At 72.6% G+C, this 115,343-nt stretch carries 88 protein-coding genes, 1 tRNA gene, 3 pseudogenes and 1 riboswitch (1 of these 93 cut by a window edge); of the genes and pseudogenes, 52 read left to right on the top strand and 40 right to left on the bottom strand.

What is annotated here, in order from left to right; genetic code table 11:
* Positions 1–235, top strand: partial view of a hemolysin family protein gene (locus tag DVA86_RS12280; protein ID WP_208878110.1) — the end only. It extends 803 nt beyond the left edge of the window; the window shows 235 of its 1,038 coding nt (coding positions 804–1,038); its start codon lies off the left edge, out of view; its stop codon occupies positions 233–235.
* 342 nt (positions 236–577) lie between these two features.
* Here the strand turns inward: DVA86_RS12280 and DVA86_RS12275 are convergent, their stop codons facing one another.
* The gene (locus DVA86_RS12275; protein WP_208884635.1) at positions 578–2,536 is read right to left on the bottom strand and encodes an AAA family ATPase; all 1,959 of its coding nucleotides are present in this window, start codon (positions 2,534–2,536) and stop codon (positions 578–580) included.
* A gap of 467 nt (positions 2,537–3,003) precedes the next feature.
* The gene (locus DVA86_RS12270) at positions 3,004–3,594 is read right to left on the bottom strand and encodes a uridine kinase family protein (protein ID WP_208878109.1); all 591 of its coding nucleotides are present in this window, start codon (positions 3,592–3,594) and stop codon (positions 3,004–3,006) included.
* A 287-nt stretch (positions 3,595–3,881) separates the two neighbouring features.
* Here DVA86_RS12270 and DVA86_RS12265 point away from each other — a divergent pair, with 287 nt between their 5' ends.
* From DVA86_RS12265 to DVA86_RS12250, 4 genes are all read left to right on the top strand, one after another.
* The gene (locus DVA86_RS12265) at positions 3,882–5,270 is read left to right on the top strand and encodes a peptidase C39 family protein (RefSeq protein WP_208878107.1); all 1,389 of its coding nucleotides are present in this window, start codon (positions 3,882–3,884) and stop codon (positions 5,268–5,270) included.
* A 188-nt stretch (positions 5,271–5,458) separates the two neighbouring features.
* Positions 5,459–6,124 carry a GntR family transcriptional regulator gene (locus DVA86_RS12260; protein WP_208878106.1) on the top strand — a complete coding sequence of 222 codons (666 nt, stop codon included), beginning with the start codon at positions 5,459–5,461 and terminating at the stop codon, positions 6,122–6,124.
* Between the two features lie 165 nt (positions 6,125–6,289).
* Positions 6,290–7,132 (top strand): SAM-dependent methyltransferase, encoded by an 843-nt coding sequence (locus tag DVA86_RS12255; protein WP_208878104.1) that lies wholly within the window; start codon positions 6,290–6,292, stop codon positions 7,130–7,132.
* Positions 7,133–7,185: 53 nt separating this feature from the next.
* The gene (locus DVA86_RS12250) at positions 7,186–8,085 is read left to right on the top strand and encodes a DUF5753 domain-containing protein (RefSeq protein WP_208878103.1); all 900 of its coding nucleotides are present in this window, start codon (positions 7,186–7,188) and stop codon (positions 8,083–8,085) included.
* Between the two features lie 76 nt (positions 8,086–8,161).
* Here the strand turns inward: DVA86_RS12250 and DVA86_RS12245 are convergent, their stop codons facing one another.
* The gene (locus DVA86_RS12245; RefSeq protein ID WP_208878102.1) at positions 8,162–9,946 is read right to left on the bottom strand and encodes a bifunctional 3'-5' exonuclease/DNA polymerase; all 1,785 of its coding nucleotides are present in this window, start codon (positions 9,944–9,946) and stop codon (positions 8,162–8,164) included.
* Between the two features lie 366 nt (positions 9,947–10,312).
* On the opposite strand from DVA86_RS12245, the gene DVA86_RS12240 reads away from it, so the two are divergent.
* Positions 10,313–11,485: an acyl-CoA dehydrogenase family protein gene (locus DVA86_RS12240; RefSeq protein ID WP_208878094.1), complete on the top strand. Its 1,173-nt coding sequence runs from the start codon at positions 10,313–10,315 to the stop codon at positions 11,483–11,485.
* Between the two features lie 63 nt (positions 11,486–11,548).
* On the opposite strand, the gene DVA86_RS12235 is transcribed toward DVA86_RS12240, so the two are convergent.
* Both DVA86_RS12235 and DVA86_RS12230 read right to left on the bottom strand, forming a co-directional pair.
* Entirely contained in the window at positions 11,549–12,208 is a 660-nt protein-coding gene (locus tag DVA86_RS12235; RefSeq protein WP_208878093.1) for an HhH-GDP family DNA glycosylase, read from the bottom strand.
* Between the two features lie 254 nt (positions 12,209–12,462).
* Positions 12,463–12,876 carry a hypothetical protein gene (locus DVA86_RS12230; protein WP_208878092.1) on the bottom strand — a complete coding sequence of 138 codons (414 nt, stop codon included), beginning with the start codon at positions 12,874–12,876 and terminating at the stop codon, positions 12,463–12,465.
* Between the two features lie 201 nt (positions 12,877–13,077).
* On the opposite strand from DVA86_RS12230, the gene DVA86_RS12225 reads away from it, so the two are divergent.
* From DVA86_RS12225 to fxsA, 5 genes are all read left to right on the top strand, one after another.
* Positions 13,078–13,518, top strand: a complete 441-nt coding sequence (locus DVA86_RS12225; RefSeq protein WP_208878090.1) for an Lrp/AsnC family transcriptional regulator — start codon at positions 13,078–13,080, stop codon at positions 13,516–13,518.
* 92 nt (positions 13,519–13,610) lie between these two features.
* Positions 13,611–15,272: an amidohydrolase gene (locus tag DVA86_RS12220; protein ID WP_245996518.1), complete on the top strand. Its 1,662-nt coding sequence runs from the start codon at positions 13,611–13,613 to the stop codon at positions 15,270–15,272.
* A 546-nt stretch (positions 15,273–15,818) separates the two neighbouring features.
* On the top strand, positions 15,819–17,717 hold the full coding sequence (gene lnt, locus DVA86_RS12215) for an apolipoprotein N-acyltransferase (protein WP_425470817.1): 1,899 nt from the start codon (positions 15,819–15,821) through the stop codon (positions 17,715–17,717).
* Positions 17,714–18,484, top strand: coding sequence for a polyprenol monophosphomannose synthase (locus tag DVA86_RS12210; protein ID WP_208878086.1), 771 nt, complete (start codon positions 17,714–17,716; stop codon positions 18,482–18,484). Before lnt ends, DVA86_RS12210 begins: the two co-directional genes overlap by 4 nt.
* 3 nt (positions 18,485–18,487) lie before the next feature.
* The gene (gene fxsA / locus DVA86_RS12205; protein WP_208878084.1) at positions 18,488–19,099 is read left to right on the top strand and encodes an FxsA family membrane protein; all 612 of its coding nucleotides are present in this window, start codon (positions 18,488–18,490) and stop codon (positions 19,097–19,099) included.
* Between the two features lie 190 nt (positions 19,100–19,289).
* Here fxsA and DVA86_RS12200 read toward each other — a convergent pair whose 3' ends face one another.
* Positions 19,290–19,667: an RNA polymerase-binding protein RbpA gene (locus DVA86_RS12200; RefSeq protein ID WP_027751042.1), complete on the bottom strand. Its 378-nt coding sequence runs from the start codon at positions 19,665–19,667 to the stop codon at positions 19,290–19,292.
* A gap of 295 nt (positions 19,668–19,962) precedes the next feature.
* On the bottom strand, positions 19,963–20,703 hold the full coding sequence (yczE, locus tag DVA86_RS12195; protein ID WP_208878083.1) for a membrane protein YczE: 741 nt from the start codon (positions 20,701–20,703) through the stop codon (positions 19,963–19,965).
* A gap of 100 nt (positions 20,704–20,803) precedes the next feature.
* Between yczE and yczR the strand changes: the two genes are divergently transcribed.
* The gene (yczR, locus tag DVA86_RS12190; protein ID WP_208878082.1) at positions 20,804–22,336 is read left to right on the top strand and encodes a MocR-like transcription factor YczR; all 1,533 of its coding nucleotides are present in this window, start codon (positions 20,804–20,806) and stop codon (positions 22,334–22,336) included.
* Here the strand turns inward: yczR and DVA86_RS12185 are convergent.
* The 3 genes from DVA86_RS12185 to DVA86_RS12175 all read right to left on the bottom strand — a co-directional run bounded on the left by DVA86_RS12185 (position 22,324) and on the right by DVA86_RS12175 (position 24,850).
* On the bottom strand, positions 22,324–24,018 hold the full coding sequence (locus tag DVA86_RS12185) for a hypothetical protein (protein WP_425470816.1): 1,695 nt from the start codon (positions 24,016–24,018) through the stop codon (positions 22,324–22,326). The two genes, yczR and DVA86_RS12185, sit on opposite strands and share 13 nt — an antisense overlap.
* Positions 24,019–24,052: 34 nt before the next feature.
* Positions 24,053–24,247: a hypothetical protein gene (locus DVA86_RS12180; RefSeq protein ID WP_208878081.1), complete on the bottom strand. Its 195-nt coding sequence runs from the start codon at positions 24,245–24,247 to the stop codon at positions 24,053–24,055.
* Between the two features lie 90 nt (positions 24,248–24,337).
* A complete protein-coding gene (locus DVA86_RS12175; protein ID WP_208878079.1) occupies positions 24,338–24,850 on the bottom strand; it encodes a DoxX family protein in 513 nt (170 codons plus the stop codon).
* Between the two features lie 353 nt (positions 24,851–25,203).
* Between DVA86_RS12175 and DVA86_RS12170 the strand changes: the two genes are divergently transcribed.
* The gene (locus DVA86_RS12170) at positions 25,204–26,055 is read left to right on the top strand and encodes an endonuclease I family protein (RefSeq protein ID WP_208878077.1); all 852 of its coding nucleotides are present in this window, start codon (positions 25,204–25,206) and stop codon (positions 26,053–26,055) included.
* Positions 26,056–26,262: 207 nt separating this feature from the next.
* A complete protein-coding gene (locus DVA86_RS12165; protein WP_208878076.1) occupies positions 26,263–26,808 on the top strand; it encodes a pyridoxamine 5'-phosphate oxidase family protein in 546 nt (181 codons plus the stop codon).
* 120 nt (positions 26,809–26,928) lie between these two features.
* Here the strand turns inward: DVA86_RS12165 and DVA86_RS12160 are convergent, their stop codons facing one another.
* Both DVA86_RS12160 and DVA86_RS12155 read right to left on the bottom strand, forming a co-directional pair.
* Positions 26,929–28,731 carry a sensor histidine kinase gene (locus DVA86_RS12160; RefSeq protein ID WP_208878074.1) on the bottom strand — a complete coding sequence of 601 codons (1,803 nt, stop codon included), beginning with the start codon at positions 28,729–28,731 and terminating at the stop codon, positions 26,929–26,931.
* Positions 28,728–31,202, bottom strand: coding sequence for a cation-translocating P-type ATPase (locus DVA86_RS12155; protein ID WP_208878072.1), 2,475 nt, complete (start codon positions 31,200–31,202; stop codon positions 28,728–28,730). The genes DVA86_RS12160 and DVA86_RS12155 overlap by 4 nt, the downstream gene beginning before the upstream one ends.
* A 491-nt stretch (positions 31,203–31,693) precedes the next feature.
* Positions 31,694–31,864, top strand: a riboswitch (cyclic di-AMP (ydaO/yuaA leader).
* Between the two features lie 3 nt (positions 31,865–31,867).
* Between DVA86_RS12155 and DVA86_RS12150 the strand changes: the two genes are divergently transcribed.
* Positions 31,868–32,542 (top strand): LysM peptidoglycan-binding domain-containing protein, encoded by a 675-nt coding sequence (locus tag DVA86_RS12150; protein WP_208878070.1) that lies wholly within the window; start codon positions 31,868–31,870, stop codon positions 32,540–32,542.
* 155 nt (positions 32,543–32,697) lie between these two features.
* On the opposite strand, the gene DVA86_RS12145 is transcribed toward DVA86_RS12150, so the two are convergent.
* Together DVA86_RS12145 and DVA86_RS12140 are read right to left on the bottom strand one after the other, a co-directional pair.
* The gene (locus DVA86_RS12145; protein WP_208878068.1) at positions 32,698–34,371 is read right to left on the bottom strand and encodes a vWA domain-containing protein; all 1,674 of its coding nucleotides are present in this window, start codon (positions 34,369–34,371) and stop codon (positions 32,698–32,700) included.
* A 613-nt stretch (positions 34,372–34,984) separates the two neighbouring features.
* Entirely contained in the window at positions 34,985–36,115 is a 1,131-nt protein-coding gene (locus DVA86_RS12140; protein ID WP_208878067.1) for a PucR family transcriptional regulator, read from the bottom strand.
* Between the two features lie 301 nt (positions 36,116–36,416).
* On the opposite strand from DVA86_RS12140, the gene nhaA reads away from it, so the two are divergent.
* Positions 36,417–37,832, top strand: a complete 1,416-nt coding sequence (gene nhaA, locus DVA86_RS12135) for a Na+/H+ antiporter NhaA (protein ID WP_245997599.1) — start codon at positions 36,417–36,419, stop codon at positions 37,830–37,832.
* A gap of 172 nt (positions 37,833–38,004) precedes the next feature.
* Here nhaA and DVA86_RS12130 read toward each other — a convergent pair whose 3' ends face one another.
* From DVA86_RS12130 to DVA86_RS12120, 3 genes are all read right to left on the bottom strand, one after another.
* Entirely contained in the window at positions 38,005–39,345 is a 1,341-nt protein-coding gene (locus DVA86_RS12130; protein WP_208878063.1) for a cation:proton antiporter, read from the bottom strand.
* A 48-nt stretch (positions 39,346–39,393) separates the two neighbouring features.
* On the bottom strand, positions 39,394–40,611 hold the full coding sequence (locus DVA86_RS12125) for a glycoside hydrolase family 183 protein (protein ID WP_342776353.1): 1,218 nt from the start codon (positions 40,609–40,611) through the stop codon (positions 39,394–39,396).
* A gap of 151 nt (positions 40,612–40,762) precedes the next feature.
* Positions 40,763–41,008, bottom strand: coding sequence for a hypothetical protein (locus DVA86_RS12120; protein WP_208878061.1), 246 nt, complete (start codon positions 41,006–41,008; stop codon positions 40,763–40,765).
* A gap of 73 nt (positions 41,009–41,081) precedes the next feature.
* Between DVA86_RS12120 and DVA86_RS12115 the strand changes: the two genes are divergently transcribed.
* The 4 genes and pseudogenes from DVA86_RS12115 (at position 41,082) to DVA86_RS12100 (ending at position 46,332) form a co-directional block, all read left to right on the top strand.
* A complete protein-coding gene (locus tag DVA86_RS12115; RefSeq protein ID WP_208878060.1) occupies positions 41,082–42,026 on the top strand; it encodes a LysR family transcriptional regulator in 945 nt (314 codons plus the stop codon).
* 393 nt (positions 42,027–42,419) lie between these two features.
* Positions 42,420–43,022, top strand: coding sequence for a 2Fe-2S iron-sulfur cluster-binding protein (locus DVA86_RS12110; RefSeq protein ID WP_208878059.1), 603 nt, complete (start codon positions 42,420–42,422; stop codon positions 43,020–43,022).
* Positions 43,019–43,993 (top strand): annotated as a pseudogene (locus tag DVA86_RS12105) (FAD binding domain-containing protein); the annotation flags it as partial. The gene DVA86_RS12110 and the pseudogene DVA86_RS12105, both read left to right, overlap by 4 nt.
* A gap of 179 nt (positions 43,994–44,172) precedes the next feature.
* Entirely contained in the window at positions 44,173–46,332 is a 2,160-nt protein-coding gene (locus DVA86_RS12100) for a xanthine dehydrogenase family protein molybdopterin-binding subunit (RefSeq protein WP_208878057.1), read from the top strand.
* Here the strand turns inward: DVA86_RS12100 and DVA86_RS12095 are convergent.
* The 6 genes from DVA86_RS12095 to DVA86_RS12070 form a co-directional block, all read right to left on the bottom strand.
* Positions 46,329–48,761: an FUSC family protein gene (locus tag DVA86_RS12095; protein ID WP_208878054.1), complete on the bottom strand. Its 2,433-nt coding sequence runs from the start codon at positions 48,759–48,761 to the stop codon at positions 46,329–46,331. The two genes, DVA86_RS12100 and DVA86_RS12095, sit on opposite strands and share 4 nt — an antisense overlap.
* A 303-nt stretch (positions 48,762–49,064) precedes the next feature.
* Complete coding sequence (locus tag DVA86_RS12090; protein WP_208878052.1) at positions 49,065–50,561, bottom strand: CoA-acylating methylmalonate-semialdehyde dehydrogenase; 1,497 nt, start codon at positions 50,559–50,561, stop codon at positions 49,065–49,067.
* A gap of 137 nt (positions 50,562–50,698) precedes the next feature.
* On the bottom strand, positions 50,699–52,648 hold the full coding sequence (gene iolD, locus DVA86_RS12085) for a 3D-(3,5/4)-trihydroxycyclohexane-1,2-dione acylhydrolase (decyclizing) (RefSeq protein ID WP_208878050.1): 1,950 nt from the start codon (positions 52,646–52,648) through the stop codon (positions 50,699–50,701).
* Complete coding sequence (gene iolB, locus DVA86_RS12080; protein ID WP_208878049.1) at positions 52,645–53,565, bottom strand: 5-deoxy-glucuronate isomerase; 921 nt, start codon at positions 53,563–53,565, stop codon at positions 52,645–52,647. The genes iolD and iolB overlap by 4 nt, the downstream gene beginning before the upstream one ends.
* Positions 53,566–53,584: 19 nt before the next feature.
* Positions 53,585–54,472: a Cgl0159 family (beta/alpha)8-fold protein gene (locus DVA86_RS12075; protein WP_208878048.1), complete on the bottom strand. Its 888-nt coding sequence runs from the start codon at positions 54,470–54,472 to the stop codon at positions 53,585–53,587.
* Between the two features lie 50 nt (positions 54,473–54,522).
* A complete protein-coding gene (locus DVA86_RS12070) occupies positions 54,523–55,539 on the bottom strand; it encodes a 5-dehydro-2-deoxygluconokinase (RefSeq protein WP_208878046.1) in 1,017 nt (338 codons plus the stop codon).
* A gap of 237 nt (positions 55,540–55,776) precedes the next feature.
* On the opposite strand from DVA86_RS12070, the gene DVA86_RS12065 reads away from it, so the two are divergent.
* The 4 genes from DVA86_RS12065 (at position 55,777) to DVA86_RS12050 (ending at position 58,430) form a co-directional block, all read left to right on the top strand.
* Positions 55,777–56,691 carry a sugar phosphate isomerase/epimerase family protein gene (locus tag DVA86_RS12065; RefSeq protein WP_208878044.1) on the top strand — a complete coding sequence of 305 codons (915 nt, stop codon included), beginning with the start codon at positions 55,777–55,779 and terminating at the stop codon, positions 56,689–56,691.
* A gap of 35 nt (positions 56,692–56,726) precedes the next feature.
* Positions 56,727–57,767: a Gfo/Idh/MocA family protein gene (locus DVA86_RS12060; RefSeq protein ID WP_208878042.1), complete on the top strand. Its 1,041-nt coding sequence runs from the start codon at positions 56,727–56,729 to the stop codon at positions 57,765–57,767.
* Positions 57,768–57,944: 177 nt separating this feature from the next.
* Positions 57,945–58,139 carry a MerR family DNA-binding transcriptional regulator gene (locus tag DVA86_RS12055; RefSeq protein WP_208878040.1) on the top strand — a complete coding sequence of 65 codons (195 nt, stop codon included), beginning with the start codon at positions 57,945–57,947 and terminating at the stop codon, positions 58,137–58,139.
* Positions 58,140–58,190: 51 nt separating this feature from the next.
* Positions 58,191–58,430, top strand: a complete 240-nt coding sequence (locus DVA86_RS12050) for a heavy-metal-associated domain-containing protein (RefSeq protein ID WP_245996516.1) — start codon at positions 58,191–58,193, stop codon at positions 58,428–58,430.
* Positions 58,431–58,816: 386 nt separating this feature from the next.
* Here DVA86_RS12050 and DVA86_RS12045 read toward each other — a convergent pair whose 3' ends face one another.
* Positions 58,817–60,124: a citrate synthase gene (locus DVA86_RS12045; RefSeq protein ID WP_208878036.1), complete on the bottom strand. Its 1,308-nt coding sequence runs from the start codon at positions 60,122–60,124 to the stop codon at positions 58,817–58,819.
* A 219-nt stretch (positions 60,125–60,343) separates the two neighbouring features.
* A complete protein-coding gene (recD2, locus tag DVA86_RS12040) occupies positions 60,344–62,572 on the bottom strand; it encodes an SF1B family DNA helicase RecD2 (RefSeq protein ID WP_208878034.1) in 2,229 nt (742 codons plus the stop codon).
* Between the two features lie 213 nt (positions 62,573–62,785).
* Between recD2 and DVA86_RS12035 the strand changes: the two genes are divergently transcribed.
* The 3 genes and pseudogenes from DVA86_RS12035 (at position 62,786) to DVA86_RS12025 (ending at position 67,418) form a co-directional block, all read left to right on the top strand.
* Positions 62,786–63,778 (top strand): LacI family DNA-binding transcriptional regulator, encoded by a 993-nt coding sequence (locus DVA86_RS12035; RefSeq protein ID WP_208878032.1) that lies wholly within the window; start codon positions 62,786–62,788, stop codon positions 63,776–63,778.
* A 119-nt stretch (positions 63,779–63,897) separates the two neighbouring features.
* Positions 63,898–65,370: a sugar ABC transporter ATP-binding protein gene (locus DVA86_RS12030; protein ID WP_245997598.1), complete on the top strand. Its 1,473-nt coding sequence runs from the start codon at positions 63,898–63,900 to the stop codon at positions 65,368–65,370.
* A 20-nt stretch (positions 65,371–65,390) separates the two neighbouring features.
* Positions 65,391–67,418, top strand: a pseudogene (locus DVA86_RS12025) (ABC transporter permease/substrate-binding protein).
* 124 nt (positions 67,419–67,542) lie between these two features.
* On the opposite strand, the gene DVA86_RS12020 reads toward DVA86_RS12025, so the two are convergent.
* Complete coding sequence (locus DVA86_RS12020; protein WP_208878030.1) at positions 67,543–68,385, bottom strand: GntR family transcriptional regulator; 843 nt, start codon at positions 68,383–68,385, stop codon at positions 67,543–67,545.
* A 399-nt stretch (positions 68,386–68,784) separates the two neighbouring features.
* On the opposite strand from DVA86_RS12020, the pseudogene DVA86_RS12015 reads away from it, so the two are divergent.
* Positions 68,785–69,693: pseudogene (locus DVA86_RS12015) on the top strand (glycoside hydrolase family 16 protein); the annotation flags it as partial.
* 72 nt (positions 69,694–69,765) lie between these two features.
* Here DVA86_RS12015 and DVA86_RS12010 read toward each other — a convergent pair.
* The 5 genes from DVA86_RS12010 to DVA86_RS11990 all read right to left on the bottom strand — a co-directional run bounded on the left by DVA86_RS12010 (position 69,766) and on the right by DVA86_RS11990 (position 76,152).
* A complete protein-coding gene (locus tag DVA86_RS12010) occupies positions 69,766–71,013 on the bottom strand; it encodes a Cmx/CmrA family chloramphenicol efflux MFS transporter (protein WP_208878027.1) in 1,248 nt (415 codons plus the stop codon).
* A 735-nt stretch (positions 71,014–71,748) separates the two neighbouring features.
* Positions 71,749–72,633 (bottom strand): sugar phosphate isomerase/epimerase family protein, encoded by an 885-nt coding sequence (locus tag DVA86_RS12005; RefSeq protein WP_208878026.1) that lies wholly within the window; start codon positions 72,631–72,633, stop codon positions 71,749–71,751.
* Positions 72,630–73,763, bottom strand: coding sequence for a dihydrodipicolinate synthase family protein (locus DVA86_RS12000; protein ID WP_425470977.1), 1,134 nt, complete (start codon positions 73,761–73,763; stop codon positions 72,630–72,632). The genes DVA86_RS12005 and DVA86_RS12000 overlap by 4 nt, the downstream gene beginning before the upstream one ends.
* A 62-nt stretch (positions 73,764–73,825) precedes the next feature.
* Positions 73,826–74,983, bottom strand: coding sequence for a Gfo/Idh/MocA family protein (locus DVA86_RS11995; RefSeq protein ID WP_208878024.1), 1,158 nt, complete (start codon positions 74,981–74,983; stop codon positions 73,826–73,828).
* A 149-nt stretch (positions 74,984–75,132) separates the two neighbouring features.
* Complete coding sequence (locus DVA86_RS11990) at positions 75,133–76,152, bottom strand: alpha/beta fold hydrolase (RefSeq protein WP_208878023.1); 1,020 nt, start codon at positions 76,150–76,152, stop codon at positions 75,133–75,135.
* Between the two features lie 381 nt (positions 76,153–76,533).
* On the opposite strand from DVA86_RS11990, the gene DVA86_RS11985 reads away from it, so the two are divergent.
* The 3 genes from DVA86_RS11985 to DVA86_RS11975 all read left to right on the top strand — a co-directional run bounded on the left by DVA86_RS11985 (position 76,534) and on the right by DVA86_RS11975 (position 79,506).
* A complete protein-coding gene (locus tag DVA86_RS11985; protein WP_208878022.1) occupies positions 76,534–77,688 on the top strand; it encodes a LacI family DNA-binding transcriptional regulator in 1,155 nt (384 codons plus the stop codon).
* 62 nt (positions 77,689–77,750) lie between these two features.
* Positions 77,751–78,704, top strand: coding sequence for a bifunctional helix-turn-helix transcriptional regulator/GNAT family N-acetyltransferase (locus DVA86_RS11980; protein WP_208878021.1), 954 nt, complete (start codon positions 77,751–77,753; stop codon positions 78,702–78,704).
* A gap of 4 nt (positions 78,705–78,708) precedes the next feature.
* Entirely contained in the window at positions 78,709–79,506 is a 798-nt protein-coding gene (locus DVA86_RS11975) for a sugar phosphate isomerase/epimerase family protein (protein WP_208878020.1), read from the top strand.
* A gap of 144 nt (positions 79,507–79,650) precedes the next feature.
* On the opposite strand, the gene DVA86_RS11970 is transcribed toward DVA86_RS11975, so the two are convergent.
* Complete coding sequence (locus DVA86_RS11970) at positions 79,651–81,117, bottom strand: S28 family serine protease (RefSeq protein WP_208878019.1); 1,467 nt, start codon at positions 81,115–81,117, stop codon at positions 79,651–79,653.
* 168 nt (positions 81,118–81,285) lie between these two features.
* Here DVA86_RS11970 and DVA86_RS11965 point away from each other — a divergent pair, with 168 nt between their 5' ends.
* Both DVA86_RS11965 and DVA86_RS11960 read left to right on the top strand, forming a co-directional pair.
* Positions 81,286–81,831, top strand: a complete 546-nt coding sequence (locus DVA86_RS11965; RefSeq protein WP_208878017.1) for an NUDIX hydrolase — start codon at positions 81,286–81,288, stop codon at positions 81,829–81,831.
* Between the two features lie 16 nt (positions 81,832–81,847).
* Positions 81,848–82,081 carry a hypothetical protein gene (locus DVA86_RS11960; protein ID WP_208878016.1) on the top strand — a complete coding sequence of 78 codons (234 nt, stop codon included), beginning with the start codon at positions 81,848–81,850 and terminating at the stop codon, positions 82,079–82,081.
* Between the two features lie 111 nt (positions 82,082–82,192).
* On the opposite strand, the gene DVA86_RS11955 is transcribed toward DVA86_RS11960, so the two are convergent.
* Together DVA86_RS11955 and speB are read right to left on the bottom strand one after the other, a co-directional pair.
* The gene (locus DVA86_RS11955) at positions 82,193–86,077 is read right to left on the bottom strand and encodes an ABC transporter ATP-binding protein (protein ID WP_245996512.1); all 3,885 of its coding nucleotides are present in this window, start codon (positions 86,075–86,077) and stop codon (positions 82,193–82,195) included.
* A gap of 492 nt (positions 86,078–86,569) precedes the next feature.
* On the bottom strand, positions 86,570–87,643 hold the full coding sequence (gene speB, locus DVA86_RS11950) for an agmatinase (RefSeq protein WP_245996510.1): 1,074 nt from the start codon (positions 87,641–87,643) through the stop codon (positions 86,570–86,572).
* 114 nt (positions 87,644–87,757) lie between these two features.
* Between speB and DVA86_RS11945 the strand changes: the two genes are divergently transcribed.
* The 3 genes from DVA86_RS11945 to erm all read left to right on the top strand — a co-directional run bounded on the left by DVA86_RS11945 (position 87,758) and on the right by erm (position 89,785).
* Complete coding sequence (locus DVA86_RS11945; protein WP_208878013.1) at positions 87,758–88,564, top strand: phosphatase; 807 nt, start codon at positions 87,758–87,760, stop codon at positions 88,562–88,564.
* A gap of 104 nt (positions 88,565–88,668) precedes the next feature.
* The gene (locus DVA86_RS35930) at positions 88,669–88,800 is read left to right on the top strand and encodes a hypothetical protein (protein ID WP_281279281.1); all 132 of its coding nucleotides are present in this window, start codon (positions 88,669–88,671) and stop codon (positions 88,798–88,800) included.
* A gap of 220 nt (positions 88,801–89,020) precedes the next feature.
* Complete coding sequence (gene erm / locus DVA86_RS11940) at positions 89,021–89,785, top strand: ErmE/ErmH/ErmO/ErmR family 23S rRNA (adenine(2058)-N(6))-methyltransferase (protein ID WP_208878012.1); 765 nt, start codon at positions 89,021–89,023, stop codon at positions 89,783–89,785.
* Positions 89,786–89,797: 12 nt separating this feature from the next.
* Here the strand turns inward: erm and DVA86_RS11935 are convergent, their stop codons facing one another.
* Positions 89,798–90,955 (bottom strand): acyl-CoA dehydrogenase family protein, encoded by a 1,158-nt coding sequence (locus DVA86_RS11935; RefSeq protein WP_208878010.1) that lies wholly within the window; start codon positions 90,953–90,955, stop codon positions 89,798–89,800.
* 89 nt (positions 90,956–91,044) lie between these two features.
* Complete coding sequence (locus DVA86_RS11930) at positions 91,045–91,731, bottom strand: SACE_7040 family transcriptional regulator (RefSeq protein WP_208878009.1); 687 nt, start codon at positions 91,729–91,731, stop codon at positions 91,045–91,047.
* Positions 91,732–91,809: 78 nt separating this feature from the next.
* On the opposite strand from DVA86_RS11930, the gene DVA86_RS11925 reads away from it, so the two are divergent.
* Genes DVA86_RS11925 through DVA86_RS11905 form a run of 5 tightly spaced genes read left to right on the top strand, consistent with a single transcriptional unit; the run spans position 91,810 to position 98,867 of the window.
* Positions 91,810–93,441, top strand: coding sequence for a carboxyl transferase domain-containing protein (locus DVA86_RS11925; RefSeq protein WP_208878008.1), 1,632 nt, complete (start codon positions 91,810–91,812; stop codon positions 93,439–93,441).
* Positions 93,442–93,455: 14 nt separating this feature from the next.
* Positions 93,456–95,702: an acetyl/propionyl/methylcrotonyl-CoA carboxylase subunit alpha gene (locus tag DVA86_RS11920; protein ID WP_208884631.1), complete on the top strand. Its 2,247-nt coding sequence runs from the start codon at positions 93,456–93,458 to the stop codon at positions 95,700–95,702.
* Positions 95,699–96,649 (top strand): hydroxymethylglutaryl-CoA lyase, encoded by a 951-nt coding sequence (locus DVA86_RS11915; RefSeq protein WP_208878007.1) that lies wholly within the window; start codon positions 95,699–95,701, stop codon positions 96,647–96,649. Before DVA86_RS11920 ends, DVA86_RS11915 begins: the two co-directional genes overlap by 4 nt.
* Before the next feature lie 6 nt (positions 96,650–96,655).
* Positions 96,656–97,819 (top strand): acyl-CoA dehydrogenase family protein, encoded by a 1,164-nt coding sequence (locus tag DVA86_RS11910; RefSeq protein ID WP_208878006.1) that lies wholly within the window; start codon positions 96,656–96,658, stop codon positions 97,817–97,819.
* A 22-nt stretch (positions 97,820–97,841) separates the two neighbouring features.
* Positions 97,842–98,867, top strand: coding sequence for a DUF4429 domain-containing protein (locus DVA86_RS11905; RefSeq protein ID WP_208878005.1), 1,026 nt, complete (start codon positions 97,842–97,844; stop codon positions 98,865–98,867).
* A 78-nt stretch (positions 98,868–98,945) separates the two neighbouring features.
* On the opposite strand, the gene DVA86_RS11900 is transcribed toward DVA86_RS11905, so the two are convergent.
* Entirely contained in the window at positions 98,946–100,592 is a 1,647-nt protein-coding gene (locus DVA86_RS11900; RefSeq protein ID WP_208878004.1) for a beta-N-acetylhexosaminidase, read from the bottom strand.
* 204 nt (positions 100,593–100,796) lie between these two features.
* Between DVA86_RS11900 and DVA86_RS11895 the strand changes: the two genes are divergently transcribed.
* Together DVA86_RS11895 and glmS are read left to right on the top strand one after the other, a co-directional pair.
* Positions 100,797–101,075: a hypothetical protein gene (locus tag DVA86_RS11895; protein WP_208878003.1), complete on the top strand. Its 279-nt coding sequence runs from the start codon at positions 100,797–100,799 to the stop codon at positions 101,073–101,075.
* Between the two features lie 119 nt (positions 101,076–101,194).
* Positions 101,195–103,018: a glutamine--fructose-6-phosphate transaminase (isomerizing) gene (gene glmS, locus DVA86_RS11890; RefSeq protein ID WP_208878002.1), complete on the top strand. Its 1,824-nt coding sequence runs from the start codon at positions 101,195–101,197 to the stop codon at positions 103,016–103,018.
* 370 nt (positions 103,019–103,388) lie between these two features.
* On the opposite strand, the gene DVA86_RS11885 is transcribed toward glmS, so the two are convergent.
* Positions 103,389–103,910 carry a universal stress protein gene (locus DVA86_RS11885; RefSeq protein WP_208878001.1) on the bottom strand — a complete coding sequence of 174 codons (522 nt, stop codon included), beginning with the start codon at positions 103,908–103,910 and terminating at the stop codon, positions 103,389–103,391.
* Positions 103,911–104,671: 761 nt separating this feature from the next.
* On the opposite strand from DVA86_RS11885, the gene DVA86_RS11880 reads away from it, so the two are divergent.
* The 5 genes from DVA86_RS11880 to DVA86_RS11860 all read left to right on the top strand — a co-directional run bounded on the left by DVA86_RS11880 (position 104,672) and on the right by DVA86_RS11860 (position 108,114).
* The gene (locus DVA86_RS11880) at positions 104,672–105,997 is read left to right on the top strand and encodes a helix-turn-helix domain-containing protein (RefSeq protein WP_208877999.1); all 1,326 of its coding nucleotides are present in this window, start codon (positions 104,672–104,674) and stop codon (positions 105,995–105,997) included.
* A 193-nt stretch (positions 105,998–106,190) separates the two neighbouring features.
* On the top strand, positions 106,191–106,799 hold the full coding sequence (gene orn, locus DVA86_RS11875; protein ID WP_208877997.1) for an oligoribonuclease: 609 nt from the start codon (positions 106,191–106,193) through the stop codon (positions 106,797–106,799).
* A gap of 93 nt (positions 106,800–106,892) precedes the next feature.
* Positions 106,893–106,965 (top strand) — tRNA-His (locus DVA86_RS11870).
* 173 nt (positions 106,966–107,138) lie between these two features.
* Positions 107,139–107,456, top strand: a complete 318-nt coding sequence (locus DVA86_RS11865) for a DUF8129 domain-containing protein (RefSeq protein ID WP_208877996.1) — start codon at positions 107,139–107,141, stop codon at positions 107,454–107,456.
* Between the two features lie 160 nt (positions 107,457–107,616).
* Positions 107,617–108,114, top strand: a complete 498-nt coding sequence (locus DVA86_RS11860; RefSeq protein ID WP_245996508.1) for an excalibur calcium-binding domain-containing protein — start codon at positions 107,617–107,619, stop codon at positions 108,112–108,114.
* Positions 108,115–108,182: 68 nt separating this feature from the next.
* Here the strand turns inward: DVA86_RS11860 and DVA86_RS11855 are convergent, their stop codons facing one another.
* Complete coding sequence (locus DVA86_RS11855; protein WP_208877995.1) at positions 108,183–108,746, bottom strand: M23 family metallopeptidase; 564 nt, start codon at positions 108,744–108,746, stop codon at positions 108,183–108,185.
* A gap of 241 nt (positions 108,747–108,987) precedes the next feature.
* Positions 108,988–110,019: a LacI family DNA-binding transcriptional regulator gene (locus DVA86_RS11850; protein ID WP_208877993.1), complete on the bottom strand. Its 1,032-nt coding sequence runs from the start codon at positions 110,017–110,019 to the stop codon at positions 108,988–108,990.
* A 179-nt stretch (positions 110,020–110,198) separates the two neighbouring features.
* Between DVA86_RS11850 and DVA86_RS11845 the strand changes: the two genes are divergently transcribed.
* From DVA86_RS11845 to DVA86_RS11830, 4 genes are all read left to right on the top strand, one after another.
* Positions 110,199–111,521 (top strand): ABC transporter substrate-binding protein, encoded by a 1,323-nt coding sequence (locus DVA86_RS11845; protein ID WP_208877991.1) that lies wholly within the window; start codon positions 110,199–110,201, stop codon positions 111,519–111,521.
* 211 nt (positions 111,522–111,732) lie between these two features.
* A complete protein-coding gene (locus DVA86_RS11840; RefSeq protein WP_208877990.1) occupies positions 111,733–112,647 on the top strand; it encodes a carbohydrate ABC transporter permease in 915 nt (304 codons plus the stop codon).
* 12 nt (positions 112,648–112,659) lie between these two features.
* Positions 112,660–113,496, top strand: a complete 837-nt coding sequence (locus DVA86_RS11835; RefSeq protein WP_208877989.1) for a carbohydrate ABC transporter permease — start codon at positions 112,660–112,662, stop codon at positions 113,494–113,496.
* A gap of 181 nt (positions 113,497–113,677) precedes the next feature.
* Positions 113,678–115,135, top strand: coding sequence for a GH1 family beta-glucosidase (locus DVA86_RS11830; protein ID WP_208877987.1), 1,458 nt, complete (start codon positions 113,678–113,680; stop codon positions 115,133–115,135).
* Positions 115,136–115,343 lie beyond the last annotated feature (208 nt).

Below are 115,343 nucleotides of genomic sequence, written 5' to 3'. Positions count from 1 at the left end.
GCTCGACCTCGAGGACGGCAACCGGGCCGTACCGCAGCGGATCTGGCGGCCGATGGCCACCCTCCGCGCCGAACTGCCCCTGGACGACGCGCTCGGCGCGATGCGGAACGCCGCGTCGCACCTCGCGGAGGTGGCGGATCCGGGTGGGCGGGTGCTCGGGCTGGTGGCCCTGGAGGACGTGCTGGAGATGCTGGTCGGCGAGGTCCACGACCCGGCGCACCCCGCCAGCCAGTAAGGCGCACCCCCCCCAAGCCGGTCCGGCGCCGCGCTTCGGCCCGTGGGCGCACCCCCCAAGCCCGTCCGGCCCCCAAGCCCGTCCGGCGTTTGAGGACGGCCCTCGGCCACGGCGAACGCGCGCTCCGCCACCGGCGCATGTGATTCCCCGCGGCCCGGTGGCTGCCCCGGTCGTCCTCAATCGCCGGACGGACTGGGTTGTGGCTGGCTCGGGCAGCCTGCCGGGCTCGGGGGAGCGGCCGCTCCGGTCGTCCTCAATCGCCAGACAGCCTGGATTGGGCCGGGCTGAGCCAGCCGACCGGGCTGGAGGTAACGGGCTGGAAGGGCGTGAGCCCTTCACAACTCACAGCTCCGGAGGAGGCCGCTCCGGCCCCCGCCCCGAGAGCACCTCGCCGTACGCCTGCATCAGATCCGGCAGCCGCAGCGTCGCGAGGTCGTCGCGGGTGGGCGTCCCGGGGTAGCCGGAGAGCCGCAGATCCCGGTACGCGCAGCTCTTCTCGTACAGCGTCCGCAGGAAGCGGCCGTTGCCCAGCTCGTCGATCCAGTTCTGGTCGACGACGTGGCCGCCGATGCTGCGCAGCTCCTCCAGGGACTCCTCGTCCCACACGTCGCCGTTCTCGGCGGCCAGCACCTCGCCTATCGCGGTGAGTTCGAGCGGGCGGTAGCTGGGGAAGTCGACGCGCGTCGTGAAGCGCGAACTCAGCCCCGGGTTCGCCGCCAGCAGCCGGTCCATGCCCTCCGGGTAGCCCGCCAGGATCACCACGAGACGGTCCCGGTTGTCCTCCGCCCGCTTCAGCAGCACCTGGAGGGCCTCGTCGCCGTACGCGTCGCCCTTGCTGTAGCCGGAGTTGGACAGGGCGTACGCCTCGTCCACGAACAGGACGCCGCCCAGGGCCGAGTCGATCAGCTCGTTCGCCTTGACGGCGGTCTGGCCGAGGAACTCGCCGACGAGGTCGGCCCGTTGGGCCTCCACCAGATGGTCGCCGCCGAGCAGCCCCAGCGCGTAGAAGGCACGGCCGAGGATGCGCGCGACCGTCGTCTTCCCCGTGCCCGAGGGCCCGGAGAAGATGAAGTGCCGCTTCGGCGGCTGTACGGGCAGCCCCTGGCCGGCCCGCAGCCGCGCCATGTGCAGCTGTGCCGACAGCGCGCGGACCTGCCGTTTGACCGGCTCCAGGCCCACCATCCGCTCCAGCTCGTCCAGCGCCTGAGCCAGCAGCACCGGATCGGAGGGGCCCACGGGCAGCCGCCCGGAGTCGGTCCGGCCGTGCGGCTGCACGGCCCGCTCCCGTACGGGCCCGGGGTCCACGCGGGCCGGCTCGGCGGGGTCGCCCGCGTCCTCCAGCCGGAGCGCGTCGGCGCCGCCCGCGTCGAAGTCTGGGTCTCCGGCGTCGAGGTCGGCTATGCCCCCGGCGTCCGGCCCGTCGGCAGCCTCGGCGCCGGGGTCCGGGCCCGGGTCCAGCAGGTCCTGGCCGCCGCCGCCCGCGTTGGCGGCCGTCATGGCGGCCGCGAGGCCGGAGGTGTCGCCGAGCCCGTCGCCCTCGGCTATCGCGGTCAGCCGCGCCGCCGTGTCCATGAACGCCGGGTCGATGCGGTGCACCGCGCGGTAGAGCGGCAGTGCCGCGGCGCTGCGGCCGGTCCCCTCGCGGGCCCTGGCCAGCCAGTACCGCAGCTCCTTGCGCTGCGGCTGCTCGCTGCGGCAGCGCATGAGCGCGGCGGCGAGCAGCGGCTCGGCCTGTGCGTACATCTCCAGCCGCACCCGGGCCATGCCCGCGAACAGGCCCGCCTCGATGCCCAGCAGCGGGTCGTCGACGAGTGGCTCCGTGTGCCGTACGAGCCGGTCCCAGTCCTTGGCGAGATACGCCCGGCACGCGTGCAGGAAGCGCGCCTGCTGGTCGGTCTCCACCGGCGGGCAGTCCGCGAGCGCCCGGTCCAGCTCGGCCACGTGCCGGCCGTCCAGCCAGTGCGAGGCGTGCGCGAGCAGCAGGTCGCGGCCCGTCTCGAGCACGGGCTGCACCCACCAGCCCAGCCAGTACCAGGAGTTGAGGTTGCGGCGGTGCCGGGAGCGCTGCTCCCCGAACCGGCCGCGGTGCTCGTACATCCGCAGCAGCGCGGCGCCGGTGTCCGCGCGCAGCGCGTGCAGCCCGAGCCAGCCGTCGGCCATCCCCGGGTCGAGCCGTACGGCCGTACGGAACTCGTCCTCCGCCTCGGTGTATCCGCCCACCGTGTACGCGTCCACGCCGCGCAGCCAGGCGAGATCGGCAGGGGCGTGCAGGTCCTGGGAATCCTGCCTGCCGAAATCCATCACATCCCCCACGACATGTCCCCCCGTCGCTCTCCGCCGGCCCGTCACCCGCCCGCCGGGAGGGAGGCCGGGCGAACAGCCGTACCATGCACGGAAGTTGCCGCTCCACAGCTGGAGAAACCGACTATCCGCGCCCCTTTGCATCGTACCCGCGCACTCCCCGCGGCCGAAGGGCGCCGTCGTCGGATTGCGGCACGGGAGCCGGCCCGGAACTCGCCCTGGACGGCGGGAAAGTGGCGGTGACGGAGGGTGAAGGGAGAGCGGTCGGAGGCGGCCGGCTCTGGGCAGAACGAAGCCCCCGGTCACGGGGGAACAACCAGGGGCTCCGCGTCAGAGGCGGCCTGTACAGACCGCATATTGAGAACGTAATTCCTGCACGGGCCGTCGGTCAAGGCGCTCTCCGAGGCGACCTGTCGGAACGCGCCGCGAAGTCCCCCCGGATCACCGAGGGTGATGCTGAGTGGGACTCATCCGCTTCCCGCCGGTCCCTCCAGCACCTCGAACCCCGTGCCGCGCTCCCGCACCACGTAATCCGCGTACGGGCGCGAGGGGTCGGAAGTGAAGTGCGCGAGCTCCGCCTGCTTCCAGCGGCGCCAGAAATCGGCTTGATCCGGACCGTCCCGGCGCATTCCGCGCGCCCACGACTCGTCCCGCGGCAGGTCCATCCACAGCACGGCGGCCAGCCAGGGGCGCAGCTCCCGGCGCCCCGCGCCGACTCCCTCGACCAGGACGGCCGGACGGGGCGGGAATTCACCCGCACGAGTGAACTCCCGGCGGTGCCAGTCGTACTTCCCGTAGCGCGCCGGTGCGCCGCGAGAGAGCGGACCGATCACCTCCGTACGGATGCGGGCCGTCCAGTCGAAGAGGGCGTCGTGGCTCGCCACGTCGTCGAGGTGGAGCACGGGTGCGCCGCCGAGCGCGCGGGCCAGCCGCGCGCTGAAACCCGTCTTCCCCGAGCCGGCGTGCCCGTCCACGGCGATCAGCCGCACGGGACCGCAGGACGGGGCCAGCCCGCCCAGCTCGCGGGCGAGTCCGTCGAGGTCGCGGGCCCGTCGCATCCCGGCAGCCTACGGCCCGCGGTGCGGCGCGGGCCCGCCGCGGCCCGTACCGCCAGTGGTGCGGCCAATGTTTTCCGTGCGTACGGGCGTGCCATGCGTACAGGTCACTGGCCCGCGCGCCCGCTGACCGGCGATAGTTGGGTCGACGTCGTTCATCCGCCGTACACCTCCCGCTCCACGCCCGACGCACGCCACCTGACGCAGCACGGCCGACGCAGCACTTGTCGGCACATCTCAGCGACAGAACTCAGCGATACATCTCAGCGACCGACTGGGGGCTTCACCACATGATCAGCAGACCAGCCAAGCGCCGTACCGTGCTGGCCGCCGCCCTCGCCACGGCGGCCGGCGCCGCCGCTCCCGCGGCGGCCCGCACCGACCGCGGCACGGCGGCGGAACGGGGGCACGCGCGGCCGCACCGACCGAGGAAGGACGACCTCATCGAATACCACGACTGGAGCTCGCTCCCGGACTGGGAGAGCGGCACGCACGAGGGCACGCGCGCCGAGGGCGGCCGCCGGCCCGGCGTGGTGCTCGCCGAACCCGCGGGCACCGTCGAGTACAAGGACCCGCACACCAGCAAGAAGGCCACCTGGGAGTACGCGCGCTGGACCTCGCCGCGGCACGAACTCACCGTCCCCGCGGGCGAACTGGTCGCCTCCTGGAACGCGGACACCCCGGCCGGCACCTGGGCCCGCATCGAGATCCGCGGCAGCTACACGGGCGGCGGCGACACCCCCTGGTACACCCTTGGCATCTGGACCGCGGGCGACGGCGACGACGTGCCGCGCCGTACGTCGGTGCCCGGCCAGGGCGACGGCAAGAGCAGCATCTCCACCGACACCTTCGTGATCGACGACCTCGCCGCCGGCCCGCGCCTGGCCTCGTACGAGCTGCGCGTCACCCTGCACCGCGCGGAGGGCAGCGACGCCGCGCCCACCGTGTGGCGTCTCGGCGCGATGGCCTCGGACCTGCCGGACCGCTTCGAGGTCCCGGCCACCGAGCCGGGCCCCGGCGCCGGCAAGGAACTGAAGGTGCCGCGCTACTCGCAGAACATCCACGAGGGCCAGTACCCGGAGTACGACGGCGGGGGAGAGGCGTGGTGCAGCCCCACCTCCTCCCAGATGATCATCGAGCACTGGGGCCGCAAGCCCACCCCGGAGGACCTGGCCTGGGTCAACCCGGACTACGCGGACCCCCAGGTCTGCCACGCGGCCCGGTTCACCTTCGACTACGACTACGAGGGCTGCGGCAACTGGCCGTTCAACGCCGCGTACGCCGCCACGTACGAGGACATGCAGGCGGTCGTCACCCGCTGCGCCTCGCTGGCGGACGCCGAGCGGCTGATCGCGGCGGGCATCCCGCTGATCACCTCGCAGTCGTTCATCGAGTCGGAGCTGGACGGCGCGGGCTACGGCACCGCCGGGCACCTGATGACCGTCATCGGCTTCACCGAGGACGGCGACGTCATCGCCAACGACCCGGCCTCGCCGGACAATCCGTCGGTCCGCCACGTCTACCCGCGCCGGCAGTGGGAGAACATCTGGCTCCGCACGAAGCGGAAGGACGCCGACGGCAAGGTGCTCAGCGGCACGGGCGGGGTGTGCTACCTGTACTTCCCGCTCGACCCGACGCCGCAGCAGCGCACGGTGCTGGAGAGCCTCGGCATCCGCTGATCCGCAGACCGGCAGACCCGTCGACGCGCTGCCGTCCGCCGTCCGCCGTCCGCCGTCCCGCCGGCCCGTACACCCGGGCCGGCGGGCCGGCGGGAACGGCAGCGCCCTGCGCTCCCTGCACCAGAAGCGGCAAATGTCACATTGTAAACTTGGGGCTCCATTCGGCCGCTCCCATGGGAAGGCAGCGCATGGAGACCTCCGCACCGCGCCAGCTCGTCTCCGTCCAGGAGCATCTGCGCGACCAGGTCGCGCACGAGCTGCGCGCCGCGCTGCTGGCGGGGGAGCTGCGCCCGGGGATCGTCTACTCCGCGCCGGCCCTTGCCGCCGAGTACGGCGTGTCCGCCACGCCCGTCCGCGAGGCGATGCTGGAGCTGGCCCGCGAGGGGCTGGTCGAGGCCGTACGGAACAAGGGCTTCCGGGTCACCGAGTTCACCGACCGCGACCTCGACGACGTCACGGAGATCCGCTCGCTCATCGAGATACCCACCGTCGGCAGGGTCACCGAGACGGCCACCCCCGAGCAGCTGCGCGCCCTGCGCCCGGCCGCCGAGGAGACCGTGACCGCCGCCCGAGACGGCGACCTCGTCGGCTATCTGGAGGCGGACCAGCGCTTCCACCTCGCGCTCCTCGCCCTCGGCGGCAACAGGCACCTCGTACGCGTCGTCGGCGACCTGCGCAGGCGCTCCCGGCTGTACGGGCTCGGCGACGGCGACCACGACGGCGTCCTGGCCGAGTCGGCGCGCCAGCACCTCGAACTCCTCGACGTGATGCTCGACGGCGACGCGGAGGCGGCGCGGGAGCACATGTGGCACCACCTCGCGCACGCCCGTACGCGTGGGGCGCGCGAGTCGTGAGCCGCGGGCGTACGGGCGACCGCTGCGGGCCGGGGCGCGCCGGCGGCCGGGGCGGCGCGAACGGCGTGCGACGCGGCGGCTTCCCAGCGCGGCCCAACCCGCTAGCCTGGTAGGGCGATTGACGGCCCGCCAAAGGAACGCCGGGCCGTGGGAAGGGGTCCAGGCATGGCGGACACGGAAGAGTGGATGCGGGCGGACTCCAAACCGCCCGTCGAGCTGCACACGGACCGGGCGCACGCCGCGCGCGTGTACGACGTGCTGCTCGGCGGCAAGACCAACTACCCCGCGGACCGGCAGGCCGCCGAACAGCTCCTGGTCTCCCTGCCGAACGCCGCGACCATAGCCCGGCAGAACCGCGCCTTCATGCACCGCGTGGCCCGCCACCTGGTCGCCGAGGAGGGCATCCGGCAGTTCCTCGACATCGGCACCGGGATACCCACCTCGCCGAACCTGCACGAGGTCACCCAGCGCATCGCGCCCGAGTCCCGCGTCGTGTACGCCGACAACGACCCCATCGTGCTCGTCCACTCGCGCGCGCTGCACCACAGCAGCCCCGAGGGCCGCACGGCGTACATCCAGGGCGATCTGTGCGAGCCGGCCTCCATCCTCGAACACCCGGAGCTGCTGCAGACGTTCGACCTCACCCGGCCCGTGGCGGTCACCCTGATCGCCATCCTGCACTGGCTGCCGAAGGGCGAGGACCCGTACGAGATCGTCGGCGGCATCCTCGACCGGCTGCCCTCCGGGAGCTGCCTGGCGCTCACCCACGTCACCGACGACTTCGAGCCCGCGGCGATGCGCGAGGCCACCGACGGGCTGAAGGCCGGCGGGTCGAACGTGGAGGCGCGCACCAGGGACGAGGTGCTGCGGTTCTTCGACGGGATGGAGCTGCTGGAGCCGGGCCTGGAGGTGGTCCAGCGCTGGCGGCCCGACCCGGTGGACGTGGGGTCCGACGCGCTCGGGCCCACCGACATCCCGCTCTACGCGGGAGCCGCCCGCAAGAAGTGACGCGCATCCGCCCCCTGTCCGACGCCGCATCCGCACGCACCGCAGGAGTTGCCATGACCGCCATGATCCAGCCGAGTGGCGACCCCGAACCCGGGCACCGCCTCGAGCGCCCGCAGTCCGGGCCGACCGTCGTGCGCATCGTGCTGGGCGCGCGGCTGCGCAGGCTGCGGCAGGGACGCGGGATCACCCGCGAGGACGCGGGCCGGGCGATCCGCGGCTCGCACGCGAAGATCAGCAGGCTCGAGCTGGGCCAGGTCGGCTTCAAGGAACGCGACCTCCAGGATCTGCTCACCCTCTACGGCGTGCTGCTCCCGGAAGACCGCGAGGAGTACCTGGAGCTGGCCCGCAAGGCGAACACGCCCGGCTGGTGGCACCAGTACAGCGACGTGCTCGTCGACTGGTTCGAGCTGCACATCGGCCTGGAGGAGTCCGCGTCGATCATCCGGACCTACGAAGTCCAGTTCCTTCCGGGGCTGTTGCAGACCGAGTCGTACGCCCGTGTGGTGACCCGGATGGGATATCCGGACGCGCCCGCCCGCAAGATCGAACGGCTCGTGGAGCTGCGGATGGCCCGGCAGTCCCTGCTCACCCGGGAGGGCGCGCCGAAGCTGTGGGCGGTGGTGGACGAGGCGGTGCTGCGCAGGCCGTTCGGCGGCCAGGAGGTGATGCGCCGCCAGCTCGAGTACCTGCTGGAGGTGCTGGAGCTGCCCAGCGTGACGCTGCAGTACGCGCCGTTCAGCGTGGGCGCGAACGCCACGGCGGGCTCGCCGATCACCATCCTGCGGTTCGCCGAGCCCGACCTGCCGGACAAGGTGTATCTGGAGCAGCTGACCGGCGCCGTGTACCTGGACAAGCGGGAGAACGTCGACCAGTACACGCTGATCATGGAGCGGCTGTGCGCCGAGGCCGAACCGCCCGACGAGACCCGGAAGTTCATCGAGTCGCTGCTCTGAACGGAGCGCGACGCACGGCGGCCCGCGGGCCCGTGCGAGCGCGGCCCCGTACGGGCCCTGCTTCCCCGTACGGGCCCTACTTCGCGTCCGCGTAGCAGTCCACCACCGCCGTCGTGAACGCGAACCGCACCGGCGTCGTGCCGAACGCCGCCACGCCCGCCCGTTCACCCGCGGCCCGTACGGCCTCGGTGACCCGCTCCGCCTCCTCCGCCGGGCAGTGCACGATCACCTCGTCGTGCTGGAAGAACACCAGCTCGGCCCGCATCCCTGCCAGTTCCTGCCGGAGCGCGGCCAGCATCAGCACCGCCCAGTCGGCCGCGCTGCCCTGCACCACGAAGTTCCGGGTGAAGCGGCCGCGCGCACGGGCGCCGGGCCCGGCGCCGTACGGCGAGCCTGCCGCGTCCGGCCCCTCCTGCTCGCCGTCCGGCCCGTCCGCCCCGTCCGGCCCGCCGGGCGGCGGCTCGTACGCGTGCCCGTCGTCCGCGCGGCTCACCAGCGGGGGACAGGTGCGGCCCAGCCACGTCCGCACCAGGCGGCCCTCCTCGCCCGCGCGGGCGGCCTCGTCGACGTAGTCGACGGCGGCCGGGAAGCGGCGCCGCAGCGCCGCGAGATGCCTGAGGCCGTCGCCGCTGGTCTGCCCGTAAACGGCGCCCAGGAGCGCCAGCTTGGCCTGGTCGCGGTCGCCGGAGAAGGCCCGTTCGGACAGCACCGAGTACAGGTCGCGGCCGCTGCCCGCCACCTCCATCAGCCCCGGGTCGCGGGAGACGGCGGCCAGCACCCGCGGCTCCATCTGGTCGGCGTCGGCCACCACCAGCCGCCAGCCGGGGTCGGCGACCACCGCGCGCCGTACGACCTTCGGGATCTGGAGCGCGCCGCCGCCGTTGGTGGTCCAGCGCCCGGACACCGTGCCGCCCGGCAGGTACTCGGCGCGGAACCGGCCGTCGTGCACCCAGGACCGCAGCCAGCTCCAGCCGTGCGCCGTGTACAGCCGGTACAGCTTCTTGTAGCGCAGCAGCGGCTCGACCGCGGGGTGGTCCACCTTCCGCAACTCCCAGGCGCGGGTGGACGACAGCGCGATGCCCGCCCGCGAGAACGCGCGGAGGATGTCCGCCGGCAGGTCCGGCCGTACGCGCACGTCCGGCCCGAACGCGCGCGACACCTCCGCCGCCAGCTCCGCCAGCCGGCGCGGCTCGCCGCCGCCCGCGTACCGCTCCCCGAGCAGCTCGTCGAGCAGCGCCCGGTGCACGTCCGCCCGCCACGGCACGCCCGCGCGGCCCATCTCGGCGGCGACCAGCGTCCCGGCTGACTCGCCCGCCAGCAGCAGCCGCATCCGCCCCGGATGCCCGGCCGCCTCCGTACGGGCCAGCTGCGCCGCGTACACCTCCAGCAGCGCCGCCATCGGGTCCACGCCCTCCGGCAGCGGGACCGGGCCCGCCTCGAACAGCGACGGCTGCGGGTCCGCCTCGTGCGACGCGGGCGGCGGGTCCTCCGGCACCTCCAGGCGGTGGAGCCGCGCCCAGGCGGCGGGCAGCGAGCGCGGCTCGCCGCCGCGGCCCTCGTGGCCCAGCAGCAGCGCCTCCGCCGCCTCGGCGTCGTAGCACCGCGGGACGCGCAGCCCGGCCGCGAGCAGCCGCGGATACACGGCCGCCGTCGACCGCCACACCCATCTGCCCACCTCCGGTCTGGCCCGTACGGCCGCCGCCACCGACTCCTCCGCCCGCACCGGGCCGGCCGGTGCGCCGCGGGCGTCCAGCTGGCAGACGAGGGCGCGGCCGTCGGCGGACTCGGCCAGCGCCCACCGCACCGTCCGCGCCGCCTCCGTCCCCGTCACGGCCTGCGCACCGCCCGCGTCACCCGGCATACGAGCGAGTCTGGCACCCGGGTCTGACAATCCGGCCGCACACGCGGATCCGTACGCGTCGCCGCCTGCCGCCTGCCGCCCGCCGGGGTTGCCCAGGTGCGGGAAGCCGGAAGGCGGCACGGTCACGCACTTCCCGGTCATCCGGGGTGGCGGAAAGAGGACGGCACGGCAACGCCGGGTCACGTCACACCTGCGGCGAAGTGACGCCGTGCCGCCGATCGGGCATACTCCACTGCGCCACAGCCGCTGGTCAGCCGCCGTTGCGACCCGACGATGGAGCATCACGGCGAGGCAGTGACGATCCCCGGTGACGCCGCCACACCCCGGCGACGCCGCCGCAGCCCCCGACAGGAGGAGAGCGCCGCGATGCCTGAGTTCGGACCCCAGCCGGTGGAACGCGAACTGCCCACCGAGGAAGCACGGGACCTGCTGGCCCTCGTACGCGAGCTGGTCCAGCGCGAGATCAGGCCAACCGCGGGCGAGGAGGAGGAGACGGGGCGGTTCCCCCGGGAGATCTTCCGGCTGCTCTCCGAGTCCGGGCTGCTGAGCCTGCCCTACGAGTCCGCGTACGGCGGCGGCGACCAGCCGTACGAGGTCTACCTCCAGGTCGTCGAGGAGCTCGCCGCCGCCCGGCTCACCGTCGGCCTCGGTACCAGCGTGCACACGCTCGCCTGCCACGCCCTCGCCGAGTTCGGCAGCAAGGAGCAGCGCGCCGAGCACCTGCCCGCGATGCTCGGCGGGGGCCTCCTCGGCGCGTACTGCCTCTCCGAGCCCTCGTCCGGTTCCGACGCCGCCTCGCTGCGCACCCGCGCCACCCGCGACGGCGACGACTGGGTCATCGAGGGCAGCAAGGCGTGGATCACCCACGGCGGCCTCGCCGACTTCTACACTGTCCTCGCCCGCACCGGCGCCCCGGGCGCGCGCGGCATCAGCGCGTTCCTGGTGCCCGGCGACGCCCCCGCGCTGACCTCCGCCGAGCCCGAACGCAAGATGGGCCTGCGCGGATCACCCACCGCCCAGGTGCACTTCGACGGCGTACGGGTGCCCGCGGACCGCCGCATCGGTGACGAGGGCCAGGGCTTCGCCATCGCCCTGTCCGCCCTCGAGTCGGGCCGCCTGGGCATCGCCGCCTGCGCTGTCGGCCTCGCGCAGGCTGCCCTCGACGAGGCGCTCACGTACCTCGCCGAGCGCAAGCAGTTCGGCCGCCCGCTGGCCGACTTCCAGGGCCTGCGCTTCATGGTCGCGGACATGGCCACCCAGATCGAGACCGGCCGCGCGCTCTACCTCGCGGCGGCGCGGCGGCGCGACGCGGGGAAGCCGTTCTCGCGGCAGGCCGCGATGGCCAAGCTGTTCTGCACGGACGCGGCGATGCGGATCACCACGGACGCCGTACAGCTCCTCGGCGGCTACGGCTACACCACCGACTTCCCCGTCGAGCGCTTCATGCGGGACGCCAAGTGCCTGCAGATCGTCGAGGGCACCAACCAGATCCAGCGCATGGTCATCGCCCGCGACCTGCTCGGCCCGGAATCCGACTGACCGCTTCCGGGAGGGGACCGCCCCGGGAGCGTGGACAGCCGTACGAGGGGCGCGCGTACGGCCTCAGCGCGCCCCGGCGCCGGCCCCGGCCAACTCCCGTACCTCCGCACCGGCCTCGTCGTCCAGCGCGACCCGGACCAGCCCCGCCGCCAGCCGGGGCAGGTCCGGCCCGGACGCCAGCCGCGCGAGCCGGTCGACCGAGCGGGGCAGCCCCAGCTTCTCCGCGCCGTCCTGCGCCTTGGCGCCGAAGTACGGCGCGAACTCGGGCCACAGGCCCTGCACTTCGCGCAGGAAGATGTCGACCCCGGACGGGCCGATCCCGGGGAACTCCCGCAGCAGCCCGGGCACTTCGCTCTTCCCGGCCTCCCGTACGCGCCGCAGATCGCCGCCGTACCGGTCGCGGAGCAGCTCGGCGCCGTCGCCGAGCTGGGTGGACGTCCGCTCGTCGTAGCGCCGGTAGCCGCCCTTGCCCAGCGCGTCCACGCGCTGCTGCCAGGTGGCCTCGGCCATCCGGCGCGCGTCGCGCATGCCCGCGTCGAACAGCGCGCGCGCAGACGCCACGGCGATGCCCGCCTTGATCCGCGCGCTCAACAGGTGCGAGAGCACCAGCACCTGGTACAGCGGCTGGGGCGTGTCCCGCAGCGTGATGCCCGCCTCGGACGCGTAGGTGCGTCCGTGCCGCTCGAGCAGCGCGTGTGCCACGTCCTCGTGCTTCCTGCTCATCGGCCTCACCCGCTCTCCTTCCCGGTGACCGGGTCACGGGTGCCCGGCACGGGCGGGCCGACACGCGTCTCTCCGCGCGTCCCGGCGCGGGTTCCCGCACGCTGTCCGCGCGGTGGGCCGGAGAGCGGCCGTCAGGCGCCTGGCGCCCACGGACCGCCGTACGGTGCCACCGCCGGGCCCACAGGCCCGCAGAGGCCGCCGTACGGGCGCACAGGCCGCTGATACGGACCGTACGGACGCGCCCTTGCACGCCCTTACGCGCCGCGCGCCCCCGCCGCCTGCCGTACGGGCCGCACCGGCCGCGAGGCCGGGCCGCCGGCGTGCGAGAACGGCTGCTTCCGCCAGTCCAGCCCGGCGGGCAGCGTCAGCAGCGCCGCCGCGTCCTCCTCGTGCGTGCCGCGCCCGCCGTCCGCGGGCGGCGCGTCCGCCACGGCACGCCCCGTACCCGGGCACACCGTCAGACCGAACGGGTCCCAGCGCGTCGGGCAGAGCGCGTGCTCCGGCAGCCACTCCTCGTCCGCGAGCAGGGCGATCGGCTGTGCGCACTCCGGGCAGTCCACCCGGAAGATCTCGTAGGGCTCATACGTCTCGACGGTGTCCGCACCGCCCGCCGCGCTGTCCGCCGCGTCCTCCGTACGGCCGGCCCGGAGACTCTTCGCTGTCCGCATGCACTTCCCCCTCAGATGAACCGCCGGACCGCCAGGCCCGGCCACACCAAGCACTTCCCGCCGTGCCACGCGCATAATCTCGGCGGCCCGGCGGGCGCGGATGCACCAGTGTGGCCTTGCTCACACCGCGCGCCCCCCGTACGGACCGTACGCCACCGCCCGCTGTGCCGGAGCGCCCCCGGCACAGTAGGTTGACCTGCTGTGGAGGAGTTGGATCGACAAATCGTGGAATTGCTCGTCAAGGACGGGCGGATGAGCTACACCGACCTGGGCAAGGCCACCGGCCTGTCCACCTCGGCGGTGCACCAGCGCGTGCGCCGCCTGGAACAGCGCGGTGTCGTCCGCGGCTATGCGGCGATCGTCGATCCGGAAGCGGTGGGACTGCCGATCACGGCGTTCATCTCCGTGAAGCCGTTCGACCCGAGCGCACCCGACGACATCGCCGAACGCCTCGCGGAAGTCCCCGAGATCGAGGCGTGCCACAGCGTGGCGGGCGACGAGAACTACATCCTCAAGGTGCGCGTCGCCACCCCGCTCGAACTCGAGGACCTGCTGGCGCGCATCCGTTCGCTGTCCGGCGTCTCCACCCGTACGACGGTGGTGCTCTCCACGCCGTACGAGGCCCGGCCGCCGCGCATCTGAACCCCACCTGCGGGCGCCGACCCCCGCGTACGGCACGCGCGGCGCGGACGCGAGACTGGATGTCCCCGAACCGACCCCGCGAGGCGCCCGCCGTGAACGACTCCGCACCCGAACCGGCACCCGAAACGGCCGCCGGCCACCGCCCCCGTACCGTCCTGCTGCGCGGGGGAGAGGTGTACAGCCCCGCCGACCCCTTCGCCACGGCCATGGTCGTCGAGGGCGACCGGGTCGCCTGGGTCGGCTCCGAAGGCGCCGCCGACTCCTTCGCGGACGGCGTCGACGAGACCGTACGGCTCGACGGCGCGCTGGTCACCCCGGCGTTCACGGACGCGCACGTGCACACGACGGCGACTGGTCTGGCCCGTACGGGACTCGACCTCGGCGGCGCCCGCGGCCCGGCCGACGCCCTGGCCCGTATCCGCGCGCACGCCGCGGCACGGCCCGACGACCGCGTGCTGCTCGGCACCGGCTGGGACGACTCCGCCTGGACCGAACGGCGCCCCCTCTCCCGCGCCGAACTGGACGAGGCCACCGGCCGCCGGCCGCTCTACCTCACCCGCGTCGACGTGCACTCCGCGCTCGTCAGCACCGCCTTGCTGGACCTCGTACCGGGCATCACCGGCCTGCCCGGGTACGCCCCGGACGCGCCGCTGACCGGCGATGCCCACCACGCCGCCCGCGCCGCCGCCCACGCCTCCCTCACCGCGCGCCAGCGCACCGAGGCCCAGCGGGCGGCGTTGCGGCACGCCGCGTCGGCCGGCATCGGCTCCGTACACGAGTGCGCGGGCCCCGAGATCTCCGGCGAGGACGACTTCGAAGGACTGCTGCGGCTCGCCGCCGAGGAGCCGCTGCCGCGCGTCACCGGCTACTGGGCCGAAGCCGTCACATCCGCGAAGGACGCCGCGCGCGTCCGCGAACTCGGCGCCGTCGGCGCCGCAGGCGACCTCTTCGCCGACGGCTCCCTCGGCTCGCACACCGCGCACCTGCAGCAGCCGTACGCCGACGCCCCGCACACCGGCAGCGCACTGCTCGACGCCGGCGCCGTCGCCGCCCACGTCACCGCCTGCACCGAGGCCGGACTCCAGGCCGGCTTCCACGCCATCGGCGACGCCGCGCTCACCGCCGTGACCGAAGGCGTACGCGCCGCCGCCGAACGCGCCGGCCTCGCCCGCGTACGCGCCGCACGGCACCGCATCGAGCACGCCGAGATGCTCGACGACCGCGCCGTCGCCGCGTTCGCCGAACTCGCCCTCACCGCCTCCGTACAGCCCGGCTTCGACGCCGCCTGGGGCGGCGACGACGGCATGTACGCCGAACGCCTCGGCCGCGAACGCGCCCGCACCCTCAACCCGTACGCCGCGCTGCTCCGCGCCGGCGTGCCGCTCGCCCTCGGCTCGGACAGCCCGGTGACACCGCTGGGCCCCTGGGAGGCCGTACGCGCCGCCGCGTTCCACCGCACGCCCGAGCACCGGATCTCCGTGCGCGCCGCGTTCACCGCGCACACGCGCGGCGGCTGGCGCGCCGTCGGACGCGACGACGCGGGCGTCCTCGTACCCGGCGCTCCCGCCGACTACGCGGTCTGGCGTACGGGCGAACTCGTCGTGCAGGCACCGGACTCGAGAGTCGCGAACTGGTCCACCGACCCGCGCTCCGGCACCCCGGGGCTGCCCGACCTGACGCCCGGCGGTCAACTCCCCGTCTGCCTGCGGACGGTGGTGTCCGGGCGTACGGTCCACGCGCGGCCGATCGAGTGACGTACGGGAGTTGATACCGCCGAACGATGTCCCCTCTGCCCGCCGCCCCGCCCGCACCCCCTCGCCACTGACCTGCTGATTTGCCGAAACACTCCAGGTGGAACGACTGTTGACAGGCGACGCCGTCGGCCGGGTAGGTTCGGCGGAGTCCACCACAGGATGTCCGACCGGGGGATCTCCGCGCAGTCGTCGAACGCCGCTGGGCCATGGGGTGGTGCGTCGCACCGGCACACCACCACTGGGAGCCAGGTCCAGCGCCCGCGTCACGGGGGCGGAAGGTTTCATCTGGTCGGCGGGTGCGACCCGGGTGGGGCCCGGACGCTCAGTAGACAACGGCTCTCGGTCGACCCGCAGCCAGCGGGTCCCAGGTCGGCCCGAAGGGTGCCGGGCCCCGATCCGCACCCCCGCGCACGCGGCGCGCCGGACGCCGCACGGCGTATCCGCCGCGTATCCCCGGTGCTGCTCACACGCACCCCCGGTCCGCCACCGGCACTTCTCGATGTACGGTCACCTCACCACCGCACGACCTGCAGGAAGGCCGCGACCGTGCCATCGGGCCCCGACACCACCGACGCCACCACCCCCGGGCGGCCCGCCCGGGCGGACCGTACGGGCGTGCCCGCCGCCGCGGACACCGCGCCCGAGCCCGGCGAGGCGTCCGTCTCCGCGGCCGGTCCCGGCGCCGGAGACGCGGCGGCACCGTCCGGCGGAGAGCGCGTACGGCGCTCGCCGGAGGGCGCGGCCGCCGGCGCCGCGGGCGGCGGCACGGAGCCGCCCGCCGGCGGCCGGGCCCGCCCCTCCGGCGGGGCCGCGCGCCCGTCCCGCACCCGGCGCCTGGGCGCGCTCCTGCGCCGCGAGGCGGCCCGTACGGCGCTCGCCGCCGTCGCCGGCATCGCGCTCGGCCTCGCCTTCCCGCCGCTGGGCGCCTGGCCTCTGTCGCTCGCTGCCGTTGCCGCGCTGAGCCTGCTCACCCGCGGGCGTACGGCCCGGCAGGGCGCCTGGACCGGATTCGCGTTCGGACTGCCCTTCTTCTGCTTCCTGTTGAAGTGGCTGCACGTCGTCGGCTGGGACGCGACCTTCGGACTCTCCGTCATCCAGGCCCTGTTCGTCTGCGTGCTCGGAGCCGGCCTCGCCGTCACCTCACGCCTGCCCGCGTGGCCGCTGTGGGCCGCCTGCCTGTGGGTGGCCGAGGAATGGGCCCGCGACCGGGTGCCGTTCGGCGGATTCCCGTGGGGGCGGCTGGCGTTCGCGAACGCCGGCTCCCCGTTCACACCGCTCGCGGCGCTCGGCGGCGCGCCCCTCGTCACCTTCGCCGTCGCGCTGGCCGGCGCCCTGCTCGGCGCCGCCGCCCTCGCCGCCTGGCGGCTGCGGCACACGCCGCGCACGTCGCGTACGGCGGCCGGCCTGGCCCGTACGGGCGGGCTGCCCGTCCTGGGCAGCCTCGCGCTCGCCGCCGCCGTCACGGTCAGCGGATACGCGGTGCCCGTGCACACCAAGGCCGCCGACACCGCCGACATCGCCGTCGTCCAGGGCAACGTGCAGCAGGCCGGCATGGACTTCCTCGGCCGCCCCATGATGATCCTCGACAACCACGTCGAGGCCACCCTCAAGCTCGCGGAGCGCATCAAGTCCGGCGAGACGAAGCGCCCCGACCTCGTCATCTGGCCCGAGAACGCGTCCGACCTGGACCCGTACCAGCACGCGCAGGCCCGCGCCCGCATCGACGAGGCGGCCCGTGCCGTCGGCGTCCCGATCCTGGTGGGCGCCCTGGTCGACCACCCCACCAAGGAGGGCTACGTCGAGAACCAGGGCATCGTCTGGGACCCGCGGAAGGGCCCAGGCGCCTCGTACACCAAGCAGCACCCCGTGCCGTTCGGCGAGTACGTGCCCTTCCGGGACCAGCTCAGCAAGGTCATCTCGCGGCTGCAGCGCGTCCCCCGCGACTTCTACCCCGGCGACCACACCGGCGTCCTGCAGGTCGGGCCCGCCCGCCTCGGCGACGTCATCTGCTTCGAGGTGGCGTACGACGAGATCGTCCGCGACACCGTCAACGACGGTGCCCGCGCCCTCGTCATCCAGACCAACAACGCCACGTACGGCCGCACCGGACAGCCCGAGCAGCAGCTGGTGATGTCCAAGCTGCGGGCCGTCGAGCACGGCCGCGCCGTCGTCACCGCGGCCACCAGCGGCATCAGCGCCGTGGTCGCCCCGGACGGCACGGTGGTGCAGCGCACCGACGAATTCACCCAGGATGTGCTCACAGCTAGGCTGCCCCTGCGCGACGGCACCACGCTCGCCGACCGCGTCGGTGCCGGGCCGGAGTGGACACTCGCCCTCGCGGGCGTCCTGGCCTGGGCCGCGGCCTGGGTACTCGGTCGCCGGGCACGCGGGGCAGGCGGAGCAGAGGGCCGGGAAGACGTCCAGGCAGAGGGGCAGCAGCAGTGAGTCACAGCGGACAGCAGCGGCGGTACGAGCCGCTCGGCACGGTCCTCGTGATCATCCCGACGTACAACGAGGCCGACAACATCCAGTCGGTCGTGGGACGGGTGCGCTCCGCGGTCCCCGAGGCCCACGTGCTGATCGCGGACGACAACAGCCCGGACGGCACCGGCAAGATCGCCGACGAGCTCGCCGCCGACGACGAGCACATCCAGGTGCTCCACCGGCGCGGCAAGGAAGGGCTGGGCGTCGCCTACCTCGCCGGGTTCAAGTGGGGCATCGAGCACGGCTACGGCGTGCTGGTCGAGATGGACGCCGACGGCTCGCACCAGCCCGAGGAGCTGCCCCGGCTGCTCACCGCGCTCAAGGGCGCCGACCTCGCCCTGGGCTCCCGCTGGGTCCCGGGCGGCCGGATCGTGAACTGGCCGAAGCACCGCGAGTTCATCTCGCGCGGCGGCAGCACGTACTCCCGGCTCCTCCTGGACGTGCCCATCCGCGACCTCACCGGCGGCTACCGCGCCTTCCGCAAGGAGACCCTCGAAGGGCTGGGCATGGACGCCGTCGCCTCCCAGGGCTACTGCTTCCAGGTCGACCTCGCGCACCGCGCGTACCGCGCCGGATACCACGTCGTGGAGGTCCCGATCACGTTCGTGGAACGGGAGCGCGGCGACTCCAAGATGAGCCGCGACATCTTCGCGGAGGCGCTGTGGCGGGTCACCGCCTGGGGCGTGAGCCGCCGTGTGAAGAAACTCCTCGGACACAGGCACACTTGAGACATGACCAACGGCACTCCGTTCCCGTACGAGCCCCGGCCCGAGGGCGACCAGCAGGCCCGCACCGGGGACGGCGCACGCCGTCCCGCCCGCCGCTCCCGCGCCCGTAGCCTCGCCGCGCTCGGCGTCGCCGCGTGGGTCGTGCTGGAGATCTGGCTGCTCACGCTGGTGGCCGGCGCCGCCGGCGGGCTCACCGTGCTGGCGCTGCTGGTCGCGGGCTTCGTCCTCGGTTCCTACGTCATCAAGCGCGCCGGACGCCGCGCCTGGCGGCAGCTCCAGGAGACGATGCAGGCCGCGCAGCCCGGGGCCACCGCGCCGCCGCCCGCCCCGGAGGGGCGCACCGGCGGCAACGCGCTCGCGATGCTCGGCGGCCTGCTGCTGATGGTGCCGGGCCTCGTCTCGGACGCGGCCGGGCTGCTGTGCCTGTTCCCGCCGACGGCCGCGCTGCTGCGGCGCGGCACGGAGCGGGCGCTGTCCCGCGGGGAGATCGGGGAGGCGCTGCGGCAGGCGCGCAGCGCGGAGGAGCAGGTGCGGATGCACCGGCCGGACGGAAAGGTCGTCCAGGGCGAGGTCATCCGGGACGACGACGCGGGCGGCGCACCGCCCCGCGACTGATCCCGTTCCCCGTACGGGCAGACCCGCACCCGTACACGCGTACACGGACCGACGGACCGCTGCTGCGTGCGACCGCCCGCGCGCAGCGCGAACCGCATCCGGGCACACGAAAGGGCCCGGGGCCGCCCTGCGGCGGTCCCGGGCTCCTTCGTGTCGTGCTGTCTCGCTCTGCTTGCCGAGGCCCGCGGAACTAGGCTGACTTGCGTTTGCTGTCTCGCGGATGCACGGCGATGTTCATGGTGCCGGAACGGAGGACAGCCAGCCGTTCGGCCAGCACCTCCTCCAGCTCCTCGCGGGTGCGCCGCTCCATGAGCATGTCCCAATGCGTACGCGCGGGCTTGCCCTTCTTCTCTTCAGGACCCTCGCCGTCCACCAGGAGGGCCTGTGCGCCGCACACCTTGCACTCCCACTCCGGCGGAATTTCGGCCTCAACCGAGAACGGCATCTCAAATCGATGGCCGTTCTGGCATGCGTACTCCACGGCCTGGCGTGGTGCCAGGTCGATACCGCGGTCGGTCTCGTAGCTGGTCACCACGAGTCGCGTGCCGCGAAGAGCTCGCTCACTCATGAATCGTGCCTCCCGGGCTTGTCGCCCACAGGACAGGTGTCGCTGTCGTCGTCATCCGGTCAACGTCCGGTCGGCGGTGAAGATTCCCGTAGTGGGACATGCGTCGCCCGTCGTGCCGCCCCTTCTTGTTACCCACCGGTGCCCGGTTTGTCACATCTGACAGGAGATGTCACCCAGCGTTCGCGTCTGTTTGGCGTTGCGTAAGCGGTTCATCCGGCGGGCCGGAGGCGTACACTACCGCCCCGCGGGGCGAGGTTCGAAATCCGGCCCCGCCGCGGACCGCCCGCCCCACCCGTTACGTACCCGCCGCGCGCTCCTCCGCACCCCCTGCCGCCCGCCGTTCCGGCTCCCGTTCCGCGGGCTCCGCGCCCTCTTGGCCACCGCCCCGCGCGACCACGGAGGAGGCGGTCACGGGTGGTTCCCCGTCCGGTCCCGGTATGGCGAAGATCCGCAGGAAGAACTGCGACAGCGGGCCGATCGCCAGCGCGTACAGCACCGTGCCCGCGCCGGCCGAACCGCCGAGGACGAACCCGGTGGCCAGCACCGCGATCTCGATGCACGTGCGCACCAGCCGGATCGAGCGGCCGGTGAGCTTGTGCAGCCCGGTCATCAGCCCGTCGCGCGGGCCCGCCCCGAAGCGGCCCGAGATGTACAGGCCGGTGGCCACGCCGTTCAGCACCACTGCGAAGACCAGCAGCGGCACGCGGACCGCCATCGCCCGCGGCTCCGGCACCAGCCACAGCGCGCCGTCCATGGACAGGCCGACGAGGAACACGTTCGAGACCGTCCCCAGCCCCGGGCGCTGCCGCATCGGCACCCACAGCAGCAGCACCGCGGCCCCGACGATGATCGCGACCGTGCCGATGGACAGCCCCGTACGTTCCGCGACGCCCTGGTGGAGCACGTCCCACGGGTCCAGTCCGAGCTCGGCCCGGACCATGAGGCCCGCGCTCGCCCCGTACAGCACGAGACCCACGTACAGCTGCACGAGCCGGCGCGTGAGCCGGGAACCGGACCGCCCCCTGACACTGGACACAGAAATGCCCCCTCCTGGTGAATGTGGCCTGGCGCGTGACAGTCTGGTGGTGACGAGAAGACCAGTTCCATGGCCAATGCGGGGAAGGTGGACTGACATCGTGGCTCAGTGGACATCGGCGGTGGGTGCCGCACAGCTCGCCCGGCTGCTCGGCGGCCCCCAGCGCGCCGGCGCGCCCGGAAGGGCGTCCGACGGCGCGGGCGCGGGCGCGGCGAACGGCCGCCGTACGCCCGCCTACCGCTCGCTCGCCGACGGCATCCGCACGCTCGTCCTCGAGGGCCGCGTGCCTGTCGCCGCCCGGCTGCCCGCCGAACGGGAGCTCGCCGCCGCGCTCGCCCTCTCCCGTACGACCGTCGCCGCCGCCTTCGAGGAGCTCCGATCCGAGGGCTACCTCGCCTCCCGCCGCGGCGCCGGCAGCTGGACCGCCATGCCGGACGGCAACCCGCTGCCCACCGGCGGCCTGGAGCCGCTGCCGCCCGAGGCCGCGGAGAGTGTCCTCGACCTAGGCTGCGCCGCGCTGTCCGCGCCCGAGCCGTATCTGAGCCGCGCCTTCGAACGGGCGCTGACCGAACTGCCCCCGTACATCCGCACCCACGGCGACTATCCGGCCGGCCTGCCCGCGCTGCGCGCGGCCATCGCCGACCGCTACACCGCGCGCGGCGTGCCCACCATGCCGGAACAGATCATGATCACGACCGGTGCGATGGGCGCCGTGGCCGCACTCGCCCACCTCTTCACGCCGCGCGGCGAACGCGTCGCCGTCGAGCACCCGTCGTACGCGAACATCCTGCAGCTCCTGCGCCGTACGGGCGTCCGGCTCGTCCCGGTCGCCATGGCCGGGGAGCTGGCCGGCTGGGACCTGCCCGCGTGGCGGCAGGTCCTGCGCGACTCCTCGCCGCGGATGGGCTACGTCGTCGCGGATTTCCACAACCCCACCGGCGCCCTCGCCGACGAGGAGCAGCGCCGCGACCTGGTCACCGCCGCCCGCTCCGCCGGCACCCTCCTCGTCGCCGACGAGACGATGGCCGACCTGCCGCTGGAACCGGGCCTCGAACTGCCGCGCCCGATGGCCGCGTTCGACACCGGCGGCTCCACCGTGATCACCGTCGGCTCGGTCAGCAAGGTGATCTGGTCCGGGATGCGCATCGGCTGGGTACGTGCCTCGCCCGAGGTCATCCGCAGCCTGGTCGCCGCCCGCGCCTACGCCGACCTCGGCAGCCCTGTACTGGAACAGCTCGCCGTCGTCGGGCTGCTGTCGGACGGCAGCTGGGAGGACGCCGTCGCCGCACGCCGCCGCCAGGCCCGCGAGAACCGCGACGCGCTCGTCGACGCGCTCCGACGGCACTTGCCCGACTGGGAGTTCACCGTTCCGCGCGGCGGGCTGACCCTGTGGACCCGCACCGGCGGGCTGTCCGGCTCGCGCATCGCGGAGGCGGGGGAGCAGCTGGGCGTACGGGTGCCCGCCGGCACGAGGTTCGGCGTCGACGGCGCGTTCGAGGCGTACGTACGGCTGCCGTTCACGCTGCCCGGCGTGCTCGCGACGGAGGCGGTCAAGCGGCTGGCGGGCGCGGCCGAACTCGTCCGCACCGGCGGCACCGCAGGCACGGAGACGCCCCGCAGCTACGTCGCCTGAGCGGGGCCGCCCGCCTGCGCCCGCGCGGGCGCCGGGGCGGGCGCGGCTGCGGGCGCCGGTGCTTGCGCCGGAGGCGCCGTACGGGGCCCGTCCGCGCCCTGCCGTTCCGGCAGCAGCGCCAGCACCGCCCGCCGCTGCCCCTCGCTCGTGGCGTCGTCGTGCGGGTCCGGCGTCGCGGGCACCTGCAGCCGCAGCACCGGGCCGCCGCCGAGCCGCGCGAACCCGCGGCCGGGCGGCGGGTCGGGCGCCGGTGTCGTACGGGGCGGCTCGCCCAGGACGGCACGCACCTGGTCCCGCGTCACCGCCCCCAGCACCACACGCGCCCTCGTGTACGCGCGGACCGCCTGCGTCAGTCCCTCGGCACCCTCGAACTGCTCGGCCACCACGACCGTCACGTTCGCCGCGCGGCCGTGCCGCAGCGGCACCTCCAGCAGCTCCTGCGGGTCCCGCCGCCCCTCCGTGCCGGCCAGGTGGCTCAGCACGGCGGGCCGTTCGACGACGAGCCACAGCGGCCGCCGTACGTCCGCGGGCACCGGTTCCCCGGCCTGCCGGCACCGGCTCGCGGCCAGCAGCCTGCGCTCCGTCTCGTGGACGGCCCACTCCAGCGCCGCCAGTGAGCCGACCAGCGTCGACTCCACGGCCAGTACGGCCCCGCGCCCGGCCAGGCACGCGAACTCGCCCGCGCCGCCGCCGTCCACCACCAGCACGTCCCCGTGCCGCAGCGCCTGCAGCGCCAGCGACCGCAGCAGCGTGCTGACGCCCGAGCCCGGGTTGCCCAGCGCGAGCAGGTGCGGCTCGGTGGACCGGGCGCCCGTACGCCACACCACCGGCGGCACGTCCCGCGTGCCGTGCTCGTCCGCCGCGTCCGTCCCGTCCGTCCTGTCGGTCACGTCCGCCACGTTCACAACTGGCAGGGTGCGCGGCACGGCGTCCGCGTCGGTGAAGCCGAGGACCGTCTCGCCGGGCGCGGTGACGAACGGCTGCGCGCAGATGTCGGTGGGCAGCGGCGCCAGGACGGACACCGACAGGCGGTTCCGCTCCTCGTCCCAGTCGAAGCCGTACTCGCGGCCGCGCCCCGCCTTAGCGGACAGCAGCTGCTCGACGCGCAGCCGCTCGTCGGCCTCACCGTCCCGGAAGTGCGCCGGGTAGCGGAGCGTCAGCCGTACGATCCGGCCCGCGTCGTTGAACTCGAACTCCTCGAACGACCGCCGCCAGCCCCCGTCGTGCGCGTACAGCGGTTCCGGATGCGGGTCCTCGGGGACCGCGAAGTACGGCACCAGCGCCTCGTAGAGCGCCTGCAGCCGCGCGGTCTCCTCCTCGCCGGGGCCGGTCTCGGCGGGCGTACGGCCACGGCCGCGGTCCCGGTCCCGGCCCTGCCAGGCCGCGGCCAGGGCCAGCGCGGCGGCAGCGGCGGCCGGCCCGTACGGCATCAGCCCGACGGCGAGCAGGCAGGCCGCCACGAGGCCGAGCGCGGGGCCCCGCCGTTCCTTGGGGGTACGGACCCACCAGCCCCGGGCGGCGGCGGCGAGCCGCCCGAGACCGCGGGCGATGGTGATGAGCGGGTGCAGCACGTCCACGGCGCCGGCCGCGCCCGTACGCACCAGGTCCCGGCTCCGGCGCGGCGCGGGCCGCGGGTTGTCCCCGCCGCGTCGCAGCAGCCCGGGCAGCGGCCGCAGACCCACGCGTGCCTCCTCGGTGCGTTCCCCGTGCCGGGGATCAGAGCTGGATGCCGCCGAGCAGGCCGGCGAGGCTGGCGCTGCCCTGCTTGATGCTCGGCGCGATGGCCGTGCCCGCCAGGAAGAATCCGAACAGTGAGCAGACCACCGCGTGCGACATCTTCATCCCGTCCTTGCGGAAGAACAGGAAGACGATCACGCCGAGCAGTACGACACCGGAGATGGACAACACCATGGATCACTCCTGATGTAGGGGACGGTCACCATGAGCTGTTCCACCATCACAGAAGGTGTCGTATGAATAAAGCGGCAATTGAGTGATTTGTCATCCTCCCGCTGCAGAACGGGTGTACGACTCGCTGTCGGTGCCGGGCGCGGACGGGTCTTCGTCCCGTACGGGGGAGCGGGAGGAGCGGGACCGGCCGAGGAGTGAGTCCAGCGCGAGGCTGCCCGGCCCGAGCGCGGCGATGAGCAGGAAGCCCCAGCAGAACATCGCGGCGGGCTCGCCGCCGTTCTCGATCGGGAAGAGTGCTTCCGACTGGTGCTCGACGAAGTACGCGTACGCCATCGAGCCGGACGAGACGACCGCCGCGGGCCGGGTGCCGAGCCCGACCAGTACGAGCGTGCCGCCGGCCAGCTGGATGGCGGCCGCCCACCAGCCCGGCCACTCCGCGAAGCCCGGCACGCCGCCGTGCGGGCCGCCGAGTACGTCGAAGAGGGTCGCCGCGCCGTGGCAGGCGAAGAGCAGGCCGACGACGATGCGGAACAGCCCGAGTGTGAACGCCTTGCTCTGATCGCTGTCGAGGCCGGTGACGGCCGTGCCGGGTCCTTGTCGCATGATCAGCTCCTGGGTGTGGGGACTGGGGGCAGGCAGCGCTGCGTCAAGCTTGGTCTAGACCTGCGCGTAACGTAGTCACGCTCCGATGTGATGTCTAGACCAGTGACCGGTCGCCTTTCACGGTTCCTGCGCGCACGCGTGCGCGGCCCAACGGGTCGTGGCCCGGGGTGAGTAGTCCGCGGTGACCCGCGGGGGAGAGTGGCGGGCGGTGGTCAACGGCGGGCGGATGTGCCCGATTTGGGATGGTGCGCCGCCGGACCGACACCGGATGGATCTTCGAAATTCATTGTTGAGGTGAGCATGACGGGGCAGGATGCCTGTGCCAACCATCGGTCACCGAGAGGACCCCCCACATGCATCTGCCACGACCAACCCGCCGCAAGTCGCTGGCCGTTCTGGCCGCGGGCGCCGCGATCGCCGGCATGGCGACCCAGATACCGGCGGCCACCGCCACCCCGGCCACCGACAAGCCCGCGGCGGCCTCGCAGCCCGCGCAGCAGGGCGTAGGCGCCTACGACGACACGTACTACCAGGACGCGCTGGGCAAGACCGGCCAGGAGCTCAAGGACGCGCTGAACGGCATCATCAGCGAGCAGACCACGCTCTCGTACGACGACGTCTGGGAAGCGCTCAAGGCCACCGACAAGGACCCGGCCAACGCCGGCAACGTCGTCCTCCTCTACAGCGGCGAGTCCCGCAGCGGCGACGCCAACGGCGGCGACCAGGGCGACTGGAACCGCGAGCACGTCTGGGCCAAGTCACACGGCGACTTCGGCACCTCGCCCGGCCCGGGCACCGACATCCACCACCTGCGCCCGACGGACGTGACGGTCAACAGCATCCGCGGCAACAAGGACTTCGACGCGGGCGGCGAGGAAGTCGACGGCGCGCCGGGCAACTTCACCGACGACGACTCGTACGAGCCGCGCGACGAGGTCAAGGGCGACGTTGCCCGGATGATCTTCTACATGGCCGTCCGCTACGACGGCGAGAGCCACCCCGACCTCGAGCTCAACGACGAGGTCGACAACGGCTCCGAACCGTTCATGGGCCGCTCCTCGGTGCTCATGCAGTGGCACGAGGCGGACCCGCCGGACGACTTCGAGAAGAACCGGAACGAGGTCATCTACGACCAGTTCCAGCACAACCGCAACCCCTTCGTCGACCACCCCGAGTGGGCGGCCGACATCTGGTCGGCGCCGTAGAACCTCTGCTCGGCGCTACGCGAGTAGACCGGCGGCCGTGCCCGTACGAGCGGGCGCGGCCGCCTGGTCGTACGCCCTCCTGGCCGTGCCCCGGATCGCACGCCGTCGCCCGTACGGCGGCGGACCGATGAGTTCCCGGGCGCTCGGCCGTCTCACCTCCGGGGACCCCCGCCGGGGTCACGCACAGGGACGACACGGAGGAACGCGATGAGCACCACGGAACCGAGCACCGCACTCGACCCCCGCTTCAGCAGCGACGGGGCCGAACCCGTCCCCTGGACGCGGGCGCGCCGGGAACTGGCGGAGGCGGAGACGTACTGGCTCTCGACCGTACGGCCCGACGGCCGGCCCCACGTCACCACGCTGCTCGCCGTATGGCGCGACGGCGCGCTCCACTTCTGCACCGGCCCGGACGAGCGCAAGGCCCGCAACCTCGCACAGAACCCGCAGTGCGTCCTGACCACCGGCTGCAACCGCTTCGACCGCGGTCTCGACCTCGTCGTCGAGGGCCGCGCCGAGCCGGTCACCGACGAGGCGGTGCTGCGGCCGCTCGCGGAGGCGTACGAGGCGAAGTACGGGCCCGACTGGCACTTCGACGTACGCGACGGCGCGTTCCGGCACGGCGGCGGCGACCGCCGGGTGTCCGTACGGGCCGGGGAACTGTCCGACGCGGATGAGGGCAAGGGCTGGCTCTTTTACACAACTCCGAGCCCACGAAACGGACCCCTAACTCGGATGCCGTCTTCTGCCTGACAAAATTTGCTTTTAGTTTTTTTTAGTGAAACGGACGCCTCACGGAACACAACCTAAGCCTTCGTCGGCAGCGTCAGATGTGGATAAGGGACAGGGGAGGGCCCGTTACGGGGTCCCGTTTCAGGAATCCGTCCGCACGGTGTCCTTGGAAACCAGCTCGCCCCGCGCGAAGCACAGCCGGTAGATGTACGCCGGATCCGGGTCGTCGTCGATCCGGTAGTAACGGCAGCGGGAACCCGGCAGGGCGGGAGTGGTGTCCTCGCTCGGCTGCTCGTCGGTCTGCATCGCCGGCAACCGGTCCGACACCTCCCGCTCGCTCTGTCCGACGCGGAGCCGGTCGTAGCCCTCGAGCGGCAGCACCGACTCCGACGACTGGAAGAGCGAGAACACCCCCATGACGACGGCCAGTCCGGCGGTCAGCGCCAGCGGCACCACGAACACCTGCCACAGCCGGCGCCGTGCCCGGCGCTGCGCCAGCTCCCGGCGGAGCGCGGACTCGGACGGCACGGGTGCGGCGTCGTCCAGGACTTGCCCGGCGTCGTTGCCGAGTCCGAGCCCGTTGCCGAGTCCGCCCTCGTGGCCGTGCTCGGCGTCGTGGCCGTGCTCGGCGTCGTGGCCGTGCCCGGAGTCGTGGCCGTCCTCGGCGTCGTGGAGAGCCGTACCGTCACCCGGCGCGTGCGGAAGCCGGGCCCGCACCTCGTAACCGCCGGCGAACCGGCTGTCGGGCGCCATGGCCGGGCCGTTGTACATGAGGCCGCCCGCCAGCCGAACCCGTTCGCGGAGCCCTATCAGGCCGATGCCGCCCGACGTCCGCCCGGGCAGCGGGTCACCGACGGGCAGTTCGTTGACGACGGAGACATCGGTGGCCTCCGGCGTCTGCCGCAGCCATACGGCGACGGCGCTTCCCGGCGCGTGCTTGGCGGCGTTCGTCAGGGACTCCTGGACGACGCGGTACAGGGCACGGTCCACCATCGGGGGCAGCTCGACCGGTTCGCCCTCGCGGCTCAGGCTCACCCGGAGGCCGGAGGCGGCGGCCCGGTCGACGAGGTCGGCGATGTCCACGCCTGTCAGCCGGTCGTTCGGCTGCCCTCCGCCGGCCGCGCCGTCCCCCTCCCGCAGCACGCCGATGATGTCGTGCAGCGTCTCCGTCGCCGTGACGGCCGCCGCCCGCAACTCCTCGGCGGCCGTGCGGTGGTGCGCGTCCAGGTCGGGGGCAACCTCCAGGGCGCCCGCGCGCAGCGCCAGCAGGGACAGCTCGTGGCCCAGCGAGTCGTGCATGTCGCCGGCGATGCGCGAGCGTTCCCGCAGCCGGACGCGGTCGGCGGTGAGCCGCTGCTCGCGCTCCATCCGCTCGGCCAGCTCCCAGCCCGCCGCGACCAGTTCGGCGCGCTGCCGTGCGTAGCGGCCCACCAGCCAGGGCAGCGCGACGTTGAAGACGAGGGTGAGGACCAGCGTGAACCAGGTCCACAGCTGCTCCCCCTCCCGCCACATGGCGAGCAGCCCGAAGGCGGCGATCAGCACGAACGAGAGGAACGCCGGCTGCGCCTGCCGCATCCTGCGGCCCACCAGATAGCCCGTGGCGAGCAGCGCCGGACTCGCCGATCCGCTGAACAGCTCCGGGGTCGAGGTGAGTGCCAGCGCCACCGCGACATACAGCGAGAGCAGCGGCATCGCCCGGCTCACCAGCACCGCGAGGGCGAGCAGCGGAACACCCAGGTACGGCGACAGCGGCGGCGGGCCCTCCCGGGGCGGCCCCGCGATGTAGGCGACCACCACGGGGACACACAGGGCGAGCCACAGCGCGGCGTCCGCGGCCCACTCCCGGCGGCTGCCGCGCGTCACCACGGCCCGCGCCCAGGCCCGTACCCGGGCCGACGGGGCGGCCCGGCGGCTGCCGCCACCGCCGGGCGCCGCCGGGTTCACTGCTCCGAACGCGCGCGCATGTCGTCATCCGCCTTGTCACCGGCCGCCGTACGCCGGCGCAGCACCGCCCAGGCGGCCTCCAGCAGCAGCCCGGCCACCGCGGCGAAGCCCACGGCCACCCACGGGGCGCGCACCCCGACGAGCTCGAGCTGGAAGAACTCCTGGAGGAACGGCACCACCAGCACGACGCCGAAGGACGCCGCCATGGTGAGCACGAGACCGATCCGCCACCAGGTGTAGGGGCGGGCGATGATCGCCAGCGCCCACAGCGCCACGAGGAACAGCGTCAGCGTGGCGGCCGAGGTCTCCGCTTCGAGGTTGCCGTCGTAGGTGCCGCGGGCGGACAGATACGAGCCGAAGGTGGCCGCCGCCGCCAGCAGTCCGCCCGGCAGGGCGAAGCGCAGCACCCGTTTCACAAAACCGGTCCTGGCCCGTTCGGCGTTGGGCGCGAGCGCCAGGAAGAACGCGGGGATGCCGATGCTGAGCGAGCCGATCAGGGTGAGATGCCGGGGCAGGAAGGGGTAGGGCACCTGGGCCACCACGACCAGGATGGCGAGCAGCACCGAATAGACGGTCTTGGTGAGGAAGAGGTTCGCGACCCGCTCGATGTTGCCGATGACCCGGCGGCCCTCCGCGACCACCGAGGGCAGCACGGAGAAGTTGTTGTCCAGCAGCACGAGTTGGGCGACGGAGCGGGTCGCCGGGCTGCCGTCGCCCATGGCGACCCCGATGTCGGAGTCCTTGAGCGCCAGCACGTCGTTGACGCCGTCGCCGGTCATCGCCACGGTGTGGCCGCGGGACTGGAGCGCCTGGACGAGCGCCCGCTTCTGCTGCGGTCCGACGCGTCCGAAGACGGAGTTGCGCTCGGCGATGTCCGCCAGCTCCTCCGGGTCCTCGGGCAGCGTGCGGGCGTCGACGGGGTGTTCGGCGCCAGGGAAGTCCAGGCCGCGGGCCACCGCGCCGACCGAGAGGGCGTTGTCACCGGAGATCACCTTGGCGGCGACGCCCTGGTCCGCGAAGTACCGCAGGGTGGCGGGGGCTTCCTTGCGGATGCGCTGCTCGATGATGACCAGGGCGGCGGGCGTGACTCCCTCCGCCTCCGTCAGCGGCCGGTCCAGCGCCTCGCGGAGCGTGCCCGTGCTGCGCACGAGCAGCAGCACGCGCAGCCCGAGCGCGCCCCGTTCGTCGACCTGCTCGAGCACCGGGTGTCCCGCGGGCAACAGCGCGTCGGGGGCGCCGAGCAACCATGTCGCGGTCTCGCCGTCGGGCCCGGGCGGCTTGAGGGTGGCGCCGCTCCAGCGGCGGGCCGAGGAGAACGGGGAGCTGTCACACACGGTCCAGCCGTCCGGCGCGGGATACGCGTCGATGATGGCCTGCATGCTGGAGTTGGGCCGTTCGTCCGCCGAGCCGAGCACTCCGAGCACCGCTTCGGCGGGCGCGTCCGGGTCGAGTGCCCGGATCTCGGAGACGTCCATCGCGGTCTCGGTGAGCGTGCCGGTCTTGTCCAGGCAGACGACGTCCACCCGGGCCAGCCCTTCGATCGCGGGCAGCTCCTGGACGAGGCAGCGCTTCTTGCCCAGCCGGACCACGCCCACCGCGAACGCCACGGAGGTGAGCAGGACGAGCCCTTCGGGCACCATCGGCACCAGCCCGGCGACCATCCGCCGGATGGCCTCCGGCATGTCGTCCTTGCCGACGGTGAGCTGGCTGATGATGAGCGCGATACCGGCCGGGATGATCGCGTACGTGACGAACTTCAGGATGGTGTTGATGCCGCCCCGCAGCTCGGAGCTGATCAGGGTGAACTTGCTCGCTTCCTCGGCAAGTTGAGCGGCGTACGCGTCGCGGCCGACGCGGGTGGCGGCGAACGCGCCCGAGCCGGCCACCACGAAGCTGCCCGACATGACGGGGTCCCCCGGCTGCTTGACCACGGGGTCCGCCTCGCCGGTGAGCAGCGACTCGTCGACCTCCAGGTCGGCCGTCTCCACCAGCGTGCCGTCCACAGCGATCTTGTCGCCCGGGCCCAGCTCGACGATGTCGTCGAGCACGAGCTGTTCGGCGGTGACCGGCGCCGCGACCCCGTCGCGGCGCACGGTCGGCCGGCTCTCGCCGACGATGGCCAGCTGGTCCAGGGTGCGCTTGGCGCGCACCTCCTGGATCACGCCGATCAGGGTGTTGGCGAGGATGACCCCGCCGAACAGGGCGTCCTGGACGGGGCCCACCGCGAGGATGATGACGAAGAGCACGCCGACGATGGCGTTGATCCGGGTGAAGAGATTGCCGCGGACGATCTCCTTGATGCTCCGGCTGGAGCGGACAGGCACGTCGTTCACCTGTCCCGCGGCGACCCGCTCGGCGACCTCGGCCGCGGTGAGACCCTGCACCGCCCGCGCCCGGTCCGGAGCCGTGGCGTCCTGACTCTCCGGCGCCGCGACGGGCTCCTCGCCCACCGTGTCCACTTGTTCAGCCACTCCCGGTCCCGTCCCTCTCGTGCGGTGTCCGTGCCGGCCGCTGGTCCCGACGGCCGACGGTTGGTCCTGACGGCCGAAGGCCGACGGTCGACGGCCAGGCGCTGACGGTCGACGGCTGACGGCCGGCGCCGGCCACGCGGCCGCCGTACGTCGATACCAACGCTCCCGACCCTAAACAGCGCAGCGATCACCCACCAGCCACCAAAGGCGCCGATGAACCTCAACTTTCGTCAGGGTTCGGCCTTTGACGCCTCCTCCTGTGGTGTGAGGCTTCTCTCCGCAACCGTCCCCGGGGTCCCTGCTGTCGCATTCGCCCTCGTACGGCACGACCTGCGGTGACGCCTGTTCCCGGGTCCCAGAGGCCCATATTGATCTCGGATGCCGGTTTTTGGCAGTGCCGGACCCGTGTGCTTACGGTCGCACCGCTCGCCACACGGCGGGCACCCGCGACCGTCACGCCTAATCCTGCCGACGGTCGCCGGGGGGAAACCGTCGCGTCAGCGCCGTAGGCAGGAGCGGGGGAACCAGGTAAGCGCCGCGCCCCGAACGGGGAGCGGCTAGGGGCGAAACCGTACGAGTCCGCGTCACGCGGCCGCGTACGGCCGGGCACTCAACCGGTCCGAGCCCGACAGCTCACCTCGCAGGCGTCGGTGAGGAAGTCAGTCATGCTGTTTTCAGGTAAGGGCCGTCACCGCTCCTCCAAGGCCGCCCGCATCGCCACCCTCGCGGGTGTCGCCGGCGCCGCCGTCACCATCCCGCTGATGTCCGCGACCGGCGCGCAGGCCGCGTCCGTGGACACCTGGGAGAAGGTCGCCCAGTGCGAGTCGGGCGGCAACTGGCAGATCAACACCGGCAACGGCTACTACGGCGGTCTGCAGTTCTCGCAGTCCAGCTGGGCCGCGGCGGGCGGCACCCAGTACGCGCCGCGTGCCGACCAGGCCACCAAGTCGCAGCAGATAGCCGTCGCCGAGAAGCTCCTCGCGATGCAGGGCCCGGGTGCCTGGGCCTGCGCCGGCGAGGGCGGCCTGACGTCCGGCGGCCCGTCCGCGAACGTCAGCCCGAACGGCGACGGCGGCGAGCGTGCCGACCGCGGCGAGCAGCGGCAGGCCCAGCCCGCCGAGCAGCCGCAGCAGAAGCAGGAGAAGCAGGAAAAGCCGCGGCAGGCCCAGCCGCAGCCGCAGAAGTCCGCCGGCGGCGACTACACGGTGCGGTCCGGCGACACCCTCGGCAGCATCGCCGACGAGCACGGCACGACCTGGCAGAAGATCTTCCAGGCCAACAAGTCCGTCATCGGCGGCGACGCGGACCTGATCCTGCCGGGCCAGGAGCTCAAGCTCTGAGAACGGCGGGAACCCTGACCGCTCTCCGAGCCCCGACCGCTCTCTGAAGCCCTGACCGCTCCGGGCATTCCCGGCCCCGCTCAGGACCGGGAACGCCTTGAGCGTCGCTGAACGCGCAGCCCGCGCCCTCCCCCGGGGCGCGGGCTGCGGCACGCTCAGCGCACGCCGTACGGGTGGTCGCCGCCGTCGTTTCCGTACGGCTCCGCGTACGGTTCGGCGGTCTCCTCGGGGCCGCCCAGCGCGTCCGCACGGCGGATGATCTCCGCGAGCTGCGAGACAGTCTTGTCCTCGGAGTCCGCGGCCGCGTCCCGCGCGTACGTGGCCAGCTGACCCAGCGTCGGTGCGCCCGGCAGGTCACCCTCGCCGCGCAGCGCCTCCGCGAAGTACGCGGCGGCCGCGGTCGTACGGAGCCCCGGCGCGCCCTCGGACCCCCACAGCGCGTCGTTCAGCGATTCCGTGCCGATCCGCTGCGACTCCTCGTGCGGTTCGCGCGAGTCCGGGTCCAGCCAGCGCACCGCGGCGGTCGCCACGTCACCCTCCGCGCCCTCCTTCAGCCGGACCGCGTACAGCGCCGTGACGGTGTGTCCGGGGCCGATCTCGCCGCCGTCCACGCTGTCGTCGCGGAAGTCCTCGTCGGCGACCCTGCGGTTGTCATAGCCGACGAGCCGCTGCTCCTCGACGGTGTCCGGATCGAACGTCACCTGTGCCTTGGCATCGCGCGCGCGGAGCTCGATGTTGCGCGGCAGCTGCTCGACGAACACCTTCTCCGCCTCCGTACGGCCGGACACGTAAGTGGTGTGCCCGTCCCCCTTGTTGGTGAGCCGCTCCATCAGGGCGTCGCCGTAGTCGCTGCCCACGCCGACGCCGAACAGGGTGATGCCGTGGTCGGCGCGGTGTGCGGCGACGCTGTCGAGGATGGAGTCCGCCGAGGTGTCACCGGTGTTGGCCAGCGCGTCGGACAGCAGCACCACGCGGTTGGTGACGCCCTTCCGCTTGCCCTCGACGGCCTCCTCGTATCCGGTGCGCATTCCGGCGGCGAGGTTCGTGCTGTCGCGCGGTTCGAGCTCGTCGACGGAGTCGCGGATCTCGTCGCGCTGCCCGTCGTCGCCGAGCCGCGTCATCGGCAGCACGGTGCGGGCGTCGTCGCTGAAGGTCACCAGGGAGACGGAGTCCTCCGCGCGCAGCTGCCCCACCATCGTCCGCAGCGACGACTTGACGAGGTCGAGCCGTCCCGGCTCCGCCATCGAACCGGAGACGTCGATGACGAAGGTGAGCGCCGCCGGTGCGCGCCGGTTGGCGAATCCCTCGCTCTCCGCACGGGTGGCCAGTCCGACCCGGAGCAGCGACCAGTCGTCACCGTACGAGCCGCCCCCGTCCTCCGTGCCCTCCGGGCTGTCGTCGTCTCCGCCGCCACCGTCCACACGGGCGCCGTCCGCGGTCACCGAGAATCCGTCACCCTCCGGCTGCGGATAGCCCTGCCGGAAGCTGTTCACGAACTCCTCGGCCCGTACGGTGTCCGCCGCCGGCAGCCTGCCGTCCTCGATGGTGCGCTTCGCGTAGCCGTACGACGCCGTGTCGACGTCCAGCGCGAAGGTGGACCGCAGATCGGGCGGCGGAACGGCCTCGGCCTCCCGCTCGTCCTGTTCGCCGCTCTCCTGCGCTCCGTCGGGCGTGCCGCCCGAACCGCCGGGCAGCGGCGCGTCCTGCCGGGCGCCCGAACGGTCCGTCGCCGCTTCCTTGTTGCCGTCTCCCCCGCCGCTCGTGCAGCCGGCGAGCAGTACGCCGCCCGCCAGCAGTACCGCCGCCAGTTGTCGCCCCCGGTGCCGCATACGGTCCCCCTTCCGGCCTTTCGGCCGCACTCGTCAGTACGCGAATGTGACGTACGGCGCGGCGGGGCGGACCCGGGCCGGGCGTCACGGAAGCGTTGCGATGCGGCAACAGGCGGCTTCAGGGGGACGTTTGAGACATCGGTTGCGGAGCTGCCCGCTCCGGTGAGCGGCCCAGGAGATAAGTGAGACGTAAAGACTGCCGGACCCTGGCAATGAAGCGCGGCCACCGTGCGTGTCACGATGACGGCACACCGCACAGGGCGTGGGTACGGGCGACAGTCGGTCCGCTGCGTACTCTACTGTTCCCATCCGTCGCGGTGTCCGGCCTCGTGCCGGTGGCAGCGCCGTTCGGCAGGCTGTTTATGCTGGTGGGCGACGTAGGCGCCGATGCCCTCGACGGGGGTGAGGGCATCGGCGCAGCCGCTCCAAGGGGCCGGCCCCAGAGCGCGGCGACGCGTACGGGGCGGATGGTACGAGCCCGTGCAGCCGGTGCGTACGGGCGGGGCGTTCGCCGCGTGATTGCCTGGTTCGCGCGGGTGTGCGGTCGCGGCACGACCCGGGAGTACGCCTGAGCGCGCCGGAGCCCGTCGACCCGCCGGAGCCCGTCAGCCCGTCAGAGCCCGTTCGACGGCCAGCCCAGCAGCCGCGCGCCCATCGCCGCGGTCTCCAGCGTGTACCGGTGCAGCGCGTCGCCGGGGTCGTACCCCGTGAGCAGCCGGATGCGTTCCAGCCGGTACGAGAGCGTGCGTACGCTCACGCCCAGCCGCCGCGCCGCCTCCGCGTTGACGTAGCCGGCCGCCGCGCACTCCGAGAGGGTCTCCAGGAGCGGTTCCGCGCCGCCGCGCGCGCTGGTCAGCGGCTCCAGGACCGTCCGTACGAGGTCGGCCATCGCCTCGCGGTCGCGCAGCAGGACGGGGAACACGAGCAGTTCGGAGGCGTTCAGGCGGACCGGCTGGAGGCCGAGCCGGTCCGCGAGGTCCAGGGCGCCGACGGCCTCCTCGTAGCTCCGTACGACTCCGCCCGCGCCGCTGTGCGCGCGTCCGATCGCGACCCGTTCGGCGTCCGGATAGCCGGGGCCCGGCTTCTCGGCGAGCGAGGCGAAGACGTCCAGCACCCGGCGTTCGCTGCTCGCGGCGATGCACACCAGGCGGCCCTCCTTGGTGGAGAGCAGCACGTCCACCTCTCCGAAGCGGCCGAGGAGTTCGCGCTGGATCAGCCGGACAGCGGGGTGGACGTCGTCGTACTTCTCCGCGCTCACCGCCACCGCCACCGAGTGTGCGTCGGCGAGCTGGAGGCCGAAGCGCTGGGCGCGTTCGGCGAGACGGCCGAGGTCGCTGCGGCCGTACAGCAGGTCGTCGATGAACTCCCGCCGCTCGCCCTCCTCCTGCCGCATCGCGATCCGCTGCGCGCGCTCGTGGCCGTCGCCGAGCGCGGACACGGCGGCGTCGAGGGCGGCGAGCAGGGCGTCGCCGGTGCGCGCCCGCTCGCCGGCGTCCGCGGGCCGGGCGACACCGGGCAGGGTGCTCCACAGCCGCCGGGTCTCGCGTACGTACAGCCCGAACAGCTCGCGCAGACCGTGCCCGCTCTCGGCCGACTGCTCGCCCAGGGCGCGCAGCGCGTCGAGTTCGTCGCGGCGCGGCAGGCGTCCGGTCTGCGAGACCTCCGCCAGGAGCTGTGCGTAGTCGCCGAGGAAGCTGCTGGGGATCCCGCCCTGTCCTCCTGCTGTCCCTGCCCGTACGGTCATCCGTCCCCCGGAGTACGGCCGCCCGCCGGGCGGCTCTGGTCGCGGCGCTCAGCGTAAGGGAGCGGAGCGCACCAGGTCATCCGGCCGGGTGTGAGAAGGCGCTCTTGTGGCAAGGCCGCAGGTGCGAGGTACGGTGTGAGAACAACACCAAGATCAAAAAAAGGGGAGCCGGGAAGTCTGGTCGGCAGTGACCTTGTCCTGTCCGCACACAGTCCAGGAGCGCCCTGTGCCGCCCAATTCCGACCACCGGACCCCGGACAACGCGCAGAATCCGGAGAGCGCGCAGCCTTCCGAGACCTCGCTGTTCGGTCTGCCCTCACCCGCCGAACGGCGCCGCCTCGCCGACGCCCTGCGCACCGAGACCGTCGGCGGCATGGTGCTGCTCGTCGCGGCCGTCGTGGCGCTGCTGCTGGCGAACACGCCGCTCAGCGACGCGTACGACACGGTGAGCGACTACCACTTCGGCATCCCCGCGCTCGGCCTCGACCTGTCGGTGGCGCACTGGGCGTCGGACGGCATCCTGACGGTCTTCTTCTTCGTGGCCGGGATCGAGCTGAAGCGCGAACTGCTCGTCGGCGAGCTGCGCAGACCCGCGGCGGCGGCGCTGCCGGTGATCGCGGCGTTCTGCGGGATGGCGGTGCCCGCGCTGTTCTACGTGGCGGTGAACGTCGCCGGCGGCGGCCAGATGGACGGCTGGGCGGTGCCGATGGCCACCGACATCGCCTTCGCGCTCGGCGTGCTCGCGGTGATCGGGACGAACCTGCCGTCTGGCATCCGGGCGTTCCTGCTGACCCTGGCCATCGTGGACGACCTCGGCGCGATCATGGTGATCGCGGTGTTCTTCACCTCCAGCCTCAACTGGTTCGCGTTCGCCGGCGCCCTCGCGGGCCTGGTGCTGTTCTGGGTGCTGCACCACCGGACGCGGGTGCGCGGCTGGTACGTGTACGTGCCGCTGGCGCTGCTCATCTGGGGCCTGATGTACAACAGCGGCGTCCACGCCACCATCGCCGGCGTCGCCATGGGCATGCTGCTGCGGGTGCACCTGCGCAAGGGCGCGGACGGTGAGCCGGCCGAGGAGGTCTCACCGGCCGAGAAGATCGAGCACGCCATCCGGCCCCTGTCCGCGGGCGTCGTGGTGCCGCTGTTCGCCCTGTTCGCGGCCGGGGTCAGCGTGTCGGGCTCGGCACTGGCCGAGACCGTACGGCAGCCCGAGGGGCTGGGCGTGGTCCTGGGGCTGTTCGCGGGCAAGTTCGTCGGCGTCTTCGGCGGTACGTACGTCGCGGCGCGCTTCACCCGCGCCCGGCTCAATCCGGAGCTGTCCTGGTCGGACGTGGCCGGGGTGGCGATGCTCGCGGGCATCGGGTTCACCGTGTCCCTGCTGGTCACCGAGCTGGCCTTCACCGACGAGGTGGTCACGGAGCATGTGAAGGCCGCCGTGCTGGTCGGCTCCCTGATCTCCGCCGTGTGCGCGTGCGTGCTGCTGAAGATGCGGGACGCGAAGTACCGGCGTATGTGGGAGGCGGAGACCCGGGACGAGGACCTGGACGGGATAGCCGACATCGACCAGGACGAGGACCCGGAGGCGCGCCCCGCCGAGGCCGTCCGGCGCGCGGAGGCGCGGGCACGCGCCGAGCGCGAGGCGGCGGAGGCCGCGGCGCGCAAGGCCCAGGCGGAGCCGGAGGAGCGGGACGCGGGCACCCGCCGCCGCACCACCTGAGGCGGATCCGTACGGGGGCGCGGGCCGTACGGGAACGGGATCCGTACGGAGCGAGCTCCGTACGGAGCGGGAACGGGATCCGTACGGAGCGGGAGCAAGGCCCGTACGGAGCGAGGGCGGGCGCGGGCCGTACGGTGAACGGGCCCGCGCCGTCCGTCCGCAGGCCCGGGGGTCAGTCCCGGTCCGCGGCCTCGGCGTCCGTCTTCCCCGCCTGGGACTTGGGCTCCGTCCGCGCCTGGGCGCCGGGCTCCGGATCCGCCTCGGCGATGACCTCCGCCCGGGACTTGATCTGCTTCGAGCCGAGCGGCCAGCGCGGACCGGCCCCGTCGTCCGGTATGCCGACCAGCTCCTCGACGTCGAAGAGCCGGGCGATCGGAACGTCCGTACTGCTGTGCGCGATGATCGAGAACGCGATCGTGACGGCGATCAGAGTGAACGCCTCCTCGCCCTGCGGAATCCCCGCCTGCAGCACCAGCAGCCCGTACACGACCGACGCGAAGCCCTTCGGCCCGAACCAGGCCGCGGTCAGCTTCTCCCGCCGGTCGAACTCCGTGCCCACCAGGGACAGCATCAGAGAGGCCGGCCGGATCAGGACGATGGCCAGCACCGCCACCACGTAGCCGCCGAAGGACAGTTCGCCGAACAGGTCCGGGGTCAGCAGCGCGCCGAAGACCAGCAGCGCAGCGAACTTGGCGAGCTCCGCGAGCGAGTCGCCCAGCGGCTCGAAGGCCGTCTTCGCCTTCGGCGAGACGGCCGCGAGCACCGCGCCCGCGCTGAACGCCGCGAGGTACGGGTTGGCGTGGGTCAGGTGGCACAGCGCGTACAGCGAGACGCCGATCGCGAGCGGCAGCAGCGGCTGCAGCTTGGGCTCGGCGCCCAGCAGCCGGAACCGCACGAGCCAGCTGATCACCAGCGGCAGCACGATGCCGAAGACCAGGCCGAGCGCCAGCTCGGTGGCGATCGTGCCGAACGACGCGTCCTCGGCATGCGCCGTCGGACCGGCGGCGGCGATGAGGATCAGGACGAACGGGAGCGCGAGCCCGTCGTTGATGCCGCTCTCTATGTTGAGCAGCTGGCGCAGCCGCGCCGGGACCTCCTTGCGCCCGACGATGGCCGACGCGAACACCGGGTCGGTCGGCGACAGCACCGCGCCCACCAGGAAGGACGTCGTCCAGTCCAGCCCGACCAGGAAGTGCGCGAGCAGCGCGATCCCCAGGAAGGCGAGCGGCATGCCCAGGCCGAGCGCGCGGGCCGGGTTCTTCCACCGGCTGCGCAGCTCGGGGAACGACACGTGCATGCCGTCCGTGAACAGCACCGCGAACAGCGCCAGGTCGGCGGTGACGCGCACCAGATCGCTCTCCGGCGTGATGTGGATCAGGCCGAGGAAACCGTCGCTGACGAGTGCGCCGCCGACGAGAAAGAGCAGTGACGTGGAGAGCACCGAACGGGCCGCCAGCCCTGACAACAGTACGGCGACGAGCAGCGCCGCCCCGAACACCATGACCAGTACCACGAACGCAGCCCCCCGCACCAAGTTCTTGCAAAATCGACTCGGGGCACCTTAACCCCCGCTGTCGGCAGGGCCGAGGGCGAGGCGCAGGAAGCGCGGGCGGTAGAGATCGACGTTGCGGTGGATCGCACCGGGGTCGCTCAGGACGTTCACGTCGTAGCCGAGCAGCAGATCGCCGTTGCCGGCGCTGAACTCGGCGTGCCCCTGCGGGTTGTACGCGGTCGCGTCCGCCTCCTTGCCGCCGGGCGGCAGCGGGGGTTCGCTCGCCGTGTCGGGGCCGTGCCAGGGGCCGTTCGGCGCGCAGGCCCAGAACGACACGACGTTCTGCGACGCCTTCCCGTCCGGCCCGCCCGCGTCCATCGTGAGCAGCAGCCAGCTGTCGCCGCGGCGTACGACGGTGTACGTGTTGGTCGCGCTGCCGTGCTGCTCGCCGAAGTCGAGCGGCGCCGCGGCGGCCGGGTCGGCGGTCCAGTCGGAGCCGTTCCAGTAGCGCCAGGCGGACGCGTCGGCGAGCGATCCGTGCGGGGCGCGCGCGACGTACGCGCGGGAGGGGCCGCCGTCCTGTACGCCGCGCTCGTCGGCACCGTACGCGTACGTCCAGCCGCCGTCCCGCACGGCCGAGGTGCCGTAGAGCACGCGCTGCGCCGGATCGGTCCCGGCGTCCGGCTGGTACAGCGGGGCGATGCCCTCCAGCCGCAGGTCGGGCAGCGACAGCGTGGCCACCTCGGTGGCCCGCGGCACCCCGAACACCCAGGGCGGCGGGCCCGATTCGCGCTGCCACAGCAGCACCCGTACGACCTGCTCGGCCGAGCCCGGGCTGCGCGGCTCCACCGTGGCCTGCACCGGCCAGCGCCACAGCTCCTTGCCGGAGCCGTCGACCGTGCCGGGGAACAGCGCGGACGGCCGCCCGTCGCTGCCGGGCGCACCGGTCAGGGTGCGGTCGAGGCGGCCGTCGGGCGCCATGACGAGCGCCGAGTTCCGTACCCACGAGGGGTGCGGCACGCGCTGGCCGCCGGGATGGATCCGGTCCAGGAAGGTGTCGGCGGACAGCCACAGGGTGCGCCCGTCGGGCAGCCGTACGGAGCGGGTTCCGTCGCCGCCTGTCCAGTCGTCGGTACGGGTGTTGTCGTTGCCGTACCGCGCGAACTCCTGGGTCATGGTGTCGTCCGGCTGCCACCCGGTGGGCTTCAGACCGCCGCACGACTCGGCCCGGCCGCCCCCGGAGTCCGTGAGCGCCCAGGCCGCCAGGGCGAGCACGAGGAGCACCACGGCTCCCGAGCCGATTGCCGTCCGCCGCCGCATCATCAGGCGGGAGCATACGTGGCCGCGGCGTCAGCGGAGCGTCAAGTGACGGAGGACACCGGAACGGGAAACGGGAACGGGCGACGGACCGGAAAGCGGAACGGGAAACGGGCGGCCGCTAGAAGCAGCCCGGGCAGTCCAGGGTGCGCGTGCCCGCCGCGGCAGGGCGTACGTGCGGGAAGTCGGGCACGAGCAGGGCGCGGAGCCGGCCGCAGGCGGTGCAGCGGCACCAGATGACGATGCCTTCGCTGGTGCGGTGCCGGGACACCTCGGTGTGGGTGCGTACGGGGTCGGGCTCCGGGTTGCGTACGGGGTCGGGTCCGGGGTTGCGTTCGGTCGCCTCGGGGGCGTGGATCGGGGTCATGTGTGCAGTGTCGGCGCGGCGGACCGTTGCGGTCCATTGCAAGTTTCCTTAACCGTATGTGCAAAATGGTTTCATGATTGACCTGCGCAGACTGCAGACCCTCCGGGCGGTGCACCAGCACGGCACGGTCACCGCGGCCGCCGCCTCGCTGCACCTGACGCCGTCGGCCGTCTCGCACCATCTGCGGGAGCTGGCCCGGGAGTTGCGGCTCACGCTCATCGAGCCGCAGGGCCGCCGCATCCGGCTCACCCCGGCCGCGCACCTGGTGATCGAGCACGGCGACGCGATGCTCGCCCGCTGGGAGGAAGCGGAGGCCGCGCTGGACGCGTACCGCGACGGGACCGCCGGGCTGCTGCGGATGTGCGGCTTCCCGACCGCGCTCAGCGGGCTGCTCGCGCCCGCCGCCGTACGGCTGCGCGACAGCCGCCCGGACCTCACGGTGGAGCTGTCCACCTGCGAGACCGACACCGGCTACGACATGCTCGCGTCCACCGAGACCGACCTCGCCCTCATCGCGCCCACCGACGACGCCGCTCCGCCCGACGAGTCCCGGTTCGACCAGCGGCCGATCCTGGAGGAACCGCTGGACCTGCTGGTGCCGCCCGGACACCCGCTCGCCGGACGCGACGGCGTCAGCCTGACGGACGCCGCGGACGAGTCGTGGATCGTCCCGCGGCCCGGCACCTGCGACCACTACCAGCGGGTGCTCGCGAACTGCAACGCCGCGGGCTTCTCGCTGCGGATCTCGCAGTACTACGCGATGGAGTGGTCGTCCATCTCGACGCTCGTCAGCAACGGCTTCGGGATCGCCCTGATGCCGCGCCTCGCCGAGACACCCGAGCAGCACGCAGCCGTACGGGTGCCGCTGACGCGCGGGCTCGTGCCCACGCGGCGGATCGTCAGCTGCGTACGGCGAGGCAGCCGCGAGCAGCCGCTGATCCAGCGGGGGCTGCGGGCGGTGGCGGCCGTGCTGGATGCACGGCCCGACCTGCGCCTCTCCAGCCCGTCCGGCGCGTAAGTACGGCCTGGGCCACCCACCAAGCCCGTCCGGCGATCGAGGACGAACCGGAGCGGCCGTGCCGCGGCCGATGGCCCGATTCGCCACCCAAAGCCCGCCGGACGCGGGCCCGTTGTGGCCGGGGTCCGTCCTCAAACGCCGGACGAACTTGATCGGGTGAGCACCGCCCTCAACCGCGGCTGCTCGTGGGCTCAGGGCCGTCTCAAACGCCGGACGGGCTTGGAGGCGCGCCGGACAGGCTTGGAGGCGGGCCGCGCGGTCGGCCGCGCATACCGTGCGGATCGCGCCGACCGGATGTCGGATGTCGTATGGACCGGCAGATGCGTGGTACTCAGCGCGCTGAGTACCACACGGAGCGACGACGGAGCGACGTAGCGCCGCTGGGAGGCGACGATGGATGCCCGGATCACCCTGCGCGTCGACGGCGAGGAACGGTCCCCGACCGTCGACACCCGCACCACCCTGCTCGACGCGCTGCGCGACCGGCTCGGGGTGACCTCGCCGAAGAAGGGCTGCGACCACGGCCAGTGCGGCGCCTGCACCGTGCTGACCGACGGCAGGCGGATGCTGAGCTGCCTGGCGCTCGCGGTGGCCTACGACGGCGCCGAGGTGGTCACGGCCGCCGGCCTGGGCGGCGGGGACGGCGGGGACGGTGAGCTGCACCCGGTGCAGCGCTCGTTCCTCGACCACGACGGGCTGCAGTGCGGCTACTGCACGCCCGGTCAGGTCTGCTCCGCGGTCGGGATGCTGGACGAGGCGGAGGCGGGCCATCCCAGCCATGTCACGGGTGACCTCGCCCGCAGCGGACCCGCCGCGCTCGACGACGCGGAGATCCGCGAGCGGATGAGCGGGAACCTGTGCCGGTGCGGTGCATACGTCAACATCCTCGCCGCCCTCCGCGAGCAGCGGGACCAGCGCGCGCACGGCGCGCACAGCGCGCAGCACCCGCAAGGCGCGCAGGACGACCGGCAGGAGCAGCGGGAGGCGGCCTCGTGATCCCCTTCGAGTACGTACGCGCCGGCGACCCCGCCGAGGCCGTCGCCGCCGTCAGCGCGCGCCCCGGCGCCGTCTTCCTCGGCGGCGGCACCAACCTGGTGGACCACCTGAAGCTCGGCATCACCGGGCCCGACCTGCTGGTCGACGTGTCCGGGCTGCCGTTCGACGAGGTGGAGGAGACGAGCGCGGGCGCCCTGCGGATCGGCGCCTCCGTACGCAACAGCGACCTCGCCGCGCACCCGCTCGTACGGCGCCGCTGTCCGGCGCTGTCCCGCGCACTGTTGTCGGGCGCCTCCGGGCAGTTGCGCAACGTTGCAACAACCGCGGGCAACCTCCTGCAACGCACCCGCTGCCCGTACTTCCAGGACGCGAGCACGCCGTGCAACAAGCGCGAACCGGGCTCCGGCTGCTCCGCCATCGGCGGCCACAACCGCGACCACGCCCTCTTCGGCGCCTCCGAACACTGCGTCGCCGTCCACCCGTCCGACATGGCCGTGGCGATGCTCGCGCTGGATGCCTCCGTCGTGCTGCTCGGGCCGGGCGGCGAACGCACCCTGCCGCTCGCCGAGTTGCACCGGCTGCCCGGTGACGCGCCGCACCGCGACACCGTCCTGGGGCACGGCGAGCTGATCACGGCCGTCGAGCTGCCGGACCGCCCGTTCGCGCGCCGCTCCACGTACCGGAAGGTCCGCGACCGCCGGTCGTACGCCTTCGCGCTGGTCTCCGTGGCCGCCGCGGTCAGCGTGGACGGCGGCACCGTACGGGATGTACGCGTCGCGCTGGGCGGTGTCGCGCACAAGCCGTGGCGCGCGGCACGGGCCGAGGAGGTGCTGCTCGGGTCGCCCGCGACGGAGGACGTGTTCGCCCGCGCCGCCGACGCGGAGCTGGCGCAGGCGCGGCCGTACGAGGGCAACGAGTTCAAGGTGCGGATGGCCCGCCGCACGCTGATCGCCGTGCTCCGCGACCTCACCGGGCCCTCGGCGGACGGAAGCGCCGCCCAGTGGGACGGCGGCCCGTACGGAGACGGCGCGCCCTACGGGGACGCCTCCCCGTACGGGAACAGCCCTCCGTACGGAGGCGGTTCTCCGCACGGGGGCGGTTCTGCGCACGGCGACGGCACCACCCACGGAACGACGCAGGAGGACGGCCGATGACCGCCGCAGCGACATCCCGGGCCGTCGGCACCCCGCTGCCGCGGCTCGACGGGCACGCCAAGGTGACCGGGACCGCGCCGTACGCGTACGAGCGGCGGCCCGACGCCGGACCGCCGCTCTACGTGCACCCCGTGCAGTCCACCATCGCGCGCGGCCGCGTCCGCGCGCTGCACACGGAGGACGCCGAGGCGGCCGACGGGGTGGTGGCGGTGCTCACGCACCGGAACGCCGGACGGCTCGACGACCTGAAGGACGAGCAGGACGGCGAACTGGCGGTGCTGCAGTCCGACGCGGTGGCGTTCCGCGGCCAGTTCATCGCCGCGGTGGTCGCCGAGACGCCGGAGACCGCGCGGCACGCCGCGTCGCTCGTACGCGCCGAGTACGACCAGGAGCCGCACGACACCGAACTGCGGGCGGACAGCCCCGCGCTGTACACCCCCGGCCGGGTCAACCCGGCGTTCGCCTCCGACACCGACGAGGGCGACGTGGACGCGGCGCTGGCGTCCGCCGCGGTGACCGTCGACCGCACGTACACCACGCCGATGGAGCACAACAACCCGCTGGAGCCGCACACGGCGGTGGCCGTCTGGCACCCCGCGGAGGGCGGCGGACCGGCGGAGGGCGGATCGGCGGAGGGCGGGCCGGGGAACGGCGGCGTACGGCTCACCCTGTACGCCTCGACGCAGGGCACACACCCCGCACGCAAGACCCTCGCACCGCTCTTCGGGCTGCGCCCGGAGCAGATGCGCGTGACGTCGCCGCACGTCGGCGGCGGCTTCGGGTCGAAGGGCATGCCGCACGCGCACGACGTGCTCGCCGTACTGTGCGCCCGCGCGGTGCCCGGGCGGGCCGTGAAGCTCGCGCTGACGCGGCAGCAGACGTTCCCGCTGGCCGGCCACCGTACGCCCACCATCCAGCGGCTGCGGCTCGGTGCCGGAGCGGACGGGCGGCTGACGGCGATCGCGCACGAGGTGGTCGAACACACCGCGACGGTCAAGGAGTTCGCCGAGCAGACGGCGTGCGGCACCCGGATGATGTACGCCGCGCCGAACCGCCGTACGTCCCACCGGCTCGCCGCCCTCGACGTGCCCGTCCCGTCCTGGATGCGGGCACCGGGCGAGGCCCCGGGCATCTTCGCCCTGGAGGCCGCGATGGACGAACTCGCCGCCGCCTGCGGCCTCGACCCCGTCGAACTGCGCGTGCGCAACGACCCGCCGGCCGACCCCGAGACCGGCAAGCCGTGGTCCGGCCGCCACCTCGTCGAGTGCCTGCGGGAGGGCGCCCGCCGCTTCGGCTGGACCGGCGGCAGCCCGGCGCCGGGCTCGCACGTCGAGGGCAACGAGCAGGTCGGCATGGGCGTGGCAGCCTCCACGTACCCGTACTACGCGTCGCGCGGCTCGCAGGCCCTCGTACGCTACGACGGCGAGGGCCGCCACACCGTGCGCATCGGGGCCGCCGACCTCGGCACCGGCACCTGGACGACGCTCACCCAGATCGCCGCCGACGCGCTGGACCGGCCCTTCGACACCGTGACGGTGGAGATCGGCGACACCGACCTCCCGTCGGCGACCGTCGCGGGCGGCTCCTCGGGCAACGCGTCATGGGGCTCCACCGTCGTGGCCGCCGTACGCGCCTTCCGCATGGAGCACGGCGACGAACCGGAGCCGGGCGCGCAGACGCTGGGCTCGACACCGGAGAACCCGGACGCCGAACGGTTCGCGATGCACTCCTTCGGCGCGCAGTTCGCCGAAGTGCGGGTGGACGTCGACACCGGGGAGATCCGGGTGCCGCGGATGCTCGGAGTGTTCTCCGTAGGTCGCGTCATCAACCCCCGTACGGCGCGCTCGCAGTTCATCGGAGGGATGACGATGGGGCTGTCGATGGCACTGCACGAGCACGGCGTCCTCGACCACCGTACGGGGCACGTCGTCAACCACGACCTGGCCGGCTACCACATCGCCGCACACGCGGACGTCTGCGGCATCGAGGCCACCTGGCTGGACGAGACGGACGAGCACGCCAACGCGATGGGTGCGCGCGGCATCGGCGAGATCGGCATCGTCGGTGCGGCGGCCGCCGTGGTGAACGCCGTACACGACGCGACGGGCATCCGCGTACGTGATCTGCCGGTGACGCCGGACAAGCTGCTCCGCTAGCCGCGGGGGCGGCGCGGGGCGACCGCCGAGCCGAACTCCTCCAGCGCGTCCGTGAGCAGCTCCGCCGCCCGCAGCGCGACGGGGTCCGCCATGCCGCACTCCGTACGCCAGTCCTCCAGCGCCGCGCGCACCGGTTCCCAGTCCAGCGGGCGTTCGTCCCGTACGGCCCGGGAGTTGGCCGCCACCGCCGTCGACAGCGCCGCGGCGTACGCGGCGCCTCCGCGCATCGGGTCGCCGCCGCGCATCGGGTCGCCGCCGCGCATCGCATCGGCGCCGCGCATCACGTCGGCGCCGCCCGCGGGCCGCGCGGACGGCTCCTCCGCGGCGGGCTCCGCCGGTGCGGGCGCGCGCTCCGGGAGGTGCGCCTCCAGGAGCATCGTGACGCGCCCCATGGTGACCAGGGACAGCTGCGCGTCGCGCGCGGCACGGCGGTTGAGGCCGCGGTGCCGTACGGGTTCTGCGCCCGCGCGGTCCGCCGCCTGCTCCCACGCCTGACGCGCGGCGCGCGCGTCCAGCAGGGCGTCGCGGACCTGCCGCGGCCTGCGGTCAGCGGGACGCGTGAAGGCGTCGAGGACGGCGACGGCGTAACGCCCGTTCGCGGTCAGCCAGTCGGCAAGCCGGTCACGCAGCCGGGGCGTCTCCCAGGCCGGGAAGAGGGCGTAGCCGAGCATCGCCAGCAGCCCGCCGATCGCGGTCAGCAGCACCCGTTCCTGTACGGTCTGGCCCCACTCGGAGCCGGCGATGCCGAGCAGGAACACGACGTACGCGGCGATGCAGGCGGAGACGAGGGCGTAACCGGTGTGCATGAGCAGGTACATCGCCCCGATCGCGACGACGGCGAGTGCCGCGCTCGGATACGGGCCCGGGTCCGCCAGCGCCACCAGCGCGCCCGCCACGATCACGCCGCCCACGGTGCCCGCGAAGCGGGCGACGCCGCGCTCGAAGGTCTGCGAGAAATCGGGGCGCAGCACCATGACGGCGGTGAGCGGAATCCAGTAGCCGTGCTCAGGGGGCAGCAGCGCGCCGACTATGCGCCCGACGACGACCACGACCGCCAGCCGCAGCGCGTGCCGCAGCACGGGCGACGACCAGTGCAGTTCGCGGCGCAGGGCGCGTATGGCGACGGGCACCAGGCCGGGGACGGTGGGGCGGTGGAGATGCCGCGGCGCCGGGAAACGTTGCGCGGATGCCTTGCCTGTCCTCTTGCCCGGCGACCGGTCCCGCTGCTGCCCCTGCTTCCCCTCGGGCTGCTCGGGCGGTTCTGGCGCTTCGGGGGGCGGCGGCTGGTAGGGACGGCGGTCCGACGAGCGGCCACGTGCGCGTGTGCCTTCCGGGAGGCGGCCGTCGCCCTCCGCGCCCTCCTCCCCTTCCTCCGACGGCTCGTCCGCGTAGATCCAGACGGTGCGCGATCCGAACACCGGGAGCGTACGGGTCACTTCGACCGGCTCCTGTGCGGCCTCCACCGCGTCGTCCGTCAACGCGATCAGCCGCAGCGCGGTCTTCCGCGCCGGCCCGCTCAGCACCGGCCCGGACTCCGGCACCTGGAGGACGGTCAGCGCGTTCTCGGGGATACGGACGTGCTCCCCGCGCCGGATGGCGCGCGCCGACGCGTCCAGTACGGTCGCCGCGGCGGCCAGCAGGGCGCGTACGCGCTCCCGTTCGGGCCCCTCGGCGGGTACGCCGCCGACCACCGGATCGGCGAGCGAGGCGAGCAGCGGACGGAAGCGTTCGGCCAGCGCGCGGTAGCCCTGCAACTGGCGCGGACGGCGGCGCGCCTGACGCGGCGTGACCGCCGCGGCCTTGCGCGCCTCCATCAGCGGCTCCGGGTCGAACGGCGCGCTGGGGTCGTGCCGGAGGCGCCGCGCGTAGTCCGCGACGGCGGCCAGCGCGTCGGCGAGCGCGTCACGGCGGTCGCCCCACGGCCGTACGGGGAACAGGACGATCAGCGCCGCCTGTACGAGCCCGCCCGCCGCGATCAGCCCGGCGTGCGTCAGCGCACCCAGTACGGTCGTGGGCAGGGTGACGGCGACGAGCATCACGGCCACGGTCAGCCCGGCGACGACCCCGGACGTCGGCCCGACGCCCCACGCCATGCCCGCGCCGAACGCCCATACGGCGAGCAGCGCGAGGAACGCGGCGTCCCACGGCACGCACAGGTAGCCCACGAACGTGGACACCGCCAGCCCGCCCGCCGCCGCGAGCGCCAGCACGGGCCGCGGCCGCCAACTGCGCTGGAACGTGGCCACACCGGAGGCGAACGCGCCGAACGCGGAGGAGACGGCGAGCGTCGGCGAACCGAGCCACAACGCGAGCCCGATGATGAGCGCGACGCCGCACGCCCCGCGGATGGCGAGGAACGGGGTGAGCGCGGTGCGCTCGATACGCATCCCTGACCGCGCGGTCTCGCGCAGCGCGCGCGGCCAGCTCATACGCCGCCGCCCCGCCGCAACGGCGCGTAGCCACGACGTACAGAGTCCGGCGGTGTGCCGACCCCGGAATGGGCCGTACGGCACCGCCGAACAACGCCACCGTGGCTGAACACCGCCGCGGCGGAAAGAGGTTGCGGACCGGATCCGCCGCAGGCGGGCGCGGCAGCGTGCGGGCGCCTGCCAACGCCCGCAACAGACGCCGCAGCGCGGCGCCACACCCCGGCGGTCCGTCCCGGCAGGGGGGCCGCCCCCGCGGGGAGCGTCCCCGAGGACGCGGCCCCGGGGACGCTCCCCGCGCAGGGGTCAGTCGTGGCGCGGGAAGCCGAGGTTGATGCCGCCGCTGTCCGCCGGGTCCGGCCAGCGGGTGGTGATGACCTTGCCGCGGGTGTAGAAGGCGATGCCGTCGTTGCCGTAGATGTGCAGGTCACCGAAGAGCGAGTCCTTCCAGCCGCCGAACGAGTGGTGTCCGACCGGCACCGGGATCGGCACGTTGACGCCGACCATGCCCGCCTGCACCTCGAGTTGGAAGCGCCGGGCGGCGCCGCCGTCGCGGGTGAAGATGGCAGTGCCGTTGCCCCACGGGGAGCCGTTGATGAGCGCGAGCGCCTCGTCGTACGTCTCCGCGCGCACCACGCACAGTACCGGTCCGAAGATCTCGTCCCGGTACGCGTCCGAGTCCGGCCGTACGCGGTCCAGCAGGGAGACGCCGAGGAAGAAGCCGTTCTCGTGGCCCGGCACGGACAGCCCGGTGCCGTCGACGACGACGTCCGCGCCCTGTGCCGCCGCGCCGTGCACGTACGAGGCGACCTTCTCGCGGTGTTCGGCGGTGATGAGCGGGCCCATCTCGGCGGACGGGTCGGTGCCCGGCCCGATCCGCAGCCGCCGTGCGCGCTCCGCGATGCGGGCGACGAGGTCATCCGCGACGGAGTCGATCGCGACGACGACGGAGACGGCCATGCAACGTTCCCCGGCGGAACCGTACGCCGCGTTGATCGCGTTGTCGGCGGCGTGGTCCAGGTCGGCGTCCGGAAGGACGAGCATGTGGTTCTTGGCGCCGCCGAGCGCCTGTACCCGCTTGCCGTGCCGGACGGCGTTCTCCTGGATGGAGCGGGCGATGGGCGTGGAGCCGACGAACGAGACGGCGGCCACGTCCGGGTGTGCCAGCAGCCGGTCGACGGCGGTCTTGTCGCCGTTGACGACGTTCAGGACGCCGTCCGGGACGCCCGCCTCGGCGGCGAGTTCGGCGAGCCGGTACGCCGCGGAGGGGTCCTTCTCGCTGGGCTTGAGCACGAAGGTGTTGCCGCAGGCGAGAGCCAGCGGGAACATCCACATCGGCACCATCGCCGGGAAGTTGAACGGCGTGATGCCCGCGACGACGCCGAGCGGCTGCCGGATGGCGGCGACGTCGACGCGCGTCGACACCTCCGTGGAGAGCTCGCCCTTGAGCTTGTCGGCGATGCCGCAGGCGAGTTCCACGATCTCCATGCCGCGCGCGACCTCGCCGAGCGCGTCGGAGTGGACCTTGCCGTGCTCGGCGGTGATGAGTGCGGCGATCTCCTCGCGGCGCGCGTCGAGGAGCTGGCGGTACGCGTACAGCACCGCCGTACGCCGGGACAGCGAGGCGGTGCCCCAGTCGAGATACGCCTCCCGGGCGGCGGCGACCGCCTGGTCGACCTCGTCGGCGGAGGCGAGGGCGACGCGGGTGGTCTGCTCGCCGGTGGCGGGATCGTAGACGGGGCCGAACTCGCCGGAGGCGCCGTCGGCGGGCTTGCCGCCGATCCAGTGGCCGAGTGTCTTCATGAGGGGCACCTTTCGTACGGACGGAAGCCGGATTTCGTACGGAGGACGGTCGGCGGAGGGACGACGATCGGCGGACGGAGAGGCGGGAGGAGGTGTGCGGAGAGGCCGGAGTGTGCGGACGGAGGGACGGCCCGGCACTACAGGTGGCGCCGCCGCTCAGCCGCGCGCCGCTCGTACTCCTCGCGCGCCTTCACCGCGGCCGGCCGCGCCGCCGTCTCGGCGACGGGCACGTCCCACCATGCCTCCGCGGGCGGCGCGCCGGGCCCGCTGCCCGACGTGTCCGTCTCGACGTGCACGCAGGTGGGGCGGTCGGACGCGCGTGCCGTACGGAGCGCGGCGCGCAGTTCGTCGACGGTCTCCGCACGGAGGACGTCCATGCCCAGGGACGCGGCGTTCGCGGCCAGATCGACGGGCAGCGGGTCGCCGGTGTAGTCGCCGTCGGGTGCACGATAGCGGTAGGCGGTGCCGAACCGTTCGGCGCCGGTCTCCTCGGAGAGGCCGCCGATGGAGGCGTAGCCGTGGTTCTGGAGGAGGACGACCTTGATGGGGAGGCCCTCCTGGACGGCGGTGACGATCTCCGTCGGCATCATCAGATACGTGCCGTCGCCGACGAGCGCCCACACCGGGCGGTCCGGGGCGGCGAGGCGTACGCCGATGGCGGCGGGGATCTCGTACCCCATGCAGGAGTAGCCGTACTCGAGGTGGTACTGCCTCGGTGACCGCGCGCGCCACAGCTTGTGCAGGTCGCCGGGGAGGGAGCCGGCGGCGTTGATCACCACGTCGTCGTCGCCGACCACCGTGTCGAGCACGCCCAGCACCTGCGTCTGAGTGGGCCGCGCGGAGCCGTCGCGGTGGTCGTACGCGGCCTCCACGCTGCGTTCCCAACGCGCCCTGCCCGCGCGGTACTCCGCCTCGTACGCCGGGTCGACGCGGTGTCCGCGCAGCGCGCCGGTCAGCGCCTCCAGGCCGCTGCGGGCGTCGGCGACCAGCGGCAGGGCGCTGAGCTTGTGGGTGTCGAACGGGGCGATGTTGAGGTTGACGAAGCGGACGCCCGGTTCCGCGAACAGCGTGCCGGAGGCGGTGGTGAAGTCGGTGTAGCGGGTGCCGACGCCGATGACGAGGTCCGCCGTGCGCGCGAGGTCGTCGGCGACGGCCGTACCGGTGTGCCCGATGCCGCCCAGGTCCGCCGGGTGGTCGTGGCGCAGCGCGCCCTTGCCCGCCTGGGTGGAGGCGACCGGGATGCCCGTCGCGTCGGCCAGTTCGCGCAGGGCGTCCTCGGCCTCGCTGTGGTGGACGCCGCCGCCCGCGATGATCAGGGGGCGCGCGGCGGCCCGTACGGCGCGTACGGCCTCGGCGAGCGCGGTGGTCTCGGGCGGCGGGCGGCGCACCTGCCAGACGCGTTCGGCGAAGAAGTCCGCGGGCCAGTCGTACGCCTCGGCCTGTACGTCCTGCGGCAGCGCGAGCGTGACGGCGCCGGTCTCGGCGGGGTCGGCGAGCACCCGTACGGATTCCAGCGCGGCGGGGATCAGCGCCTCCGGACGGTGCACGCGGTCGAAGCGGCGGGAGACGGGGCGGAGTGCGTCGTTGACGGAGATGTCGCCCGCGTACGGCACTTCCAGCTGCTGCAGCACCGGATCGGCGGGCCGGGTGGCGAACGTGTCGCCGGGGAGCAGCAGGACGGGCAGCCGGTTGACGGTGGCGAGGGCGGCGCCGGTGACCATGTTGGTGGCGCCGGGGCCGATGGAGGTGGTGACGGCCTGGGCGCGCAGCCGGTTGGACTGGCGGGCGTAGCCGACGGCGGCGTGCACCATGGCCTGTTCGTTGCGGCCCTGGAGGAACGGCAGTTCGGCCCCCGGGTGTCCGCGGTTTTCGACCAGTGCCTGGCCCAGTCCGGCGACGTTGCCGTGCCCGAAGATGCCCCAGCAGGCGTTGACGAGGCGCTGCCGGCGGCCGTCCCGTTCGGTGTGCTGGGCGGCGAGGAAGCGTACGAGCGCCTGGGCGACGGTGAGTCGGAGGGTGCCGCCGCCCGCGCCGCCGCCCGTACGCGCGGTGCGGCCGGTGTCGCCCGTGTCACCGGTGGGGTTCATGACGCGCCCTGCCCTTCTGCCGTCGGTGCGAGGTAGAGCGGCAGCCTTGGATCCACAGGCTGGTCTGCCCAGGTGCCTCGGATCCAGGCATGATCTGGATGGTCGCAGATGAGCCACTCGCGGGCCACCCCCGGACCCGCCATCACGTTGAGGTAGTACATGTGGTGGCCGGGCGCCGCCATCGACGGGCCGTGCCAGCCGTCCGGGATGAGTACGGTGTCGCCGCTGCGCACCTCCGCCAGGACGTCCGTGCCCCGTCCGTGCCCGGAGGGTGTGACGCGCTGGTAGCCGACGCCCTCGGTGCCGCCGTGCGGGGCGATCTCGAAGTAGTAGATCTCCTCGAGCTCGCTCTCCTCCCCCGGCCGGTGCTCGTCGTGCTTGTGCGGCGGGTACGAGGACCAGTTGCCGCCCGGTGTGAGCACCTCGACGGCGATCAGCTTGTCCGCCTCGAAGGCGCCGGCGGCGGCGAAGTTGTTGACCTGCCGCGAGCAGTTGCCGGTGCCGCGCAGCTCGACGGCGACGTCCGAGGCGGACCCGTAGCGCGCCGGGAGCCGGCGCGTGCAGCGCGCGCCCGTGAGCGCGAACCGGCCGCCCGCGCCGCTGGCGATCCGTACGCGCGCGTCCCGCGGCACGTACGCGAAGTCGCTCACACCGGCGAACACGCTCTCCCGGCCGTGCAGTTCGAACGTCTCCTCCCCGCCGCCCTCCCCGTCCCCGGCCGTCACGGTGCAGCCGCCGCTCAGCGGCAGCACGATCCACTCGCTGTCGCCCGCGGCGAACTCGTGCGCGCCGCCCGGCGGCAGCTCCAGCACACGCAGCGCGGAGTACCCCCAGCGTGCGTCGCGGGGGCCGATGTCCAGCGCGTACGGGCCGCTGCCCGCGGTGCCCGCCGGACGGTGGAAGTCCTGGTCCGTCATGTCCCACACCCTCCCGTGTTCAGAGCAGTCCCACAGCGGTGTCGACGGCCAACTCGACGTTTCCGTCCACCGGATAGAGCAGCGAACGGCCCACGACAAGCCCCCGTACGGTGGGCAGCCGCAGCGCCTTGCGCCAGCTCTCGTACGCCGCGTCCTGGTCCGCCGGATCCTCCCCGACGTCACCGCCGAGCAGTACGGCGGGGAGCGTCGTGGCCGCCATGACCTGCGCCATCTCGTCCGGGTCGGCCGTGACGGGCACTTTCAGCCACGTGTACGCGGAGGTGCCGGCCAGCCCGGAGGCGATGGTGAGGGAGGTGGTGACGGCCTCGGCGCTCAGGTCGTTGCGCGGGCGGCCGTCGACGCGGCGGGAGAGGAACGGCTCGACGAACACGGGCAGCCGGCGCGCGGCCATGGCGTCCACCGCGCGCGCGGTGGCGTGCATCGTGCTCAGGGAGCCCTCGTCGGAGTAGTCGATGCGCAGCAGGAGCTTGCCCGCGTCGAACCGGAGCCGCTGGAGGTCACGGGGGCGGTGGCCGGTGAACCGGTCGTCGAGTTCGAAGGCGGCGCCGGCGAGGCCGCCGCGGTTCATCGAGCCGATGACGACCTTGTTCTCCAGGGCGCCGAGCAGCAGCAGGTCCTCGAGGATGTCGGCGGTGGCGAGCACCCCGTCCACGCCGGGGCGGGACAGCGCGCGGCACAGCCGGTCGAGCAGGTCCGCCCGGTTGGCCATGGCGAACCGCCGCCCGCCCACGCCGAGTACGCCGCGCGCCGTGTGGTCCGCGGCGACGATCATGAGCCGGCCGCTGTCGCCGAGGAACGGGCGGCGGGCGCGGCGCGCGGCCGCCTCCGCGACGGCTTCGGGGTGCTGGGCGCGCACCGTGACCAGGTCGGAGATGCTGATGCTCACGAGGACTCCAGAGGGGATCGGCGGCTCATCGGCGGCGGCTCACAGGCGGCTCATCGCCCGCCGAGCAGCTCGTCGACCTCGGAGCCGGTGGGCATCGCGGACGAGCACGCGAGCCGCCCGGCGACCAGCGCCCCGGCCGCGTTGGCGTACCGCACGAGGCGGTCGAGCTCCCAGCCGGCGAGCAGCCCGTGGCACAGGGCGCCGCCGAACGCGTCGCCCGCGCCGAGGCCGTTGACCACCTCGACGGGGTGCGGGGGCACTTCCGCGCTCGTGCCGTCGCGGTGCACGGCGAGCACGCCCTCGGGGCCGCGTTTGACGACGGCGAGGGTGACGCCTGCGGCGAGCAGCTCCTCGGCGCAGGCGCGGGGGTCGCGTACGCCTGTCGCAACCTCGCATTCGTCAACGTTGCCGACGGCAACGGTGGCGTGCGCGAGCGCGGCGCGGTACACCTCGCGGGCCGCGGCGGGCCCTTCGTGCCAGAACATGGGGCGCCAGTCGAGGTCGAAAACGGTCGCCGTACGGTCCGCTCCCCCGCCGCCGCCCGTACCGCCCGTACCGCCCGCGCCGCCTCCGCCGCCCGTCCCGCGCTCGTCCCGTGCCGCGAGCGCCGCCAGCGTCGCCGCCCGGCTCGGCTCCTCGCACAGCCCGGTGCCGGTGACCCACAGGATGCGGGCGGCCCGTACGGCGTCCAGGTCCAGCTCGTCCGGGTGGATCTCCAGGTCGGGCGCCTTGGGCCGGCGGTAGAAGTACAGCGGGAAGTCGTCCGGCGGGAAGATCTCGCAGAACGTCACCGGGGTCGGCTCGTCCGGTACGGCCGTGACCCAGCGGTCGTCGACTCCGAAGTCCTTGAGCGCCTGGTGGCAGTAGTCGCCGAACGGGTCCTGCCCGGTGCGCGTGATCACGGCGGACGTACGGCCGAGGCGCGCGGCGGCCACGGCCACGTTCGTCGGGGAGCCGCCGAGGAACTTCCCGAAGGTCTCGACGTCGGCCAGCCCCACTCCCGTCTGCAGCGGGTAGATGTCCACCCCGATCCGGCCCATCGTGAGGACGTCGAAGGTCTCGGTCATGGAGCGTCCTTCCGGGAGCCTGGACGGGGAGCCTGGAGCGGCGAACGACAGCAACAGGTGTAGTCGCCGTACGCACCCCTGTCAATGCAATGTCATTACATATGGACGTCTAGACCCAGCTGCGTTCCGGCACTATCGTGCAACGGTGCCGTGCCCCGGCGCCTCCCTCCGTCCTGCCCGCGACCCACGGCGGGCCGCCAGTGCGGCGGAGGAGAGGAACAGGAAGGAGTGCCCTCCATGCCCCTGCCCGCGAACACCGCCCTCGACCGGCTGCGGATCGGCTCGGCCCCCGACTCGTGGGGGGTCTGGTTCCCGGACGACCCGCAGCAGGTCCCGTGGTCCCGGTTCCTGGACGAGGTCTCCCAGTCCGGTTACGACTGGATCGAACTCGGCCCGTACGGCTACCTCCCCACCGACCCGGACCGGCTGACCGAGGAGGTCGGCAAGCGCGGCCTGCGGGTCTCCGCCGGCACCGTCTTCACGGCGCTGCACCGCGGCCCGGCCGTCTGGGACGAGACCTGGGCGCACGTCTCGCAGGTCGCCGCGCTGACCCGCGCGATGGGCGCCGGGCATCTCGTCGTCATCCCGTCCTTCTGGCGCGACGACAAGACCGCCGAGCTGATCGAGCCGAGCGAACTCACCGCGGAGCAGTGGAAGCACCTCACCACCGGCATGGAACGGCTCGCCCGCGACGTACGCGAGCACTACGGCCTGGGCATCGTCGTGCACCCGCACGCCGACACCCACATCGACACCGAGCGGCACGTCGAACGGTTCCTCGACGCGACCGACCCCGAACTGGTCAGCCTCTGCCTGGACACCGGGCACTACGCGTACTGCGGCGGCGACAGCGTCAAGCTCATCGAGACCTACGGCGAGCGGATCGGCTACCTCCACCTCAAGCAGGTCGACCCGGAGGTCCTCGCCTCGGTGATCGCCGAGGGCACGCCGTTCGGTCCCGCCGTACGGCAGGGTGTGATGTGCGAACCGCCGCTCGGCGTGCCCGAGATGGAGCCGGTGCTGACGGCCGCGCAGGGCCTCGGCGTCGACCTGTTCGCGATCGTCGAGCAGGACATGTACCCGTGCCCGCCCGACCAGCCGCTGCCGATCGCCCAGCGCACCCGCCGCTTCCTGCGTTCCTGCGGCGCCTGACACCCCGGCGTACGCCCCCCGAAGGAGAATCGCACATGACGCAGCAGGCCCGGGAGTTCGCCCGGCGGCCCAGCCTCGGCGTGGCCGTCATCGGCACCGGCGCGATGGGCGCGGACCACGTCCGGCGCATCGACCAGGTGATCAGCGGAGCGCACGTGGCCGCGGTCGCCGACCTGGACGAGGCGCGGGCGCGACGGCTCGCGGACACCGTCGACGGGTGCACCGCGTACGGCGACGCGGCCGAGGCGCTGGCGGCGCCGGGCGTGGACGCCGTACTCCTCGCGTCGCCCGGCCCTGCCCACGAGGAGCAGCTGCTGGCGGCGCTCGCCCGCGACCTGCCGGTGCTCTGCGAGAAGCCGCTCACACCGGACGCGGAGAGCGCGCTGCGCGTGCTGGACGCCGAACGGAAGCTGGGGCGGCGGCGCATCCAGGTCGGCTTCATGCGCCGCTTCGACAGCGAGTTCCGCAAGCTCAAGCGGCTGCTGGAGGGCGGGACGCTGGGCCGGCCGCTGCTGATGCACTGCCGGCACCGCAACGTGAAGGTGCACGACTACTTCACGACCTCCATGCTGATCAGCGACTCGGTCGTGCACGAGATGGACTGCGCCCGCTGGCTGCTGGAGCAGGAGATCGCCGCGATCACGGTCGTACGGCCGCGCCCGTCGTCGCTCGCGCCGGACGGCCTGGAGGACCCGCAGGTGGTGCTGTTCGAGACCACGGAGGGCGCCGTGGTCACCGTCGAGATGTTCGCGACCTGCGGCTTCGGCTACCAGGTGCAGGCCGAGGCCGTCTGCGAGCGCGGCACGGCGCGCATCGGCGAGGGCCACGACCTGCTGGTCAACTCCCCGGCGGGCTGGGGCGGTGAGATCCCGCAGGACTTCATCGCGCGCTTCGCGGACGCGTACGACCTCGAGGTGCAGGAGTGGGTGGACGCCGCCCGCGCGGACCGCACCACCGGGCCCACCGCCTGGGACGGCTACGCCGCGGCGGCGGTGTGCGCGGCGGGCATCGAGGCGCAGCGGACGGGGCAGCGCACGGCGGTCGAACTCGTCGAACGGCCGGACTTCTACGCGTGAGGGCCGCGCGGCGGACTCGTACGGGTGCCCGAAGCGCGTCTCCCCTTCGTAACGACCGTAACGAGTACGCGAGTTCCGTGTCACAGCCGGCGCACAGCGCCTCGCGGCGGTCACGCTGAGTCGTTCACCGGACACAGAGTGATTGACCAACAGTCGCTCTCTGGGAGGTGCCGCAACATGGCCGACCGCCGACTCTGGACCTACAAGGAAATCGCCGCGCACATCAGCGTCCAGCCCGACACCGTGCGGTCCTACCGCAAGAACGGCCTGCTGCCCCCACCGGACCGGGTGGAGGGCGGCAGGCCGTACTGGTTCGCGGACACGATCCGGGACTGGGTCGTACGGCGCCCCCGGCACCGAGGCGACCGATGAGATACCCTTGGGGGGTATGGAGAGCCGCTGGGCGGCACCCATCACGAGCGCATGTCACCACCAGGGAGCGAGTCCATGAGCAACGTCACCACATACAAGGTCACCGGCATGAGCTGCGGTCACTGCGAAGGGGCCGTCTCCAGCGAACTGTCCGAGATCGAGGGCGTGTCCGCGGTGCAGGCGGCGGCCGACACCGGCCTGGTGACCGTCACCTTCACGGAGGAGCCGGACGACGAGGCCGTACGGGCGGCCGTTGACGAGGCCGGGTACGAACTCGTCGGCAGGGCCTGACCGCTGAGAGCGGGAGCGCCCGGCGCGAGGCCCGCAGGAAAGAGGGAACGCCCCGCGACAGGTCCCCCCACGGGCCTGCCTACGGGGCGTTCCCCTTGTCCCGGTCATGGATTCCCCCCACGGGATCCTGGCCGGGCGCTTTCTGGAAACACGTACGCCGGGAGGCCGCTCAAGGTTCCCCGTTGCACGCGTACCGTTACGACGACGACTCCGCCGGGTGCCGACGCCACACCGGTTAGACCCGCGACCCGGCTCAATGGTTACCCCCCAATTTTGTGAGCTACGTCTCACAGGTGGTCACAGTAGAGCCACATACGGAAGGCCCCGGTCCAGTTGAACCGGGGCCTGCGCATATGCCGGCGTCTTACGACTGCTCAGCGGGGCTCTCAGCGGGATTCGACCGGCACGTAGTCCCGCTCGACAACGCCGGTGTAGATCTGCCGCGGACGGCCGATACGGGAGCCCGGCTCCTTGATCATCTCGTGCCACTGGGCGATCCAGCCCGGCAGCCGGCCGAGCGCGAACAGCACCGTGAACATGGTCGTCGGGAAGCCCATGGCACGGTAGATCAGGCCCGTGTAGAAGTCGACGTTCGGGTAGAGCTTGCGCTCCACGAAGTAGTCGTCGCTGAGCGCGTGCTCCTCGAGCCGGAGCGCGATGTCGAGCAGCTCGTCGCTCTTGCCGAGCGCCGAGAGGACGTCGTGCGCCGCCGCCTTGATGATCTTCGCCCGGGGGTCGAAGTTCTTGTAGACGCGGTGCCCGAAGCCCATCAGCTTCGCGCCGCTCTCCTTGTTCTTCACCTTGCGGATGAAGTTGTCGACGTCGCCGCCGTCGGCGCGGATCGCCTCCAGCATCTCCAGCACGCTCTGGTTGGCGCCGCCGTGCAGCGGGCCCCAGAGGGCGTTGATGCCGGCGGAGACCGAGGCGAACATGTTCGCCTGCGAGGAGCCGACCAGCCGCACGGTGGACGTCGAGCAGTTCTGCTCGTGGTCCGCGTGCAGGATGAGCAGCTTGTCGAGGGCGCTGACGACGACCGGGTCCAGGTCGTACTGCGCCGCGGGCACCGAGAAGGTCATGCGGAGGAAGTTCTCCACGTAGCCCAGGTCGTTGCTCGGGTAGATCACCGGGTGGCCGACGGACTTCTTGTACGCGTACGCGGCGATGGTGGGCAGCTTGGCCAGCAGCCGGATCGTCGAGAGGTGGCGCTGCTTCTCGTCGAACGGGTTGTGGCTGTCCTGGTAGAACGTCGACAGGGCGCTCACCACGGAGGACAGCATCGCCATCGGATGCGCGTCCCGCGGGAAGCCGTCGTAGAACCGCTTGACGTCCTCGTGCAGCAGGGTGTGCTGCGTGATCTCGTTCTTGAAGTTGGCCAGCTCGTCGACGGTGGGCAGTTCGCCGTTGATCAGCAGGTAGGCCGTCTCGATGAACGAGCCGCGCTCGGCGAGCTGTTCGATGGGGTATCCGCGGTAGCGCAGGATGCCCTTCTCGCCGTCGAGATAGGTGATGGCGGATTTGTACGCGGCGGTGTTGCCGTAGCCGGAGTCCAGGGTCACCAGACCGGTATCGGCGCGCAGCTTGCCGATGTCGAAGCCACGGTCGCCGACCGTGCTGTCCACGACCGGGTAGCTGTACTCGCTGTCTCCGTACCGGAGTACGACAGCGCTGTCACTTTCGCGGGGGTGTTCGCTCACGTCTTCCCTCACCGGAGGTAGTGCCTCATCTTCGAGGTGCCCTGACCCTTCCACTGTCCCCCATTTGGTGCTGTGCGGTGCACTCGGGGTCGGCCAAAGGGCTCCATGGTGGCACGGAGTGCCGTATCTAAGACCATCCTGCACCCTGTGGGCCCGGTGGTCACCCCCGCGGCAATGTGCTGTCGCCCCGGAGGCCCGCCAACAGGCCGCGGGCCTCCGTCAGACTCCCGTCGCGAGCCCCGCGGCGCCGGACAGCCGGTGGTCGAGCGCGGTGCAGCGGCGTCCCGCCGAGACCGTGCGCACCGCCTGCCCGATGGCTCTGTGCGAGCCGACCAGCACCACCAGGCGCTTGGCCCGGGTGACGGCGGTGTAGAGGAGATTACGCTGCAGCATCATCCAGGCACTGGTCGTCACCGGGATCACGACAGCCGGATACTCGCTGCCCTGGGAGCGGTGGATGGTGACGGCGTAGGCATGCGCCAGCTCGTCCAGCTCGTCGAAGTCGTACGGCACCTCCTCGTCCTCGTCGGTGCGCACGGTCAGCCGCTGGTCGTCCGGGTCGAGCCCGGTGACGACACCCACGGTGCCGTTGAAGACGCCGTTCGCGCCCTTCTCGTAGTTGTTGCGGATCTGTGTGACCTTGTCGCCTACCCGGAAGACCCGCCCTCCGAACCGCTTCTCCGGCAGGCCGGGCCGCGTGGGCGTGACGGCCTGCTGGAGCAGCCCGTTGAGGGTGCCCGCGCCGGCCGGGCCGCGGTGCATCGGGGCCAGCACCTGCACGTCGCGGCGCGGGTCGAGGCCGAACTTCGCGGGGATGCGGCGGGCCACCACGTCCACGGTCAGCCTCCCCGCCTCCTCCGTGTCGTCCTCGGCGAACAGGAAGAAGTCCGGCAGGCCCTGGGTGACGGGCGGCACACCGGAGTTGATGCGGTGCGCGTTGGTGACGACGCCCGACTGCTGCGCCTGCCGGAAGATCCGGGTGAGCCGCACGGCGGGCACCGGGCCGTCCTTGGCGAGCAGGTCGCGCAGCACCTCGCCGGCGCCGACCGACGGCAGCTGGTCGACGTCGCCGACGAGCAGCAGGTGCGCGCCGGGCGGCACGGCCTTGATGAGCTTGTTCGCCAGCAGCAGGTCGAGCATGGAGGCCTCGTCCACCACCACCAGGTCGGCCTCGAGCGGCCGGTCCCGGTCGTACGCCGCGTCGCCGCCCGGCTTCAGCTCCAGCAGCCGGTGCACGGTGGACGCTTCGGCTCCGGTCAGCTCCGACAGCCGCTTCGCGGCCCGTCCCGTGGGCGCCGCCAGCACCACCCGGGCCTTCTTCGCGCGGGCCAGCTCGACCACCGACCGTACGGTGAACGACTTGCCGCAGCCCGGCCCGCCGGTCAGCACCGCGACCTTCTCCGTCAGCGCCAGCCTGACCGCCTGCCGCTGCTCCTCCGCGAGATCCGCGCCGGTGCGCCCGGCGAGCCAGCCCAGCGCCTTGTCCCAGTCGACGTCGCGGAACGCCGGGATGCGCTCCTCGTCCGTACGCAGCAGCCGCCGCAGCTGTGCGGCGAGGGCGATCTCGGCGCGGTGGAACGGCACCAGATAGACGGCCGTCACCGGCTGCCCGTCCTCGCCCGGCACGGTCTCGCGCACCACGCCCTCGTCCTCGCCCGCGAGTTCGCCCAGGCACTCGATGACCAGCCCGGTGTCCACCTGGAGCAGCTTCACGGCGTCGGAGATCAGCTGCTCCTCCGGGAGGAAGCAGTGGCCCTGGTCCGTCGACTGCGAAAGGGCGTACTGCAGTCCGGCCTTGACCCGCTCCGGGCTGTCATGCGGGATGCCGACGGCCTGCGCGATGCGGTCGGCGGTGAGGAAGCCGATGCCCCAGACGTCGGCCGCCAGCCGGTACGGCTCGTTCTTCACCACGGAGATGGAGGCGTCGCCGTATTTCTTGTAGATGCGGACGGCGATGGAGGTGGAGACGCCGACGCCCTGCAGGAAGACCATCACCTCCTTGATGGCCTTCTGCTCCTCCCAGGCCGACGCGATCTTCCCGGTCCGCTTCGGGCCGAGCCCCGGCACCTCGATCAGCTTCTGCGCGTCCTGCTCGATGACGTCGAGGGTGTCCAGGCCGAAGTGGTCGACGATGCGCTCTGCGATGCGCGGGCCGATGCCCTTGATCAGCCCGGAGCCGAGATAGCGCCGGATGCCCTGCACGGTGGCGGGCAGCACCGTCGTGTAGTTCTCCACCGTGAACTGTCTGCCGTACTGCGGGTGGGAGCCCCAACGGCCCTCCATCCGCAGCGACTCCCCCACCTGCGCGCCCAGCAGCGAGCCGACGACGGTGAGCAGGTCGCCGCCGCCGCGGCCGGTGTCGACGCGGGCGACGGTGTATCCGTTCTCCTCGTTGGCATACGTGATGCGCTCAAGGACCCCTTCGAGCACCGCGAGTTCGAACGCCATGTCACAGACCGTAGCCTCCCGCACTGACAACGGGCACTCGGCGGGCAGTCCCTGTACGGCACCGGGCGGCAACTCTCCGCCACCGTCCGGGCGTTCATCCGCGCTGTGTGCCGGGTCGCACATCACGATCGGGTCTCGCCCCTTGTTCCCGCTGCCCAGCGCCGTTTTAATCCTCCATGTAATCGTTACCATGACGACGAAAGCAGCAGCTCGATGGCGAGCATCAAGGATGTCGCGGCAAGGGCCGGCATCTCCGTCGCCACGGTCTCGCGCGTGCTCAACGACCACCCGGCCGTACGCCCCGACACCCGCGCCCGTGTGCTCGCCGCCATCGCCGAACTCGGCTACCGGCCCAACGGCGTCGCCCGCTCGCTGCGCACCCACCAGACCCACACGCTGGGCCTCGTCATCAGCGACGTGCTGAACCCGTTCTTCACCGCCCTCGCCCGCGCCGTCGAGGACGAGGCGCGCGGCCAGGGCTACAGCGTCGTCATCGGCAACGCCGACGAGCAGCCCGCCCTCCAGGACCACCACGTCCGTACGCTCCTGGAGCGCCGCATCGACGGACTGCTGGTGAGCCCCACCGACGACAGCTCTCCGCTGCTGCCCGAGGTCGCCGCCCGCTCCGACGTGCCCGTGGTGTTCCTCGACCGCTGGATCCCCGGCGTCGACGCCCCCGTGATCCGTACGGACGGCCGCGCCGCCGTCCGCGACCTGGTGGCCCATCTGCACGCGCTCGGGCACCGCAGGCTCGCCATCATCGCCGGACCCACCACGACCAGCACCGGCAACGAGCGCGTGGACGCCTTCCGCGGCGCGCTCGCCGAGTTCGGCCTCGGCCTGCCCGCCGGCTACCTCGAGCAGGGCGACTACCAGGCCGAGAGCGGCCGCCGCGCCACCGCCCGGTTCCTGGACCTGCCGGAGCCGCCCAGCGCCGTGTTCGCGACCGACAACCTGATGGCGCTCGGCGCGATGGACGAGATCCGCGGCCGCGGGCTGCGGGTGCCGGACGACGTCGCGCTCGCGGCGTTCGACGACATCCCGTGGTTCCTGCACACCGACCCGCCGCTGACCGCGATCGCCCAGCCGACCGAGGAGCTCGGGCACAGCGCCGTACGGGCGCTGATCGACCTGCTCGAGGGCCGCGCCACGCCCTCGGTCACCCTCACCGCCAGCCTTGTGCCACGCCGTTCCTGCGGCGAGTGAGAAAGGGAGCACCGTTGACCTCCTTCGACAAGCCCCCGCCGTACGACGCGCCCCCGCCGCAGGACGCGCGCGCCGCGCACGACGCGCCCCCGGGCCGCGAACTGCTCCGCACCGAGGGCGTGACCAAGGCGTTCCCCGGCGTACAGGCCCTGGGCGGCGTCGACTTCGACCTGCGCGCAGGCGAAGTGCACGTGCTGCTCGGCGAGAACGGCGCGGGCAAGAGCACGCTCATCAAGATGCTCGCGGGGGCGCACCGGCCGGACGGCGGGCGCATCCTCGTGGACGGCACGCCCGCGCAGATCAACGGCGCCCAGGACGCGGAGAAGTACGGCATCGCCACCATCCACCAGGAGTTCAACCTGGTGCCCGACCTCACCGTCGCGGAGAACATCTACCTCGGCCGCCAGCCCCGCCGCTACGGCCTGATCGACCGCCGCCGGATGAACACCGACGCCACCGCGCTGCTCGAACGCGTCGGCGTCGACGTGTCCGCGGACACCAGGCTGCGGCGACTCGGCGTCGCACGGCTCCAGATGGTCGAGATCGCCAAGGCGCTGAGCCTGCGCGCCCGCGTCCTGGTGATGGACGAGCCCACCGCCGTACTGACCAGCGGCGAGGTGGACCGGCTGTTCGACATCGTGGACAGGCTGCGGCAGGACGGCGTGGGCGTCGTCTTCATCACGCACAAGCTGGAGGAGGTCGCCCGGCTCGGCGACCGCGTCACCGTCCTGCGGGACGGCCGCAGCGTCGCACAGGTGCCCGCGGACACCGGACGGGACGAGCTCGTACGGCTGATGGTGGGGCGCAGCATCGAGCAGCAGTACCCGCGGGCGCACGGCACCGTACGGCAGGACCCGGCGCCGCTGCTGCGCGTGTCCGGTCTGTCGCGTGCCGGGCGGTTCGAGGACATCGGCTTCGAGGTGCGGGCCGGCGAAGTCGTCGGCGTCGCCGGGCTGGTGGGCGCGGGGCGTACGGAGGTGGCGCGGGCGCTGTTCGGCGCCGACCCGTACGACCGGGGCACCGTCGAGGTGCTCGGCCGCCGGCTGCCCGGCGGGGACGTGCCCGCCGCGATGGCCGCGGGCATCGGGCTGGTGCCGGAGGACCGCAAGGCGCAGGGGCTGCTGCTGGACGCCTCCGTGTCGGAGAACCTCGGGCTGGTCACCCTGCGCGGCGCCACCCGCCGGGGCTGGGTCGACCGGGCCGGACAGCGGCGGGCGGCCTCCCGCATGGCCGGCGAACTGGGCATCCGGATGGCCGGCCTCGACCACCGCACCCGCACGCTGTCCGGCGGCAACCAGCAGAAGGTCGCGATCGGCAAGTGGCTCCTCGCGGACAGCAGGGTGCTGATCCTCGACGAGCCCACCCGCGGCATCGACGTCGGGGCGAAGGTCGAGATCTACCGCCTCATCAACGACCTCACCGCGGCCGGCCGCGCCGTGCTCATGATCTCCAGCGAGCTGCCCGAGGTGCTGGGCATGAGCGACCGGATCCTGGTCATGGCGCAGGGCCGGATCACGGGCGAACTCACCGCCGCGCAGGCCACCCAGGACGCCGTCATGGCCCTGGCGGTCCCGACCGCGGTCACCACCTGAACGAGAGAGGGAGGGCCTCAGTGGCCACTGATCTGCAGAGCGCGGGCACCGGTCCGGGCCGCAACGACAAGGGGGGCCGGAACGGCGGACACCGCATGACCGCCGACAGACTGCCTCCCGTGGTCCGGCGGCTGCTGCAGGACAGCGGAGCCCTCGGCGCGCTGGCGGTGCTCATCGTGGTGCTGTCGATGATGTCGCCGGACTTCCTGACCACCCGCAACCTGCTCAACGTCGGCGTACAGGCCGCCGTCACCGCGATCCTCGCGTTCGGCGTCACGTTCGTCATCGTCTCCGCCGGAATCGACCTGTCGGTCGGCTCGGTGGCCGCGCTTTCGGCCATGGTGCTGGCGTGGTCGGCGACCGACCAGGGCATGCCCGTATGGCTGGCCGTGGTGTTCGCGCTGGCCACCGGCACGGCGTGCGGACTGGTCAACGGCGCGCTGGTGTCGTACGGGAGACTGCCGTCGTTCATCGCGACGCTCGCGATGCTCTCCATCGCCCGCGGCCTCGGCCAGGTCATCTCGCAGGGCCAGCCGATCATGTTCCCGGACTCGCTGGGCTCGCTCGGCGAGGACATCGGCGACATGCTGCCGGTGCCGGTGATCGTCATGGTGGCCATGAGCGGCATCGCGGCGGTGGTGCTGAACCGCACGTACGCCGGGCGCTCCATGTACGCGATCGGCGGCAACGAGGAGGCCGCGCGGCTGTCCGGCATCCGCGTACAGCGCCAGAAGGTCATCACGTACGCGCTCTCCGGCTGCTTCGCGGCGGTCGCGGGCATCATCCTGGCGTCTCGGCTGGTGTCCGCGCAGCCGACGGCCGCGATGGGCTACGAGCTCGACGCGATCGCCGCGTGCGTCATCGGCGGCGCCAGCCTGTCCGGCGGCGTGGGCAAGGCGTCCGGCACGCTGATCGGCGCGCTCATCCTCGCCGTGCTGCGGAATGGCCTGAATCTGCTCGATGTGTCCGCATTCTGGCAGCAGGTTGTCATCGGGTCGGTTATCGCTCTGGCGGCACTCCTCGATACACTCCGTCGCCGTAGGTGATCTTCCAGTCTTTGTGCATGAATCTCTCAACTACCGTCGACTGCAAGGAATGCAGCAATGCGTATGAAGCGGAGAACTTACCTCGCCACCGCCATGGCGGCGCTCGCCGTCACCGCCACGGCCTGTGGCTCGGACTCTGACGGCGGCGGCGGTGGCGGGGGCAAGGCCGAGATCGGAATGTCCATATCCACCCTGAACAATCCGTTCTTCGTGGAGATGAAGAAGGGCGCCGAGGCGGAGGCCAAGGCTCAGAAGGTGGACCTCTCGGTCACCGACGCACAGAACGACGCCTCCACCCAGACGAACCAGCTGCAGAACTTCACCAGCCAGAACAAGAACGTCATCATCATCAACCCGGTGGACTCCAAGGCCGCCGCCCCGTCGGTCAAGGCGGCCGGGAACGCCGACATCCCCGTCGTCGCCGCCGACCGCGCGGTGGAAGGCGCCGACGTCACCACCACCGTCGCCTCGAACAACGTGCAGGGCGGCGAACTGGCCGCCAAGGCGCTGGCCGAACAGATCGGCAAGGAGGGCCAGATCGTGGTCCTCCGCGGCATCTCGGGCACCTCCGCGTCGAACGAGCGGTTCCAGGGCTTCGAGAAGGGCATCAAGAAGTACCCGGACATCAAGGTGGTCGCGAAGCAGCCCGCCGAGTTCGACCGGACCAAGGGTCTGGACGTGATGACCAACCTGCTGCAGTCCAACCCGGGCATCTCCGGCGTCTTCGCCGAGAACGACGAGATGGCGCTCGGCGCGGTCAAGGCCCTGGGCAGCAGGGCGGGCGACTCCGTCCAGGTCGTCGGCTTCGACGGGACCCCGGACGGCCTCAAGGCGGTCAGGAAGGGCACCATGGCGACGACCATCGCCCAGCAGCCGGACGAGCTCGGCAAGATGGCCGTACGGAACGCGGTGCGGGCGGCGGACGGCACGAACGTCGACAAGGACATCAAGGTGCCGGTGAAGGTCGTCGGCAAGGACAACGTGGCGGACTTCCTGAAGTGAGCGCCGCGAGGTTCTGAGCCGAACCGTCCCCCGCAGCCCCGCCGCCGAACGCGGCGGGGCTCCGTCGGCCTGGGCGCCGGTCGGCTTGGGCGTCAGTCGGCTGGGGCGTGAGTCCGCCTGGACGTCAGTCCGCCTGGACGTCGCCCACCGTGGACGAGGTGAACGCGTCCCGGTGCGCGAACTCGCCCGGCGGGATGCCCGGATGGTGGCCGTCCCGCTCCGACGGCGCGGCGATGGCAGCGGCCGGGCCGAGCGTGAGCCGGGAGACCAGCCGGTAGCGGTCGCCGCGGTAGAGCGAGTGGACGTACTCCACCGGCCGCTCCCGGGTGTCGGTGGTCAGCCGCTCGAAGAGCAGCGCGGGCGACAGCTCGGGCACGTCGAGCAGGTCGGCCTCCGCCTTGGTGACGACGGTCGGCTCGATGGCCTGGACCGCCTCGTGCACACGTACGCCGTGCCGCTCGCGCAGATGCTCGTACAGATGCCCGCTCTCCAGGTCCCCCGCGGCCAGACCGGGCACCAGGACGGCCGGGAAGTGCAGATGCTCGATGGCCATCGGGGCGCCGTCGACGAGCCGCAGCCGGGCCGCGTAGACGATCTCCGCGGCGGGCGACATCCGCAGCTTGCGGCCCACCCTGGCGCCCGCCGGGACGGTCGTGAACTCCAGCAGCCGGCTGGACCAGGTGCCGGCTGCCGGCGGCAGCCTCATGGTGTGCTGCTCCGACACCATCTCCTGGGTGATCTTGGCGGGGGCCACGAACATGCCGCGGCCGTGCTCCCGCACGAGGAGCCCCGCGGCCACGAGTTCGTCCACGGCGGCACGCAAGGTCGGCCGTGAGATGCCCAGTTCGGCACAGAGGGCGCGCTCCGAGGGGATGGGGTCGCCGGGGCTGCGCGACTCGACGAGCTCCAGGATGACGCCGCGGGCCCGCTCCCGCTTGAGGACCGCGCCCGGTGCTTCGGTGTCCATGTGCCAGGTACCAGCCTTCCTCGCCTACGGGCAGTTGACCAGTCTGCCATGTGCGACGCCATATTCGGCCAACTGGTCAGTTGGCGCACCGCTCACTGGCGGACGGCCCGTTGACCGCGTACGGCGGCCGGGCACGCCCGTACATCCGGCGGTCCCGATGCCGGAATGGGGTCGGGAACCCGTTCCGCAGGGGGACTTGACGCCCCCATTGGTCTATGCCAGTTTCCTTCCACCACCCAACAGGTCAACTATCCAGTTGACCACTGGTCAAAGTGAGCCTCGACCGAACCCCACACGAAGGAGAGGCACATGTCCCGCGAGCACCGCGCACGCAACCGCAGGCCGAAGACGATCGCGGCCGTCGCCGCCGTCACCGCGCTGGCGGCCGCCGGTCTGGCCGCGAACGCCGGAGCCGCCCCGGCGGATTCCGACCCGGCGCCCAAGCCGGCCGCCGGCGAGGCGCTGTTCGACGACTTCAACTACACCTCGCACGACGACCCGAAGCTGGCCGAGCACGGCTGGTCCGCGCGTGCCACCACGGGTGCGCCGGGCGTGCCGGGCGCCACCTGGGCACCCGAGAACATCACGTTCGCCGACGACGGCGGGAACTCCATCATGAATCTGGAGACCTCCACCGCAGGCACCCCGGAGTCCACCGAGCACTCCGAACTCCTCTCCGACTCCATGAAGTTCAAGAACGGGACGTACGCGGCCCGCGTGAAGTTCTCGGACGAGCCGAAGTCGGGCCCCGACGGCGACCGCCTGGTGCAGACGTTCTTCTCGCTCAACGACCTGACCGCGCCGATGGCCGACGACTACTCCGAGTACGACTTCGAGTACCTGCCCAACGGCGGCTGGGGCGAGACCGACAGCGTCCTCTTCACCACCTCCTACGAGACGTACAACCCCGATCCGTGGGAGACCGTCACCCAGCAGAACAGCTCCCGTTCCAGCTTCGCGGGCTGGCACGACCTGGTGTTCACGATCGACGACAGCAACATCACCTACTACATCGACGGACAGGAGTTCGCGAAGCACGACGCCAAGTACCTGCCGGAGCGGCCCATGGGGCTGTACTTCAACCAGTGGCTGATCGACCTGGAGGGCCAGCCGGCCACCGAGGAGCGCTCGTACGACCAGCAGGTGGACTACGTCCTGCACGTCAAGGACGAGGTGCTGAGCCCCGAGGAGGTCACATCCAAGGTCGACGCGTACCGCGAGGCGGGCACCGCCTTCGAGGACAACGTGCCCGCGGCGGGCGCCTCGGACGCGAAGCCGCACGGCGGCGCGGCCTCCGGCAAGCGCTGACCCGCTGACCCGCCGCTGGTGCGGGCCCGGTGGCGCGTCCCCCAGCGCGCGTCCGGGCCCGCCCGGCGGCTCCTAGGGCGCGGAGGCGTGGTCCCGGCGGTCCGGCCCGCCCCGCGGGTCTTCCCGGTCCGTTCCGCCGGCCGCCGCCGCGCGCCGCCCCCTCAGCGCGGCGGAAGCGGCAGCGGCGGCCGGTATCAGGACGGCGGGCAGCGCCAGGCCCATCAGCAGCGCGCTCACCCACACCGGCGAACGGAAGCCGAGCCCGGCGCTCAGCGCCAGCCCGCCGGCCCAAGGCCCCACCGTGGCGCCCACGTTGAACGCGGCCGTGGCGAAGCCGCCCGCCAGCGTCGGCGCCTCGGCGGCCTGCTCCAGCACGCGGGAGATCAGCGCGATGCCGGTGCCGAACGCGAGCATCCCCTGCACGAACACGAACACCAGGGCCGCCACCGGGTGTCCGGCGGTCACCGCGAACGCCGTCCAGCCGGCGGCCAGCGAGACCATCCCCGCCGTCAGGAACACCATCGGGCGGGCGTCGATGACCCGGCCCCCGAGAGTGACGCCGACGAACGAGCCCACCCCGAACAGCGCCAGCACACCCGGCACCCATCCCTCGCCGAACCCGGTCACCTCGGTGACGAGCGGCGCGAGATAGGTGAAGGTGCAGAACGTCGCGCCCTGCACGAGCGCGCACACCAGCAGCGTCGACAGAAGCCGGCGGTCGCGCAGGACGCGGAGTTCACGCCGTGCGCTCACCTCGTCCGCGCCCGCGTCCGGGCGCTGTTCCGGGATCGTCCGCACGATCGCGAGGACGGCGGGCAGCGACACGAGGGCCACCGCCCAGAACGCCGACCGCCACCCCCACTGCTCCCCCAGCAGCGCGCCGCCGGGCACGCCCGCGATGCACGCGAGGGTCACACCGCCGACCACCACGGACGCGGCGCGCGCCCGCAAACCGGGCTCGACCATGCCGACGGCGGTCGCCAGCGCGACGGCCCAGAACCCGGCGTTCGCCAGCGCCCCGACGACCCGGGTCGCCAGCAGCAGCGGATAGCTGGTGGTGAGCGCGCCGACGACGTGCACGGCGACGAAGACGGACAGGAACGCCACCAGCGCGCGGCGGCGCGGCCAGCGACGGCTGAGCAGGGACATGAGCGGGGCGCCGACCACCATTCCGATGGCGAACGCGGAGGTCAGCAAGCCGGCGGCGGACAGGGACACATGGAGGTCGTCCGCGATGCCGGTCACCAGACCGGACAGCATGAACTCCGAGGTGCCCTGGGCGAATACCGCCAGCCCGAGCACGTAGACGGCGAATGGCATGAAAGGGACTCCTGGGGTGGCGGCCCGCTCCCGGAAGACCGCAGGCGGTCGCCCGGACCGGGCCATGACGGCCGGATGAGCTGAAGGGCTGGGGGGAGTGCGGGCCGCCCGCGAGCACGGGCTCGGCGCACGACGCCGTAACGGGAGGCGACGCGGCGATGCGGAAGACGCACGCGCGGCAGGGCGCGTGACGGTGCTCGCGTGTCAGAACGCGCGCGCGGGAACCGGGACGTCCGGATGTCTCATGGAAACCGTCGGCGTCGAGAGACAGGCGCGCGGGAAAGGCAGCCCGCCGGATGGCGGTCTGGTGGCAACACCCTTGTGGAGCACGCGGTCAGTGCGGGATCAGTACCCGATCCGTGCAGGACCGCGCAGCTGGGGAGCGCATCAAGGCGGCCACCGGAATGTTGGTGGCTAGCGTTGGTCCGCTTCTGGGCTGTTCACAACAGAGACCGTAACACTCCGTGACGGGCCCGTCCAACGGCATTTTCCAGCCACGCACATCGCGGACCACGCGGACCGTGTCCGCATACGACGAGGGGCCCGGCCGCTGAGCGGCGGGCCCCTCGTACCCCCCTCGGACTCCCATCCCAGTTTCCCCCCAGGAACGCCCGATGCCAGGTATGACCCGCGACTCTCCGGAAGGGTTGTACTGCGTTGAGCACTTTTTTCGGAACGCCTCCGACCGGTCGTGGGGCTTCCGTATGTCCCAGGTGGTGGCGGTGCCGGAAGGCGTCAGTCCAGCACGTGCCGTACGTACCGCTCCGCCGTCTCGGCCAGCACCTCCGCGCCGTCCCGTGCCCACAGCGCCTCGTTGAACAGCTCCACCTCGACCGGTCCCGCGTAGCCCGCCGCGTCGACCAGGGCGCGGAAGCCGCGCAGATCCACCGCGCCGTCGCCGAGCTGCCCGCGGCCCAGCAGCACCCCGGCCGGCAGTGGCGTGATCCAGTCGGCGACCTGGAAGACGGCGATCCGTCCGCCCGGAACCGGCCCCTCCGCGCCCGTGGCGGCGCCCGCCCGCGCGACCAGTTCCGGCACCCGGTCGTCCCACCACAGGTGGTACGTGTCCACCGCGACGCCGACCTGCTCCGCCGGGAACCGTTCGGCCAGCTCCAGCGCCTGCCCGAGGGTGGAGACGACGCAGCGGTCGGCTGCGTACATCGGGTGCAGCGGCTCGATGGCCAGCCGTACGCCGTGTTCCCGCGCGTACGGGCCGAGTTCGGCCAGCGCGTCGGCGATGCGCTCCCGCGCGCCCCGCAGGTCGCGGCTGCCCGCCGGGAGTCCGCCCGAGACCAGTACGAGGGTGCCGGTGCCGAGCGTCGCGGCCTCGTCCACGGCGGCGCGGTTGTCGTCGAGCGCCTTGCGCCGCTCGGCCGGGTCCGTGGCGGTAAGGAAGCCGCCGCGGCACAGCGAGGTGACGCGCAGCCCGGCGTCCCGCACCAGGCGGGCCGCCTCGGCGACACCGTACGACTGCACCGGTTCCCGCCACAGTCCGACGCCGGGGACGCCCAGCCGGGCGCAGGCGTCGGTCAGTTCGGGCAGGGAGAGCTGCTTGACCGTCATCTGGTTGACGGAGAAGCGCGCGAGCTCCGCGGCGTGGCCCGTGGCGTGGTCCGTCATGCGCGCGCCTCCCGTACGTCGTGCGCCGCCGTGTCCGCGTACGCGCCCCGCCCGCCGTACACCGCGAGCAGCTGCCCCATCCGTGCCTCGGCCAGCGCCGGGTCGGGGAAGAGGCCCAGCCCGTCGGCGAGTTCGTACGCGCGCCGCAGGTGCGGCAGTGAACGCGCCGACTGCAGCCCGCCGACCATCGTGAAGTGGTCCTGGTGCCCGGCCAGCCAGGCGAGGAAGACGACGCCCGTCTTGTAGAACCTGGTCGGCGCCTCGAAGAGGTGCCTCGCCAGCGGCACCGTCGGGTCGAGCACCGCGCGGAAGCCGGCGGGGTCGCCCTCGTCCAGCGAGCGCAACGCCCGTGCCGCGAGCGGCGCCAGCGGGTCGAAGACGCCCAGGAGCGCGTCGCTGTGGCCGTGTTCGTCGCCCTCGATCAGCTCGGGGTAGTGGAAGTCGTCGCCCGTGTAGCAGCGCACGCCGGGGGGCAGCCGCCGGCGCAGGGCCGTCTCGCGGCCGGCGTCCAGCAGCGAGACCTTCACACCGTCGACCCGGTCGGGGCGTTCGGCGATGACGCGCAGGAACGTCTCGGTGGCCGCGTCCAGATCCGTACTGCCCCAGTAGCCGGTCAGGGCCGGGTCGAACATCGGCCCCAGCCAGTGCAGGATGACCGGCCGCGCCGCCTGGCGCAGCAGCCGCCCGTACACCTCCGCGTAGTCCTCCGGGCCGCGTGCCGCGGCGGCCAGCGCGCGGGACGCCATCAGGATGGGCCGCGCGCCGCAGCTCTCGACGAGCTCCAGCTGCTCCTCGTACGCCGCCACCACCTCGGCCCGGCTCGCGCCCGGCACGAGCTGGTCCGTGCCCGCGCCGCAGGCCAGGTCGCCGCCGACGGACCGCGACTCGGCGGCCGTACGGCGGATCAGCTCGGCGGCGCCTTCCGGGCCGAGGCCCATGCCGCGCTGCGCGGTGTCCATGGCCTCGGCGACGCCCAGCCCGTGCGCCCACAGGTGGTGCCGGAAGGCGAGCGTGGCTTCCCAGTCCACGGCGGCCGGCCCGTCCGGTGAGACGTCCGCGAGCGGATCGGCGACGACGTGCGCCGCCGCGAACACGACCCGCGCCGGCGCACGCGACGGGCCTCCGGGCACGCGTGACGCGTCCCCGCTGTCGCGCGACGCGTCTCCCGGGGCGCGGTCCGCGCCGGGCGCCGTCACAGCGCCAGCTCCGGGACCTCGATACGGCGGCCCTCCGCCGAGGACTTCAGCCCCAGCTCCGCGAGCTGCACGCCGCGCGCGCCCGCGAGCAGGTCGCGCTCGTACGGCTCGCCCAGCGCGACGTGCCGCAGGAACTGCTCCCACTGCGCCTTGAACCCGTTGTCGAACTCGCCGTTGTCCGGCACCTCCTGCCACTGCGCGCGGAAGTCCTCGGTGACCGGGAGGTCCGGGTTCCACGTCGGCTTGGATGTCGCCGAACGGTGCTGTACGCGGCAGCCGCGCAGCCCCGCCACCGCCGACCCGTGGGTGCCGTCGACCTGGAACTCCACCAGCTCCGTACGGTTGACGCGCACCGCCCACGAGGAGTTGATCTGGGCGACGGTGCCGCCCTCCAGCTCGAAGATGCCGTACGCGGCGTCGTCGGCGGTGGCCTCGTACGGCTGCCCGCGCTCGTCGTGGCGACGCGGGATGTGCGTGGCGGCTAGCGCCTGCACGGAGGTCACGCGGCCGAACAGGCCGTGCAGCACGTACTCCCAGTGCGGGAACATGTCGACGACGATCCCGCCGCCGTCCTCCGCGCGGTAGTTCCAGGACGGGCGCTGCGCCTCCTGCCAGTCACCCTCGAAGACCCAGTAGCCGAACTCGCCGCGCACCGACAGGATCTCGCCGAAGAAGCCGCCGTCGATGAGCCGCTTCAGCTTCAGCAGGCCGGGCAGAAAGAGCTTGTCCTGGACGACCCCGTGCTTGATGCCCGCGTCCCGCGCCAGGGAGGCGAGTTCGAGCGCGCCCGCCAGGCTGGTGTCGGTCGGCTTCTCGGTGTAGACGTGCTTGCCCGCGCTGATCGCCTTGCGGAGCGCGGCGGCGCGGGCGGAGGTCACCTGGGCGTCGAAGTAGATGTCGATGCTGTCGTCGGCGAGCACCGCGTCCAGATCCGTGCTGACCGCGCTTGCGTCCAGGCCGTGGCGTTCGGCGAGGTCCCTCAGGGCGTGCTCCCGGCGTCCGACGAGGACGGGCTCGGGCCACAGCGCCGTGCCGTCGCCCAGGTCGAGGCCGCCTTGTTCACGCAGGGCCAGGAGCGACCGTACGAGGTGCTGGCGGTAGCCCATCCGGCCGGTCACACCGTTCATGGCGATCCGCAGGGTCTTGCGTTCCACAGGCGTTCCTTCTCGATAGAAAGCGCTTGCTATCGAGGGCCAGATTAGCCACCCCCGTACGGCACGGCAAGGCCGTACGGTACGGGGACCGGTACGCGGGTTCCGTTGCGCGGTGCGCGCGGGTTCCGTTGCGATGCGCCGAACGCGGCTCAGGACATCTGCGCGGGCAGCACGTGCAGCCAGTCGGTCAGCAGCAGGTTGACCTCGTCCGCGCGCTCCTGCTGGATCCAGTGCCCGCAGCCGTCGAGGATGTGCGAGGAGACCAGTCCGGGCAGGGTCGTGGGATACGCCTTGACGGCGTCGGCCAGCCAGGTCGTGGACGCGTCGGCGGCGCCGCCGGCGAACAGCGACGGCTGCCGGATCGGCGCCCCGTTCCAGGCGGCGAGGTCCTCCCAGTCGCGGTCGACGTTGCGGTAGCGGTTGAGCGCGCCGCTCACGCCGGACCGCTCGAACTCTGCCGCGTAGAAGTCGAGATCGGCCTCGGACAGCCAGGCCGGCAGCGTGCCGGCGGGGAAGCGGTCGCGGAGCAGGCCGCCCTCGGGCACGAAGAAGGGGTTGCTCTCGCCGGCGGGCAGCATCGTGTCGGCCGAGAGCGCCGCGTAGAAGCCGGCCAGCCAGCCGCGTACGTCCGGCTCGATCTCGGCCTCGGCGCGCCCGTACCGCTGGAAGTAGCTGACGTAGAACTCCTCGCTCCCGCCGATCTGGCCGAACACGTCCGTCGGCCGGGGGCCGCCGCGCGGCGTGTACGGCACGCTGAGCAGCCCCACGGCGGTGAAGATGTCCGGCCTGAGCAGCGCGGAGTTGGCGGCGATGACCGAGCCCCAGTCGTGGCCCACGACGGTCGCGGTCTCCGCGCCGAGCGCCTGCACGACGCCGACGTTGTCGGAGACGTGCGCCAGCATGCGGTACGCCTCCACCTCCCGCGGCTTCGACGAACGGCCGTAGCCGCGTACGTCGACGGCCACCGCGCGGAAGCCCGCCGCGGCGATCGCCGGGAGTTGGCGGCGCCACGAGTACCAGGACTCGGGGAAGCCGTGCACCAGCAGCACCAGCGGCCCGGTGCCCTGCTCCACCAGGTGGACGCGGCCGCCGGGTACGTTCACGAGACGGTGCCTCGCCTCCGGCACGGGTGCGGACGCGGGGGACGAGGGGCTGGTGGGCTGGGACATGATTCCTCCTGGCGGGCTGAGCGGGCGGGCTCGCGCGGCCGGCGTTCGGGCGCCGGTTGCCGGTTGCGTGCGCCCGCGGTCCGCACTCCCATGATCGTGACGGCGGCCGCGCGGCGCGCGCCAGCTTCTTTGCCGGTACGGCAAAGGGCGGCGCGTACGGCGGAGCAGCCGGCGCGCGGCTGTACGGGCCCGCGCGGACGTACATGGCCGTGCGCGGACGTACGTGGCCGTGCGCGGACGTACGTGGCCCGGATCCGCCCGTGCACCCCTGCCCCGGTACGCGCGGACCGCGCGGGTGAGATCATGTCCCTCCCCCGACGGCCCCGCACCCCGGAACACCCCGACCCGACTCCCCTGCTCTCTACGCCCGGAGGACTCCCGATGGCAGTGACCCTCGCCGATGTGGCCGCGCGGGCAGGGGTCTCCGCGGCCACGGTCTCGCGCGTGCTGAGCGGCAACTACCCGGTCGCGGCGCACACCCGCGGCAGGGTGCTGCGCGCGGTCGAGGAGCTGGAGTACGTGGTGAACGGCCCCGCCAGCGCCCTCGCCGCCGCCAGCTCCGACCTCGTCGGCGTTCTGGTCAACGACATCGCGGACCCGTTCTTCGGCATCATCGCAAGCGCCGTACAGAGTGAGATCGGCGACCGGAAGCTCCCCGTCGTGTGCAACACCGGCGGCTCCCCGGAGCGCGAACTCACCTACCTCACGCTCCTCCAGCGCCAGCGCGCCGCGGCGGTCGTGGTCACCGGAAGCGCCGTGGAGGACCCCGAGCACCAGGCCGCGCTCGCGGCACGGCTGCAGCGGCTCACCGAGGGCGGCGCCCGCGTGGTGCTCTGCGGACGGCCGCCGATGGGCGGCAGCGCGGCGGGCGGCGGTACAGCGGCGCGCGGCGCCGGAGCGGGAGCGGGTACGGGAACGGGAACGGGAGCGGCCGAGACGGCGGGTGCCCCGGGCGGCCCCGCGCCCGCCGCCGACGGCGGCATCGTCACGCTCGCCTTCGACAACACCGGTGGCGCGCGCCGGCTGACCGAGCACCTCCTCTCGCTCGGCCACCGCCGTATCGGCTACGTCGCGGGCCCGGCCGACCGCACCACCACCCGCCACCGCCTCGACGGGCACCGGCAGGCGCTGGAGGCGCGCGGGCTGCTGGCCGACGCCGAGCTGCTGACCGTGCACGGCTGCGCGTACGACCGCCCTTCCGGTTACGACGGCGCGCTCGAGCTGCTGCGCCGCGGCGCGGCACCGACCGCCGTGCTCGCCGCCAACGACACCGTCGCCCTCGGCGTCTGCGCCGCGCTGCGCGAGCAGGGCCTGCGCGTCCCGGAGGACATCTCGGTGGCGGGCTTCGACGACTTCCCGTACAGCGTGGACGCCCACCCTGCGCTCACCACCGTGCGCATTCCGCTGCACAGCGCCGGCGCGCGGGCCGGGCGGCTCGCGCTCGGGCGCGAGGGCGCGCCGCCGGGCGGCGTGGCGACCGTACCGGCGGAGCTCATCGTGCGCGCCTCCACCGCACCACCGCACTCCTTCCCCTGACGGATCACGCGGGATACCTTTGACTCAGTCAAAGATTCCCGCGAGCCACCCGGGAGAGCACCATGTCGGTGACGGAGATCCGCGAGTTCAACCGCTTCTACACCAACCTCATCGGCGCGCTGGACTACAGCAAGCACCTGTACACCCCGTACACCCTGACCGAGGCGCGCATCCTCTACGAGCTGGCGCACGCCCCCGCGCTCGATGCCGCCGACCTGCGCGCCTCGCTCAGCCTCGACGCGGGCCATCTGAGCCGCCTGCTGCTGAAGTTCGAGCGGGACGGCCTGATCGTGCGCGAGCAGTCCGCGGCGGACGCCCGCCGGCAGCGCGTCACGCTGACCGCGGCCGGGCGGGAGGCGGCGGCGCTGCTGGAGGAGCGTTCGCTGGAGTCCGTACGGAATCTCCTCGGCCGCGTCCCGCAGGACGAACGGCCGCGGCTGGCCGGCGCGATGGACACCATCCGCGCCCTCCTCGGCGACGCCGGCAGGAACGCCCGCGGCGCCCGCTCCCCCGCCCGCAACCGCGCCCGTACCCCGGACATCCGGCTGCGCGCCCCCGAGCCGGGCGACCTCGGCTGGGTCGTCCAGCGCCACGGCGCGCTGTACGCGCGGGAGTACGGCTGGGACGCCCGCTTCGAGGCCCTCGTCGCCCGCATCGTCGCGGACTTCGGCGAGGAGCACGACCCCGCCCTGGAACGGCTGTGGATTGCCGAGCTGGACGGCGCCCCCGCCGGCTGCGTGATGTGCGTACGGGACTCCGCGCCCCGCACCGCCCGGCTGCGACTGCTGCTCGTCGAGCCGTCCGCGCGCGGCCACGGCCTGGGCGAGCGGCTGGTGTCCAAGTGCACCGGCTTCGCACGCGGGGCGGGCTACCGCGAGATGGTGCTGTGGACGAACGCCAACCTCGACGCCGCCCGCCGCATCTACCAGCGCGCCGGATTCACCTTGACGGCGGAGACGCCGCACCGCAGTTACGGCGCGGACCTTGTCGGACAGGACTGGCATCTGATCCTCTGACCCCATGCGACTGGCTTTCTCCACGCTCGGCGTCCCCGGCATGCCCATCCCCGAGGTCGCCCGCCTCGCCTCCCAGAACGGCTTCCACGGAGTCGAGCTCCGCGCGCACTCCGAGGAACCGGTCCATCCGGGCCTCTCCCTCAACGAACGGGTCGAGGTCGTCGAGCGGCTCAAGGCGGCGGGCGTCGAGATCCTGACCGTGGCGGGCTACGCGAAGGTCGCCGCCCCCGGCGACGACGAGCCCGTACTCACGCAGATCCGCGCCCTCCTGGAGCTCGCCCGCGACCTGGGCGCGCCGTACGTACGGGTCTTCCCGGGCGGCGGCGACAGCGGTACGGCGGAGGCGGACGCGACAGCCGTACGCCGGCTCTCGGCGGCCGCCTCGCAGGCCTCCGACCTGGGTGCGCGAGTGCTGCTGGAGACGCACGACTCGCACCGTACAGGGGAGGACGCCGCGCGCGTACTGAACTCCGTAGGGAGCGGTTCCGTCGGCGCCCTGTGGGACGTCATGCACACGTGGCGCGGCGGAGAGGACCCGGCGGAGACCCTGCGCCTGCTCGCGCCGCACCTCGGCTACGTACAGGTCAAGGACATCGCCTCGGTGGACGACACCACTCCGCTGCCGCCGGGCGAAGGTGTGCTGCCGCTCGCGGAGGTCGTCGAGCTGCTGAGCCGCGCGGGCTGGGACGGGTGGCTGTGCTGGGAGTACGAGAAGCGCTGGTACCCGCAGGTGCCGGAGCTTCCCGCGGCGCTGCCCGCCGTACGGGACCACCTGCTGCGGCTGCTGTCGGCCGCGGCGTAGGGCCTCCGGCGGTCGGCCGTACGTGCTCCGCTCCGGTGGTCCTTCATGCCGCCACGACCCGACATGCCGCCGCCGCGGCGCCAAAGGCACCGCGGCGGCGGGTCTGCGGCGTACGGCGGCTACGCCGCGCCGTACGGGCGCGCGTCAGGGACGCAGTGTCCGCTCCGACTTGTCCGGGCGGTCCAGCTTCGGGTCCGCCGTCGTCAGCCGCTTCGTCGAGCCGGTGACGCGCCGCTCACTGTCCACGTCCGCCCAGTCCAGCAGCCTCGCGGTGGCCGACTTCCGCTCCTCTTCGCGCAGCGTCTTGATCGCCGCGCCGTGGTTCTGGCCGGGCGCGGTGTAGACGTACGAGTCCTCGCTGCCCTTGCCCGTACGGAACGGTTCGGCGCCCCACGGGTCGTTCTCCCCGTTGACGAACAGCATCTCGGAGGAGTCCTTGCGGACCCACCTGTCGATGTCCTTCATCGCCTTCTTGTCGAAGTGCATCGGGATGTCGCGGGGCACGAAGCTGCGCGGCGTGTTGATGCCCGGGTAGCGCAGCAGGTCCTCGAGCTCCGGGGTGGCCACGTCGGGCTGTCCGAGCTGGGTGCCCGCCTGGTAGTAGTACGGCACGTACGGCTCCAGGCCCTGGTCGGCGTACGACGAGAAGCCGCCGACCTCGTCGATCCAGGCGTACAGCTCGTCCGTGCTCGCGGACGGCTTCGGGACGTCGGCGCAGTCGGCCTCCGTCTGGTACTGCCAGAAGCCCCACACCAGGTCCAGCGCGAGCACCTCGTACGCCTTGTCGGCCGTGCCGACCAGCTTGAAGGTGTAGCCCTCCTGCTCGGCCAGCTTCTCGTAGCGCTCGACCATCTCGTCGCGCCGCACCAGCGCTTCGCGCTGGACGTCGGCGAGGCGCTTGCGGCAGTCGGCGGTGGAGACGGAGGCGAAGAACTCGTCGTACGCCGACTCCTCGTCGTTGTCCACGTTGTTGGGCGCGACGTAGGCGACGGTGCCGTCCATGTCCTCGGGGTAGAAGCGGCGGTAGTACGTCGCGGTCATGCCGCCCTTGCTGCCGCCGGTGGACACCCAGTTCCGGTCGTAGATCCGGCTGAGCGCCTTGTGCACGCGGTGCTGGTCGCTGGCCGCCTGCCAGATGTCGAGCTTGCTCCAGTCGGCCGGGTCGGGCCGGGACGGGGTGAAGTAGCGGTATTCCAGCGACACCTGGTTGCCGTCCACGATCTGGGTCGGCTCGCTGCGCCGCGGCTCCTCGCTCATGTTGTAGCCGGAGGTGAAGAAGACCGTGGGCCGGTCCTCGTTCTTGTGCAGGATCGTCAGCCGCTGCTTGAAGGTGCCCGCCTTCGGCTTGCGGTGGTCGACGGGCTGCTCGTAGTTGAGGAGGAAGAAGCGGTAGCCGTCGGCCGGCTTCTCCTCGATGAGGCTCATCCCGGGAATCGCGAGGATGCGGTCCTTGATGTCGGTGCTGTCGCCGACCTGGGTTCCGTTGCTGCTGCCGATGTCGGTGCCGTTGCCGGTCCCGGCCGCGGTGGCGGCCCCTGCCGACGCGCCGCCGGCGCCGACGGTGCCGATGAGCACCACGAGCGACAGCAGCCATCTGAGCGCCTTGCCCATTCACGCTCCCCTTGAGTTCAGTTGCGTTCCAGCCGAAAGGTCGCAGGCGAACCTATCGGGGGCGACGGTTGCTCCGCCAGGCTCCGCGCCCCCTCGCGTGCACGCCCCCGCGTACGTGCCCCTGCCGTACGCCCACATTGCGTAGACCCCGGTGCGTACGCTCGGACCATGACCGATTCCCACTCCGTACCCTCCGCCGAGGGCACCGGCGAACAGCCGCTCGTGTCCGGACCGCTCGGGATCGAGCTGCTGTCGTTCCATCAGGAGCCGGAGGACGCGCGGTTCGACGACGCGGAGGTGGGCTTCGCGCTGGTCCTCCTGTGGCGCGGGGATCGGGTGCTCATGGTGTACGTGGACCACCGCGCCTGCTGGGAGCTGCCCGGCGGCGGGATCGAGCCGGGCGAGCGGCCGCGCGCCGCAGCCGTACGGGAGCTGTGGGAGGAGACCGGCCAGCGGGTGCCCGAAGCGGAGCTGCGCTTCGTGGGCTTCGCGAAGACCTACCTGGGCCGGCTGCGGCGGGTGCTCTACGGCGCGGTGTTCACGGCGGTGTCGCCGGAGACGGCGGCCGGGCCGGGGGCGGGGCCGGAACCGGCGCCGTTCGTGCCCAACTCGGAGGTCTCCGCCGTCCACTGGCGCCGCGACAGGGAGCCGATGCCGGACGGCGGCCGGGTGCAGACGGTGGACGAATATCTGGTCGCACGCTTCCAGCCCTGAACGCTAGCGTCAGCGCATGGCAGCACCCGGGGGATTCACCTACGAGCAGTACGCGGACGGCAGCGTCCGCATCAGCCACCACGGACGCGCCGCGGGCACGCTGCGCGGCGCCCGCGCCGAACGCTTCCTCGCGGAGGTCGCCTCCGGCGACCCGCAGCTGGTGATGGCCCGCTGGACGGGCAACTACCGCCACGGGAACGAGCGCACGGCCCGCAGCCACCCGCGCAACCGGCAGCGCGGCCGCCGCTGACGTACGGGGCAGGCGGAGGGCGTACGGGCGGGAGCTCCCGCCCGTACGCCCTCCGGACCGTCAGGGCGTCAGGGGCCGTCACAGAGCCTCAGGCCCCTCAGGGGCCGCCCGTCAGACCGCCGTCGGCTGCGGCACCCCCGAGTACACCCGCCACAGTTCGGCGTAGTGCCCGTCCCGTTCGAGCAGTTCCGCGTGGGTGCCCGTCTCGACGACGCGGCCGTGCGAGAGGACCACGACGCGGTCCGCGCGCGCGGCGGTGCTCAGCCGGTGCGCCACGACGAGCGTGGTACGCCTGCGTGCGAGCCGGTCCGTGGCCTGGTTGACGAGTGACTCGGTGGCCAGGTCGAGGGCCGCGGTCGCCTCGTCGAGGAGCAGCACGTCCGGGTCGACCAGTTCGGCGCGGGCCAGCGCGATCAGCTGGCGCTGCCCGGCCGAGAGATTGCGGCCGCGCTCCGACACGGGGTGCAGATAGCCCTCCGCCAGCGACGCGATCATGTCGTGCGCGCCCACCGCCCGTGCCGCCGCCTCCACTTCGGCGTCGGTGGCGTCGGGCCGCCCGTACGCGATGGCGTCCCGGACGGTGCCGGGGAAGAGGTACGGCTCCTGCGGCACGACGCCGAGCCGGTGCCGGTAGCCGGCGAGGTCCAGCTGACGCAGGTCCCTGCCGTCGATCCGTACGGTGCCCGATGTGGGGTCGTAGAACCGCGCGACGAGCTTCACGAGGGTGGACTTGCCCGCGCCTGTCTCGCCGACGAACGCCACCGTCTGCCCGGCCGGGATCTCCAGGTCGATGCCGGTCAGCGCTTCCTCCTCGCCGTCCGCCGTGGAGTAGGAGAAGTGCACGTCCTGGAACGCGATGTCACCGCGCAGCGCGTCGACCGGCTGCGGCTTGGCGGCCACCGGGGTGGTCGTGTCCTCGCGCAGCAGTTCCTGGATGCGGCCGAGGGAGACGGACGCCTGCTGATAGCCGTCGAAGACCTGGGAGAGCTGCTGTACGGGGGCGAAGAACAGCTCTATGTAGAGCAGATACGCCACCAGCGCGCCCGCCGTCAGCGTCCCGTCGCTGACCCGTCCGGAGCCCACCACGAGCACCGCGGCGGTGGCGAGGGAGGCGAGCAGCTGCACGAACGGGAAGTAGACGGAGATCAGCCACTGGCCGCGGACCCGCGCCTGCCGGTACGCGCTGCTGCGCTCCGCGAACCGCGCCGCGCCGCGCTTCTCGCCGCGGAACGCCTGCACCATACGGAGCCCGGCGACGGTCTCCTGGAGGTCGGCGTTGACGCCACTGACGCGTTCCCGCGCCAGCTCGTACGCCTTGACGCTCTGCCGCCGGAAGTAGAACGTGCCGACGGCGAGCAGCGGCAGCGTGGCGAAGACCAGCAGCGCCAGCTGCACGTCGATGACGAGCAGGGCGACGAGGATGCCGAGGAACGTCAGCAGCGAGACGACGGCGGTGACCAGACCCGTCTGCAGGAACGTGGACAGGGCGTCCACGTCGGTGGTCATACGGGTCATCACGGCGCCGCCCAGGTGCCGTTCGTAGTAGTCGAGTCCGAGCCGCTGCAGGTGCGCGAAGATCTTGACCCGGAGCGCGTACAGAATCCGCTCCCCCGCACGCCCCGTGAGCCGTACGGCTCCCGTCTGCGCGCCCCACTGCACGACCACGATGGCCAGCGCCAGCAGGGAGGCGGTCCAGACGGCGCCCAGCGCGAGCTTGGTGACGCCCTCGTCGATGCCGTGCCGGATGAGGACGGGGAGCGCCAGCCCGGCCGTCGCGTCGAGCGCGACGAACGCGAGGGCGACGGCGAGGGGCGCGCCGAATCCGCGCAGCAGGCGGCGCAGTCCGTACGACTCCTCGGGGCGTTCCGCGCGGTCCTCGTCGATGTCCGGGATGTCGTTCGCGGGCGGCAGCGCGGCGACCTGTGCGAGCAGTTCGGGGCTGCCGGGCAGCGCGCCGAGGTCGGGCCCGAAGGTGCGTCCGCTCTGGGAGGCGGCGGAGGCGGCGCCGCCGGAGGTGCCGCCGGCCGCCTCCGCGGAGCCGTTCTTGCGCACCCACAGGGCGGGCGTCACGCCGTCCACCGTACGGTGCGCACCGTGGCCGTTGTGCCCGTCGGGTGCGGCCTGCGCCGCGCTCTGTACGCCGTGCCCGTCCTGCGCCGCGCGCGCGGCGAGGCCTGCGGGATCGCGCTCCGTCTCGGCCAGTTCGTCCGGGTCGGTGAGCAGCCTGCGGTACAGCTCGCAGCGTGCGGTGAGTTCCTCGTGCGTGCCGGTGTCCACCAGCCGCCCGCCGTCCAGGACGGCGATACGGTCCGCGAGCGCGAGCGTCGACTGCCGGTGCGCGATGAGCAGGGTGGTGCGCCCCTCCATCACGCCGCGCAGCGCATCGTGGATCTCGTGCTCCACGCGGGCGTCGACGGCGGAGGTGGCGTCGTCCAGGACGAGCAGTCGCGGGTCGGTGAGGATCGCGCGGGCGAGCGCGATGCGCTGCCGCTGGCCGCCGGAGAGGGTGAGGCCCTGTTCGCCGACGGTGGTGTCGTAGCCGTCCGGCAGGTCGTTGACGAAGCCGTCCGCCTGCGCGGCGCGCGCGGCCTCCCGTACCTGCTCGTCCGTCGCGCCGGGGGCGCCGTACGCGATGTTGGCGCGGATCGTGTCGGAGAACAGGAAGCTGTTCTCCGGCACCAGCCCGATGGCCGCGCGCAGCGACTCGAGCGTCAGATCGCGTACGTCGTGGCCGCCGACGCGTACGGCGCCGCCGGTCGCGTCGTAGTAGCGGGGCAGCAGCATCGAGACGGTGGACTTGCCGCTGCCGCTGGGTCCGACGACGGCGACGGTCTCACCGGGCTCGATGCGCAGGCTGAACCCGTCGAGCACCCGGTGCCCCGGCTCGCCGCCGGGCGCCGTCGTGTCGCCGGCCGGTGCGTAGCCGAAGCTGACGTCGTCGAACTCGACGGACGCGTCCGCGTCGGCCGGGAGCGCGTGCGCGTCGGGCCGCTCGGTCATGCCGGGCTCGGTGTCGATGAGGTCGAAGACGCGCTCCACGCCGGCCCGCGCCTGCTGCCCGATGGTGAGCATCATGGCCAGCATCCGTACGGGGCCGACGAGTTGGGCGAGGTACGTGGAGAACGCGACGAAGGTGCCCAGCGTGATCTGCCCGCGGGTGGCCATCCAGCCGCCCAGCGCCAGCATTGCGACCTGCCCGATGGAGGGCACCGCCTGCAGTGCGGGCGTGTAGCGGGCGTTCAGCCGTACGGTGCGCATGCGGGCCGCGAACAGCGTGCGGCTGATGCCGCGCAGCTTCCCCGTCTCCTGCCGCTCCTGCCCGAACCCCTTCACCACGCGTACGCCGGTGACCGCGCCGTCCACCACGGAGGCGACGGCGCCGGCCTGCTGCTGCGCGTACCAGGTGGCGGGGAACAGCCGCGTACGGCTGAGGTTGGCTATCCACCACAGCAGCGGGGCGACGGCCAGCGAGACGGCCGTCAGCAGCGGCGACAGGACCAGCATCACGACGATGGCGACGGCGAACAGCAGGATGTTGCCGAGCATCATCGGGACCATGAACAGCAGGCTCTGCACCAGCTGGAGGTCGCTCGTGCCGCGCCCGACGACCTGACCGGTGCTCAACTCGTCCTGGCGGCGTCCGTCGAGCCTGACGATGGCCTCGTACATCGCCGTACGCAGGTCGTGCTGCACGTCGAGGGCGAGACGGCCGCCGTAGTAACGCCGGATGTACGTGAAGACGTAGATGACGACCGCAGCGGCGAGCAGCAGGCCGACCCACAGGGCCATGCTGCCCTCGCCGCCGTCCACGACGTCGTCCACGATCACCTTGGTCAGCAGCGGCACGAGGGCCATGACGGCCATGCCGCCGAGGGACGCGCCCAGCGACAGCAGGACGTTGCGTTTGTACCGCCAGCACAGCCGCACCAGGCGCCGCGCCCAGCCGGGCCGCTCGCCTTCCGGTGCCTTTTCCCCCGTCGTTTCCGTTTCCCCCACGCCCCGTGTCCTTCCGCCGTCCGACCGCTGATGCTGCCGGACCATGCAACAGCGTGGTCAAGCGATTTCATCCCGAGTACGGAGAAGACGAGGGGGAACAACAACCGGAGACGGCCCCGGAGGAGCCGCATACTTCTCCGGGGCCGTTCCGTTCGGGGCGCCGTGTCGGTGGCCTTCGGCGAACCAGGCACCCCCCACAGGGCCAGCCCGCCTTCCGTCATTCGACGCCCCGTCCCGCGGGACAGCGATCAGGAGTCTGCCGAAAACATTCACCCTTCGCACCTCGACCGAACAAAACCAGTAACGTTGCGTATTAAATCGATGGCGGGATGTAACACTACTTTCCGTAGAGGTCTGACCACTCTCCGCCTCCCCACCAGCGCAGTTACCTCGCGCGCCGGCCTACGAAGGTGACCCTAAGGGCAGGGCTCCGGATCCAGGCCCGCTCGAACACGGCTGGAAACCGCCTGCCCGAACCCCCTTCCGGCCCCCTCAGGACTCCTCGCGTGCCTCCGCGACCTGCCGCGCCATCAGCGTCGTGAGCTCGTACGCGGTGTGCGAGGCCGCAACCGAGGTGATCTCCGCGTGGTCGTATGCCGGCGCCACCTCGACCAGGTCCGCGGACACGAGCCGGCAGCCGGACAGCCCGCGCAGGATCTCCAGCAGCTCCCGCGAAGTGAGCCCGCCCGCCTCCGGGGTGCCGGTGCCGGGCGCGTGGGCGGGGTCCAGGACGTCGATGTCGACGGACACGTACAGCGGCCGGTCCCCGATCCGCTCCCGCAGCTGCTGCGCGACCTCGTCCGGGCCGCGGCGCATGACGTCCGCCGAGGTGACGATGCCGAAGCCCATCTTCGCGTCGTCGTCCAGGTCCTTCGGGCCGTACAGCGGGCCGCGTATGCCCACGTGGGAGAGGGCCGACGTGTCCAGTACGCCCTCCTCGACGGCCCGCCGGAAGGGCGTGCCGTGGGTGTAGGCGGCGCCGAAGTACGTGTCCCAGGTGTCCAGGTGCGCGTCGAAGTGCAGCAGCGCGACAGGGCCGTGCTTGCGCGCGACCGCGCGCAGCAGCGGCAGCGCGATGGTGTGGTCGCCGCCGAGGGTCATCAGCCGGGCCCCGGAGTCCAGCACGGCGTCGGCCGCCGCCTGCACGGTCTCCACGGCCTCGTCGATGTCGAACGGGTTCGCCGCGATGTCGCCCGCGTCCGCGACCTGCGCGAGGGCGAACGGCGACGCGTCCTGCGCCGGGTTGTACGGGCGCAGCAGGCGGGACGCCTCCCGGATGGCGTTTCCGCCGAAGCGGGCGCCCGGACGGTACGACACGCCTGTGTCGAACGGCACACCGACCACCGCCACGTCCGCCCTGCCCCCCACCTCGTCCAGCCGCGGCAGCCGGGCGAAGGTCGCCGGGCCGGCGTACCGGGGGACGCGGGAGGAGTCGACGGGGCCGCGCGGCAACTGCTCGGGCACGCCGGTCCGTTGGTCCTCCGGCGCCTCCCCGTCCTGCCGGGTTTCGAGGCTCCGCGCGCGCGGCTCGCGCGGTTCGGGCACGTCGTTCGCGGTGGTCGTCATGGTGGGGAGCGTAGGCAGCGGACGACGGGACTCCACATGGACGGATCCGATGATCGAAGGCCGCCTTTTTGGACACACCGTCCATCGACCGGATGTACGAGTCACAATGGCGCCATGCCATTGCCACTGCCATTGCCCGCCCCGCCCTCCCGGACCGAGCTGATCGAGCACCTCGTACGGACCCGGATCGCCGGCGACGTCGCCACTCCCCGCGAGAACAACCTCTCCCACTACCGCAAGCTCGCGAACGGCGACCGGCACTTCTGGCTCGGCCTGGAACTGGGTGACCGCTGGACGGACGAGCAGGACGTACTGGCCGTGATGGCGGAGCGCTGCGGCGTCAGCGACGACCCGGACCACCGGCAGGGCCAGGACACCATCGACCCCGACCTGACCGTCGGCGCGCTCGACCGGGCGGCGGCGCAGCTGCGGAAGGCCGCCGAGAGCCGCAAGCGGGTGCTCTTCGCGACCGGCCACCCCGGCGCGCTGCTGGACATGCACGGCACGCTGGCGCTGGCGCTGCGGCTGGCGGGCTGCGAGATCGTACGGGCGCCGCTCGGGCTGTACCCGGACGACGGGGTGGTCGTGCAGTTCAGCGGGGTCGCGGTGTACGAGCGCGGCGCCTCGCTGTGGCACACGCACTCGCCGGAGCCGATGCGGCAGATCCTCGACGCGTTCGAGCGGGCGGAGGAGCCGCTGCCGGACCTCGTCGTCGCGGACCACGGCTGGGCCGGCTGCGCCGCGCAGCACGGCGTGGACGCGGTCGGCTTCGCCGACTGCAACGACCCGGCGCTGTTCCTCGGCGAGGCCGAGGGCACCCTGTCGGTCGCCGTCCCGCTGGACGACCACGTGACCGACCCGCGCTTCTACGAGCCCATGACCGCGTACCTCCTCGCCTCGGCGGACCTCAGCGCCGACTGAGCGCGCCGGGCCGCCGGAGCGGACCGTGCGGCCCCGAGCGGCCCCGTGCGGCCGGGCAGAAAAGCGTTTGCCCGGCGGCGCCGCGCCGCTCTACCGTCCTCCCCATGTCGGCATTCACGGCGATCACCGACGGCTTCCGCGCTGACGCGCGGCGCTGCGGTCGATGCCTTCTTCTGACCTACCGCCCGCGCGGTCGGCGCCAGGCCCTGGTACGCCAGGACGCCTCCGGCGTCTGAGTCCGCAGCGCGCCCCGGGACTCCCGCTTCCGCCGGGACCTCCCGTCCTTCCGCGACCCCGCCCGGCGCGGGCCGCGAACGGCCCCGCCCCGCGGCGGGTGCAGAGCTCACTCTCATGACCTGACGACGCGTCCCCACGTGTGCCCAGGCCTCCGGTGTCCCTTCCCGACCCGGACAGGCCCCGCTTCCGCATGCCTGTCCTCCACCTGAGGACCTCACCGTGGCACGCCGCCGCAAGACGCTTTCCCAGAACTTCCTGCACCACCCCGCCGCCGTCCAGCGCATCGTGCGCTCGGCGGCGCTGCCCCCCGACGCCCTGGTCGTCGAACCGGGCGCGGGCGAAGGGGTGCTCACCCGCGCGCTGGCCGGCCGCGTACGCCGCGTCATCGCGTACGAGATCGACCCCCGCCTCGCCGCGCGGCTGCCGGCCCGCGTCCGCTCGCACCCCAACGTCCGCCCTGTGCACGGGGACTTCCTGCGCGCACGTGCGCCGCGCGAGCCGTTCGCGGTGGTGGGCAACATCCCGTACGCGCGCACCGCGGACATCGTCCGCTGGTGCCTGGACGCGCCGCGGCTGACCTCGGCGACGCTGCTGACGCAGCTGGAGTACGCGCGCAAGCGCACCGGCGGCTACGGCCGCTGGTCGCTGCTGACGGTGCGGACATGGCCGGAGTACGAGTGGCGGCTGCTCACCCGGATCGGCCGCGAGTGCTTCACACCGGTGCCGCGTACGGACTCGGCGCTGCTCCGTCTCGAACGCCGCCCGGAGCCGCTGCTGCCCCCGGAACGGCTCGCGGCCTACCGCGAGTTCGTCGGTCACGGCTTCACGGGCGTCGGCGGCTCACTCGCGGCCACGCTCGCCCGGAGGTACCGGACCCGCGGGGTCCGGGCGGCCTTCGGGCGGCTGGGGCTGGACGAGGCGGCGCCGGTGGGCGTGGTGCCGCCGGAGCAGTGGCTGCGGCTGTTCCGGGAGCTGGCCGGCTAGCTCCGCGTTCGGTTACAGCCCCATCGACTTGGCCACGATGGAGCGCATGACCTCGCTGGTGCCGCCGTAGATGCGGGTGACGCGGGTGTCCGCGTAGAGGCGGGCGATGGGGTACTCCATCATGTAGCCGTAACCGCCGTGCAGCTGCAGGCACTTGTCGATGACGCGGGCCGCCGTCTCGGTCGTGAACAGCTTGGCCGAGGCGGCGTCGGCCGCCGTCAGCTCGCCCGCGTCGTGCGCCTCCAGCGCGCGGTCGACGACAGCCTGCATCGCGTCGACGTCCGTACGGCAGTCGGCGAGCACGAACTTGGTGTTCTGGAAGGACGCCACCTCCCGGCCGAACACCGTGCGCTCCTTGACGTACTCGTGCGCGAACCGTACGGCCGCCGCCGCCTGCGCGTACGCGCTGACGGCGATGCCGAGGCGCTCCTGCGGCAGGTTGTGCGTGAGGTAGCCGAACGCCTTGCCCTCCTCGCCGAGGAGGTCGGAGACGGGCACCTTGACGTCGGTGAAGGAGAGTTCGGCGGTGTCGGACGTCTTCAGCCCGAGCTTGTCGAGCGTGCGGCCGACGGCGTAGCCCTCGGTCGTGGTGTCCACGACGAGGATGGAGATGCCGCTGCGCCGGTCCTCGGGGGTGGGCGGGGAGGTGCGGCAGCACACGAGCACGCGGTCGGCCTGGACGCCGCCGGTGATGAAGGTCTTGGCGCCGTTCAGGACGTAGTGCGTGCCGTCCTCGGACAGCTTCGCGGTGGTCTGCATGCCCGCGAGGTCGGAGCCGGCGCCGGGCTCGGTCATCGCGATGGCGGTCATCAGCTCGCCCGCGACGAAGGACGGCAACCAGCGGCGCCTCTGCTCCTCGGTGCCGTACTTGAGGAGGTACGGGAGGCACAGCGCGGTGTGCACGCTGGAGCCGCCGAAGCTCACGCCGGCGCGCGCGCACTCCTCGGTGATCACGGCGTTGAACTTGAAGCTGGCCTCGCCCGCGCCGCCGTACTCCTCGGGCACCTCGATGCCGAAGACGCCCAGCTCGCCGAGCTTCTTGTAGAACTCGCGGGGCACGAAGCCCTGTTCGGCCCACTGGGAGTACTGGGGCGCGACCTCCGCCTCGATGAAGTCACGGATGGTCCGGCGGAACGCCTCGTGGTCCTCGTTGAACACCGTACGCCGCATGTCGCACCTCCACCGCGGCCTCATCAGGGCCGCGCCGCCACCGGTCGCCCGTCACTGTCCGAGCGTTACTGTCTAAGCGCTTGCTCAGCTCAAGTTACCGGGCGGTCCTCGGCACTGTCCAGGGTCCAGCCGGGGCCGTGGACGACGTCCGGGCCTGTACGGGCGCCCTCCCCCGCCGCCGTCAGCGCGCCGCGCGCGAGCCGGTGCAGCAGCGCGGCGGTGGTCGTGCGATCCGGGAGCGAGGCGGGACCGCTGAGGTGGGGGGTGGAGTTGAGCAGCCCGAAGACGGTGTGCACGGAGACCCGCGCCTCCAGCTCGGTCAGCCGGGGGTAGACGTCCCGCACGGCGGACACCCACAGCTCCACGTACTGCCGCTGGAGCTTGCGGACCTGCCGGCGGTCGGCCTCGCGGAGCCGGTCCAGCTCGCGGTCGTGCAGGGTGATCAGCGGGCGGTCGTCCAGCGCGAAGTCGATGTGCCCGGAGATCAGCGCGTCCAGCGTGGCCTCGGGGGCGAGCCCGGCGGCGGCCGACTCCTCCGTACGCGTCCGGCCGCCCTCGTGCAGCCGCTTGCTGATGCCGACCAGCAGCTCGGCCAGCATGGCGTCCTTGCCCGCGAAGTGGCGGTAGAGACCGGGGCCGCTGATGCCGACCGCGGCTCCTATCTCGTCCACGCCGACACCGTGGAAGCCGCGCTCGGCGAAGAGCCGGGCGGCCTCGCGCAGGATCTGCTCGCGGCGGGTCGGGGCGGCTGCCGTCTCAGTGGTCATGCAATCCATTCTAGACAGCGGGGTTAATGCTCGTTAACCTGGAGGAGCTGGTTAACGAGCATTAACTTTTCTAGGGGGCTCAGCGGCATGCAGGAGGCGACGACGCTGGTCAGCAGCGTCCACGCGGCATCCGAGTCCGGCCGGGCGAACGAGGCCGCGCACCGCGAGCTCGCGGCGCGGCTGCGCGAGAAGCTGGCCGCCGCGCGGCTCGGCGGCGGTGAGAAGGCGCGGGCGCGGCACACGGCGCGCGGCAAGCTGCTGCCGCGGGACCGGGTGGACGGCCTGCTGGACCCGGGCTCCCCGTTCCTGGAGCTGGCACCGCTGGCGGCCGACGGGATGTACGAGGGGGCGGCGCCGGCGGCCGGGATGATCACCGGGATCGGGCGGGTGTCGGGGCGCGAGGTGGTCGTGGTGGCCAACGACGCCACGGTCAAGGGCGGCACGTATTACCCGATGACGGTGAAGAAGCATCTGCGGGCCCAGGAGGTCGCCCTGCAGAACAGACTGCCGTGCGTCTATCTCGTCGACTCCGGCGGCGCGTTCCTCCCGATGCAGGACGACGTCTTCCCGGACCGCGAGCACTTCGGGCGGATCTTCTACAACCAGGCGCGGATGTCCGGCGCGGGCATCCCGCAGATCGCCGCGGTCCTCGGCTCCTGCACGGCGGGCGGGGCGTATGTGCCCGCGATGAGCGACGAGGCGGTCATCGTCCGCGAGCAGGGCACGATCTTCCTGGGCGGGCCGCCGCTGGTGAAGGCCGCCACGGGCGAGGTCGTCACGGCCGAGGAGCTGGGCGGCGGCGAGGTGCACTCCCGGGTCTCCGGCGTGACCGACCATCTCGCCGAGGACGACCCGCACGCCCTGCGGATCGTGCGGCACATCGTGGACACGCTGCCGCGGCGCCCGGCGCCCCCCTGGTCCGTGCGGCCCGTGGCGGAGCCGGAGGTGGACCCGGCGGAGCTGTACGCGGCGGTGCCGGTGGACTCCCGCACGCCGTACGACGTGCGGGAGGTGATCGCACGGATCGTGGACGGCTCCCGCTTCCAGGAGTTCAAGGTGGAGTTCGGCACCACGCTGGTGACCGGCTTCGCGCGGATCCACGGCCACCCGGTGGGGATCGTGGCGAACAACGGCATCCTGTTCTCCGAATCCGCCCAGAAGGGCGCGCACTTCGTCGAGCTGTGCGACCAGCGCGGCATCCCCCTGCTGTTCCTGCAGAACATCTCTGGCTTCATGGTCGGCAGGGACTACGAGGCGGGCGGCATCGCCAAGCACGGCGCCAAGATGGTCACGGCCGTGGCCTGCACGCGGGTGCCCAAGCTGACCGTCGTGATAGGCGGTTCGTACGGCGCGGGGAACTACTCCATGTGCGGCCGGGCCTACGACCCGCGCTTCCTGTGGATGTGGCCCAACGCCAAGATCTCCGTGATGGGCGGCGAGCAGGCCGCGTCCGTGCTGGCCACCGTCAAACGCGACCAGCTGGAGGCGCGCGGCGAGGAGTGGAGCCAGGAGGACGAGGACGCGTTCCGCGCGCCCGTCCGCGCGCAGTACGAGCAGCAGGGGAACGCTTACTACGCGACGGCGCGACTCTGGGACGACGGCGTGATCGACCCGTTGGAAACCCGTACGGTGCTCGGCCTCGCGCTCACCGCCTGCGCCAACGCACCGCTGCCGCAGAAGGATCCGGGCGTGCCCAACTTCGGCGTTTTCCGGATGTGAGGGGGACCATGACCATGTTCGACACCGTGCTGGTGGCCAACCGCGGCGAGATCGCGGTCCGGGTGATCCGCACCCTCCGGGAGGCGGGCGTCCGTTCGGCCGCCGTGTACAGCGATGCGGACGCCGACGCGCGGCACGTCCGCGAAGCGGACACGGCGGTCCGGATCGGGCCGACGGCAGCCGCCGAGAGCTATCTGTCCATCGACCGGCTGCTGGCCGCCGCGCGCCGCGTGGGCGCGCAGGCCGTGCACCCGGGATACGGCTTCCTCGCCGAGAACGCCGCCTTCGCGCGGGCCTGCGAGGCGGCGGGACTGGTGTTCATCGGGCCGACGCCCGACGCGATCGAGCTGATGGGCGACAAGATCCGCGCCAAGGAGACGGTCCGCGCGGCGGGCGTGCCCGTGGTCCCGGGCTCGTCCGGGAGCGGCCTCGACGACGCCGAACTGGCCGCCGCCGCACGGAAGACCGGGATGCCCGTGCTGCTGAAGCCGTCGGCGGGCGGCGGCGGCAAGGGCATGCGGCTGGTGCGGGACGAGTCGCGGCTGGACGACGAGATCGCCGCCGCGCGGCGGGAGGCGCGCGGCTCGTTCGGGGACGACACCCTGCTGGTGGAGCGGTGGATCGACCGGCCGCGGCACATCGAGATCCAGGTGCTGGCGGACGGGCACGGCCACGTCGTGCATCTCGGCGAGCGCGAGTGCTCGCTCCAGCGCCGGCACCAGAAGATCGTCGAGGAGGCGCCGAGCCCGCTGCTGGACGAGGAGACCCGGGCGGCCATGGGCGAGGCGGCGGTCAATGCCGCACGGTCCTGCGGCTACCGCGGCGCGGGCACGGTGGAGTTCATCGTGCCGGGCGACGACCCCGGGGCGTACTTCTTCATGGAGATGAACACCCGGCTCCAGGTCGAGCACCCCGTCACCGAGCTGGTCACCGGGCTGGACCTGGTCGAGTGGCAGCTCCGGATCGCGGCGGGCGAGCGACTGCCGTACGCCCAGGGCGACATCGGCCTGACCGGGCACGCGATCGAGGCGCGGCTGTGCGCGGAGACGGCCCGGATCAGCGGCGACGAGCACACCGGCCGTGCGGACCGGGTGGACTTCCTGCCGTCGGCGGGCACCGTCGTGTTCCTGCGCGAGCCGGGCGGCGACGGCGTGCGCACGGACTCCGGGCTTGTGGAGGGCACCGAGGTCGGCACGGCGTACGACCCGATGCTGGCGAAGGTGATCGCGTACGGGCCGGACAGGCCGTCGGCGCTGCGCCGGCTGCGGTCCGCGCTCGCCGGCACCTCGGTGCTCGGAGTGGAGACGAACGCCGCGTTCCTGCGGCGGCTGCTGGACCATCCGGCCGTGCGGTCGGGCGAGTTGGACACGGGCCTCGTCGACCGCGACGCGCACACGCTGGTCCGCGGCGACGTGCCGGACGAGGTGTACGCGACGGCCGCCCTGCTGCGCCACGCGACGCTGGAGCCTGCCGGGCCCGTAGCGAGAGCCGACGGGTGGACCGACCCGTTCTCGGTGCCGAACGGCTGGCGGCTCGGCGGCGAGGCCGCCTGGACGGTGCACCACCTGCGGGTGCACGGGCACGACCCGGTCGCCGTGCGGGTGCGCGGCCGCCTCATGCCCGGCACGGGCACGGGAACGGACGGGCCGGGCCCGGGAGTTGACGCGGGAGCCGGGCCGGGGACCGGATCCGGGCTTGGGCTTGGGCTTGGGCTTGAGCTTGCCGCGGCGGAGCTGGAGGTCCGTATCGGCGACGGCGAGCCGACCGCCGCCGCGGTCCATGTCGCCCCCGGCGGCGACCTCCGGCTCGTCTGGGCCGGCGTCAGCCACCGCTTCACGTACGCCTCCGCCGGTGCTGACGTCCGCTGGCTCGGCCGGGACGGCGAGGCCTGGCAGGTGCGGGACCACGACCCGGTCGAGGCGGCGCTCCGCGGACGGGCGGGCGCGCACGGCGGCGAGGCGCTCACCGCGCCCATGCCCGGCACCGTCACCGTCGTCAAGGCGGCCGTCGGCGACACGGTCGGCGCCGGCCAGAGCCTGCTGGTGGTCGAGGCGATGAAGATGGAGCACGTCATCGCCTCGCCGTACGCGGGGACAGTCACGGAGCTGGACGTACGGGCGGGCAGCACCGTCGCCATGGACCAGGTGCTCGCCGTGGTGGAGCCCGCGGAGACGGCGGAGGCAGCGGACCGGCAGGAGGCCGCGGCGGACCGGCAGGGCGCGGAGACGCGGCCCGTGGAACCCGAGGAGGGTGCGCGATGACGCAGGGTCCGCCCAAGGGGCTGCCCATGACCGTACGGGCCAAGGGGCTGCCGTCCCGGGTCCGCATCCACGAAGTGGGCCCGCGCGACGGCCTGCAGAACGAGTCCGCGGTCGTTCCGGCCGAGGTGAAGGCGGAGTTCATCCACCGGCTGGCCGACGCCGGACTGAGCACGGTGGAGGCGACCAGCTTCGTGCACCCCAAGTGGGTGCCGCAGCTGGCCGACGCGGAGGAGCTGTATCCGCGGCTGGCGGATCTGACCGGGGTACGGCTGCCGGTGCTCGTGCCGAACGAGCGCGGGCTGGACCGCGCGCTGGCCCTCGGCGCCCGCGACGTCGCCGTGTTCGCCAGCGCCACGGAGTCCTTCGCCAAGGCCAATCTCAACCGCACGGTGGACGAGTCCCTGGCGATGTTCGAGCCGGTCGTGGCCCGTGCCCGGGACGCGGGCGCGAGAGTGCGCGGCTATCTGTCGATGTGCTTCGGCGACCCCTGGGAGGGCCCGGTGCCGCCCGCCCAGGTGGTCCGCGTGTGCCGGGCGCTGACCGACCTCGGCTGCGACGAGCTGAGCCTGGGCGACACGATCGGCGTCGCCACCCCCGGCCAGGTCGCGGGCCTGCTCACCGCCCTGGGTGCCGAGGGCATCGGGCCCGAGCGGCTCGCCGTCCACTTCCACGACACCTACGGCCAGGCCCTCGCCAACACGTTCGCCGCGCTCCAGCACGGCGTCAGCACGGTGGACGCGTCCGCGGGCGGGCTCGGCGGCTGCCCGTTCGCCAAGAGCGCCACCGGCAATCTCGCCACCGAAGACCTCGTGTGGATGCTGCACGGCCTCGGCATCGAAACCGGGGCAGACCTCGGCCGGCTCACCGCCACCAGCGTGTGGATGGCCGAACGGCTGGGCCGCCCCAGCCCCTCCCGTACCGTCCGCGCGCTCTCCCACAAGGAGTGACCTGCCATGTCTCTTGACCACCGCCTCTCGCCCGAGCACGAGGAACTGCGCCGCACCGTCGAGGCGTTCGCGCACGACGTCGTGGCCCCGAAGATCGGGGAGTTCTACGAGCGGCACGAGTTCCCGTACGACATCGTCCGGCAGATGGGCGAGATGGGCCTGTTCGGGCTGCCGTTCCCCGAGGAGTACGGCGGGATGGGCGGCGACTATCTCGCGCTCTGCCTCGCGCTGGAGGAGCTGGCCCGCGTCGACTCGTCCGTGGCCATCACCCTGGAGGCCGGCGTCTCCCTGGGCGCGATGCCCGTGTTCCGCTTCGGCACCGAGGAGCAGAAGCGGGAGTGGCTGCCGAAGCTGTGCTCGGGCGAGCAGTTGGGGGCGTTCGGGCTGACCGAGCCGGAGTGCGGCTCGGACGCGGGCGGCACCCGTACGACCGCCGTCCGGGACGAGGAGACCGGCGAGTGGGTGATCAACGGCACCAAGTGCTTCATCACCAACTCCGGCACGGACATCACCGGGCTGGTGACCGTCACCGCCGTGACGGGCCGCAAGGACGACGGCTCGCCGCGGATCTCCACGGTCATCGTCCCCTCCGGCACCCCCGGCTTCACCGTCGCCGCCCCCTACTCCAAGGTCGGCTGGAACGCGTCGGACACCCGCGAGCTGTCCTTCTCCGATGTGCGGGTCCCCGCGGCGAACCTGCTGGGCGAGGAGGGCCGCGGCTACGCCCAGTTCCTCCGGATACTCGACGAGGGCCGCATCGCGATCTCCGCCCTGGCCACCGGGCTGGCGCAGGGCTGCGTCGACGAGTCGGTGGCGTACGCCGGGACGCGTCAGGCGTTCGGGAAGCCGATCGGGGCGAACCAGGCCATCCAGTTCAAGCTGGCCGACATGGAGATGCGGGCGCACACGGCGCGCGTCGCCTGGCGGGACGCCGCCTCGCGGCTGCTCGCGGGCGAGCCGTTCAAGAAGGAGGCCGCGGTCGCGAAGCTGTACTCCTCGGAGATCGCCGTGACCAACGCCCGGGAGGCCACACAGATCCACGGGGGCTACGGCTTCATGAACGAGTACCCGGTCGCGCGCATGTGGCGCGACTCCAAGATTCTGGAGATCGGGGAGGGCACGAGCGAGGTGCAGCGCATGCTGATCGCGCGCGAGCTGGGCGTCGGCTGAACCACCCGGGGATAATGGCCGGATGGCGGAAATCATCCAGCGCGCGGGCACCTGGACCTTCGACGGCAGCACCGTCCGTATCGTCCCGGGCAGTTGGAAGGGCGTGCACCAGCTGCGCAGGTCGCTGGGTGAGGTCGCCGTGCCGCTCACGGCGGTGGCGGGCATCGCGTACGAGGCCGGGCGCAAGGGCGGCCGCCTGCGGCTGCGCCTGCGCGAGGGGGCGGACCCGCTGGCGCAGGTGGCCAGCGGGCGGCTGACCGACGCGGCCGACCCGTACCAGCTGGCGGTGGAGACGGACCGGGCGGGCGTCGCCGAATACTTCGTGGACGAGGTCCGCAACGCCCTGCTGCTGGAGCAGGTCCCGGACACCCCCTGCGACCGCTATCTGCTGCCGGGCCCGTCCGTGCCGCTGACCGCCGCCGGCACGGACGGCACGGCCTCCTTCGACGGGGAGCGCGTGCAGATCGAGTGGAACTGGCTCACGGAGGAGAGCAAGTCGTCCGGCGGCCCGCGGACGCTGGCGCTGCGGGAGCTGGCGGCGGTGGAGTGGACCCCCGCGACCGGCTGGGAGAACGGCAGCCTCCGCTTCCGTCCGAAGGGCACGCACGCGACCGTGAAGCCGCAGCACGACCCCAACTGCCTGCTGCTGTGGGGCATCCGGCAGGCCCGCGAGACCGGCGGCTCGGTGCTGCTGGCCGCGGCGGTCACGGCGCGGCTGCCGCACCCGGCCGCGTCCGGCGCGTCCGGCGCACCCGGTGCCGCCGGGGCCGAGACGGCGCCGGACGCGGGTGCGGACGGCGGCTCTCCGTCCGTGGCGGCTGCCGGTACGGGCGCCGGGCCGGCCCTCGCGCCGGCCAAAGACGGCACCCCGGACCGTACGGACCCCGCCTGCACGGGCGGGGCCGCCGGCACCGCCGCGGGCGGCGGTGACGACGACCACGACCGGCTGCTGCGCCGCCTCCGCGAGCTCGGAGAGCTGCACAAGAGCGGGGTGCTGACGGACGACGAGTTCGCGGCGGCCAAGTCGGCGGTGCTGGCCCGCTTCTAGCCCGTACGCCGGTCAACCCGTCGGCCCGTCAGTCCGTCAGTCCGTCAGCCCGTCGGTTCCGTCAGTCGGTCCACGGGATCAGTCGGTCCACGGGATCTGCGGCGAGCGCCAGTAGTCGATGCCTAGTGCCTCCCAGCGCTCCCCGTGCTCCGCGATCCGCTCCCGGTACGCCTCCCAGTCGTGCGACTCCTCCGGAGACCAGCCGAGTTCGGCGACGCCCGGCAGCCGCGGGAACGCCATGAACTCGATGTGGTCGCTCGTCTCCAGCGTCTCCGACCACAGCGGCGCCTCCACCCCCAGCACCGCCTCGGACGGCGCGCCTTCGATGTACGTCCCGGGGTTCCAGTCGTACGACTGCTGCGCCTCGACGTAGCCCGCCCAGGTCAGCCCGAGCGGGGTGTCCTCGTTGTACTTCATGTCCAGGTAGGAGCGGTTGGCCGGGGACAGGATCAGCTTGGTGCCGTTCCGCGCCGCCTCCGCGACCTCCGGCTCGTCCGGGGAGGTCCCCCAGAACTGCGCGACGGCGCCCTCGACCGGTTCCGCGCCGACGAGTTGGTGCCAGCCGATGACCGTCTTCCCGTACTTCGACACGATCTGCTGCGCCCGCTTCATGAACGCGACGTAGTCCTCGTGGCTCGTGGAGTGCGCCTCGTCGCCGCCGATGTGCAGATACGGGCCGGGGGTCATCGCCGCGAGCTCGCGTACGACGTCGTCCACGAAGTCGTACGTGCGCTCCAGCGGCACGCACAGCGAGCTGAAGCCCACCTCGGTGCCGGTGTAGAGCGGGGGTGCGACGCCGTCGCAGTTCAGCTCGGCGTACGAGGCGAGGGCGGCGTTCGTGTGCCCCGGCATGTCGATCTCGGGTACGACGGTGAGGTGCTTCTCGGCGGCGTAGCGGATGATCTCGGCGTAGTCGGCCTTTGTGTAGTACCCGCCCTCGCCGCCGCCGACCTGGGTGCTGCCGCCGTACTCGGCGAGCCGCGGCCAGGAGTCGATGGCGATGCGCCAGCCCTGGTCGTCGGAGAGGTGCAGATGCAGCTTGTTGATCTTGTACAGGGCGAGTTGGTCGACGTAGCGCTTGACCTGGTCGACGGTGAAGAAGTGCCGCGAGACGTCCAGCATGGCGCTGCGGTAGTCGTAGCGCGGGGTGTCCGTGATCCGGCCGCCCGCGACCTGCCACGGTCCGGACTGGGCGGTGTCCGCCTCGATGCTCGCGGGCAGCAGCTGGCGCAGCGTCTGGACGCCGTGGAAGAGACCGGCCTGCGTGCCGGCGCGGATGACCACGGAGCGTTCGGACACGTCCAGTTGGTAGCCCTCGGCACCCAGCCGCTCCGCTCCGGTGAGCTGGAGCGATATGTCGTCGTCGGCGCGGGCGGTGTCGTCGGCGCGGGCGGTGTGGCCGCCGCGCCCGGCCGTGGTCACGGGGAGCTCGAACCCGGTGGCGGGGCGCAGCAGTTCGGCGAGCTGCTCGCCTGTCTCGCGCGCCTCGTCCGAGCCCTTCGGGACGCGGATGGCAGTCCGCTCGGTGAGGGTGTACGGGTCGCCCTTCGGCGCCACGGAGGCGGGCGCGGGGACGACGTGGTCCAGGGGGCGTGGCTCCGCGGCGGCCGTTCCGGACGTACCGGAGGTACCGGGGGCGGCGGCAGCGGCGGTCGCCGAAACGGAGCCTGGTACGGCGGTGATGAGCAGCGCGGCACAGAACAGCGTGGGCCAGATGCGTCTCACGAGCGATCCCTTCGGGTCCTCGTTCACGGTGATGTCACGGCTGGTGCGTGGGGCACGTGCTGGAGCTACTGGTGGTCACACTCGTACCGCGCACCCCGGCGGCGGTCAAGGTGTAGACCAATTTCTTGCTCCGCCCGGTTCATACCGTGCCCGGAATCGGGCAGGTTTCTTGCGAATCGACCTCCGAACCCGCAGTATCGACGGGTGCTCGAACGCCCTGTGCCGATCCACGACGACCTCATCGACCATCTCGCCCGCACCACCGCGCTCCCGCGCGGCGAGGCGGCGCGCGTGGTGCTGGACGTACTGGCGTACTTCGACGAGACAGCCGAGGAGTTCGTCCGCCGCCGCCACCGCGAGCTGCAGTCCCGCGGACTGCGGAACGCGCGGATCTTCGAGCGGATCGCCGCCGAACTGCCGTACCGCGCCGTGGCGCCGCCCGGCCTGTCCCAGCGGCAGCTGCGCCGCATCGTCTACGGCTGACCCGGCCGCCGGGCTGCCACCGGGCCCCGGACCCCCAGCCCGGAGCACCGAACCCCCGGAGCACCGAGCCCCTGAAGCACCGAGCACACAGCACCGACACGACTGCCGAGGAGAAGCGCATGTGCGGGATCGTTGGATATATCGGGAAACGCGACGTCGCCCCCCTGCTCCTGGAGGGCCTGCAGCGCCTCGAGTACCGGGGCTACGACAGCGCGGGCATCGCCATCCAGAGCAGGAGTTCCGGGCTGAAGACCGCCAAGGCGCAGGGCCGCGTACGCGAGCTCGAGTCCCGTATCCCCAAGCGCTTCGCCGGCACCACCGGCATCGCGCACACCCGCTGGGCCACCCACGGCGCGCCCAACGACGCCAACGCGCACCCGCACCTCGACGGCGAGGGCAAGGTCGCCGTCGTCCACAACGGCATCATCGACAACGCCGCCGAGCTGCGCGCCAAGCTCGCCGCCGACGGCGTCACCCTCGCCTCCGACACCGACACCGAGGTGCTCGCCCATCTCGTCGCGCGCGCCGGCGCGGACGGGGCGGACACGCTGGAGGCGGCCGTACGGGAGGCGCTGCGGCACATCGAGGGCACGTACGGCATCGCCGTGCTGCACGCGGACTTCCCGGACCGCATCGTCGTCGCCCGCAACGGCTCCCCGGTCGTCCTCGGCATCGGCGAGCACGAGATGTTCGTCGCCTCCGACGTGGCGGCGCTCGTCTCGCACACCCGCCAGGTGGTCACCCTGGACGACGGCGAGATGGCGACGATCAAGGCCGACGACTACCGCACGTACACCACCGAGGGTTCGCGCACCTCCACCTCGCCGGAGACGGTCGAGTGGGCCGCGGAGTCGTACGACATGGGCGGCCACGACACGTACATGCACAAGGAGATCGCCGAGCAGGCCGACGCGGTGGACCGGGTGCTGCGCGGCCGTATCGACGACCGGTTCGCGACCGTCCACCTCGGCGGGCTCAATCTCGACGCCCGCGAGGCGCGCGGCGTGCGCCGCGTGAAGATCCTCGGCTGCGGCTCCGCGTACCACGCGGGCATGATCGGCGCGCAGTTGATCGAGGAGCTGGCGCGTATCCCGGCCGATGCGGAGCCCGCCAGCGAGTTCCGCTACCGCAATCCGGTCGTCGACCCCGACACGCTCTACATCGCGGTCAGCCAGTCCGGCGAGACGTACGACACCCTCGCCGCCGTGCAGGAGCTGAAGCGGAAGGGCGCCCGCGTACTCGGGGTGGTGAACGTCGTCGGCTCCGCGATCGCGCGCGAGACGGACGGCGGCGTGTACGTGCACGCCGGGCCGGAGGTCTGCGTCGTCTCCACCAAGTGCTTCACCAACACCGCCGTCGCGTTCGCGCTGCTGGCCCTGCATCTGGGGCGCATCCGCGACCTGTCGGTGGCCGACGGCAAGCGGATCATCGCGGGGCTGCGGGCGCTGCCGGGGCAGATCGCCGAGATCGTGGCGGACGAGCCGCGGATCGAGAAGCTGGCCGCGGAGTACGCGCAGGCAGCCAGCATGATGTTCGTCGGCAGGGTGCGCGGCTACCCCGTGGCGCGCGAGGCGTCGCTGAAGCTCAAGGAGGTGTCGTACATCCACGCCGAGGCGTACCCGGCCTCCGAGCTGAAGCACGGCCCACTGGCGCTCATCGAGCCCGCGGTGCCGACCGTCGCGGTGCTCCCGGACGACGACCTGCTGGACAAGAACCGCGCGACGCTGGAGGAGATCAAGGCCCGCAACGGCACGATCCTGTCCCTCGCGCACGGGGAGCAGGAGAAGGCCGACCACACGCTGGTGGTGCCGCGGAACGAGCCCGAGCTGGACCCGATCCTGATGGGCATCCCGCTGCAACTCTTCGCCTACCACACGGCGTTGGCACTGGGCCGCGACATCGACAAGCCGCGCAATCTGGCCAAGTCCGTGACGGTGGAGTGAGTTTCGGCCTGCCGTAGCCGGAGACACCGGAGAGACGGCGAAACTCCCGCGCGGGCCACCAACCGCGCGGGAGTCCGCCTCCCGATGCCGGCGTTGCCCAAAACGCCGGCGGGTGGGCTGCCGTTCCCGGGACCGTCACCTCCCGGTCGGCAGCGCGCTGTCCTCTATATGCCCGTCACAAGCGCACAATCCACATGTCAGAACAGATTCGTCGAGGCAAATCCGGGGACCCCGGGGGCGCGAAGTCGGCGCGCACGGCGGCGGGGTGCGTACGGAGGCCCGTACGGCAGGGGCGTACGGCGGCGGGCCCAGGTACGGCAGCGGGCACAGGCCGCGCGAGCGCGTACGGCGGTGGGCTCGGGCCGCGGGCTCAGGGCACCACGACGACCGGGCGCTGCGCGCGGCGCGCCAGCCGCCCGGCGACCGAGCCGAACAGCCGCCCGGCCAGGCCGTGCGTCGAGCCGACGACGATGGCGTCCGCCTCGTACTCCTGCCCGACCTCTTCCAGCTCGTGGCAGATGTCCCCGCCCCGCTCGACCAGGATCCACGGCACCTCGGAGAGATGGTCCGCGCAAGCAAGCTCCAGCCCCAGCACCTCGGTGCGGTGGTCCGGCACGTCCACGAAGACAGGCGGCTCGCACCCGGCCCACACGGTGGTGGGCAGCCGGTTCGCGACGTGGACGATGATCAGGCCGGAGCCTGTGCGCCGCCCCATGCCGATCGCGTATGCCAGGGCCCGTTCACTGGAAAGGGAGCCGTCGAAGCCCACCACGACACCGTGCTGGAACGCCGGGTCACAGGAATGGCGCGCGCTTTCCGCCACATCAGGCGTGGCCGTCGGATCGGCGACCTGTTTGCGGTCCGCGGGTTCGGGGATCTCGTGTCCAGCCATGGGTGTCTCGGCGCAGGGAGTCCTCTTGCGGAGGGAACGGTGGTTGTTTTGTGGGGCGAGCGATCGAAATTACGACTGGGAATTATCTTTCCCCACCCTTACCCCAAGGATACGGCGGCACTCCCCCCTTGCCCAGGACCGCCCGGCGCGGTCCCCGGAGGCGGGCTGACCCCGGAGCATGCCCGAGCGCGGGCCTTTGCGCAATGCCCCGCTGCGCCCCTTACACCCCCTCGCGCCCCCACCCCGCCTTCACGGGAAACGCTCCGTGTCCCTACAGTTACAGGTGCTCGGGTACTCCGTACGTACAGCAGTCGTGGTCACCGCGCCGAACGCCCGCTCCGACCTGCGCGCGTCCGTCGCCGACCACCGGAAACGAAGGAGCGTGCACCAGGGGGCGTACGCCGGTGGCATCAGCCTCCCGGGCACTGATCCCCTACGTTTTTCGGCCAACTTCTGCGTGTGGCACACGGCTTGCCGACGACTACCCTCAACACCGCCGCCACCAGGGCAGAAAGGAGCGCTTCGGGCCTGTGCACCCTACGCTGACAGGGCATGCGCCGGATGCGTACTACCCAACGGGCCCGCCGAGTGGAACGCTTCGTGATCGAATGCTTTACGCCAAGTTGCCTTGTCGACATAACGTCGAGTGTCGAAGTTGTCACTCCGGCCTCGTCCGACGCAGTAGATTCGATCTTGGCTATCGCCGCGGGGGATAAGTGCAGGACCGAGAGGACGCGACGATTGAGGGGGGCTTAGGTCCAATGAGCCAGGACTCCACGAACGGTCCGGCGCCGACCGCCCGCAAGTTGGCCGCGCGCCGTCGGCGCGAGATCGTCGCCGTGCTGCTGTTCAGTGGCGGACCCATCTTCGAGAGCTCCATACCGCTCTCCGTATTCGGCATAGACCGGCAAGACGCGGGGGTCCCCCGTTACCGCCTGCTGGTCTGCGCCGGCGAGGAAGGCCCACTCCGCACGACCGGCGGGCTGGAGCTCTCCGCGCCGTACGGGCTGGACGCCCTGTCCCGGGCGGGCACCGTGGTGGTCCCCGCCTGGCGCTCCATCACCCAGCCGCCGCCGGCCGCCGCCCTGGACGGGCTGCGCCGGGCGCACGAGGAGGGGGCCCGGATCATCGGGCTCTGCACCGGCTCCTTCGTGCTCGCCGCTGCGGGGCTGCTGGACGGCCGGCCGGCGACGACCCACTGGATGTACGCACCGACGCTCGCCAAGCGGTATCCCGCCGTGCACGTCGACCCGCGGGAGCTGTTCGTCGACGACGGCGACATCCTCACCTCCGCCGGAACCGCGGCAGGCATAGACCTGTGCCTGCACGTCGTACGCACGGACCACGGCGCCGAGGCGGCCGGCGCGCTCGCCCGGCGCCTGGTGGTGCCGCCGCGCCGCAGCAACGGCGTGGACACCGGGCACCCGCGCCATCTGGACCGCTCCTTACCGGAGGAGATCGGCGCCGACCCGCTGGCCGAAGTGGTCGCCTGGGCGCTGGAGCACCTCCACGAGCAGTTCGACGTCGAGACGCTCGCGGCCCGCGCGTACATGAGCCGCCGCACGTTCGACCGGCGGTTCCGGTCGCTCACCGGGAGCGCTCCGCTGCAGTGGCTGATCACACAGCGGGTGCTGCAGGCGCAGCGGCTGCTGGAGACCTCCGACTACTCGGTGGACGAGGTCGCGGGGCGCTGCGGGTTCCGCTCGCCGGTCGCCCTGCGCGGGCACTTCCGGCGGCAGCTGGGTGCCTCGCCGGCGGCGTACCGCGCCGCGTACCGGGCGCGGCGGCCGGAAGGCGGCGACGAGACGCGGGTCCCGGAGGCGCGCAAGGAGGCCGCGGCAGCGGCCGCCGCCGCCGAGCGGGAGGCCGAGGCGGGCGCCGGCGCGGCGCCGGGCGCACCACCGCCGCCCGGCGTTCCGGGCGGCGGGCCGCCCCAGGGCGCCGGGGGTGCCGGGCCAGGGGGTCCGGGCGGTGCCGGCGGGTCGGGCGCGGAGGGGCGCGCGGCGGAGCCGGGCAAGCCGGAGTCGGACGCGTGGGCGCCGAGGCTGCCCCGGCAGCGCGGCCGCAGCTGGGGGGTGTCGCCGTAAGGCGGTACGCCGCCGGGCAACCGGCGCAGGGACGGCGCCCACACCGCCGTCCGCCACCGCCTCGGCACACCGCATGCCGCACACGGCACGCGGCACACCGGGCCGCAGGCCGCAGGCCGCACCTCGGACGTGTCCGGACCGCGTCTCCGACCGCACCGGCGCCGTCCCCGACCTGGCGACGTAGGGTGAGCGCATGAACGATCGCATGGTGTGGATCGACTGCGAGATGACGGGGCTCTCGCTGGCCGACGACGCACTTGTCGAGGTGGCGGCTCTCGTCACCGACTCGGAGCTGAACGTACTGGGTGACGGCGTGGACATCGTGATCCGCCCGCCGTCCGGAGCGCTGGACTCCATGCCCGAGGTGGTGCGCGCGATGCACACCGCCTCCGGACTGCTCGCCGAGCTGGACCAGGGGACCACGCTCGAGGACGCCGAGCAGCAGGTCCTCGACTACGTACGCCGGCACGCCAAGGAGGCGGGCCGCGCGCCCCTCTGCGGGAACTCGGTCGGCACCGACCGCGGTTTCCTCGCCCGGGACATGCCGGCCCTGGAGTCGTACATGCACTACCGGATCGTGGACGTCTCCTCGGTGAAGGAGCTGGCCCGCCGCTGGTACCCGCGTGCGTACTACAACAGCCCGGAGAAGAAGGGCAATCACCGCGCCCTGGCGGACATCCGCGAGTCCATCGCCGAGCTCCGCTACTACCGCGAGGCGGTGTTCGTACCGCAGCCGGGCCCCGACTCCGACACCGCGAAGAAGATCGCGGCTCGGCACGCCCTGCCCCCGGACGGCGCCTGACCGCACGTGACGGGAGCCGCACCGAAACCCGTGCGCGAGCACCCCGGCCGACCCTGTACACTCATTCACGGCCGGGAGAAAGTGCCGGTCATGGTGGATGTAGCTCAGTTGGTAGAGCACCTGGTTGTGGTCCAGGAAGTCGCGGGTTCAAGTCCCGTCATTCACCCTCCTCGTACGGAGGCCCGGCCCGGGACACCCGGCCGGGCCTCCGTCGTTTCCTCCGCCCGCCCTCTGCCTGTCCCCTGCCCGTCGTCCACCCGTCCTCCGCTTGGTGCGGTGCGGGCACCTCGGTGACACTGGGAGGGCGGGGGCCGACGCAGTCGAGGAGGTCGGAAGCACATGACGGGACAGGATCTGCCCCTGCCGGACTACGACCAACTGCCGGTCGCCGGCCTGGAACACCGCATACGGCCGCTGGCCGGGGACGACGTACGGCGGCTGCTCGATTACGAGCGCGCGCACGCGAACCGGCCGCAGGTCGTCGAGATGCTCACAGCGCGGCTGCGGCAGCTCGACGCCGGTGCGGAGCCCTCGTCCGGTGACCCGGAGGCCGAGCACTCGGACCGGCCGGAGGCCGCCCGCGGCGGCTCGCCGGTCTCTCCGGACAGCAGCGCCGAGCCGTCACCGCCGCTCCGGCACGGCGTTCACGACGTCTGACGGGCGTACGCGACGCGCGCTCCGACGGGGTGTGTGAGCGGCGGCCGTGTCCCGTGCGTACGGAGTCACGGCCCGGCACCCTGCGTACAACCCTTTCCCGGGTTCGGCGGTCTCTCCTGGATACCCCCCGCTCCACTCCACGAGATTCCGGAGCGCGCACATGAGCCACCACCCCGGACCGCAGCTGCCGCCTCCCCCGCCGCCCCGACCCTGGGCGCCGCACGGGCAGATGCGCAGGCGCGGGAAGTTCTGGCTGGTCATCGCCGCCGTATGGGCGTTCACCTTCGCCTGTACCGGCGCCCTGATGGCCGCGGACGACGAGGACGGGAGCAGTGGCGAGAACTCGGCGGGCCCCTCGCCGACCGCCACCGTGACGGCGACCGAGACGCCACAGGCGGCGAAGCAGCGGAAGCCGGAACCGGGCCCAACCGTCACCGAGACCAGGAGAGTTGAGGTGAAGGTCACCGAGACCGTCACGGAGCAGCCGGGCCCCGGCACCGGCGGGGACACCGGAGGAGACACGGGCGGCGACAGCGACGTGTACTACGAGAACTGCGCCGACGCCCGCGCCCAGGGAGCCGCCCCCGTCCACCGCGGCGAGCCGGGCTACGACAGCCACCTCGACCGCGACGGCGACGGCACCGGCTGCGACACCTGACCCACGCGAACGCCCCGGCCCCGCGCGGGTGCGCGGGGCCGGGGCGCGGGTACGGAGCCGCGGAGTGTCTACAAGATGTGGACGCCGCGTTCCGCCAGATACGCCACCGGGTTGATGTCGGAGCCGTAACTCCGCTTGGTACGGACCTCGAAGTGGAGGTGCGGGCCCGTACTGCGCCCGGTGTTACCCGACTTGCCCAGCACGGTGCCGGCCTTCACCCGGTCGCCCTTGCCCACGTGGCGCTTCGAGAGGTGCGCGAACAGGGTGTACTTGCCGTCCGCCATGCGGACCGTTATGACCTTCCCGTACGAACCGGAGCTTCCCGAGAAGACCACGGTGCCCGCGCCGACCGAACGCACGGGGGTGCCGACCGGCACGGCCAGGTCGATGCCGGTGTGGTGGCCGGCGGCCCAGCCCCCGCGCACGCCGTAGGGCGCGGAGACCTTGAAGTTGACCACCGGGCTGGACCAGGAGCCGGGCGGACCGGCCGGCCAGCTCCCGTAGACGTGTGCGCTGTGCACCTGCCAGGGGCCGCTGACCGCGTACGGTTCGGAGTTGCCCACGGGGTCGTCGAACGCGCCGGGCGTGGCGGCAGCCGTGCCCGCCCCGGCCAGTCCCCAGCTGCCGCCCATGACCAGAGCGCCGGTCAGCGTGCCGCAGACCGCGCGACGGAGTGGTGCTATCGAGCGTCGAGTCGCTGAATCCATATCAGCGAGCAAAAGCCCGCGGTCGCACGGGCGCATCCGGACACTGTCCGTCAGAGTGACGGAACGCGATGTGACACCCGGGCGGACGCGGTGATGCCGGGGCAGGGTCCGGACAGTCCCGGGCAAGGCCCAGCTCAGGCCGGGGTCAGGCTGGGCCAGGCCGGGGTCAGGCCGAGCCGCGGCGTACCAGCTCCGTGGGGAGCACCACGTGCGGCCGGTCGGCGGACCGCTCCTTGATCTCGTCGAGGAGCACCCGCGCCATCGTCCGCCCCATCTCCTCGATCGGCTGCCGCACGGTGGTGAGCGGCGGGTCCATCTGACGTGCGATCGAGGAGTCGTCGAAGCCGATCAGCGCCACGTCGCCGGGCACCGTACGGCCCGCCTCTCGCAGCGCGATCCGCGCGCCGACGGCCATCAGGTCGGAGGCGCAGAAGACGGCGTCCACCTCGGGGGCGCGTTCGAGCAGTTCACGCATCGCGCGGTGGCCGCCGCGCTCGGTGAAGTCACCGTGCGCCACCAGCGCGTCGGAGTGCGCGTGCCCAGCCGCGTTCAGCGCGTCGCGGTATCCCTCGAGGCGGCACTGCGCCACGTACATGTCCAGCGGCCCGGTGATCGTCGCGATGGCCCGCCGACCCTGTCCGGCCAGGTGGGCCACGGCCAGTGCGGCACCGCCGGAGTTGTCGGAGTCGACGTACGGCACGGACTCGCCCCGGGACCGGCGGCCGTTCAGCACCGCGGGCATCTCGATGCTTTCCAGCAGGTCGGGCAGCGGGTCGTCGTGGTGTACGGACACCAGCAGCACGCCGTCGACGCGGTGCGCCGACACGAACTGCGCGAAGCGGTCGCGCTCCCGCTGGTCCCGTACGAGGGTCAGCAGCAACTGCATGTCGGTGTCGGCGAGTTCGGCGCTGACACCGCGCAGGACGCCGGAGAAGTACGGCTCCGCGAACAGCCTGGTCTCGGGCTCGGGGACGACGAGGGCGATGGCGTCGGTGCTGCCGGCGGCGAGGGCGCGGGCGGCGCGGTTGGGCACGTAACCCAGTTCGGTGACGGCGCGCAGGACCGCGGAGCGCGTACGTTCGCTCACGCGGGGTGAGCCGTTGATGACGCGGGAGACGGTCCCGCGCCCCACGCCCGCACGGTGTGCCACCTGCTCCAGTGTCGGCCTGCCGCCGCGGCGCCCGCCTACCGCTCTCATGCACAGCTCCCCGATCCGGGCCCCCGATAACAGAATCATTCAACTACATCACGTTGTGCGGCGATCACTGCGTGACCCTTGACACTCCGCGCTGGGTCCGTAACTCTTCAAGCCATCACACATGGGAGCGCTCCCAAGCCGGTCTTCCCCTTCATGTCCCGTACGTTCGGGAGGTTGCGATGCACAGCAGCAGAACCCGCACATCCTCGTTCCGCCTGGCCGCGATCGGTCTGGCCGCCGCACTCGGCGCCGGGCTGCTCGCGGGGTGTTCTTCAGACAGCGAACCGGACTCCGCGGGCGGTGACGGAGAGAAGGTCGAACTCTCCATCGGCGTCTTCGGGGTCTTCGGTTACAAGCAGGCCGGACTGTACGACGAGTACGAGAAGCTGCACCCCAACGTCACGATCAAGGAGAACTCCACCGAACGCAACGAGGACTATTACCCCGCGCTGCTGAACCACCTCTCCGCGAACAGCGGCCTCCAGGACATCCAGGCCGTCGAGGTCGCCAACATCAACGAACTGGCCGGCATCCAGGCCGACAAGTTCGTGGATCTCGGCAAGGAGTCCGGAGTCAAGAAGGACAGCTACCTGCCGTGGAAATGGGACCAGGCGAAGACCGAGGACGGCAAGGTCATCGGAGTGGGCACCGACATCGGTCCCATGGGCGTCTGCTACCGCAAGGACCTGTTCAAGAAGGCCGGTCTGCCGACCGAACGTGAGGAAGTCGGCAAACTGTGGGCCGGTGACTGGTCCAAGTACGTGGACGCGGGCGAGACGTACATGAAGAAGGCGCCGAAGGGCACGCACTTCATGGACGGCGCGGCCGGTGTCTACAACGGCTCCGTCTCCAGCTACGCCGAGAAGAACTACGACAAGAGCGGCGAGCTGATCTACAAGAAGAGCCCGGCCGTCAAGACCTCCTGGGACCTCGCCATGCGGGCCGCCGAGGCAGGCATGACCGCCAAGCTGAAGCAGTTCGACACCGAGTGGGACCAGGCGTACGCCAACGGGGACTTCGCCAGCGTCGTGTGTCCGCCCTGGATGCTCGGCTACATCAAGGAGAAGGCCGGCAAGAAGGGCGCCAACCAGTGGGACGTCGCCGCCGCGCCGAAGCCCGCGAACTGGGGCGGCTCGTTCCTCACGGTGCCCGAGGCGGGCCCGCACAAGGAGGAGGCGGTCAAGCTCGCGGCCTGGCTGACGGCCCCCGAGCAGCAGGCCAAGCTGTTCGAGAAGCAGGCCAGCTTCCCGAGCGCGCAGGCCGCGTACGAGCTGCCCGCGGTGAAGAACGCCAAGCACGAGTACTTCGGCGGCGCACCCATCGGGCAGATCTTCGCCGACGCGGCGAAGGACATCCCGACCGCGATCCTCGGGCCGAAGGACCAGGTCATCGGGGAGACGCTCGCCAACGTCGGCATTCTCCAGGTGGAGCAGCAGGGCAAGTCGCCCGACGACGGCTGGAAAGCGGCGGTGAAGGCCATCGACAACGCGATCGACGAGTGACCGGGGCCGCTCGATGACCTCTGAGGAACTCGGCACCGCGCCCCCCGCCACCACGGGGGGCGCGGTCCCGCCGCCGCCCACACCCGAAGACGCAGGGCCCGAGGACGCCGGGCCGGAGAACGCGCGGCCCGGAGAACCGGGAGCCCCGGGAGCCCCGGGAAAGCCGGGGAATGCCGCGCCGCGCCGCAAAGGCCCGGAAAGCGAACGGGACGTGCGCCGCGCGGCCCGCCGCAGCCGCCGCTATCAGCGGGACGCGCGCTGGAGCCCGTACGCGTTCATCTCGCCTTTCTTCCTCTTCTTCGCCGCTTTCGGACTCTTTCCGCTGCTCTATACCGGCTGGGCCTCGCTGCACAAGGTCTCGCTGCACAATCCGACCCAGATGGAATGGGCCGGGCTGCACAATTACTCCCGGCTGTTCGAGGACGAGTTCTTCTGGAAAGCGCTCCAGAACACGCTGACCATCGGGATCATCTCGACCGTTCCGCAGCTGCTGATGGCGCTCGGGCTGGCGCATCTGCTCAACTACCGGCTGCGCGGCTCGATGTTCTTCCGGGTCGCGATGCTCACCCCGTACGCGACCTCCGTGGCCGCCGCGACGCTCGTGTTCGCGATGCTCTACGGACGCGACTACGGGATGATCAACTGGGCGCTCGGCTCGGTCGGCATCGACAACATCGACTGGGAGAACGGCACCTGGTCCTCGCAGATCGCCATCTCCACCATCGTGATCTGGCGCTGGACGGGCTACAACACTTTGATCTATCTCGCGGCCATGCAGGCCGTGCCGAACGACCTGTACGAGTCGGCCGCGCTCGACGGCGCCACGCGCTGGCAGCAGTTCATCCACGTCACCATCCCGTCGCTGCGGCCGACGATCCTGTTCACCGTCGTCGTCTCGACCATCGGCGCGACCCAACTCTTCGGTGAGCCGCTGCTGTTCGGCGGCACCCAGACCGGCGGGGCCTCGCACCAGTACCAGACCCTGGGCCTCTACCTGTACGAGCAGGGCTGGTTCAACTTCCATCTCGGCCGGGCCTCCGCGATCGCCTGGACGATGTTCCTGATCCTGGTGGTGATCGGCCTGGTCAACTGGCTGATCGCCCGACGGCTCCAGAAGAGCCACTGAGGGGGATACGCCATGGCACGACGCGCCGGTAAGCAACTGCACGGCGGTCCGGTCACCTACGGGGTGCTGGCCGTCTTCACCCTCGGCTCGCTCTTCCCGCTGGTGTGGACGGCGATCGCCGCGTCACGCAACAACGCCAGGCTCGCCGAGACTCCGCCGCCGCTGTGGTTCGGCGGCAACCTGTTCGACAACCTGGCGACCGCCTGGAACGACGCCAACATGGGCAAGGCGCTGTTCAACACGACGATCGTGGCGAGTTCGATCGCGGCGACCACGGTCCTCTTCGCCACCCTGGCCGGCTTCGCCTTCGCCAAGCTGCGGTTCCGCGCCAAGAACCTGCTGCTCCTGCTGGTGATCGGCACGATGATGGTGCCGCCGCAGCTGAGCGTGGTGCCGCTGTTCATGGCGATCGCCGAACTGGAGTGGACCAACCACCTGCAGGCGGTCATCCTGCCGATGATGGTGAGCGCCTTCGGGGTGTTCTTCATGCGGCAGTACCTGATCAGCGCGCTGCCCACCGAACTCATCGAGGCGGCACGGGTGGACGGCGCGCACAGCCTGCGGGTCGTCTGGCACGTCGTCTTCCCGATAGCGCGTCCCGCGATGGCCGTGCTGGGCATGCTGACGTTCGTCATGGCGTGGAACGAGTTCTTCTGGCCGATCATCGCGCTGACCCAGGAGAACCCGACCGTCCAGGTCGCGCTGACCGGGCTCGGCCGGGGCTACATCCCCGACCAGTCCGTGATCATGGCGGGCGCGCTGCTCGGCACGCTGCCGCTGCTGATCGCCTTCGCGCTGTTCGGCAAGCAGATCGTGGGGGGCATCATGCAGGGAGCCGTCAAGGGCTGACCGACCCAGCGGCCCGGCCGCCGACCGTACGCGCGGCCGGGCCGCCGCACCGCCTCCTGCACGCTCAGTCAGCACCGCTCAGTTCCGCAGTACAGCTTCAGGCCCGCTGCACCGCTGCACCGCTCAGTCCTCTCTTCACCGCGATCACGAACTCACTGCGAGCACGAATGGGAGCGCTTCCATGAACGACCCCGCCGCCGGCCCCGTCAGCGGATCCCCCGCCAGCCCCGTCCAGTTCCCCGCCGACTTCGTCTGGGGCACCTCCACCGCCGCGTACCAGATCGAGGGCGCGGCGCGGGAGGACGGCCGTACGCCGTCCATCTGGGACACGTTCTCGCACACGCCGGGAGCGGTGCAGGGAGGGGACACGGGCGACACCGCCTGCGACCACTACCACCGCTACCCGCAGGATGTCGCGCTGATGTCCGGGCTGGGCATGGGCGGTTACCGGTTCTCCGTGTCCTGGCCGCGCGTCCAGCCGACCGGGCGCGGCCCGGCCGTGCAGCGCGGGCTGGACTTCTACCGTTCGCTGGTGGACGAGCTGCTGGCGAAGGGGGTCACTCCGGTCCTCACGCTGTACCACTGGGACCTGCCGCAGGAGCTCGAGGACGCGGGCGGCTGGCCGGAGCGCGACACCGCGTACCGGTTCGCCGACTACGCCCAGCTCGTCGCCGACGCGCTCGGCGACCGCGTGGACATGTGGACGACGCTCAACGAGCCCTGGTGCAGCGCGTTCCTCGGCTACGGTTCCGGCGTGCACGCCCCCGGCCGTACGGACCCGGCCGCCGCGCTCCGCGCCGCGCACCACCTCAACCTGGCGCACGGCCTCGCGACCCGGCAGCTGCGGTCCACGCTGCCGGGGCGCGCGCAGCTGTCGGTGAGCCTCAACCCGGCGCACGTACGGGCCCGTTCGGCTTCGGAGGCGGACCAGGACGCGGCCCGCCGGATCGACGCGCTGGCCACGCGGGTGTTCACGGGGCCGATGCTGCACGGCCGGTACGACGAGGACCTGATGGCCGACACCGCGCGGATCACCGACTGGTCCCACGTACGGGACGGGGACCTGGACATCGCCGGACAGCCCCTCGATGGCCTCTGCCTCAACTACTACACGCCGTCGCTGGTCTCCGCCGTCACGGCGGACGACGCGGACGTCGAGCGCCGCGACGGGCACGGCGCCAGCGCGCACTCGCCGTGGCCGGGCGCCGACCGGGTGGCGTTCCACCAGTCCCCCGGCGAACAGACCGCCATGGGCTGGAGCATCGACCCGACCGGCATGACGGAGCTGCTGCTCCGCTTCTCCCGCGAGGCGCCCGGCCTCGCGCTGTACGTCACGGAGAACGGCGCCGCGTACGAGGACAAGCCGGACGCCGACGGGCGCGTACAGGACCCGGAGCGCATCCGCTACCTGCACCAGCACATCACCGCCGTGCACGACGCGATGACGGCGGGCGCGGACGTACGCGGCTACTTCCTCTGGTCGCTGCTGGACAACTTCGAGTGGGCGTACGGCTACAGCAGGCGGTTCGGCATCGTACGCGTCGACTACGAGACGCAGCAGCGCGTCCCGAAGGCCAGCGCCGAGTGGTACGCGGAGCTGGCCGGGACCGGACGGCTGCCGGAGGTGCCCGAGCCGTAACGGCAGGGGCACCCCCCGCAGCGGCAGCCGGCCGGTACGGCCGCGAGAGGCCTGTCTCCTAAACACATCTGACCCCGCCGCCGGAGGCCCAAGTGTAGCGTCTGGTGGCCGTCGTGTCCTTAAAAAAAAAACGAAGAGAGAGTCAGAAATAGCGGTCGACGCATAATGAGCGAACGACGCCTAATTTTTTTTTTCAATGTGCCGGGGC

The organism is Streptomyces armeniacus, assembly GCF_003355155.1.
Lineage (GTDB): Bacteria > Actinomycetota > Actinomycetes > Streptomycetales > Streptomycetaceae > Streptomyces > Streptomyces armeniacus.
The sequence above is the reverse complement of the archived record's forward strand: the minus strand, read 5'-3'. Positions and strand labels throughout refer to the sequence as shown.

Coding starts and splice junctions, on each gene's coding strand:
- DVA86_RS12275 (WP_208884635.1), bottom strand. CDS start 2,536: ATGGATTTCGGCAGGCAGGATTCCCAGGACCTGCACGCCCCTGCCGAT.
- DVA86_RS12270 (WP_208878109.1), bottom strand. CDS start 3,594: ATGCGACGGGCCCGCGACCTCGACGGACTCGCCCGCGAGCTGGGCGGG.
- DVA86_RS12265 (WP_208878107.1), top strand. CDS start 3,882: ATGATCAGCAGACCAGCCAAGCGCCGTACCGTGCTGGCCGCCGCCCTC.
- DVA86_RS12260 (WP_208878106.1), top strand. CDS start 5,459: ATGGAGACCTCCGCACCGCGCCAGCTCGTCTCCGTCCAGGAGCATCTG.
- DVA86_RS12255 (WP_208878104.1), top strand. CDS start 6,290: ATGGCGGACACGGAAGAGTGGATGCGGGCGGACTCCAAACCGCCCGTC.
- DVA86_RS12250 (WP_208878103.1), top strand. CDS start 7,186: ATGACCGCCATGATCCAGCCGAGTGGCGACCCCGAACCCGGGCACCGC.
- DVA86_RS12245 (WP_208878102.1), bottom strand. CDS start 9,946: ATGCCGGGTGACGCGGGCGGTGCGCAGGCCGTGACGGGGACGGAGGCG.
- DVA86_RS12240 (WP_208878094.1), top strand. CDS start 10,313: ATGCCTGAGTTCGGACCCCAGCCGGTGGAACGCGAACTGCCCACCGAG.
- DVA86_RS12235 (WP_208878093.1), bottom strand. CDS start 12,208: ATGAGCAGGAAGCACGAGGACGTGGCACACGCGCTGCTCGAGCGGCAC.
- DVA86_RS12230 (WP_208878092.1), bottom strand. CDS start 12,876: ATGCGGACAGCGAAGAGTCTCCGGGCCGGCCGTACGGAGGACGCGGCG.
- fxsA (WP_208878084.1), top strand. CDS start 18,488: ATGACCAACGGCACTCCGTTCCCGTACGAGCCCCGGCCCGAGGGCGAC.
- DVA86_RS12200 (WP_027751042.1), bottom strand. CDS start 19,667: ATGAGTGAGCGAGCTCTTCGCGGCACGCGACTCGTGGTGACCAGCTAC.
- DVA86_RS12180 (WP_208878081.1), bottom strand. CDS start 24,247: ATGGTGTTGTCCATCTCCGGTGTCGTACTGCTCGGCGTGATCGTCTTC.
- DVA86_RS12175 (WP_208878079.1), bottom strand. CDS start 24,850: ATGCGACAAGGACCCGGCACGGCCGTCACCGGCCTCGACAGCGATCAG.
- DVA86_RS12170 (WP_208878077.1), top strand. CDS start 25,204: ATGCATCTGCCACGACCAACCCGCCGCAAGTCGCTGGCCGTTCTGGCC.
- DVA86_RS12165 (WP_208878076.1), top strand. CDS start 26,263: ATGAGCACCACGGAACCGAGCACCGCACTCGACCCCCGCTTCAGCAGC.
- DVA86_RS12150 (WP_208878070.1), top strand. CDS start 31,868: ATGCTGTTTTCAGGTAAGGGCCGTCACCGCTCCTCCAAGGCCGCCCGC.
- DVA86_RS12145 (WP_208878068.1), bottom strand. CDS start 34,371: ATGCGGCACCGGGGGCGACAACTGGCGGCGGTACTGCTGGCGGGCGGC.
- DVA86_RS12140 (WP_208878067.1), bottom strand. CDS start 36,115: ATGACCGTACGGGCAGGGACAGCAGGAGGACAGGGCGGGATCCCCAGC.
- DVA86_RS12120 (WP_208878061.1), bottom strand. CDS start 41,008: ATGACCCCGATCCACGCCCCCGAGGCGACCGAACGCAACCCCGGACCC.
- DVA86_RS12115 (WP_208878060.1), top strand. CDS start 41,082: ATGATTGACCTGCGCAGACTGCAGACCCTCCGGGCGGTGCACCAGCAC.
- DVA86_RS12110 (WP_208878059.1), top strand. CDS start 42,420: ATGGATGCCCGGATCACCCTGCGCGTCGACGGCGAGGAACGGTCCCCG.
- DVA86_RS12100 (WP_208878057.1), top strand. CDS start 44,173: ATGACCGCCGCAGCGACATCCCGGGCCGTCGGCACCCCGCTGCCGCGG.
- DVA86_RS12095 (WP_208878054.1), bottom strand. CDS start 48,761: ATGAGCTGGCCGCGCGCGCTGCGCGAGACCGCGCGGTCAGGGATGCGT.
- DVA86_RS12090 (WP_208878052.1), bottom strand. CDS start 50,561: ATGAAGACACTCGGCCACTGGATCGGCGGCAAGCCCGCCGACGGCGCC.
- iolD (WP_208878050.1), bottom strand. CDS start 52,648: ATGAACCCCACCGGTGACACGGGCGACACCGGCCGCACCGCGCGTACG.
- iolB (WP_208878049.1), bottom strand. CDS start 53,565: ATGACGGACCAGGACTTCCACCGTCCGGCGGGCACCGCGGGCAGCGGC.
- DVA86_RS12070 (WP_208878046.1), bottom strand. CDS start 55,539: ATGACCGAGACCTTCGACGTCCTCACGATGGGCCGGATCGGGGTGGAC.
- DVA86_RS12065 (WP_208878044.1), top strand. CDS start 55,777: ATGCCCCTGCCCGCGAACACCGCCCTCGACCGGCTGCGGATCGGCTCG.
- DVA86_RS12060 (WP_208878042.1), top strand. CDS start 56,727: ATGACGCAGCAGGCCCGGGAGTTCGCCCGGCGGCCCAGCCTCGGCGTG.
- DVA86_RS12055 (WP_208878040.1), top strand. CDS start 57,945: ATGGCCGACCGCCGACTCTGGACCTACAAGGAAATCGCCGCGCACATC.
- DVA86_RS12050 (WP_245996516.1), top strand. CDS start 58,191: ATGTCACCACCAGGGAGCGAGTCCATGAGCAACGTCACCACATACAAG.
- recD2 (WP_208878034.1), bottom strand. CDS start 62,572: ATGGCGTTCGAACTCGCGGTGCTCGAAGGGGTCCTTGAGCGCATCACG.
- DVA86_RS12035 (WP_208878032.1), top strand. CDS start 62,786: ATGGCGAGCATCAAGGATGTCGCGGCAAGGGCCGGCATCTCCGTCGCC.
- DVA86_RS12020 (WP_208878030.1), bottom strand. CDS start 68,385: ATGGACACCGAAGCACCGGGCGCGGTCCTCAAGCGGGAGCGGGCCCGC.
- DVA86_RS12010 (WP_208878027.1), bottom strand. CDS start 71,013: ATGCCATTCGCCGTCTACGTGCTCGGGCTGGCGGTATTCGCCCAGGGC.
- DVA86_RS12005 (WP_208878026.1), bottom strand. CDS start 72,633: ATGACGGACCACGCCACGGGCCACGCCGCGGAGCTCGCGCGCTTCTCC.
- DVA86_RS11990 (WP_208878023.1), bottom strand. CDS start 76,152: ATGTCCCAGCCCACCAGCCCCTCGTCCCCCGCGTCCGCACCCGTGCCG.
- DVA86_RS11985 (WP_208878022.1), top strand. CDS start 76,534: ATGGCAGTGACCCTCGCCGATGTGGCCGCGCGGGCAGGGGTCTCCGCG.
- DVA86_RS11980 (WP_208878021.1), top strand. CDS start 77,751: ATGTCGGTGACGGAGATCCGCGAGTTCAACCGCTTCTACACCAACCTC.
- DVA86_RS11975 (WP_208878020.1), top strand. CDS start 78,709: ATGCGACTGGCTTTCTCCACGCTCGGCGTCCCCGGCATGCCCATCCCC.
- DVA86_RS11970 (WP_208878019.1), bottom strand. CDS start 81,117: ATGGGCAAGGCGCTCAGATGGCTGCTGTCGCTCGTGGTGCTCATCGGC.
- DVA86_RS11965 (WP_208878017.1), top strand. CDS start 81,286: ATGACCGATTCCCACTCCGTACCCTCCGCCGAGGGCACCGGCGAACAG.
- DVA86_RS11960 (WP_208878016.1), top strand. CDS start 81,848: ATGGCAGCACCCGGGGGATTCACCTACGAGCAGTACGCGGACGGCAGC.
- speB (WP_245996510.1), bottom strand. CDS start 87,643: ATGACGACCACCGCGAACGACGTGCCCGAACCGCGCGAGCCGCGCGCG.
- DVA86_RS11945 (WP_208878013.1), top strand. CDS start 87,758: ATGCCATTGCCACTGCCATTGCCCGCCCCGCCCTCCCGGACCGAGCTG.
- DVA86_RS35930 (WP_281279281.1), top strand. CDS start 88,669: ATGTCGGCATTCACGGCGATCACCGACGGCTTCCGCGCTGACGCGCGG.
- DVA86_RS11935 (WP_208878010.1), bottom strand. CDS start 90,955: ATGCGGCGTACGGTGTTCAACGAGGACCACGAGGCGTTCCGCCGGACC.
- DVA86_RS11930 (WP_208878009.1), bottom strand. CDS start 91,731: ATGGATTGCATGACCACTGAGACGGCAGCCGCCCCGACCCGCCGCGAG.
- DVA86_RS11925 (WP_208878008.1), top strand. CDS start 91,810: ATGCAGGAGGCGACGACGCTGGTCAGCAGCGTCCACGCGGCATCCGAG.
- DVA86_RS11920 (WP_208884631.1), top strand. CDS start 93,456: ATGTTCGACACCGTGCTGGTGGCCAACCGCGGCGAGATCGCGGTCCGG.
- DVA86_RS11915 (WP_208878007.1), top strand. CDS start 95,699: ATGACGCAGGGTCCGCCCAAGGGGCTGCCCATGACCGTACGGGCCAAG.
- DVA86_RS11910 (WP_208878006.1), top strand. CDS start 96,656: ATGTCTCTTGACCACCGCCTCTCGCCCGAGCACGAGGAACTGCGCCGC.
- DVA86_RS11905 (WP_208878005.1), top strand. CDS start 97,842: ATGGCGGAAATCATCCAGCGCGCGGGCACCTGGACCTTCGACGGCAGC.
- glmS (WP_208878002.1), top strand. CDS start 101,195: ATGTGCGGGATCGTTGGATATATCGGGAAACGCGACGTCGCCCCCCTG.
- DVA86_RS11885 (WP_208878001.1), bottom strand. CDS start 103,910: ATGGCTGGACACGAGATCCCCGAACCCGCGGACCGCAAACAGGTCGCC.
- DVA86_RS11880 (WP_208877999.1), top strand. CDS start 104,672: ATGAGCCAGGACTCCACGAACGGTCCGGCGCCGACCGCCCGCAAGTTG.
- orn (WP_208877997.1), top strand. CDS start 106,191: ATGAACGATCGCATGGTGTGGATCGACTGCGAGATGACGGGGCTCTCG.
- DVA86_RS11865 (WP_208877996.1), top strand. CDS start 107,139: ATGACGGGACAGGATCTGCCCCTGCCGGACTACGACCAACTGCCGGTC.
- DVA86_RS11860 (WP_245996508.1), top strand. CDS start 107,617: ATGAGCCACCACCCCGGACCGCAGCTGCCGCCTCCCCCGCCGCCCCGA.
- DVA86_RS11855 (WP_208877995.1), bottom strand. CDS start 108,746: ATGGGCGGCAGCTGGGGACTGGCCGGGGCGGGCACGGCTGCCGCCACG.
- DVA86_RS11850 (WP_208877993.1), bottom strand. CDS start 110,019: ATGAGAGCGGTAGGCGGGCGCCGCGGCGGCAGGCCGACACTGGAGCAG.
- DVA86_RS11845 (WP_208877991.1), top strand. CDS start 110,199: ATGCACAGCAGCAGAACCCGCACATCCTCGTTCCGCCTGGCCGCGATC.
- DVA86_RS11835 (WP_208877989.1), top strand. CDS start 112,660: ATGGCACGACGCGCCGGTAAGCAACTGCACGGCGGTCCGGTCACCTAC.
- DVA86_RS11830 (WP_208877987.1), top strand. CDS start 113,678: ATGAACGACCCCGCCGCCGGCCCCGTCAGCGGATCCCCCGCCAGCCCC.